Source organism: Streptomyces sp. E-08, from assembly GCF_049913095.1.
In the GTDB taxonomy this organism is placed as follows: domain Bacteria; phylum Actinomycetota; class Actinomycetes; order Streptomycetales; family Streptomycetaceae; genus Streptomyces.
This window is the reverse complement of the sequence record NZ_CP183971.1, coordinates 6,286,220-6,401,562: the sequence shown is the minus strand read 5'-3', so window position 1 is coordinate 6,401,562 and position 115,343 is coordinate 6,286,220. Positions and strand designations below refer to the sequence as shown.

94 protein-coding genes, 2 pseudogenes and 1 riboswitch (2 of these 97 running past the window's edge) are annotated in these 115,343 nt (G+C 71.8%); of the genes and pseudogenes, 33 read left to right on the top strand and 63 right to left on the bottom strand.

The genetic code is table 11. From position 1 onward, the window contains the following. On the top strand, positions 1–384 hold the 3' portion of the coding sequence (locus ACN9MM_RS29490) for a response regulator (RefSeq protein ID WP_426366753.1). Its footprint begins 282 nt before the window's first position; only the last 384 of its 666 coding nucleotides appear in the window; the start codon falls outside the window, past its left edge; its stop codon occupies positions 382–384. Positions 385–425: 41 nt separating this feature from the next. On the opposite strand, the gene ACN9MM_RS29485 is transcribed toward ACN9MM_RS29490, so the two are convergent. The 7 genes from ACN9MM_RS29485 to ACN9MM_RS29455 all read right to left on the bottom strand — a co-directional run bounded on the left by ACN9MM_RS29485 (position 426) and on the right by ACN9MM_RS29455 (position 8,910). Then, a complete protein-coding gene (locus tag ACN9MM_RS29485; protein ID WP_426366752.1) occupies positions 426–1,148 on the bottom strand; it encodes a hypothetical protein in 723 nt (240 codons plus the stop codon). 3 nt (positions 1,149–1,151) lie between these two features. Then, the gene (locus ACN9MM_RS29480) at positions 1,152–1,778 is read right to left on the bottom strand and encodes an RNA polymerase sigma factor (protein ID WP_426366751.1); all 627 of its coding nucleotides are present in this window, start codon (positions 1,776–1,778) and stop codon (positions 1,152–1,154) included. 78 nt (positions 1,779–1,856) lie between these two features. Further along, positions 1,857–2,327 carry a hypothetical protein gene (locus tag ACN9MM_RS29475; RefSeq protein WP_426366750.1) on the bottom strand — a complete coding sequence of 157 codons (471 nt, stop codon included), beginning with the start codon at positions 2,325–2,327 and terminating at the stop codon, positions 1,857–1,859. A gap of 120 nt (positions 2,328–2,447) precedes the next feature. Next, the gene (locus ACN9MM_RS29470) at positions 2,448–5,786 is read right to left on the bottom strand and encodes a NaeI family type II restriction endonuclease (RefSeq protein WP_426366749.1); all 3,339 of its coding nucleotides are present in this window, start codon (positions 5,784–5,786) and stop codon (positions 2,448–2,450) included. Continuing rightward, positions 5,776–6,807, bottom strand: coding sequence for an AAA family ATPase (locus ACN9MM_RS29465; protein WP_426366748.1), 1,032 nt, complete (start codon positions 6,805–6,807; stop codon positions 5,776–5,778). The genes ACN9MM_RS29470 and ACN9MM_RS29465 overlap by 11 nt, the downstream gene beginning before the upstream one ends. Before the next feature lie 28 nt (positions 6,808–6,835). Further along, positions 6,836–8,572 carry a trypsin-like peptidase domain-containing protein gene (locus ACN9MM_RS29460; RefSeq protein ID WP_426366747.1) on the bottom strand — a complete coding sequence of 579 codons (1,737 nt, stop codon included), beginning with the start codon at positions 8,570–8,572 and terminating at the stop codon, positions 6,836–6,838. Next, the gene (locus tag ACN9MM_RS29455; RefSeq protein ID WP_426366746.1) at positions 8,572–8,910 is read right to left on the bottom strand and encodes a CU044_2847 family protein; all 339 of its coding nucleotides are present in this window, start codon (positions 8,908–8,910) and stop codon (positions 8,572–8,574) included. The genes ACN9MM_RS29460 and ACN9MM_RS29455 overlap by 1 nt, the downstream gene beginning before the upstream one ends. Positions 8,911–8,995: 85 nt before the next feature. Here ACN9MM_RS29455 and ACN9MM_RS29450 point away from each other — a divergent pair, with 85 nt between their 5' ends. Beyond that, positions 8,996–9,625 (top strand): hypothetical protein, encoded by a 630-nt coding sequence (locus tag ACN9MM_RS29450; RefSeq protein ID WP_426366745.1) that lies wholly within the window; start codon positions 8,996–8,998, stop codon positions 9,623–9,625. 43 nt (positions 9,626–9,668) lie between these two features. On the opposite strand, the gene ACN9MM_RS29445 is transcribed toward ACN9MM_RS29450, so the two are convergent. Both ACN9MM_RS29445 and ACN9MM_RS29440 read right to left on the bottom strand, forming a co-directional pair. Beyond that, the gene (locus tag ACN9MM_RS29445) at positions 9,669–11,585 is read right to left on the bottom strand and encodes an ABC transporter ATP-binding protein (protein WP_426366744.1); all 1,917 of its coding nucleotides are present in this window, start codon (positions 11,583–11,585) and stop codon (positions 9,669–9,671) included. After that, positions 11,582–13,375 carry an ABC transporter ATP-binding protein gene (locus ACN9MM_RS29440; RefSeq protein ID WP_426366743.1) on the bottom strand — a complete coding sequence of 598 codons (1,794 nt, stop codon included), beginning with the start codon at positions 13,373–13,375 and terminating at the stop codon, positions 11,582–11,584. The genes ACN9MM_RS29445 and ACN9MM_RS29440 overlap by 4 nt, the downstream gene beginning before the upstream one ends. A gap of 303 nt (positions 13,376–13,678) precedes the next feature. On the opposite strand from ACN9MM_RS29440, the gene ACN9MM_RS29435 reads away from it, so the two are divergent. Then, positions 13,679–14,518 (top strand): NAD(P)H-binding protein, encoded by an 840-nt coding sequence (locus tag ACN9MM_RS29435; protein WP_426366742.1) that lies wholly within the window; start codon positions 13,679–13,681, stop codon positions 14,516–14,518. Between the two features lie 75 nt (positions 14,519–14,593). Here ACN9MM_RS29435 and fabV read toward each other — a convergent pair whose 3' ends face one another. Together fabV and ACN9MM_RS29425 are read right to left on the bottom strand one after the other, a co-directional pair. After that, the gene (gene fabV, locus ACN9MM_RS29430) at positions 14,594–15,793 is read right to left on the bottom strand and encodes an enoyl-[acyl-carrier-protein] reductase FabV (protein WP_426366741.1); all 1,200 of its coding nucleotides are present in this window, start codon (positions 15,791–15,793) and stop codon (positions 14,594–14,596) included. After that, positions 15,780–29,126, bottom strand: a complete 13,347-nt coding sequence (locus ACN9MM_RS29425; protein WP_426366740.1) for an SDR family NAD(P)-dependent oxidoreductase — start codon at positions 29,124–29,126, stop codon at positions 15,780–15,782. The genes fabV and ACN9MM_RS29425 overlap by 14 nt, the downstream gene beginning before the upstream one ends. Before the next feature lie 221 nt (positions 29,127–29,347). Here ACN9MM_RS29425 and ACN9MM_RS29420 point away from each other — a divergent pair, with 221 nt between their 5' ends. Continuing rightward, positions 29,348–30,160, top strand: coding sequence for an AfsR/SARP family transcriptional regulator (locus tag ACN9MM_RS29420; RefSeq protein WP_426366739.1), 813 nt, complete (start codon positions 29,348–29,350; stop codon positions 30,158–30,160). 76 nt (positions 30,161–30,236) lie between these two features. On the opposite strand, the gene ACN9MM_RS29415 is transcribed toward ACN9MM_RS29420, so the two are convergent. The 4 genes from ACN9MM_RS29415 to ACN9MM_RS29400 form a co-directional block, all read right to left on the bottom strand. After that, positions 30,237–30,986, bottom strand: coding sequence for an SDR family oxidoreductase (locus ACN9MM_RS29415; RefSeq protein WP_426366738.1), 750 nt, complete (start codon positions 30,984–30,986; stop codon positions 30,237–30,239). Between the two features lie 76 nt (positions 30,987–31,062). Then, entirely contained in the window at positions 31,063–31,719 is a 657-nt protein-coding gene (locus tag ACN9MM_RS29410; protein WP_426366737.1) for a response regulator, read from the bottom strand. Between the two features lie 576 nt (positions 31,720–32,295). Further along, on the bottom strand, positions 32,296–33,105 hold the full coding sequence (locus ACN9MM_RS29405) for a class I SAM-dependent methyltransferase (protein ID WP_426366736.1): 810 nt from the start codon (positions 33,103–33,105) through the stop codon (positions 32,296–32,298). Positions 33,106–33,206: 101 nt separating this feature from the next. Continuing rightward, the gene (locus tag ACN9MM_RS29400) at positions 33,207–33,467 is read right to left on the bottom strand and encodes an acyl carrier protein (protein ID WP_426366735.1); all 261 of its coding nucleotides are present in this window, start codon (positions 33,465–33,467) and stop codon (positions 33,207–33,209) included. A 223-nt stretch (positions 33,468–33,690) separates the two neighbouring features. Here ACN9MM_RS29400 and ACN9MM_RS29395 point away from each other — a divergent pair, with 223 nt between their 5' ends. Beyond that, positions 33,691–34,695 (top strand): ketoacyl-ACP synthase III family protein, encoded by a 1,005-nt coding sequence (locus ACN9MM_RS29395; protein ID WP_426366734.1) that lies wholly within the window; start codon positions 33,691–33,693, stop codon positions 34,693–34,695. Between the two features lie 99 nt (positions 34,696–34,794). On the opposite strand, the gene ACN9MM_RS29390 is transcribed toward ACN9MM_RS29395, so the two are convergent. From ACN9MM_RS29390 to ACN9MM_RS29365, 6 genes are all read right to left on the bottom strand, one after another. After that, complete coding sequence (locus ACN9MM_RS29390; protein WP_426366733.1) at positions 34,795–36,045, bottom strand: ketosynthase chain-length factor; 1,251 nt, start codon at positions 36,043–36,045, stop codon at positions 34,795–34,797. Continuing rightward, positions 36,038–37,303 (bottom strand): beta-ketoacyl-[acyl-carrier-protein] synthase family protein, encoded by a 1,266-nt coding sequence (locus tag ACN9MM_RS29385; protein WP_426366732.1) that lies wholly within the window; start codon positions 37,301–37,303, stop codon positions 36,038–36,040. Before ACN9MM_RS29385 ends, ACN9MM_RS29390 begins: the two co-directional genes overlap by 8 nt. A 99-nt stretch (positions 37,304–37,402) precedes the next feature. Further along, positions 37,403–38,602 carry a cytochrome P450 family protein gene (locus ACN9MM_RS29380; RefSeq protein ID WP_426366731.1) on the bottom strand — a complete coding sequence of 400 codons (1,200 nt, stop codon included), beginning with the start codon at positions 38,600–38,602 and terminating at the stop codon, positions 37,403–37,405. Positions 38,603–38,926: 324 nt separating this feature from the next. Further along, positions 38,927–40,381 carry an FAD-dependent oxidoreductase gene (locus tag ACN9MM_RS29375; protein WP_426366730.1) on the bottom strand — a complete coding sequence of 485 codons (1,455 nt, stop codon included), beginning with the start codon at positions 40,379–40,381 and terminating at the stop codon, positions 38,927–38,929. Positions 40,382–40,502: 121 nt separating this feature from the next. After that, the gene (locus ACN9MM_RS29370; protein ID WP_426366729.1) at positions 40,503–41,288 is read right to left on the bottom strand and encodes an ABC transporter permease; all 786 of its coding nucleotides are present in this window, start codon (positions 41,286–41,288) and stop codon (positions 40,503–40,505) included. Continuing rightward, a complete protein-coding gene (locus ACN9MM_RS29365; RefSeq protein ID WP_426366728.1) occupies positions 41,285–42,256 on the bottom strand; it encodes an ATP-binding cassette domain-containing protein in 972 nt (323 codons plus the stop codon). The genes ACN9MM_RS29370 and ACN9MM_RS29365 overlap by 4 nt, the downstream gene beginning before the upstream one ends. Positions 42,257–42,442: 186 nt before the next feature. Here ACN9MM_RS29365 and ACN9MM_RS29360 point away from each other — a divergent pair, with 186 nt between their 5' ends. Next, positions 42,443–43,165: a TetR/AcrR family transcriptional regulator gene (locus tag ACN9MM_RS29360; protein WP_426366727.1), complete on the top strand. Its 723-nt coding sequence runs from the start codon at positions 42,443–42,445 to the stop codon at positions 43,163–43,165. On the opposite strand, the gene ACN9MM_RS29355 is transcribed toward ACN9MM_RS29360, so the two are convergent. Both ACN9MM_RS29355 and ACN9MM_RS29350 read right to left on the bottom strand, forming a co-directional pair. Next, on the bottom strand, positions 43,132–44,136 hold the full coding sequence (locus ACN9MM_RS29355) for a methyltransferase (RefSeq protein ID WP_426366726.1): 1,005 nt from the start codon (positions 44,134–44,136) through the stop codon (positions 43,132–43,134). The two genes, ACN9MM_RS29360 and ACN9MM_RS29355, sit on opposite strands and share 34 nt — an antisense overlap. A gap of 142 nt (positions 44,137–44,278) precedes the next feature. Then, positions 44,279–45,220, bottom strand: coding sequence for an aromatase/cyclase (locus ACN9MM_RS29350; protein ID WP_426366725.1), 942 nt, complete (start codon positions 45,218–45,220; stop codon positions 44,279–44,281). Between the two features lie 208 nt (positions 45,221–45,428). On the opposite strand from ACN9MM_RS29350, the gene ACN9MM_RS29345 reads away from it, so the two are divergent. The 4 genes from ACN9MM_RS29345 (at position 45,429) to ACN9MM_RS29330 (ending at position 49,070) form a co-directional block, all read left to right on the top strand. Beyond that, positions 45,429–46,106 (top strand): TcmI family type II polyketide cyclase, encoded by a 678-nt coding sequence (locus ACN9MM_RS29345; protein ID WP_426366724.1) that lies wholly within the window; start codon positions 45,429–45,431, stop codon positions 46,104–46,106. Further along, positions 46,103–47,308: a cytochrome P450 gene (locus ACN9MM_RS29340; RefSeq protein ID WP_426366723.1), complete on the top strand. Its 1,206-nt coding sequence runs from the start codon at positions 46,103–46,105 to the stop codon at positions 47,306–47,308. Before ACN9MM_RS29345 ends, ACN9MM_RS29340 begins: the two co-directional genes overlap by 4 nt. A 135-nt stretch (positions 47,309–47,443) precedes the next feature. Further along, a complete protein-coding gene (locus ACN9MM_RS29335; protein ID WP_426366722.1) occupies positions 47,444–48,148 on the top strand; it encodes a Clp protease N-terminal domain-containing protein in 705 nt (234 codons plus the stop codon). 181 nt (positions 48,149–48,329) lie between these two features. After that, positions 48,330–49,070, top strand: a complete 741-nt coding sequence (locus ACN9MM_RS29330) for an SDR family oxidoreductase (protein ID WP_426366721.1) — start codon at positions 48,330–48,332, stop codon at positions 49,068–49,070. 194 nt (positions 49,071–49,264) lie between these two features. Here the strand turns inward: ACN9MM_RS29330 and ACN9MM_RS29325 are convergent, their stop codons facing one another. Both ACN9MM_RS29325 and ACN9MM_RS29320 read right to left on the bottom strand, forming a co-directional pair. Then, positions 49,265–49,483 carry a DUF6228 family protein gene (locus ACN9MM_RS29325; RefSeq protein ID WP_426366720.1) on the bottom strand — a complete coding sequence of 73 codons (219 nt, stop codon included), beginning with the start codon at positions 49,481–49,483 and terminating at the stop codon, positions 49,265–49,267. Between the two features lie 33 nt (positions 49,484–49,516). Continuing rightward, positions 49,517–49,981 (bottom strand): DUF2199 domain-containing protein, encoded by a 465-nt coding sequence (locus ACN9MM_RS29320; protein WP_426366719.1) that lies wholly within the window; start codon positions 49,979–49,981, stop codon positions 49,517–49,519. Positions 49,982–50,012: 31 nt separating this feature from the next. Between ACN9MM_RS29320 and ACN9MM_RS29315 the strand changes: the two genes are divergently transcribed. Beyond that, positions 50,013–50,423, top strand: coding sequence for a DUF6461 domain-containing protein (locus tag ACN9MM_RS29315; protein ID WP_426366718.1), 411 nt, complete (start codon positions 50,013–50,015; stop codon positions 50,421–50,423). 101 nt (positions 50,424–50,524) lie between these two features. Here the strand turns inward: ACN9MM_RS29315 and ACN9MM_RS29310 are convergent, their stop codons facing one another. Beyond that, positions 50,525–51,433 (bottom strand): hypothetical protein, encoded by a 909-nt coding sequence (locus ACN9MM_RS29310; protein WP_426366717.1) that lies wholly within the window; start codon positions 51,431–51,433, stop codon positions 50,525–50,527. Positions 51,434–52,272: 839 nt separating this feature from the next. Here ACN9MM_RS29310 and ACN9MM_RS29305 point away from each other — a divergent pair. The 7 genes and pseudogenes from ACN9MM_RS29305 to ACN9MM_RS29275 form a co-directional block, all read left to right on the top strand. Continuing rightward, complete coding sequence (locus ACN9MM_RS29305; RefSeq protein ID WP_426366716.1) at positions 52,273–52,404, top strand: hypothetical protein; 132 nt, start codon at positions 52,273–52,275, stop codon at positions 52,402–52,404. 140 nt (positions 52,405–52,544) lie between these two features. Beyond that, positions 52,545–53,141, top strand: a complete 597-nt coding sequence (locus tag ACN9MM_RS29300; protein ID WP_426366715.1) for a restriction endonuclease — start codon at positions 52,545–52,547, stop codon at positions 53,139–53,141. Continuing rightward, entirely contained in the window at positions 53,131–53,835 is a 705-nt protein-coding gene (locus ACN9MM_RS29295) for a restriction endonuclease (RefSeq protein ID WP_426366714.1), read from the top strand. Before ACN9MM_RS29300 ends, ACN9MM_RS29295 begins: the two co-directional genes overlap by 11 nt. Positions 53,836–54,002: 167 nt before the next feature. Further along, positions 54,003–54,866 carry an NUDIX hydrolase gene (locus ACN9MM_RS29290; RefSeq protein ID WP_426366713.1) on the top strand — a complete coding sequence of 288 codons (864 nt, stop codon included), beginning with the start codon at positions 54,003–54,005 and terminating at the stop codon, positions 54,864–54,866. Positions 54,867–55,017: 151 nt separating this feature from the next. Then, entirely contained in the window at positions 55,018–55,362 is a 345-nt protein-coding gene (locus ACN9MM_RS29285; RefSeq protein WP_426366712.1) for a MazG nucleotide pyrophosphohydrolase domain-containing protein, read from the top strand. 137 nt (positions 55,363–55,499) lie between these two features. Continuing rightward, positions 55,500–55,643 (top strand): annotated as a pseudogene (locus tag ACN9MM_RS29280) (NUDIX hydrolase); the annotation flags it as partial. Then, positions 55,618–55,894 (top strand): annotated as a pseudogene (locus ACN9MM_RS29275) (SCO6880 family protein); the annotation flags it as partial. The pseudogenes ACN9MM_RS29280 and ACN9MM_RS29275, both read left to right, overlap by 26 nt. Before the next feature lie 84 nt (positions 55,895–55,978). Here ACN9MM_RS29275 and ACN9MM_RS29270 read toward each other — a convergent pair. Continuing rightward, complete coding sequence (locus ACN9MM_RS29270) at positions 55,979–57,307, bottom strand: class I SAM-dependent RNA methyltransferase (protein ID WP_426366711.1); 1,329 nt, start codon at positions 57,305–57,307, stop codon at positions 55,979–55,981. An 87-nt stretch (positions 57,308–57,394) separates the two neighbouring features. Then, on the bottom strand, positions 57,395–59,446 hold the full coding sequence (locus ACN9MM_RS29265; RefSeq protein ID WP_426366710.1) for an APC family permease: 2,052 nt from the start codon (positions 59,444–59,446) through the stop codon (positions 57,395–57,397). A gap of 234 nt (positions 59,447–59,680) precedes the next feature. Between ACN9MM_RS29265 and ACN9MM_RS29260 the strand changes: the two genes are divergently transcribed. Both ACN9MM_RS29260 and ACN9MM_RS29255 read left to right on the top strand, forming a co-directional pair. Beyond that, on the top strand, positions 59,681–60,349 hold the full coding sequence (locus ACN9MM_RS29260; protein ID WP_041131658.1) for a potassium channel family protein: 669 nt from the start codon (positions 59,681–59,683) through the stop codon (positions 60,347–60,349). Further along, on the top strand, positions 60,349–61,029 hold the full coding sequence (locus ACN9MM_RS29255) for a potassium channel family protein (protein WP_426366709.1): 681 nt from the start codon (positions 60,349–60,351) through the stop codon (positions 61,027–61,029). The genes ACN9MM_RS29260 and ACN9MM_RS29255 overlap by 1 nt, the downstream gene beginning before the upstream one ends. Before the next feature lie 68 nt (positions 61,030–61,097). On the opposite strand, the gene ACN9MM_RS29250 is transcribed toward ACN9MM_RS29255, so the two are convergent. From ACN9MM_RS29250 to ACN9MM_RS29215, 8 genes are all read right to left on the bottom strand, one after another. Next, positions 61,098–61,862: a DUF3159 domain-containing protein gene (locus ACN9MM_RS29250; protein ID WP_426366707.1), complete on the bottom strand. Its 765-nt coding sequence runs from the start codon at positions 61,860–61,862 to the stop codon at positions 61,098–61,100. Positions 61,863–61,865: 3 nt separating this feature from the next. Then, the gene (locus ACN9MM_RS29245) at positions 61,866–62,264 is read right to left on the bottom strand and encodes an OB-fold nucleic acid binding domain-containing protein (RefSeq protein ID WP_073906407.1); all 399 of its coding nucleotides are present in this window, start codon (positions 62,262–62,264) and stop codon (positions 61,866–61,868) included. Positions 62,265–62,333: 69 nt separating this feature from the next. After that, positions 62,334–63,020, bottom strand: coding sequence for a response regulator (locus ACN9MM_RS29240; RefSeq protein ID WP_189804617.1), 687 nt, complete (start codon positions 63,018–63,020; stop codon positions 62,334–62,336). A gap of 123 nt (positions 63,021–63,143) precedes the next feature. Continuing rightward, positions 63,144–65,690: an ATP-binding protein gene (locus tag ACN9MM_RS29235; RefSeq protein ID WP_426366704.1), complete on the bottom strand. Its 2,547-nt coding sequence runs from the start codon at positions 65,688–65,690 to the stop codon at positions 63,144–63,146. A 237-nt stretch (positions 65,691–65,927) separates the two neighbouring features. Next, positions 65,928–66,596, bottom strand: coding sequence for an ABC transporter ATP-binding protein (locus ACN9MM_RS29230; protein ID WP_426368856.1), 669 nt, complete (start codon positions 66,594–66,596; stop codon positions 65,928–65,930). Positions 66,597–66,866: 270 nt separating this feature from the next. Continuing rightward, positions 66,867–67,628 carry a DUF3710 domain-containing protein gene (locus ACN9MM_RS29225; protein ID WP_382868189.1) on the bottom strand — a complete coding sequence of 254 codons (762 nt, stop codon included), beginning with the start codon at positions 67,626–67,628 and terminating at the stop codon, positions 66,867–66,869. A 1-nt stretch (position 67,629) separates the two neighbouring features. Continuing rightward, entirely contained in the window at positions 67,630–68,142 is a 513-nt protein-coding gene (dut, locus tag ACN9MM_RS29220; RefSeq protein WP_190159057.1) for a dUTP diphosphatase, read from the bottom strand. Further along, entirely contained in the window at positions 68,142–68,726 is a 585-nt protein-coding gene (locus tag ACN9MM_RS29215; RefSeq protein WP_426366701.1) for a PaaI family thioesterase, read from the bottom strand. Before ACN9MM_RS29215 ends, dut begins: the two co-directional genes overlap by 1 nt. Positions 68,727–68,784: 58 nt before the next feature. On the opposite strand from ACN9MM_RS29215, the gene ACN9MM_RS29210 reads away from it, so the two are divergent. Next, complete coding sequence (locus tag ACN9MM_RS29210) at positions 68,785–69,276, top strand: DUF3093 domain-containing protein (RefSeq protein WP_426366699.1); 492 nt, start codon at positions 68,785–68,787, stop codon at positions 69,274–69,276. A 70-nt stretch (positions 69,277–69,346) separates the two neighbouring features. On the opposite strand, the gene ACN9MM_RS29205 is transcribed toward ACN9MM_RS29210, so the two are convergent. The 4 genes from ACN9MM_RS29205 to ACN9MM_RS29190 form a co-directional block, all read right to left on the bottom strand. Next, a complete protein-coding gene (locus ACN9MM_RS29205) occupies positions 69,347–70,453 on the bottom strand; it encodes a hypothetical protein (protein ID WP_426366698.1) in 1,107 nt (368 codons plus the stop codon). 12 nt (positions 70,454–70,465) lie between these two features. Further along, complete coding sequence (locus ACN9MM_RS29200; RefSeq protein ID WP_003955561.1) at positions 70,466–70,762, bottom strand: DUF4193 domain-containing protein; 297 nt, start codon at positions 70,760–70,762, stop codon at positions 70,466–70,468. Positions 70,763–71,157: 395 nt separating this feature from the next. Beyond that, a complete protein-coding gene (locus ACN9MM_RS29195) occupies positions 71,158–72,396 on the bottom strand; it encodes a sensor histidine kinase (protein WP_426366695.1) in 1,239 nt (412 codons plus the stop codon). A 4-nt stretch (positions 72,397–72,400) separates the two neighbouring features. Beyond that, complete coding sequence (locus ACN9MM_RS29190; protein WP_017237674.1) at positions 72,401–73,054, bottom strand: response regulator transcription factor; 654 nt, start codon at positions 73,052–73,054, stop codon at positions 72,401–72,403. Positions 73,055–73,428: 374 nt separating this feature from the next. Between ACN9MM_RS29190 and ACN9MM_RS29185 the strand changes: the two genes are divergently transcribed. Further along, the gene (locus ACN9MM_RS29185; protein ID WP_167352214.1) at positions 73,429–73,602 is read left to right on the top strand and encodes a hypothetical protein; all 174 of its coding nucleotides are present in this window, start codon (positions 73,429–73,431) and stop codon (positions 73,600–73,602) included. 181 nt (positions 73,603–73,783) lie between these two features. Here ACN9MM_RS29185 and ACN9MM_RS29180 read toward each other — a convergent pair whose 3' ends face one another. Together ACN9MM_RS29180 and ACN9MM_RS29175 are read right to left on the bottom strand one after the other, a co-directional pair. Next, the gene (locus ACN9MM_RS29180) at positions 73,784–74,584 is read right to left on the bottom strand and encodes an inositol monophosphatase family protein (protein WP_426366692.1); all 801 of its coding nucleotides are present in this window, start codon (positions 74,582–74,584) and stop codon (positions 73,784–73,786) included. A 9-nt stretch (positions 74,585–74,593) separates the two neighbouring features. Next, positions 74,594–75,721, bottom strand: coding sequence for a ferrochelatase (locus ACN9MM_RS29175; protein ID WP_426366690.1), 1,128 nt, complete (start codon positions 75,719–75,721; stop codon positions 74,594–74,596). Between the two features lie 168 nt (positions 75,722–75,889). On the opposite strand from ACN9MM_RS29175, the gene ACN9MM_RS29170 reads away from it, so the two are divergent. After that, a complete protein-coding gene (locus ACN9MM_RS29170) occupies positions 75,890–77,161 on the top strand; it encodes an MFS transporter (protein ID WP_426366688.1) in 1,272 nt (423 codons plus the stop codon). Further along, a complete protein-coding gene (locus ACN9MM_RS29165; RefSeq protein ID WP_426366686.1) occupies positions 77,091–78,440 on the top strand; it encodes a D-arabinono-1,4-lactone oxidase in 1,350 nt (449 codons plus the stop codon). The genes ACN9MM_RS29170 and ACN9MM_RS29165 overlap by 71 nt, the downstream gene beginning before the upstream one ends. Positions 78,441–78,470: 30 nt before the next feature. Here the strand turns inward: ACN9MM_RS29165 and ACN9MM_RS29160 are convergent, their stop codons facing one another. Then, entirely contained in the window at positions 78,471–79,388 is a 918-nt protein-coding gene (locus ACN9MM_RS29160; protein WP_426366684.1) for a hypothetical protein, read from the bottom strand. Positions 79,389–79,853: 465 nt separating this feature from the next. Here ACN9MM_RS29160 and sepH point away from each other — a divergent pair, with 465 nt between their 5' ends. Further along, positions 79,854–80,894 (top strand): septation protein SepH, encoded by a 1,041-nt coding sequence (sepH, locus tag ACN9MM_RS29155; RefSeq protein WP_426366682.1) that lies wholly within the window; start codon positions 79,854–79,856, stop codon positions 80,892–80,894. 81 nt (positions 80,895–80,975) lie between these two features. Here the strand turns inward: sepH and ACN9MM_RS29150 are convergent, their stop codons facing one another. After that, positions 80,976–81,803 (bottom strand): sulfurtransferase, encoded by an 828-nt coding sequence (locus ACN9MM_RS29150; protein WP_382868200.1) that lies wholly within the window; start codon positions 81,801–81,803, stop codon positions 80,976–80,978. 160 nt (positions 81,804–81,963) lie between these two features. Here ACN9MM_RS29150 and ACN9MM_RS29145 point away from each other — a divergent pair, with 160 nt between their 5' ends. Beyond that, positions 81,964–82,737, top strand: a complete 774-nt coding sequence (locus tag ACN9MM_RS29145; protein ID WP_426366680.1) for a VOC family protein — start codon at positions 81,964–81,966, stop codon at positions 82,735–82,737. A gap of 22 nt (positions 82,738–82,759) precedes the next feature. On the opposite strand, the gene ACN9MM_RS29140 is transcribed toward ACN9MM_RS29145, so the two are convergent. The 4 genes from ACN9MM_RS29140 to ACN9MM_RS29125 form a co-directional block, all read right to left on the bottom strand. Then, positions 82,760–84,202, bottom strand: a complete 1,443-nt coding sequence (locus tag ACN9MM_RS29140; RefSeq protein WP_426366678.1) for a polysialyltransferase family glycosyltransferase — start codon at positions 84,200–84,202, stop codon at positions 82,760–82,762. A 3-nt stretch (positions 84,203–84,205) separates the two neighbouring features. Continuing rightward, positions 84,206–85,171, bottom strand: a complete 966-nt coding sequence (locus ACN9MM_RS29135; protein WP_426366676.1) for a glycosyltransferase family 2 protein — start codon at positions 85,169–85,171, stop codon at positions 84,206–84,208. A 164-nt stretch (positions 85,172–85,335) separates the two neighbouring features. Further along, positions 85,336–87,861 (bottom strand): YfhO family protein, encoded by a 2,526-nt coding sequence (locus tag ACN9MM_RS29130; protein ID WP_426366675.1) that lies wholly within the window; start codon positions 87,859–87,861, stop codon positions 85,336–85,338. A 192-nt stretch (positions 87,862–88,053) separates the two neighbouring features. Next, entirely contained in the window at positions 88,054–88,671 is a 618-nt protein-coding gene (locus ACN9MM_RS29125; RefSeq protein WP_426366674.1) for an isochorismatase family protein, read from the bottom strand. Between the two features lie 135 nt (positions 88,672–88,806). Here ACN9MM_RS29125 and ACN9MM_RS29120 point away from each other — a divergent pair, with 135 nt between their 5' ends. Next, entirely contained in the window at positions 88,807–89,451 is a 645-nt protein-coding gene (locus tag ACN9MM_RS29120; RefSeq protein WP_426366673.1) for a TetR/AcrR family transcriptional regulator, read from the top strand. A gap of 6 nt (positions 89,452–89,457) precedes the next feature. Here the strand turns inward: ACN9MM_RS29120 and ACN9MM_RS29115 are convergent, their stop codons facing one another. From ACN9MM_RS29115 to ACN9MM_RS29100, 4 genes are read right to left on the bottom strand one after another with little or no spacing between them, the layout of a single operon-like run. Next, on the bottom strand, positions 89,458–90,108 hold the full coding sequence (locus tag ACN9MM_RS29115) for a thymidine kinase (protein ID WP_382868208.1): 651 nt from the start codon (positions 90,106–90,108) through the stop codon (positions 89,458–89,460). A 49-nt stretch (positions 90,109–90,157) separates the two neighbouring features. Then, positions 90,158–91,363 carry an alkaline phosphatase family protein gene (locus ACN9MM_RS29110; protein ID WP_426366670.1) on the bottom strand — a complete coding sequence of 402 codons (1,206 nt, stop codon included), beginning with the start codon at positions 91,361–91,363 and terminating at the stop codon, positions 90,158–90,160. Continuing rightward, positions 91,363–91,959, bottom strand: coding sequence for a DUF5998 family protein (locus tag ACN9MM_RS29105; protein ID WP_426366669.1), 597 nt, complete (start codon positions 91,957–91,959; stop codon positions 91,363–91,365). The genes ACN9MM_RS29110 and ACN9MM_RS29105 overlap by 1 nt, the downstream gene beginning before the upstream one ends. A gap of 40 nt (positions 91,960–91,999) precedes the next feature. Further along, a complete protein-coding gene (locus ACN9MM_RS29100) occupies positions 92,000–94,990 on the bottom strand; it encodes a GNAT family N-acetyltransferase (RefSeq protein ID WP_426366668.1) in 2,991 nt (996 codons plus the stop codon). A 185-nt stretch (positions 94,991–95,175) separates the two neighbouring features. Between ACN9MM_RS29100 and ACN9MM_RS29095 the strand changes: the two genes are divergently transcribed. Then, positions 95,176–95,457 (top strand): HPr family phosphocarrier protein, encoded by a 282-nt coding sequence (locus ACN9MM_RS29095; protein WP_015036698.1) that lies wholly within the window; start codon positions 95,176–95,178, stop codon positions 95,455–95,457. A gap of 147 nt (positions 95,458–95,604) precedes the next feature. Here the strand turns inward: ACN9MM_RS29095 and ACN9MM_RS29090 are convergent, their stop codons facing one another. From ACN9MM_RS29090 to ACN9MM_RS29075, 4 genes are all read right to left on the bottom strand, one after another. Then, positions 95,605–96,288 (bottom strand): GntR family transcriptional regulator, encoded by a 684-nt coding sequence (locus tag ACN9MM_RS29090; protein ID WP_426366667.1) that lies wholly within the window; start codon positions 96,286–96,288, stop codon positions 95,605–95,607. 230 nt (positions 96,289–96,518) lie between these two features. Continuing rightward, positions 96,519–97,289 carry a M23 family metallopeptidase gene (locus ACN9MM_RS29085; protein WP_426366666.1) on the bottom strand — a complete coding sequence of 257 codons (771 nt, stop codon included), beginning with the start codon at positions 97,287–97,289 and terminating at the stop codon, positions 96,519–96,521. Between the two features lie 12 nt (positions 97,290–97,301). Then, a riboswitch (cyclic di-AMP (ydaO/yuaA leader) is annotated at positions 97,302–97,466 on the bottom strand. A 199-nt stretch (positions 97,467–97,665) separates the two neighbouring features. Beyond that, positions 97,666–99,033 (bottom strand): M16 family metallopeptidase, encoded by a 1,368-nt coding sequence (locus ACN9MM_RS29080; RefSeq protein ID WP_426368855.1) that lies wholly within the window; start codon positions 99,031–99,033, stop codon positions 97,666–97,668. Positions 99,034–99,059: 26 nt separating this feature from the next. Further along, complete coding sequence (locus ACN9MM_RS29075; protein ID WP_426366665.1) at positions 99,060–100,418, bottom strand: M16 family metallopeptidase; 1,359 nt, start codon at positions 100,416–100,418, stop codon at positions 99,060–99,062. A 181-nt stretch (positions 100,419–100,599) separates the two neighbouring features. Between ACN9MM_RS29075 and ACN9MM_RS29070 the strand changes: the two genes are divergently transcribed. Together ACN9MM_RS29070 and ACN9MM_RS29065 are read left to right on the top strand one after the other, a co-directional pair. Continuing rightward, on the top strand, positions 100,600–103,059 hold the full coding sequence (locus tag ACN9MM_RS29070; RefSeq protein ID WP_426366664.1) for a DNA gyrase/topoisomerase IV subunit A: 2,460 nt from the start codon (positions 100,600–100,602) through the stop codon (positions 103,057–103,059). 247 nt (positions 103,060–103,306) lie between these two features. Further along, positions 103,307–104,290 (top strand): IS481 family transposase, encoded by a 984-nt coding sequence (locus ACN9MM_RS29065; protein WP_426368854.1) that lies wholly within the window; start codon positions 103,307–103,309, stop codon positions 104,288–104,290. Here the strand turns inward: ACN9MM_RS29065 and ACN9MM_RS29060 are convergent. After that, positions 104,287–105,339 (bottom strand): CobW family GTP-binding protein, encoded by a 1,053-nt coding sequence (locus ACN9MM_RS29060; protein WP_426366663.1) that lies wholly within the window; start codon positions 105,337–105,339, stop codon positions 104,287–104,289. The genes ACN9MM_RS29065 and ACN9MM_RS29060 overlap by 4 nt on opposite strands. A gap of 110 nt (positions 105,340–105,449) precedes the next feature. Between ACN9MM_RS29060 and ACN9MM_RS29055 the strand changes: the two genes are divergently transcribed. Together ACN9MM_RS29055 and ACN9MM_RS29050 are read left to right on the top strand one after the other, a co-directional pair. Beyond that, the gene (locus ACN9MM_RS29055; protein ID WP_426366662.1) at positions 105,450–107,135 is read left to right on the top strand and encodes a sensor histidine kinase; all 1,686 of its coding nucleotides are present in this window, start codon (positions 105,450–105,452) and stop codon (positions 107,133–107,135) included. After that, positions 107,132–107,821, top strand: coding sequence for a DUF7342 family protein (locus ACN9MM_RS29050; RefSeq protein ID WP_382868219.1), 690 nt, complete (start codon positions 107,132–107,134; stop codon positions 107,819–107,821). The genes ACN9MM_RS29055 and ACN9MM_RS29050 overlap by 4 nt, the downstream gene beginning before the upstream one ends. A gap of 45 nt (positions 107,822–107,866) precedes the next feature. Here the strand turns inward: ACN9MM_RS29050 and ACN9MM_RS29045 are convergent, their stop codons facing one another. The 5 genes from ACN9MM_RS29045 to ACN9MM_RS29025 all read right to left on the bottom strand — a co-directional run bounded on the left by ACN9MM_RS29045 (position 107,867) and on the right by ACN9MM_RS29025 (position 114,407). After that, a complete protein-coding gene (locus tag ACN9MM_RS29045; protein WP_426366661.1) occupies positions 107,867–109,459 on the bottom strand; it encodes a solute symporter family protein in 1,593 nt (530 codons plus the stop codon). Next, positions 109,456–109,986, bottom strand: a complete 531-nt coding sequence (locus ACN9MM_RS29040; protein ID WP_426366660.1) for a DUF485 domain-containing protein — start codon at positions 109,984–109,986, stop codon at positions 109,456–109,458. The genes ACN9MM_RS29045 and ACN9MM_RS29040 overlap by 4 nt, the downstream gene beginning before the upstream one ends. 98 nt (positions 109,987–110,084) lie before the next feature. Further along, positions 110,085–110,903, bottom strand: a complete 819-nt coding sequence (locus tag ACN9MM_RS29035; protein WP_426366658.1) for a response regulator — start codon at positions 110,901–110,903, stop codon at positions 110,085–110,087. Beyond that, a complete protein-coding gene (locus ACN9MM_RS29030; protein WP_426366657.1) occupies positions 110,900–112,192 on the bottom strand; it encodes a sensor histidine kinase in 1,293 nt (430 codons plus the stop codon). Before ACN9MM_RS29030 ends, ACN9MM_RS29035 begins: the two co-directional genes overlap by 4 nt. 97 nt (positions 112,193–112,289) lie before the next feature. Further along, complete coding sequence (locus ACN9MM_RS29025; RefSeq protein WP_426366656.1) at positions 112,290–114,407, bottom strand: DNA gyrase/topoisomerase IV subunit B; 2,118 nt, start codon at positions 114,405–114,407, stop codon at positions 112,290–112,292. Positions 114,408–114,838: 431 nt separating this feature from the next. On the opposite strand from ACN9MM_RS29025, the gene ACN9MM_RS29020 reads away from it, so the two are divergent. Next, positions 114,839–115,072, top strand: a complete 234-nt coding sequence (locus tag ACN9MM_RS29020; RefSeq protein WP_030687247.1) for a DUF7455 domain-containing protein — start codon at positions 114,839–114,841, stop codon at positions 115,070–115,072. 168 nt (positions 115,073–115,240) lie between these two features. On the opposite strand, the gene ACN9MM_RS29015 is transcribed toward ACN9MM_RS29020, so the two are convergent. Further along, positions 115,241–115,343, bottom strand: the 3' end of a protein-coding gene (locus tag ACN9MM_RS29015; RefSeq protein WP_426366654.1) for a S1 family serine peptidase. 716 nt of this gene lie beyond the right edge of the window; 103 of the gene's 819 nt are visible here — the last part of the coding sequence; its start codon lies off the right edge, out of view — the gene reads right to left on this strand; it ends in the stop codon at positions 115,241–115,243.

Here is a 115,343-nt window from a genome sequence, read left to right as displayed (position 1 = left end):
CAGTACTTCTTCGAGGCGCTGAAGGCGGGGGCGAGCGGCTACGTCCTGAAGTCCGTGGCCGACCGGGACCTGGTGGAGGCGTGCCGGGCGGCCGTACGGGACGAGCCGTTCATCTGCCCGGGGGCCGAGAAGGCCCTGATCCGCACGTACCTCGACCGGGCGGAACAGGGCAGGCCGCTGCCGGACAGGGCCGTGACGGAACGCGAGGAGGAGATCCTCAAGCTCGTCGCCGAGGGGCACAGCTCCAAGGAGATCGGCGACCTCCTGGTCATCAGCCCGAAGACGGTCGAACGCCACCGGGCGAACCTCCTCCAGAAGCTCGGCATGCGCGACCGTCTGGAGCTCACGCGCTACGCGATCCGCGTGGGACTGATCGAACCGTAGGACGGTGTCGAACCGTAGGACGTTATCGAACCGCGGGACGGTCAGGGCCTGCCGCCGCGCGACCGCTCGGATCCACGGCCGGGCTGGGCGGAGGGATCTCCCGATCCCCCGCCCTGGTCGGTACGGGGCTGCGCCGAGGGGTCGGGGAGGGGGTCGGTCCTGCAGTACTCGGGTACGAGCTCCTCACCACCGGCGGCGGCCACGAGGCGCTGCCAGGCGGCGGACTTCGACGCCTGGCCCTCGTTCTTCTTCTCGAAGGCACGGCACAGCGCCTCGCGGCTCTTGCCGGGGAGGTCCACGGGGTCCTTCTCCGGGCGCAGGGGCGCGGTCGTACCGGGAGCGGCGGACCGCGAGGCACTCGCGCTCGTCGCCCCGCCGGACGTGGCACCGGCCTTCGGGGGCGTGGGGGCCGGGTCGGGCGCGGAGCGGGTGGGGCGGGGTCCGGGGGGCGGGGCGGGAGTGCCGGGGAAGGGGTCGGGGAGGCCGCCGGTGGCGACGGCGACACCGCCGAGCGTCACGCTCGCGACCAGCGCGGCCAGGGCGGCCTTCAGGGAACGCCGGGAGCGCCGGGGCGCGGCGACCGGGGTCCAGTCGTCGAGGTCGCGGGTGGGCAGGGAGGCGTGGAGCCCTTCGTCCCGGGCGGCGCGGAAGGCGACGAGGGCGGCCGTCTCCCCCGGGGTGGCGGCGCCGCTCCCGGCCCGCTCCGCGCCCAGAGCCGCTCGCAAGAGCTCCCCCGCCTCGCTGTCCCTCAGTTCGTCAGGCATCCGTCACCTCCCTCTCCCCGTGAGTTGTTTCGCAAGTCGGTTCAATCCCCTATGTGCGGCGGACCGTACCGCACCGGGACGCTTGCCCAGCACTCGGGCGGCCGAGGGCCCGTCGAGACCGACGACGACCCGGAGCAGTACGGCCTCGGCCTGGTCCCGCGGGAGGCCCGCGATGAGGGCGAGCGCCCGCTCCGTCGACAGCGCGTCCAGGGCCTCGCCGGCGGCGTCCCCGGCGGCCGGGAGCTCCGACAGGTCCTGCTCGAAGCGGCTGGGGCGGGGCCGGGATCGTACGCGGCGCAGATGGTCGAGGGCCCGGTGGCGGGCGATGGTGGCGGTCCAGGCGCGGAAGCCCGCGCCGTCACCGCGGAACCGGCCGAGATCCCGGGCCGTCTCCAGCCAGGCGTCGGAGGCGACGTCCTCGGCGTCCTCGCCGACGATGCCCCGCAGGTAGCCGAGCAGGCCGGGATGAACGATCCGGTAGACCTCGGAGAAGGCCTCCTCGTCCCCCCGCCGGGCCCGCTCGACGGCCGCTCCGAGCCGGGCGTCCCGGGCGTCCCGGGCGGTCCCGGACTCCTCGGGCGACTCGGGGTCGTGCGGGGTGGCGGACGCGTACCCCGTTTCCTCGCCCACCCGACCTCTTCACACCCCGTACACCCACGAACTCCGGCCCTCACGGAACAACCGGAGGACGCCCATCCTGTCAGACCGTCAACAGGCCTTTCCCGACACACTGTCCGGGAAGAGGGGCAGGCCACGGCGCGAGCGGGCGGACCGCCGCCCGTGCAGGGTGAGGAAGTAGAGGTGCAGCGATTCCTTCGGCCCGATCTCGAAACGGTTCACGGTCCGGCCGAGCGGGTTCCACACACGCCCGTCCGGCATCCGTACCGCGACGGGGTGCTCGAAGACGGAGCGCAGCAGATGCCCCTCCGGCAGATCCACCCACACGGCCCCGGCCTCCCGCACCAGCACCTCCCCCACATAGGCCCCGAGCCCGAGCAGCGCCCCCGCCACGCTCTCCCGCCCGGCACCGCCCTGCCGCAACCCGTCGACGATCCGGTCGACGACCCGCAGGCTCCCCACGGAGTAGTCCAGGGGCAACCGCACCCCCACCCGCCCCACGAACTCCGCGGCACACTCCTCCATACCGGCCGCACACAACGCCAGGCTCTCGCAGTCCACTGAAGCCCACCCTTCCCCATAGAGGCGACGGAACCCGCCGGGTGACCCAGCGCATCGCCTCCGGGAAACATCACGGGGCACGCACGTGACGCTGGTCACAGGGGCTTCTCCGTGCGCCCGTCAGGACCTGACGGGGAGGTGTGGCGCCGTGACCACAGGGTCCTCGGGGTGTGCCACCGACCACGACGCGCCGTCGAGCTCCGCGACGGGCCGCCCACTGCCGGGAACCGCCCTCGCCAGCCGGGCGCTGACGAACTCCCCGTCCCGAGGGACGGGGAGTCCGAGTCGACGGGCGATGTCCTGGTCGGACCGGTGGGCGCCGAGGATGACGATCCCTTCGCTCCTGAGCGTGGAGCGGGACCCACCGTTCCCGCGGACCCGCTTCATGTAGTCCTTCTGCTGTGCGACGGTGCGGACCGTGCTCCGCCCGATCCGGCGTCGTTGCACCCGCCGGAACAGCTCGTCGAGGCGACGCTGCCCGGACGCGTGCGCGAGGATGGCGTCGCGGTCCTCGGCGGGAAGGTGCAGCAGGGTGTTCTCCGGGAGGGCCGCGTCCCGCCAGAGCCAGACGATCTCGTCGCGGTGGTCGGCCCTGACCGTGGCCTTCCCGTCCCGGTTGGAGCCGACGGTGAGCCGTTCCCTCGCCGCGCGCACCAGTCCGACGCTCCAGCGGCTCTGGGCGTCGTCCGCCCACACGAGGAGGCACAGGTGGCCCTCGGCCTCGGGCGGGATCATCCAGCCGCCGAACCGCTGGGAGTACTTGCAGTCCACCTCCACCCCCGCGATCCAGTAGTCCATCGCGGCTCCGTCCGAGAACCCGAACTCGCGCTGGACGGCGATCTCCACCAGGGTCCCGAGGTGCGCCCGCTCCGTCCTCAGGAGCTGCGCCCAGTCGAAGCGGCCGGTCCGCTCCCCGTCGAGGGCGGTGTCGATGGTGTCCCGCAGGACCCGCGCCATGCGGCTGCCGTCCGGATCCAGGGCCAGCACGGCGCTGAAGACCGCGGCCAGTTCCGGGTCGTCGTCCGTGGGGACGCTGGCGCTCATGAGCCTCGCCATCACCGCCCGCGCATCCGTGGGCCGGTCCTCGGGCCGGGTGGCGAGCAGATCGGTGACGAGTACGTCGAACTCGGACGGGAAGACGGAACGGAGCTCCGGCACAGGGTGCGGCCCTCCGTGCGTCCACGCGTCGCGCACGGCACGGGGGTCCGGGGCGGGAGCGGACCCGGTGGCCATCGCGTAGAACAGGCAGCCGAGCGCGTACAGGTCGCCGCGGTGATCGACCTGCCCGCCGAAGAACTGCTCGGGCGATCGGTACGCGGGCGGCGAACCGGCCGGATCGACCGTCCACCGCCCGTACTCGTCACCGCCGCCGGGTGGCAGGCCATGGAAGCCCAGACCGGGATCGGTGACGACCACTCGGCCGTCGCGGCGCCTCACCAGGGTCGCCGCGTCGAGATCCAGATGCGGCAGTCCGTTCCGGTGCAGGGTGTCGAGCGTCCCGATGATCTGTCCGCCGATCGCCCGGACCGACTCCCAGGGCAGGGGCCCGTCGGCGGGGTCGAACAGGTCCTCGAAGGGCTCTCCGTCGACGGGGTCCGTCACCGCGTACGGACGATCCTCCTGGAACCCGAAACCGGTGACGCGTGCCAGTCCTTGGACGTCGATCGCCGCCAGCCGCTCCGCGTCGGCGAGAAAGGCGCGCCGTCCGGTGCCGTCCGCGACCGGCACGTGGAAGAGCTTGAGCGTCACCTCCCGGTCCCGCACTTCGTCCGTGGCCCGCCAGAGATCGGAGGTCGGTCCGGCGTGGCGTCGCTCGACGAGCCGGTAGCGGCCGTCGACGAGGGAACCGGGACCGCCGGCGACCGTGTCCGCCCCGTCCTCGTCCCGGTCCGGGTTCCCGCCCAGCCTCCGTACCGTCTCCGCGGTCACCACCGCCACGGGCTCCCCTTCCGGGCGCCCCTTCGCTCCCTCGCCGCCTTCGCCCGGTGTCACGACCGGGAACTCCCCAGGTGCCGCCGCGGCGTACTGCTGGATGACGGCGCCGATCCGCGCCGCGGTCGAGCGGGGCAGGGCACGCGACAACACCTCACGCACGCCCGGGCGGAAGGCGTAGTGGCCCGAGGAGGCCGCCTTTCCGGGAGCCGTCGTGAGCAGGCCGCTGAGGACGACCTCGGCCAGATGCTGCGGCTCCGGCCGCGCCTCCGTGACGGCCTGGACCAACCGCATCACGGGAAGGCTCGGTTCGCCCGCTGCCAGGTGGGCCGCGAGACGAAGGGCCTGCGGGGAGGCGTGGGCGCGGAAGCCGAGGACGAGCTCCTCGGGGGAGAGCGACGCGGCCGCGACCCCGCCGTGTTCGAGCGGGGTCGACGAAGGGGCGGCGGGCAGCATCGCGGCCACCCCCGGCACCTCCGTCCCCGTGCTCCCCGCCACGAGCTCCGCCCAGTGCGTGAACCAGCGGGCGGAGGGTTCGAGGAGCGGCAGCGGCAGCCCCGCGTGTTCCTCCGGGGGCGGCTCGTACGGGGTGAACCGGAGAGCCGAGTTGGCGGCGGCCGGTCCCGTCGCCCTCAGCAGCCCCGCCGCACCGGGGAGCGCGGTGCGGCGCCAGAGCCGCTCCGGGAGCGGCTGGACGACGGCCACCGGCATCGTGCGCGCCCAGCGGCCCAGCACTCCGTACCAGCGTCTGGTCGCCTCATGGCCCGCGTACCAGTGGGGGCCGCTGCAGTCGCTGAGGACGAGCGCCGCGGCGCGGCCGTCGCGCGGCGGCAGGCTGGCCGGCCGGCCGCCGGGGGACTGCCGGAGTCGGCCGTCCTCGGTGAGGGCGAGCAGCCTGATCCCGCGGAACGCGCCCGTCTGCCCGAAGACGCGGTGGAGTTCCCGCCACAACGGGCGCCAGACGGGCATCGTCGGCCCCGCGTCGTACACGAGGTAGAGGGTCAGCCAGCGCTCGGGCTTCGCCCGGAGTACGGGCAGCCAGGTGCCCGGCAGGGCGCCCTGGCGGGCGATGCGGTAGGCCGTGCTCCGCTCGTCCAGCTCCTTGTTCAGGCGCGAAGGCACCTGCCGCCGGAGCGGCCGCAGGGCACGCTGGAGCGGGAGCGGATGCGCCAGCATGGGCGGCAAGGGCGCCAGGAGCGACCTGTGCCGTCCCTCGTCCTCGCCCTCCTCCGGCGGGTCGTCGTCGGCCCGTCGCGACAGCTGGGCCCCGCGGCCCGCCGACGCCGGCAACGGCTCCGGGGGCACGGCGGGTTCTGCCGGCCCGTCCGACGCGGAGGCCGGTGCGTCCGGCGCCGGCTCCTCCGGGCCTGGCTGAGCGGCCTGCGCGGGCGCGCCGCTGTGGCTCGCCAGCCAGATCAGCTCGGCGAGCTCCGTCGCGGTGGCACCGTGCCCCCCGGCCCGGTGCAGGACGTCGAGGAGACGTCTCAGTTCGGACGGGGACGACGGCCGGCCCGGATCAGAAATCATGGAACTCCGCGGCCGGGCCGAGATGGGTCATGAGGGAGGCGGCCAGCGCCTCGCGGGACTCGGCGGTCAGGCCGGGCACCCTCGACAGGTAGATGGCGTTGAGGAGCTGGTCGGTGGCCAGTTCCCCCGTGCTGCGGCGCTCCAGGAACGTTGCGATCAGCTGCGTCGTCTCCCCGTCGAGGTCGCCCAGGTGTGCCCGCACGATCGCCTCCAGGTGGTGCGGATCGGGCCGGCTGAGGTGCAGGGGAACACACCGGCGCAGGAAGGCGGGGGGAAACTCCCGCTCGCCGTTGCTGGTGAGCACGATGAACGGGAACGCGCGGCAGCGCACGAGACCCCGGTCGACCGTCACACGGCCCCCGCCCCCCGCGGCCATCAGCCGTGCCGTGGGCGTGTGTTCCGCGGCGCGGACCAGCTCGGGGATCTCGTACTGTCCCTCCTCCAGCACGTTGAGCAGGTCGTTCGGCAGGTCGAGGTCACTCTTGTCGATCTCGTCGATGAGCAGGACGCGGGGCCGCTCGTACGGGAGCAGCGCCGTCCCCAGCGGGCCGAGCCTCAGATGGTCCTCGATGGCGTCGCCCGTGGGGTTCGCGTCGCCGGGCTCCTCCGGCGCCGTTCGCCCCGTCCCCCTGCTCGCGGCGTAGAGGCGGGCCATCGGGTCGTACTGGTAGAGGCCGTCCTGGAGGGTGCTGCGGCTGGTGATGTTCCAGCGCAGTACGGGCCCCAGCTTCAGCTCCCGCGCCACGGCGTAGGGCAACGACGACTTGCCGCTGCCGGGCGGGCCGGTGACGAGCAGTGGCCTGCGCAGGACCAGGGCCGCGTTCACCAGGTCGACGCTTTCCCGGGTCGCCCGGTAGGTGCCCGCCCGGTGCTTCCGGTCGCGCGACACGGAATCGTCCTCCTGCGACGGGGAGGCCAGGGCCGGCCCGCCGTCGAAGGCCCGCCAGGGAGGAGGGTCGGGCAGGCGGGACACACCGTCGTGTGGCTCGTCCGTGCCGGTGTACACAGGCCACAGGGACATGAGAGTTCTCCAGATCGTACGACTTCACTCAGAAGATCGGGGACTGTGCATAGACGGTCGCCTCCGGGAAGCACCGGGGATCCTCCCAGACGAGGATCAGACCGGCGGCCCAGTGCTTCTCGGCCAGGAACGCCTCCCGCCGCAAGGTGTGCACACGGCGCGGGAGCTCGGCCAGGGGCACGGACGCGAGCTGCTCCTCCAGGGCGTCGAGGAAGCGGGCTCCGGTGCAGGAGTGCCCGTCCTTCGCCGGCTCGTCGTGCCGGCCGGAGCAGCCGGCCCGCGACCAGACGACGACGGGTGCCGCCGCGTTCAGACCCGCCTGCAACAGGCCGCGCGACCGCTCGGTGGAGAGGGGCGACCCGTACCCCACGGCCGTGGCCTCGAGCCACTGGAGCCGGACGGTGAGCTTGGCGGGATCCTGGGCGCTGTCGCACTCGACCCGCTGCCAGGCCCCTTCCCGGCGGCGGTCGAGGGCCTGCCAGGCCTTCCGGAGCCTGAACTGGAGCCTGGGCTCGCGCCGTCGGCTCAGATCCATCACCACCACCGGCGACGAGCACCCCAGCGGAGCCGCGTCGTCCGCGCTGGTGCGCCACTCGTCGACGGGTTCGCCGAGCCAGTCCCCGGGCAGCGCGAACGCGATGAGCTCGTCACCGCCTTCACGATCGATGTGCTCGAAGGCGTGGCCGAGGTGCTCCGTCACGTACTCCTGCACACGTCGCCCGGCGAGGGTGCTGCCGGCCACGAGCCGCGCCCTCCCGTCACGGACGGCATGGACCGAGACGAGGTACATGTCGCGGTCGGAGCCGCTGCGTTCGATCTCGACGAGGATGGGGGACCACGTCACCGGGCCCGGCCTCAGCGGCTCCCGGGGGGCGGTCCGCACCCCGTGGTCCGCGGCCCAGGCGAGCAGGGCCCGCCGGACGGCCGGGTCCTGGGAACGGTCGCCGAGGTACACGGCGAAGTCCGCCCACGGCGCGCTTCCCGGTGCGGGCTCGACCTCCGTCAGCAGGAACCAGGCCACGTCCCACAAGGAGAGGAAGCCACCGGCGGGCGGAGGCGGCGGCAGCGGGGCCAGCGGCTCCATGACGCTCAGGTACGCGGCTTCCGGGGCACACTCGACCGCGCACCGCAGGACGAGATCGCGCAGCGCGGCCACGGAGCCCGGTCGGTGGTCGGGCACGGGCACCAGATCGGCCGCGTCGGGCCAGCGCCGGACGAGCGCCCGGGCGGGGAGCATGCGTCCGCCGCCGCCCTCCGGGTACCGGGCGGTCACCATGCCCACGACCTCGCCCGTGTCCTCCCGGACGACGGCCGCTCCGCTGAACCCCTCTTCCAGTGGCGCTCCGTGGCCCGTCCACGCCTCCAGCTGAAGCCACTCCCCCGCGATCAGCTGGTCGCTGGTGCTGCGGAACTCGCCGAGGATCCCCTCGTCGTATCCGCGGGGAAAGCCGTACGCGGTCAGCCTGGCCGACTGATGCACGAACGGCGTGTGCACGGCGGCGAACCGGGCCGGCTTCACCCCCACCGGTCGTTCGAGCGCGAGCACCGCGACGTCGCCCCGGCCGTCGCCGTCGTGGCACCACTCGCCCACGGTGACCACGGTCGCGCGGAGCGGGCCGAGGTCCGGGTGCTGGGCGAACGTCACCTCGACGTCATCCGCGCCGTCCACGACGTGCGCGCAGGTCATCACATGACGCTCGGTCACCAGGAACCCGGAACCGACACCGGCGGCGGAGACCCGCACCTGCCAGGACTGGGAGCTCATCAGCCCGCCGGGGTCGCCCCAGCGGCCGGCGTCCAGCTCAGCTTCACCACGAGGTGCCCCTCCATGGACGTCTTGGCGATCACCGCTCCCGCCTCGGCGGTGAGCTTCACGCCGAACTCGATCTCGACGGTGTCGGGCTTGAGCTGGCCGTCGCGGAAGACGCGCAGTGCCGACTCGGCCGCGGTGTGAATGCTCTCCAACGCGCCGTTGAAGGTCTGTCCCGCCTGCCGCAGGACGCCGTCCCCTCGGGAGACCGGCCGGGCGCCACGGCTCTCCTCCGCGACGGCGACCACGACGGAAGCTCCGCCGTCCGTCTTGAACTCGACAAGTTCGTCCATGGGTCCCCCCGGGCCGTGCTGTGATATTGCAGCATCATCCTAAGACCCCTGCCCGCCGGCACCGGCCGGAGGACCGGAGGACCACATGCACTCCCCTCTCGACCCGCTGACCGTCTCGCGCCGCAGCGGGGGCGAACCGATCGAGGCCGACGGCGAACGCGTGGCCGGGCTGGCCGACTTCTGGAGCTGGGCGTGTTCGGACCTGGCGAGCAACACCATGCGCGGCATCCTTGCCGAGTACCTCGTGGCCACGGCGCTGGGCGCGGCCACCGGCACCCGCACCGAGTGGGACGCCGTCGACGTCCGCACGCCCGAGGGCTGGCACATCGAGGTGAAGTCGACGGCCTACCTGCAGTCGTGGGCCCAGTCCCGGCCGTCGAGGGCCACGTTCGGCATCGCACCGGCCGCCGCGTGGGACGCCCGCACGGGCACCTCGTCACCGGAGGCACTGCGCTCCTCCGACGTCTACGTCTTCTGCCTCCTGCACCACCGGGACAAGCGGACGCTCAACCCCCTGGACCTGGACCAGTGGACCTTCTACGTCCTGGCCACCGCGGTCCTCGACGAACGCTGCCCGGCGCAGAAGTCCCTCTCCCTCGCCGGGCTCCTGCGCCTGGCCCCCACGCAGACCGACTTCGCCGGACTGCGGACCGCGGTCGCGGCCTGCGCCGGGGGTGGAACCCCGACGCTCGACGGGACGCCAGGCCCGGCGTGACGCGCGAGCCCGCTCCACAGAGGGAGCGGGCTCGCGGGGTTCCTCAGTGGGCCTCGGCGGCCTGGCTGGTCCAGGTGGCGTACATCCGGGTGTACGTGCCGTCGGCGGCGAGGAGCTGGTCGTGCGCACCGACCTCGACGATCCGGCCCTCGTCGACGACGACGATGCGGTCGGCCTTCATCGCGGTGGAGAGCCGGTGCGCGATCAGGATCGCGGTGCGGCCCTCCAGCAGCACGTCCAGCGCCTGCTCGATCTTGCTCTCGGACTGGAGGTCCAGGTTGGACGTGGCCTCGTCCAGGACCAGCACCCGGGGCTGGGCCAGGAAGGCCCGGGCCAGGGCGACGAGTTGCCGTTCGCCGGAGGAGAGGGACTGGCCCCGCTCCTGGACGACGGTGTCGAGGCCGTCGGGCAGCCGCTCGACCACGTCGACCAGGCCGACCACCCGCAGCGCCTCCCGGACCCGGTCCTCCGAGGTGTCCGGGGCGGCGAAGCAGATGTTGTCCCGGAGCGGCCCGGCGAACAGGAAGGGTTCCTGCGGCACGACGCCGATCTGCCGGCGGAGGGATTCCAGCCGCACGTCCCGGAGGTCGCGCCCGTCGATGAGGATCCGGCCGGACGTCGGGTCGTAGAACCGGTTGACCAGTTTGGCGAGGGTGGACTTGCCGGCACCGGTGGGCCCGACGAACGCCACGGTCTCACCGGCCCGGATGTCCAGCGACACCTCGGAGATCACCGGCCGGTCGGGAACGTAGCCGAAGGTGACGTCCTCGAAGACGATCTCGCCCTCGACCTTCGGCAGGTCGACCGCTCCGGGGGCCTCCTCGACCTCCGTCCGCGTGCCGAGGAGCTCCCTGAGCTTCACGATCGACGACTGGCCCTGCTGGTACGTGTTGTAGAGCTGCACCAGTTGCTGGATGGGCTGGAAGAAGGCGCCCAGGGAGAGCAGGAACGCCACCAGCTCGCCGATGGTCAGCTCCCCGTCGGCGACCATGCCGGCGCCGATGGCCAGCAGCGCGAGCTGTCCCGCGACGCCGATGACCTGGGTGCTCGGTGTGTAGATCGAGTTGATCCGTCCGGTGCGGACATTGGCGTCGTAGTACCTGCCGACGACCTGTCGGTGGCGCTCGGTGTTGTGCCGCTGCCGGTTGTGCGCCGTGACGATGCGCACGCCCTGCAGGCTCTCGGAGAGATCGGCGATGACGTCGGCGATGGTGTCCCGCACCCGCACGTAGCCCTTGCCGGACGCCCGGTGGAACCACACGGACAGCGCGGTCAGGACGGGCACGACCAGCACGACGGTGATCAGCGCCAGCCGGACGTCGAAGGTGAACAGCACGACCGTGACGACGACCATGGTCAGGCCCTGGACGGCGAACTGTGCCAGTCCGTCCTGCAGCAACGCCTGGAGGTTCTCGATGTCGCTGGTCATCCGGGTCATGATCACGCCGGACTTCTCGCCCGTGTAGAAGTTCAGCGACAGCCGCTGCAACTGGGTGAAGACCCGTACCCGCAGGTCGTTCATCACCCACGCGGCGATCCGTCCGGTCACCTTGACCCGCGCGGCCTGCGCGACACCGGTGAGCACCAGACTGAGCAGGTACGCGACCGCGACCAGCACCAGCGTGCCGAAGTCCTTCGCCGTGATGCCGTCGTCGATGCCGATCTGGGTGAGCTTCGGACCGGCCTGCAGCGTCAGCGCCTCCAGGGCCACGAACACGCCGGCCACCAGCACGATCGGCCAGTACGGGCGGATCAGCCGCCGCAGGCTGAGCTCGGCGCCGTCGGGATCGGGCCGGCCGTGGTCGAACACGACCTCGGGCTCGGGGTGTTCCGGCTCGGCCTTCAGCAAGGTGTCGACGCTCGCCTGCATCTCCGGCGGCACACCGGCGAAGGGCAGACCCGGCGCGGTGGCCCTGCCGCCTCCGTTGAACGCGGCGCCACCTCCCGTGGGAGTCGTCATCGGCCCACCCTCCCCAGTTCCTCGATGCTCTCGTCCGCCTGCGCCAGCACTTCCGCGTACAGCGGCGTGCTCGCGAGCAGCCCCTTGTGCGTGCCGTCCGCGACGATCCGCCCGCCGTCCAGCAGCACCACGCGGTCGGCCAGGCTGATCGTGGACAGCCGGTGCGCGACGATCAGCGTCGTCCGGCCGGCGAACAGGGTCCGCAGCCCGGCGTGGATCTCCTGCTCCACCTGGACGTCGATGGCGCTGGTGGCGTCGTCGAGCACCAGTACCGGCGGATTCACCAGCAGCGTCCGGGCGATCGCGATGCGCTGCCGCTGCCCGCCGGACAGCGTGTAGCCGCGTTCGCCGATGACGGTGTCGTAGCCCTCGGACAGTTCGGTGATGAACGCGTGGGCCCCGGCCAGCCGGGCCACCCGCTCGATGTCGGTGATGTCCGCGTCCGGCCGCCCGTAGGCGATGTTGTCACGGACCGACGCCGAGAACAGGAAGGGCTCGTCGAGCACGACGCCGACGGCGTCCCGCAGGCTGCGCAGGGTCAGGCCCCTCACATCGTGCCCGTCCACGCTGACGGAGCCGGAGCGCACGTCGTAGAAGCGCGGCAGCAGCCGGGCCGCGGTGGACTTCCCACTGCCGGTGCGGCCGACCAGCGCCACGGTCTCGCCGGCACGGAGGCTCAGCGAGAACCCCTTGAGCACGTCGGGGCCGTCGCCGTAGCCGAAGGTGACGTCGTCGAACCGGACGTCGCCGCGCGGCTCGGTGATCCCCCGCGCGTCGGGGGCGTCCGCGATCTCCGGCTCCTCGTCCAGCACCTCGTACAGCCGCTTGGCCGCGGCCGAGGACCGCTGCCCCAGCATGATCAGGTTGCCGATCACCTGGAACGGCACCTGGAGCATCAGGAGATAGGCGTTGAAGGCCAGGATCGCGCCGACGCCCAGCTCGCCGTGGATGACCAGGTAGCCGCCGTACAGCAGCACGATCGCCATGCCGACGCGGGGCAGGTTCTGCACCAGGGGGGTCCACCGCGCGCGCAGATCGGCGTCCTTCACGTTCGCCCAGACGACGCTCTTCGCGGCCTTCTGGAGCGAGGAGAGCTGGCTGCGCTCGGCCGCGAACGACTTGACCACGCGCACGCCGTTGACGTTCTCGTCCACCACGGTCGCGACTTCGGCCAGCCGGGCCTGGATCAGCCAGGACACCGGGAACAGGGACCGCTGCATGCGCCGGCTGGCCACGAACATCAGCGGCATCGGCAGCATGGCCAGGACGGCCAGCGGCACGTCGATCGCCAGCATGTACGCGAACGACACCAGGGAGATGCCGGACTGCACCAGCAGGTACGGCGCGAACCCCAGGTACATCTGCACCGCGCGGATGTCGGAGTTGGCGCGGGAGATGAGCTGCCCGCTCTGCATCCGGTCGTAGAACGGGAACGACAGCGCTGTCAGGTGCTCGTACACGATCGTGCGCAGGTCGTACTCGATCCTGGCGGCGGCGCGGAACAGCAGCTGTTTGGACAGGTAGCCGACGACCAGCATGACCACCGTCATCCCGACCAGCCACCACATGTAGTGCAACAGCGGCACCTTGTCCGACACGATCGAGTTGTCCACCGCGTCCTGGATCAGCCTCGGCACCTGTACGGCCACCAGCATGCTGGCCCCGGACATCACCAGGGCCGTGCCGAACATCCACCGGTGTGCCCGGACCAGCGGCCACGCACGCCGTAACCAGGACCTGCTCGGGTCGGGGTCGATCGCCGCACTGGGCGGCGGATACGTCTTGCTCACCTGATTTCCCCTCTGTGCACGCCCTCGCGGGCGACCCACTCGGCCTGCTCGGGGCAGCGTCAACTGCACGTGGAACAGGGCGTGTTCGACGGTCCACGTGTGGGTCCCACACATGCAGGATAGCAAAAGAAGGTACGGCGTACGCAGTTTGTTTTTTCCGGTGAACCGTGCGAGCCTCGGTCGCCGGGCGGAGGCCGACGAGCGGGCCCCGAGGTGCCGGAACGCGCCCTTCTGGCCGCCCGCAGACCTGAACCGGTCGGTGATTGCTCCACCCGCACCATCAACCACGCGGAGGTCGGATCATTGGTTACCGTTGTCTTCGGCGCACGTGGGAACGTCGGCCGCAATGTCGCCGCCGGCCTGCTGGCAGCCGGCGAGAAGGTCAGAGGCACCAGCAGGAGCCCGGAAGCGGGCGGCTTCCCGCCCACCCTGGAGGTCGTCAAGGCCGACCTGGAGCTCCCCGAGACCCTGCCGACGGTGCTGGCCGGTGCCGACAAGGTGTTCCTGTACGCCAAACCGGAGCAGATCGAGGCCTTCGTGACGGCGGCGCGTTCCGCCGGCGTCCGGCAGGTGGTCCTGCTGTCGTCGGTGTCGGTCGTGATGGCCACCTCCGAACAGAACCCGATAGCCCGGATGCACCGGACGGTCGAGCAGGCCATCGAACGGTCGGGGCTGGACTGGACGTTCATCAGGCCGGGCATGTTCGCCACCAACGCCCGCTGGTGGTGGGGGGACTCGATCCGCACGGAGGGCGTCGTGCGCCTTCCGTACCCGGAAGCGCAGAACGCCCCCGTCCATGAGAAGGACATGGCCGCGCTCGCCGTGACCGCACTGACCGAACCGGGCCACTCCCACCAGGCGTACACCGTCCACGGGGCCCAGTCGCTGACGCTGCGGCGCCAGGTGGAGCACATCGGTGAGGCCCTGGGGCGCCCGATCCGGGTGGAGACGGTCTCCGTCGAGCAGGCGCGGGAGGAATTCGCCGAGAAGGCGCCGTCGAACGTGGCCGAAGCGCTTCTGCGCATGTGGGCCGCCTCCGACGGCGTTCCGGCCCCCGTCTCGGTGATCGTCGACAGGATCACCGGCAGGCCCGCGCACACGTTCGCGCAGTGGGCCGTCGACCACGCCGACGACTTCCGCTGAGCCGTCCTCCCCGGCCGACCGCCGTACGGCCGTCGGCCGGGGAGGAGCGGAACGCCCCTGGCCGGACTCCGGTGTCTACGACTCCGGCCAGGGCAGGTCGGTCGCGACCGGGACGGTGTAGTCGACGCCGGGTACGTCGAATCCGTACAGGGCACGGTACTGGGCCCGGAACCACGCGGTGTCGGCCGACGCGGTGACGGTCCCGGCGGTGGCCGACCGCCAGCGGTCGGCCACCGCCGCCTGCACCGGCTCGGACAGCTCCCAGCGATCGAGGCGGATGCGGCCGGAGTCGTCCACGTCGGGCCGGCGCGCGGTGAGCCGCTGCCACAGGTCGAGCGACTGCTCCACGGGAGACGGGAAACGGTCGCCCAGAACGCCACGGAGCAGGCTCACATAGAGCGGGATGCCCGGGATGGCGGTCAGCGCCTGGGTGACCAGGGCGCCGTTCACCGACGTGAAGGCACGGCCGTCCACCGCGGCCAGCCGCTCGGTCAGGGCGCGCGCCGTGGACTCCAGGTCGGCCTTGGCCGCGCCGATCGTGCCCCCGCGGTAGATCGCCGAGGTCAGCGGCGAGCCGATGTAGGTGAGGGCGACCGTGCGGAAGCCGTTCCGCAGCAGCCCGCGCTCGGCCAGCGCGGTGATCCAGCGGGACCAGTCCTCGCCGCCCATGACCCCCACCGTCGCGGCGGTCTCGGCCTCGGTCGCCGGGGCGACGGTGACCTCCCGCACCAGCGCGGATCCGTCGTCGGCGAACTCCAGGTTCCGGGTGGTGTGCGGTGCGCCGAGCGGCTTGAGCACCGACTGGTAGGTGGTGCCGCTCCGCGGATCGGTGCGCCGGGGCGCGGCGACGCTGTAGATCAGGTAGTCCAGGCCGCCGAACCGCTCGGCCAGCAGATCCAGCGTCTCCGTCTTCGTGGTGTCGGCGAAGGCGTCGGCGTTGCGGAACGAGAAGTCCGCCCCGAGCTCGCGGGCGATCGCGTGGGTGGCGATGGTGCGGTACCACCCGGCGCTCGCGCTGCGGTGCCCGGCCGGCCGTTCGAGGCCGATCCCCACGCCGTCGATGCCGTACCGCACCAGCCCCGCGATCGTGCTCGCCAGGCCGTAGCCCGAGCTCGACCCGATGACCAGCGCCGTCGGCCGCCGCGCCGGCGGCTTCTCCGGGGCCGGCACCTCGGCCCGCATCAGCTCCACACTGCGGAAGCATCCGACCGGATGCGCGTCGAGCAGCAGATAGCCACGTCCCGTCGGCTCCACGACGCGTTCAGACGGTGTCATCGGTGGGTGCATCATCGGCTCCTCCGCCGGATCGGTTGTCGAGCAGTGCCCGCTTGAGGTGCTGGACCAGGTCGTCCGGTGTCGACCGGTGGAACATCGTCGCGGTGTCAAGACGCACACCGGTCGCCGAGTCGAGGCGGTTCCGCAGGGTCAGGAGGGACAGCGAGTCGAAGCCGAAGTCGAGCAGGATCTGGTTCGGCCGCACCACGTCGGCCGGCTCAAGACCGAGCACCGCCGAGATCTGCGTGGAGATCAGGCCGGACAGCGTCCGGTCCTGTTCGGCCTCCGCCATCGACGCGAGCCGCTGCCGCAGCGACGTGACCGAGACCGCGCCTCCGCTCGCCGTGCGTTTGCCGGTGGTCCTGACCAGCGACCGGAACAGCGGCGGCAGCGCCTCCCCGGCCTCGGCCTGCCTGGTCAGCTCGGCCAGATCCAGCCTGGCCGGGATGTACACGGGTTCGTCCGCGCGGCAGGCGGTGTCGAACAGCGCGACGGCCTCACGCGCCCCCAGCGCACCCACTCCCGCCACTCCGCCACGGGAGGGAGCGTCGCCCTCCGTCCAAGGCCCCCAGGCCAGTGACACCGCGGGGGCGCCGCGCGCCCGGCGCCGTCGGGCCAGCGCGTCCAGCGCGGCCGCCGACGCGGACGTGGCCACGGATCCGGCACCACCGACGGGTCCGGCACCACCGACGGTTCCCGCCAGCGACGAGCACAGGACGAGGGTGGCGTCCCCGATCTCCTGGTCGAGGACCTCCGCGGCACCGACCGTCGCGTCCACCACCTCGGCGAGCCCGTCCGGGGCCGGTGCCGCGGACAGGGGCCCGTCGTGCGGCGGAGCCTGCGGAATGTGCACGGCCATGGTCAGCGGACGCCCCTCGGGCAGACGGCCGATCAGCTCCCGCAGCGCCGTACGGTCGGCAGGATCACACGCGGCGGTGGTGACGGCGGCACCCAGCGCGGTGAGTTCCGGGGCCGGCTCGGGGGCTTCGGCGCCGGTCAGCAGCAGATGCCGTACCCCGTGCACGGCGACCAGGTGCCGTGCCAGTCGCTCGCCCAGGGGCGTGGTCCCGCCGGTGATCAGCACGGTGCCCTCGTGGCCGGCGACCCGCTCCGTCGTGCTCGCCGGTGCGCCCGGGGCGAGCCGCGGCACCCTGACCCGACCCCCGCGCAGGGCCATCTGCGGTTCACCGGACATCACGGCCCGCGGCAGCGCACGCCAGGACGCCTCGTCGGCATCCACGTCGGCGAGGACGAACCGGCCGGGGTTCTCCGCCTGCGCGGCCCGGATCAGCCCCCACACCGCGGCACCCGCGAGGTCGGCGTCGGCGGGGTCGAAGGCCGGGACGGCGGCGGTGGTCAGGAACACCACGGTCGCCGGGGCGAGCCCTCCCTCCGCCGGCACCGCGTTCAGCCGGCTCAGGGTCTCCCGCACGGTGGCGGCCACCTCCGCGCCCGCCGGCACGGTGAACACCAGATGGTCCGGCACGTCCCCGTCGGCCTCGGCCAGGGCGTCGAGTCCGGGGTAGGCCCGGGCGGGCACGCCCGCGGCCGTCAGCCCGTCCGCGGCTCGGAGCGGATCCGCTCCCACGACGGCCCAGTTCGCCTTCCGGGGCGACGACTTCGCGCGATGGTCCACCCACGCCTCCCGGTGGAGCACGCCGAGTTGTACGACCCCGGCAGCCCGCAGCTCCCCGGGTTCGACGGGCGTGGTGCCGACGGTGAACTCGGCGACCGGATCGCCCACGGTGTCGGCCAGCTTCACCGACACCGAGCCGGCGCGGTCAGGGCCGATCCGCACCCGCAGGGCGGACGCGCCGACCGCGTGCACGGCGACTCCGTGCCACGACGTCGCCAGCCGGGGGCCCTCGGCGCACACCGCGTGGAGGGTGGCGTCGAGGAGGGCGGGGTGGAGGGTGAAGGCGTCGGGGTCGGTGGGGAGGGCGATCTCGGCGTACACGTGGTCGTCGCGGCGCCACATCCGCTGCAGCCCCTGGAACACCGGACCGTACTGGTATTCCTGGGCGGCAAGCGTCTCGTACGAGAAGTCCACGGGCCCTGCCCCGGCGGGGGGCCAGGCCGTGAGATCCCAGTCCGGGGACGGCGTCTCGGCGTCCAGGACGCCCACCGCGTGACACGTCCAGGACGTGGCCGTTCCCGTGTCCGGCCGCGCGTCGATCCGCACCGGTCGCGCACCGTCGCCGGTGGACGGCTCGCCCACCTCCACCCGCAGTCGTACGGCGCCGTGCTCGGGCAGGACGAGCGGAGTCCGCACGGTCAGCTCACGGACGCTGCCGCCGCCGACCCGGTCGGCCGCGTACACCGCCAGCTCCACGAACGCGGCACCGGGGAACACGAGGGTGCCGGCCACCTCGTGATCAGCCAGCCAGGGATGCGTGGCCAGGGACACCCGGCCGGTGAAGACCGTGCCGGCCGCGCCCTCGACGACAGCGCCGAGCAGCGGATGACCGGCCGCGGTCAGCCCGACCGCACCGACGTCACGACGGCCGGTGTCCGGGGTCAGCCAGTACCGCGTCCGCTCGAACGGATAGGACGGCAGGGTGACATGACCGCCACGGCTCCGGTCCGCCGGGTTCCAGCGGTCGACGGCCCCCGCTGTGAAGGCCTCTCCGGCCGACCGCAGGAAGCTGTCGAGGCCACCGTCGTGGCGGCGCAGCGTCCCGAGACCGCGGGCGGGCACGTCCGTAATGTCGATGGTCTCCTGCACCCCGGCGACCAGAACCGGGTGCGGGCTGCACTCGATGAAGGTGTCGAAGCCGTCCGCCAGCAACAACCGGGTGACGGCCTCGAACTCGACGGTTTCCCGGAGATTGCGGAACCAGTAGTCCGCGTCGAGTGCGGTGGTGTCGATCGGCTGCCCGGTGACGGTCGAGTAGAAGCGGAGGTCACCGGCTTGCGGGGCGATCGGCGCGAGCAGGTCCATGACGTTCTCGCGCAGTCGGTCGACGTGCCAGGAGTGGGAGGCGTAGTCGACGGGGATGCGCCAGGTGCGCACGCCCTCCGCCTCGAACACGGCCTGCAACTCGTCCAGAGCCCCCGCACTGCCGGACACCACAGTGGACACCGGGCCGTTGACCGCCGCGATCCCGACGTCACCACCCCACCGCTCCAGACGCGGCCGCACCTCCCCCACCGCCAGAGCGACCGACACCATGCCACCCCGCCCCGCCAAGACCCGGATCGCCTGACTGCGCAACGCCACCACACGCGCCGCATCCTCCAGCGACAGAGCCCCCGCCACACACGCAGCAGCGATCTCCCCCTGCGAATGCCCCACCACCGCATCCGGACGCACCCCATGCGCACCCCACAACGCGGCCAAAGACACCATCACCGCGAACAACGCCGGCTGCACCACATCCACCCGCGACAACAACACACCACCGTCATCGCTCAACAACACCTCCAGAAGATCCCACTCCACGAAAGCCGACAACGCCTTCGCACACTCCTCCAGACGAGCCCTGAACACCGGCGCCGTCGCATACAACTCCCGCGCCATCGCACCCCACTGCGACCCCTGCCCCGGAAACACCAAGACCGTCCTGCCGGACCCGGCACTCCCCGACACCGCACCCTTGGTGGCGGCGCCCTCGGCCAGCGACCTCAGACCCTCCAGCAACTCCTCACGTGTGGAGCCGACCACCACGCCACGCCGCTCGAACGTGGTGCGAGCGGCCAGCGTCGCCGCCACGTCCTCCACCGGCACCCCGGTGTCCGCGGCGGCCTCGGCGAGCTGCGCCGCGTGCGCCCGCAGAGCCTCCTCGCTCCGCGCCGACACCACCCACGCCACCGGCCCTACCGGCTCAGTCGACGGCACGGCTTCCGCCGGCGGCGCCTGCTCCAAAATCACATGAGCGTTCGTGCCACTGATCCCGAACGACGACACCCCCGCACGACGCGGCCGGTCCCCCGCATGCCACTCACGCGACTCCGTCAGGAGCCGAACTCCCCCGGCACTCCAATCCACATGAGACGTCGGCGCATCCACATGCAACGTCGCCGGCAGCACCCCACGACGCAACGCCTCCACCATCTTGATCACACCACCCACACCCGCCGCCGCCATGGTGTGACCGATGTTCGACTTCAACGAACCCAGCCACAACGGCCGACCCTCCGAACGCCCCCGCCCATACGTCGCCAACAACGCCTGCGCCTCGATCGGATCACCCAACCGCGTCCCCGTGCCATGCGCCTCCACCACATCCACATCACCCGCACCCAACCCCGCGTCCGCCAACGCCAGACGGATCACACGCTGCTGCGACGGACCGTTCGGAGCCGTCAACCCGTTCGACGCACCGTCCTGATTCACCGCCGAACCCCGCAACACCGCCAACACCCGATGCCCCCGCGCACGCGCCACCGACAGACGCTCCAACACCACCAGCCCCGCACCCTCACCCCAACCCGTCCCGTCCGCCGACTCCGCGAACGCCTTGCACCGCCCATCCGCCGACAACCCACGCTGCCGCGAGAACTCCACCAACACCCCGGGCGAGGACATCACGCTCACCCCACCGGCCACCGCCAGCGAGCACTCACCGCTCCGCAGCGCGTGAGCGGCCTGGTGCAACGCGACCAGCGACGACGAACACGCCGTGTCCACCGTCACCGCAGGCCCCTCCAGACCGAGGAAGTACGCCAGCCGACCCGACGTGACGCTCCCACTGGTACCGGTCAACAGCAGCCCGTCAGCCTCCGCCGAGCCCTCGTGCATCGGCGGCCCGTAGTCCTGGGACATGGCACCGATGAACACGCCCGTGTCGCTGCCGCGCAGCGAACCGGGCTCGATCCCGGCGTCCTCAAGCGTCTGCCACGCGGTCTCCAGGAGCAGCCGCTGCTGCGGGTGCATCGCCAGCGCCTCGCGCGGCGACACCCCGAAGAACCCGGCGTCGAACTCCCCCGCGTCGTCGAGGAAGTAGCCCTTGTCCACATAGCTCTTGCCGGTCCGTCCGGGGTCCGGGTCGAACAGGTTCTCCAGATCCCAGCCACGGTCGCGCGGCAGCCCGCCGACCGCGTCCCGCCCCGACCGCACGAGCTCCCACAGACCGTCGGGCGAGGCCACGCCACCGGGATACCGGCAGCCCATGCCGACGATGGCGATCGGATCGTCGTCCTCCGCCATGGCGGCCGCAGCCGCCGGAGCGACCGCCCGGGTGCTCCCGCCGAGCAGTTCCTCGCGCAGGAACGCGGCCAGCGCGGACGGGGTCGGCCGGTCGAACACCACGGTGGCGGACAGCCGCAGTCCGGTGACCTCGTTGAGCCGCTTGCGGAGTTCCACCGCGGACAGCGAGTCGAGGCCGAGTTCCCTGAACGCGACGGCCGGCTGTACCGAGTCGGCGCCGGAATGGCCGAGCACCGTGGCGGTGTGGGAGCGCACCAGATCGAGCAGCTCGCGGTCGACGTCCTCGGCCGGGCGGCCGGCCAGCCGGTCGGCGAGCGTCGACGCGGTCGCCGTGACGGCGGTCGCCGCGCGCCGCGCCCGGACCAGCCCGCGCAGCACCTCCGGCAGGGCCGACCGCGTGGCCTGCGCGCGCAGCCGGTCCAGGTCGAGTGCGACCGGGGCCGCGGTGGCCTCACCACGGGCGAACGCCGCGTCGAACAGGGCGACGCCCTCGTCCGACGGAAGCGGCTTCAGCCCGATGCGCGCCATGCGGGCGATGTCCGCGTCGTTCAGGTCGCGCGTCAGTTCGCTGCGCTCGCTCCAGAACCCCCACGCGAGCGAGGTCGCCGGAAGTCCGGCGGCGTGGCGGTACTGGGCGAGCGCGTCGAGGAACACGTTCGCGGCCGCGTAGTTCGCCTGGCCCGCGTTGCCGAGCGTGCCCATGATCGAGGAGAACAGCACGAACGCGGACAGCCCGAGGTCCCTGGTCAGGTCGTGCAGGTTCCACGCCGCGTCCAGCTTCGGCGTGAGCACGGCGTCGATCTTCTCCGGTGTCATCCCGGCGATCAGCCCGTCGTCCAGGGTCCCGGCGGCGTGCACCACGCCGGTGAGCGGGTGGTTCGCCGGGATTCCCGCGAGCAGGGCCGAGAGCGCGCCCCGGTCGGCCACGTCGCACGCGGCGACCATCACGTCGGCGCCCAGCCCGGACAGCTCGGCGACCAGGTCCGCGGCTCCCGGGGTGTCCGGTCCGCGCCGGGAGACCAGCAGCAGGTGCCGCACCCCGTGCTTCGTGACCAGGTGCCGGGCGAAGAGACTGCCGAGTGTTCCGGTACCGCCGGTGAGCAGCACGGTGCCGTCGGTGTCCCACCTCGACGGCGTCTCCGGCCTGCTCCGGCCCGCGGACTCGGGCCGTCCCGGCATGCCCCCGGGTTCCCGTGGGCCGTCCTGGGTACGCGCCCTGGCCAGTCTCGGCACCACGACCCGTCCGTCACGCAGCGCGAACTGCGTGGCGCCGCCGGCCAGCGCGGACGGCAGCGCGGCGAGCGAGTGGGCGGCGTCGTCCACGTCGACCAGGACCAACCGGCCGGGGTGCTCGCTCTGCGCGGAGCGGAGCAGCCCCCAGAGGGACGCGGTGGACAGGTCGGGTACGGGGTCGGTGGATCCGGTCATCACCGCGTGCCGGGTCACCACGACCAGCCGCGCCTCCCCGAAGCGGTCGTCGGACACCCAGGCCCGGACCAGGTCGAGCGCACGGTACAGCGCCGTGCGGGCGGCTGCCGGGACGTCCGCCGTCGGGTCCCCTTCGACGCACACGATCACGTCGGACGTGTCGTCGGGTATCGCGGACAGTTCGGTGAACTGCCGCGGGTCGACGCCGCCCGCCGTCGCCGAGCGCAGGCCGAACGGGTCGCGGCCGAGCAGTGCGAGCCGGGTGGGCGGTGCCGCGTCCGCCGACGGCGCGGAGGTCCAATCCAGGCACAGCAGGGAGTCCCGGTCGACGGCCGCGGAGCCGAGGTCCGCGAGGTCGGCGGGAAGCATGGCCAGCGACGCCACCTCGGCCACGGGCCTGCCGGCGCCGTCCGCCGCGCGCAGCCGTATCGCGTTGTCCCCCACGGTCGTCACCGACACGCGCAGCGCAGAGGCACCGGAGGCGTACAGCGCGGCACCTTCCCAGGCGTACGGCAGTCGTATCCGGCCGTCGTCGGGCAGGACCTGGCTCATCAGTGCCGCGTGGAGGGTGGCGTCGAGGAGGGCGGGGTGGACGGTGAAGGCGTCGGGGTCGGTGGGGAGGGCGATCTCGGCGTAGACGTCGTCGTCGCGGCGCCACATCCGCTGCAGCCCCTGGAACACCGGACCGTACTGGTATCCCTGGGCGGCGAGCGTCTCGTACGAGAAGTCCGCGGGCCGCGCCCCGGCGGGGGGCCAGGCCGTGAGGTCCCAGTCCGGGGACGGCGCCCCGGCGTCCAGGACGCCCATCGCGTGACACGTCCACGGGACGTCCGTGCCCGCGTCCGGCCGCGCGTCGATGCGAATCGGTCGTGCGCCGTCGCCGGTGGACGACTCGCCGATCTCCACCCGGATCCTGACCGCGCCCTGCTCGGGCAGGACGAGCGGGGTCTGCACGGTCAGCTCGCGTACGGTGCCGCAGTCGACCCGGTCGGCGGCGTGCACCGCCAGCTCGGCGAAGGCGGCGCCGGGCACCACGACGGTGCCGGCCACCTGGTGGTCGGCGAGCCAGGGGTGCGTGGCCAGGGAGATCCGGCCGGTGAGGACCAGGCTGCTCGCGCCCTCGGTGACCGCGCCGAGCAGGGGATGGCCGGCCGCGGTCAGTCCGACGGCGGCGATGTCACGTCGGCCGGTGTCGGGTTCGAGCCAGTAATGCGTCCGCTGGAAGGGGTACTTGGGAAGGTCGACATGACGACCGCCGTGCGGATGTGCGGGCATCTGGCGGCTGGTGGCACCGGCGGTGAACGCCGCGCCGGTGGAGCGCAGGAAGGCGGCCAGGTCGCCGTGGTGCCGACGCAGGGTCCCGATGGCGCGGGCCGGAGTGGGCGTGGTGTCGATGGTCTCCTGCACGCCCGGAGCCAGAACCGGGTGGGGACTGGACTCGATGAACACGTCGTAGCCGTCTTCGACGAGCAGCCGGGTGGCGGCTTCGAATTCGACGGTGCTGCGCAGGTTTCGGAACCAGTAGTCCGCGTCGAGTGCGGTGGTGTCGATCGGCTGCCCGGTGACGGTCGAGTAGAAGCGGACCTCGGCGGGCCGGGGACGGATCGGGGCCAGCAGGTCCAGCACCTGCTCACGGATCTCGTCCACGTGCCAGGAGTGGGAGGCGTAGTCGACGGGGATGCGCCAGGTGCGCACGCCCTCCGCCTCGAACACGGCCTGCAACTCGTCCAGCGCCCCCGCACTGCCGGACACCACAGTGGACACCGGGCCGTTGACCGCCGCGATCCCGACGTCACCACCCCACCGCTCCAGACGCGGCCGCACCTCCCCCACCGCCAGAGCGACCGACACCATGCCACCCCGCCCCGCCAAGACCCGGATCGCCTGACTGCGCAACGCCACCACACGCGCCGCATCCTCCAGCGACAGAGCCCCCGCCACACACGCAGCAGCGATCTCCCCCTGCGAATGCCCCACCACCGCATCCGGACGCACCCCATGCGCACCCCACAACGCGGCCAAAGACACCATCACCGCGAACAACGCCGGCTGCACCACATCCACCCGCGACAACAACACACCACCGTCATCGCTCAGCAACACCTCCAGAAGATCCCACTCCACGAAAGCCGACAACGCCTTCGCACACTCCTCCAGACGAGCCCTGAACACCGGCGCCGTCGCATACAACTCCCGCGCCATCGCACCCCACTGCGACCCCTGCCCGGGAAACACCAAGACCGTCTTTCCGGGCCCGGCGACCCCCGACACCACGCCGTCGCCAGGAGCACCCTCCGCGAGGGAACGCAGTCCCTCCAGCAACTCCCCGGGCGTGGCACCCAGCACCACAGCACGATGCTCGAACGGGGTACGCGCGGCCAGCGTCGCGGCGACATCCGCCGGCGCCAGGCCGGAACCGGCGGCCTCGGCGAGCTGTGCCGCGTGCGCCCGCAGAGCCTCCTCGCTCCGCGCCGACACCACCCACGCCACCGGCCCTACCGGCTCAGTCGACGGCACGGCTTCCGCCGGCGGCGCCTGCTCCAAAATCACATGAGCGTTCGTGCCACTGATCCCGAACGACGACACCCCCGCACGACGCGGCCGGTCCCCCGCATGCCACTCACGCGACTCCGTCAGGAGCCGAACTCCCCCGGCACTCCAATCCACATGAGACGTCGGCGCATCCACATGCAACGTCGCCGGCAGCACCCCACGACGCAACGCCTCCACCATCTTGATCACACCACCCACACCCGCCGCCGCCATGGTGTGACCGATGTTCGACTTCAACGAACCCAGCCACAACGGCCGATCCCCCGAACGCCCCCGCCCATACGTCGCCAACAACGCCTGCGCCTCGATCGGATCACCCAACCGCGTCCCCGTGCCATGCGCCTCCACCACATCCACATCACCCGCGCCCAGCCCCGCGTCCGCCAACGCCAGACGGATCACACGCTGCTGCGACGGACCGTTCGGAGCCGTCAACCCGTTCGACGCACCGTCCTGATTCACCGCCGAACCCCGCAACACCGCCAGCACCCGATGCCCCCGCGCACGCGCCACGGACAGACGCTCCAACACCACCAGCCCCGCGCCCTCACCCCAACCCGTCCCGTCCGCCGACTCCGCGAACGCCTTGCACCGCCCGTCCGCCGACAACCCACGCTGCCGCGAGAATTCGACGAGCATGCCCGGCGAGGACATCACGGTCACGCCACCGGCCACCGCCAAGGAGCACTCTCCGCTCCGTATCGCCCGGGCGGCCTGGTGCAACGCGACCAGGGACGACGAACACGCCGTGTCCACCGTCACCGCAGGCCCTTCCAGGCCGAGGAAGTACGCCAGCCGACCCGACGTGACGCTCCCGGTGTTTCCGGTGAGCACGTATCCGTCGACCCCGCCGTGTGGGGTGTCGAGCCGCGGGCCGTAGTCGCCCGCCATGGCACCGATGAACACGCCCGTGTCGCTGCCGCGCAGCGAACCGGGCTCGATCCCGGCGTCCTCAAGCGTCTCCCAGGCGGTCTCCAGGAGCAGCCGCTGCTGCGGGTCCATCGCCAGCGCCTCGCGCGGCGACACCCCGAAGAACCCGGCGTCGAAACCGGCGATGTCGTCGAGGAACCCGCCCTGCCGGACGTACGTCCGCCCGGAGGTCTCCGGGTCCGGGTCGAACAGGTTCTCCAGATCCCAGCCGCGGTCGCGCGGCAGATCGGAGACGGCGTCCCGCCCTGACCGCACCAGCTCCCACAGACCGTCCGGCGACGCCACGCCACCGGGATACCGGCAGCCCATGCCCACGATGGCGATCGGGTCGTCGGCGTCGCCGGCACGCGATGCCTGGACGCTCGGCGCTCCCTCCGCGTCGCCGTGCCCGGTGAGCTCCGCGTGCAGGAACGCCGCGAACCGGTCGGGGGTGGGGTGGTCGAACACCAGTGATCCCGGCAGGGCCAGACCCAGCTCCGAGGAGAGTCCGGCGCACAGCTCGACCGCGGTGAGCGACGTCAGGCCGAGATCCTTGAACGAGGTCAGCGGTGTCATGTCGGCCGCGTCGTAGCCCAGGACGGCGGCGAGGTGGGTGCGCACCAGATCGAGCAGGCCCGCCCGGTCGCGGACGGGTGCCGGCTCGGCGGCGGGTGCGGCCTCGCGCGCCTCACCGATCCAGTACCGGCGGCGCTGGAAGGCGTACGTGGGCAGCGCGACCCTGCGGCCGCCGTCAAGCAGCGGTGTCCAGTCCACCGGCGCCCCCGTGGCGTGCAGGGTGCCGAGCGCCCGGAGCAGGGTGCGGACCTCCGCGTGCCCGGCGCGCAGTGTGGACACCGCCGCCGGCGCCTGCTCGGCGAGGGTCTCCCGGGCCATTCCGGCGAGTACGGGGTCGGGGCCGAGTTCGAGGAATCGTGTGACGCCCGCGTCGTGCAGGGCGCGGATGCCGTCGGCGAACCGGACGGTGCCACGGATCTGGCGTGCCCAGGAGCCGGGGTCGGTCAGCTCGTCCGTGGTGGCGGGGCGTCCCGTGAGGTTCGAGATGACGGGGATCCGGGGAGCGTGAAAGGTCAGCCCGCGGAGGGCGTCGGCGAACTCGTCGAGCACTCCGTCGAGATGGTGGGAGTGGAACGCGTGGCTGACGTTCAGCCGCCTGGTCTTCACTCCCGCGGCGCGGAAGGTCTCCGCGGTCGCGAGCACCAGGTCGGCGTCGCCGGAGATCACCACCGAGCGGGGCCCGTTGACGGCGGCGACGCTCACCCCGGACGCGGGCAGGAGCGCCCGCACGTCGGCCTCGTCGGCGTTGACGGCCACCATCGCCCCGCCGGACGGGGCCGCCTGCATCAGCCGTCCGCGTGCCTCGACGAGCGTGCAGGCGTCGGACAGCGACAGCACCCCGGCGACGTGCGCGGCGGTGACCTCGCCGATCGAATGGCCGATCAGGTGCGTCGGATGCACGCCGAACGACTCCATCAGCCTGAACAGCGCCGTCTCCAGCGCGAACAGCGCCGCCTGCGTGTACCGGGTCCTGCCGAGCAGGTCCGCGTCGGACCAGACGGTCTCCCGCAGCTCTCGGCCCAGGGCCGGATCCAGTTCCGCGCACACCGCGTCGAAGGACCTGGCGAACACGGGGAACCGCGCGTACAGCTCCCGGCCCATGCCGGTCCTCTGCGCGCCCTGCCCGGTGAACATGAAGGCCGTCCCGCCCTCGGAGACCGTGTGGGACACGACGTCGGGCGCCGGGCGGTTCGCCGCCAGCGCGGCCAGTCCCTCGCGCAGCTCGGCGGGGTCCTCGCCGATGACGACGGCGCGGTGCGGGAGCGCGGCACGGGTGGTCGCCAGCGAGAACCCGACGTCGAGCGGGTCCGGTCCGTCCTGCGCGGCAAGGTGCCCGGCCAGCCGTTCGGCCTGGGCCCGCAAGGCCCGCGCGGTGCCGCCGGACAGGAGCCAGGGAACGGTACCCGCCCTCGCGCCGGTGCTCTCCACGGCCGGGGCCGGGTCGGGGTCCGGGGCCTGCGCGAGCACCAGATGGCAGTTCGTGCCGCCCATCCCGAACGACGACACACCGGCCACCCGCGGCTCGTCGCCGGGCCATGCGCGCAGCTCGGTGGCGACTTCCAGGCCTCGCTCGGCGAGGGGGACGTCGTCCGCCGGAGCGGCGAAGTTCAGGCTCGCCGGGACCTGGCCGTGCTGGACGGCCAGGGCCGCCTTGATGAGGCCGACGACGCCCGCCGCTCCCTCCGCGTGCCCCACGTTGGTCTTCGCCGACCCCACCACCAGGGGGCGGTCCCGGTCGGCGAAGACCGCGGCGAGCGCCGCCGACTCCACGCGGTCCCCCACCGGGGTGCCGGTGCCGTGCAGCTCCACGTATCCGACCTGGGCGGACCGCGTGCCGGCGTCGGCGAGCGCCGCCCGCAGCACGTCCTCCTGGCCCGCGCGGCTGGGCGTGGTGAGCTGCTCGCCGCCGCCGTCGTTGTTCACCGCGCCGCCGCGGATCACGCACACGACGTCGTGGCCGTACGCGTGGGCGTCCGCCAGGGGCATGAGCACCACCAGGCCGGCGCCCTCACCGCGGACGTAGCCGTTGGCGCGCGCGTCGAACGTGTAGCAGCGGCCGTCCGGGGACAGCGCGCCGAACTCGCTCGCGGTCGCGGTCGACTCCGGCGAGAGGATCAGGTTGACCCCGCCCGCGAGCGCCCACGCCGACTCTCCGCGCCGCACGCTCTCGTACGCCTGGTGCACGGCGACCAGAGCGGAGGACTGTGCCGAGTCCACGACGACGCTGGGGCCGGACAGTCCCAGGAAGAAGGAGATCCGGTTCGCGAGGACACCGCGCTGGAGCGAGGACAGGGTGAAGCTGTCGATCGCTCCCGCGCCCTGGTCTCGCACCAGTCCGGCGTAGTCGTCCCCCATCGCCCCGAGGAAGACTCCGGCCCGGCTGCCCCGCGCCGCCGACGGGTCGACTCCCGCGTGTTCGAGCGCTTCCCAGGCGAGTTCCAGCATCAGCCGCTGCCGTGGGTCCATCGCGGCGGCTTCGCGCGGCGACACCCCGAAGAAGCCCGCGTCGAAGTCCGCGACGCCGTCGATCAGTCCGGCCCTGGTCACCCGTGTGCCGACGTGGACGGCGCGGTCCGGGGGAACCTCACCGACGGCCTCCCGGCCGGCCGCGAGCAGGTCCCAGTACGCCTCGGGGGAGCTCGCGCCGGGAAGGCGGCACGACAGACCGACCACCGCGACGACGTCCTGACCACTCGTTTTCACGAAGTTCTCTGTCATGACAGCGGAATCTCACTCTGCTCTCGGGAAGGGTGGGCCCGGTCGGTGCCGCCGCTCGCAAACCTCTCGTCACAGCAATGAGACGAAGGTTGTAGAGGACACGATCCGACTCGGTCACCGGGGTGGGACCTTCGCCTCGCAGCATTGCCTGCCCGGCAAAGGGATCGGCAGAGTCTGGGTCGAGGCCCGACCCGACGATCACTGTGTGGAGGCATTCGCCCGTGTTGCGATTCCAGGTACTCGGCCGTCTAACCGTCACGAACGACCTGGGCGACTGCACGCCGACCGCGCCGATGGCGCGGCGGGTGCTGGCGCAGCTGCTGCTGTGCTCGAACAACATCGTCATGCTCGACGCGATCATCGACGAACTATGGGGTGACAAACCGCCGAAGAGCGCCGTCCCCACCGCGCAGACGTACATCTACCAGCTGCGGCGCCAGTTCGAGCCGTGGGTGCCGGAGGGTACGGTCGAGCAGGTGCTCGCCACCTGCGGCACCGGCTACCTGCTCCGGGTGGACCCGGAGCAGCTCGATCTGGGGGCGTTCTCCCGTCTGGCTCAGCAGGGGCGCACCGCACTCGCCGCCGGCGATCCGGCCGCGGCGGCGCGGTTGCTGCGACAGGCCCTCGATCTCTGGTCGGGGCCGGCGCTCGCCGATGTGACCGCCGGCCCGTCGATCCAGGCGCACGTCGTCCATCTCACGGAGCAGCGGGCGCACACCGTCGAACTGCGCATCCAGGCGGACGCGATGCTGGGACGGCACCGGGAACTGGTCGGGGAGCTGAAGGCGATGCTGCTGGCCGACCCGCTCAACGAGTGGTACCACGCGCAGCTGATCAAGGCCTTGGCCTCCAGCGGGAGGCGGAACGAATCCCTGATCGCCTACCAGCATCTGCGCAGGACGTTGTCGGCCGAACTCGGCCTCGAACCCTCGGGGATGCTGCGGGAACTGCATCAGGAGGTGCTGGCGGGACGCGACTCCTGGTCGGACTGGGGGGTCTCGGGGAGGCCCCTCGCGGAGCAGCTCACCCGGTAGTCATCGCTCCGCGGACGGGCCACGGCGACGGATCGAGGATCGCCGCGAGGCGATCCTCGATCGTGCCGGTGCCGTGCTACCTGTTGTGGAGGAGCCTGCCGCCGTCGACGACCAGGGTCTGTCCGGTGATCCAGGACGCCTCGTCCGACAGCAGGAAGGCCACGGCGGCACCCACGTCGGCGGGTTCGCCGAGTCGCCTCAGCGGGATGGAGCCGATCACCTTGTCCTCCCGGCCCTCGACGTTCGCCCTGGTGAAGTCGGTGAGGACCGTGCCGGACGCGACGCCGTTCACCCGGACCGCGGGCGCGAGCTCGTTCGCCATCTGCCGGGTGAAGTGGTTCAGCGCCGCCTTCGCCGTCCCGTAGGCCGTGCCGTCGGGAACGGCGAGCTCGCCGGCGATCGAGGAGATGTTGACGACGGCGCCGCCGTGCTCGCCGAGCCAGCCGTGCCAGGCCGCCTGGACCCAGGTCAGCGCGGTCATCAGGTTGATCTCGACCGTGCGCCGGTACGACGCGACATCGATGTCGACCAACCGGCGGACGGTCCGCTCCGTACCGCCGACGTTGTTGACCAGCAGGTCGAGCGATCCGAACCGGTCGACGGCGGTCGCCACCGCGATCCGCTGGTGCTCGGGGTCCTGGGCGTCACCGGCGACGGCGACGGCCCGCCCCTCGCCGAGTTCGGCGGCCGCCTTGCGCAGCTCGTCCTCATTGCGTGAAGTGATCACGACGTTCGCGCCCCGCTCCACCAGCGCGGTGGCGATGCCGAAGCCGAGACCGGTCCGACCGCCCGTCACCAGCGCGGTCTTGCCCTTTAAGCTTGCCACAGTCTGCTTACCTTCCCTCGATCTGCGCCTGCGGTTTCCTGCGTCTTGTCAGCCGGGGCCGTTTCTCCCGGCGGTCTCACCCGGCGCGGGCGATGAGCCCGATGGAAACCGCCTTGTTCACGGCTTCGAGCCGGGAGCGAGCGCCCAACTTCGTGAAAATGGTGCCCAGGTGGCGCTTCACGGTGCCCTCGGCGATGGTCAGTCGCCGCGAGATCTGCCGGTTGCTCATGGCCTTGCTCACCAGGGTCAGTATTTCCATCTCGCGCCGGGTGAGTCTGTCCTGGCAGTTCGCCGCCGAGGCGATGTGCGTCAGTGCCTCGACGGATACGTGGAGCACGATGCGGATGTTGTCCGCGCACACCGCACGGATACTGGACACCAGGTCGTTCCGGCTCGCCGACTTGTTCAGATAGCCCCGGACGCCGCAGTCGAGTAATTGGCGCACCAGCGCCGGATCGTCGGGCATGCTGACGATCAGGATTCTCGCGTTCGGCGATGCGGAGCGGATGGCGTGCACCGTCTCGGTCACCGACTCGTCGGGAATGTTCCCGTCGAGCAGGACGACATCGGGCTGCTCGATCTCGCAGTGCGCGATGCCGGCGGCACCGCTGGCGGCGACGCCGACGACGACCATGTCCGGTTCCACGTTGAGCGCATCGCACACCACCTCGCGCAGCAGCGCGTGGTCGTCGATCAGTACGATCCGCAACCGGCCGGCGCGGTCAGGCTGCATGCCGCGCCCCCGGATCGGGCGGCGGCTCCCACGACGGTGCCGGAATCCCCACCGAGCGGTGCACGGAAAACCTTGCGGACTCCCTCACGGAGCCGAGGCCGATAGGCTCTACCGTTTTCCATTCAAGCTCCCGCTCGGCGTATTGGACCACGAAATCAGCATGTCGTTTCACCGTTAAGGCTTTTGCCGCAACAGCTGCCATAACTCCCCCATATTCGCTGGCGCACGACATACCGTAGCCCGGGGCTCCACTTCCCAACAAGATCGAATCGAGCCGTTTTAACCTTTCTTGGTAAAGGAGTTCAGGGTGGCAAGCCCGGGAGTACATCCGAACGTTGCCCCACCGCTTCGATGCGCGGCTGTTCAACAGGCAGGAACCACCGTGCGGCACCCGGAGGGGGAGTCGAGGAAGTGCGACGCCGGGGATGCACGGTGGCCTGTCCCGGTTTGACCTCCTGTGACCGTTGAAGCCGGTACATGGGCGGTCGGAGCCAGGACGCGCTCCACCGCGGCCGCCCCCCGCCGGAACTCCCGGGGGTTTTTCTTTCGACCCGCCTATTTCCTAGCGGATCGCCTCTACTTCGGCGCCCGGACCACGGTCGTGTACGTATGGTTGGTCACCATCTCGAATTCCGGGTCCAGGAGTTTCTCCCGAATTACGGAGATGTCGGCACCGGTCAGCGACGTCTGGCTCAGCAGAAAAGGCTCCAGCATGCTGGTGTGCAGCCGGGCGAGCCGTGCGGTCGGCGCCCCGCCCTCTCCCGGCGCCCGGAAGTCGCGCACCGTGATGTCCCGATAGCCGGCGGCGGACAGAACGTCCGGCGTACGCGCCGCCCATTCGAAATCCATTCCGGTCTCTCCGGCGAGTTTGTGCACGCCGTCGTGGTATTCCTGGAAGATGCGCGCCGTGTACGCGTCGACAGGGGACTTGATGATCCCCTCGGCGGCGCAGCCGCAATACCAGTCGGTGAGCACCAGCGCGCCGCCCGGCTTGAGATGTGCGGCCAGCTTCGCCGCGACGGTCTCCTTGTCGGCCACGTGCATCAGCACCAGCCGGGCGTGAATGAGGTCGAACTCCGGCTCCGGCCACGGGTCCTCGGTGAGGTCGTGACGGATGGCCTCGATCCGCGGGTGCCTGGGGACGTGCTGCGGCTTGAGGTCGCTGGCCACCACGTGTCCGGATGTCCCCACCCGGGCGGCCAGCCAGCGGGCGACGGAGCCGTCCCCGGCGCCCACCTCCCAGCAACGCCACCCGTGCCCGACCCGTACCTCCTCACCCAGGGTGCGGAAGGTCTCCCGGTTGAGGATCTCGGAGAGCAGGCCGAGCTGCTCGGGTGCTTCCGGGGCGCCGTTGTCGAAGCGTTGCTCGTGCTCTGTGCTGTACATGGTCTTCTCCTTGGTGAGCCGTCCACGCCACCGGCCCCGCGTCCAGGGCCCGTCCTTTCGGATCAGGCCGAACTCGCGGGGCCTGATCCGAAGGACAGGCCCTAGATCGACGCGGGCAGCAGCTCGTTGACCAGTTCGACGAACTGCTTCGGGGTCGAGTTCTTGCTCGCCCTCTCGTCCTCGGGCAGGCCGATGCCGAGCTCACGCTCGACCAGGAGCGTCACCTCCACCATCGCGACGGAGTCATAGCCCATGTCGGCGAACGTGATGTCGGCGATATCGCCGTCCAGGTCGAATCCGTCGTCCTCGCCGGCCGCCTGGCGTATGTGCTCCACCAGGTCCGCCTGAGTGAAAGTCGCCATTGTCGATCCCTTCGTCTCGTGACGTCGGAACCAACATCCCCGGGACGCTTCGACACCCACTCGAGTTCCGGTCGACGGAGGCTCCCGGCATTCGGCCCCGGGACCCTTCGGCGTGCGCACCACGACAAAGCCTCGCCTGGGCCTCGAACGAACCTCCGCCGGGCCTGACGAGCATGACCGGATACGGGAAACCCGAGGCATTCCGATCCGTGGGAGGAACAAGATGAGCGACGGACTCTACATCGCCGCCGCGAGTTCGTGGCTGCCCGAGCGGCTGACGCTCGACGAGGCGGAACAGGCCGGCCTCGCCGACCGGGCACGGGTCTGGAACACCGGCATCGAGTCGGTGTGCGTCTCGCCGGACAAGTCGGCGCCGGAGATGGCGGTGCTGGCGGCACGGGACGCTCTCGGCCGCGCCGGGGTCGGTCCGGAGGACCTGCACCTGGTGCTGCACGCCTGCGCGTACCACCAGGGTCATGACATGTGGCCGGCGGCGTCGTACGTCCAGCGCTTCTGCGGCGGTGGCTCCTGCCCGGCCGTCGAGGTCCGCCAGATGTCCAACGGCGGCATGATCGCCCTGGAACTCGCGGCCGGTCACCTGCGCGCGTACGGCGGTTCGACCGCCCTGGTCACCACGGCCGACCGGTTCAGCCTGCCCGGCTTCGACCGGTGGCGCAGCGACCCGAGCACCATCTGCGGCGACGGCGGCACCGCCGTGGTGGTGTCCACCCGCACCGGATTCGCCCGGCTCCGCGCACTGGTCACGGTCTCCGATTCCGGGCTGGAGCACGGCGGCAGGGGCGAGAGCTTCAGCGACGCGCCGTTGGCCGCGCGGGCGCCGATCGATCTGAACAGCGAGTCCCTGGTGCGCGAACTGGGAGTGGAGGCCCTGCTCCACCGCATCGAAGCGGGGCAGCGGGAGGCGTTCGACCGGGCCTGCGCCCAGGCGGACGTCACACTCGGCGACATCGACCGGTACGTCCTGCCGAATCTGGGCCGGACCCGGATGCGGGCACAGTACTTCGACCCGTTCGGCATCGATCCGGAGCGCTCGACCTGGTCCTGGGGCCGGCGGGTCGGGCACCTCGGCGCGGGCGACCAGTTCGCCGGTCTCGCCCATCTCGTCTCCGAGGGCGCCCTGGAGCCGGGGCAGACGTGTCTGCTGGCGGGCGTCGGCGCCGGCTTCACGTGGACGGCCGGCATCCTGGAGATCATCGCCAGTCCGTGAGCCGGGTGACACCGGGTCGAGGCGCCCGCGCCACCACCGGGCGCCTCGTCCGGACCGACGCCGGTGGCAGCCGTCATGGACGGCTGCCACCGGCGTTCGTCACGCCGCCGTCAGCACCATCGCGGAGTTGATGCCGTCGCTGCGGGCCAGTACCAGAGCGGTGGACACGGCCGTCTCCCTCGCCCGGCCGAGCACCAGGTCGAGCTGGTCGGACCGGACCGGGTCGGTCACGTTGATCATGGGCGGGACGACGCCGTGCCGCATGCTCATCGACGCCGTGGCCACGTCGAGCGCCGGACCGCCGGAGTACAGCCGGCCGGTCATCGTCTTCGGCGCGGTCACCGGAACACCCCGTGGACCGAAGACGGCGGTGATGGCGGCGGCCTCCGCGCGGTCGAGTTCACCGACCCCGGCCGCGTCCGCGAACACGACGTCGACCTCTTCGGGCGCCACGCCGGCGTCCGCCAGCGCGGACTCGATCGCCCGCCGCAGCCCCGGCTCCCGTGCCGAACCCGGCCGCGGGTCGAAGGTGGTGGCGTACCCGGCGATCTCGCTGTACGGCCGGACGCCCCGGCCGCTCGCGTGCCCGGCCTCCTCGACGACGACCATGGCGCCGCCTTCTCCCGGTACGTAGCCGGACGCGGCGGTGTCGAACGGCAGGTAGGCCCGGGTCCGGTCGGCGACCGTGCTCATCCGGCCGGTGGTCAGCTCGATCGTCCATCCGAGCGGGCACATCGCGCTCTCCACCGCGCCGCACATCACCACCGGCAGGCCGTCGGCCACGTACCGGCGGGCCTGCGCCATGGCGTCCAGGCCGCTGGTGTTCCCGGTCAGGACACCGCCGGGACCGTGCCATCCGTGCCGGATGGAGATCTGACCCGTGTTCACCGCGTAGAACCAGGAGAACGAGAGATAGGCGCTCACATGGTCGCTGCCCCGGCTCCAGAGCTTCTCCAGCTCGCGCTGGCTGTACTCGAGACCGCCCGCGGACAGACCGGTGACGATGCCGACCTGGTCCTCCGGGAGGGCGGCGGGATCGAGCGCGGAGTCCCGGACCGCCGCGTCCGCCGCGATCAGGACCAGCCGGGTGGTCTGATCGGTCTGCGGCACCAGCCGGCCGGGGATGTGCGCGCGCACGTCGTAGTCGGGCACCTGACCCGCCAGGGTGGCCGGGTACTGCTCCGGATCGAACCGGGTGATCCGGTCGATGGCGCCCCGCCCGTGGAGTACGGCGTCCCAGTACTCCTCGGCGTCGAACCCGTTCGGCGCGACCACCCCGAGACCGGTGATCACCGCGCGAGGACGCTCCGGCGCCGTGCCGTTGTCGTTCCCCGGAACGTCCCTACTCATCGGATCCCCCCTTGGTCAGCACCATGGCGCTCTGGAAACCACCGAACCCGCTGCCGACCTTGAGCACCGTCCGCAGATCCGCCTGTCGTGCCGTCAGCGGCACGTAGTCGAGACCCAGCTCCGGGTCGGGCTCGTGCAGGTTGGCTGTCGGCGGAACGACACCGGCGTCCATGGCCAGCGCGCACGCCGCGATCTCGATCGAGCCGATCGCGCCCAGCGAGTGCCCGATCATGGACTTGATCGAACTGACCGGCGTCCGGTAGGCGTGGTCGCCCAGAGTGCGCTTGAACGCGTCGGTCTCGTGCGCGTCGTTCTGCTTCGTACCGGAGCCGTGCGCGTTCACGTAGTCGACCTGCTCGGGCACGCGCCCGGCCATCCGCAGCGCCACCTCGATCGCCTTGGCGAGTTCCGGGCCCTCGGTCCGGAGCCCGGTCATGTGGTACGCGTTGGCACGCACATCCCATCCGCCGATCTCCGCGTAGACGCGCGCGCCGCGCTCCCTGGCGTGGTTCAGCTCCTCCAGGACCAGCATCGCGCTGCCTTCGGCGAGCACGAAGCCGTTCCGGGTGCGGTCGAACGGGCGGGACGCGGTGGCCGGTTCGTCGTTGCGCGGCGTCGTCGCCTTGATCGCGTCGAAGCAGGCCACGCAGATCGGTGAGAGGGACGCGTCCGAGCCGCCGGCCAGCATCACGTCGGCGGACCCTTCCCGGATCATCCGCGCCGCGTGGGACACCGACTCGATGCCCGCGGTGCAGCCCGTGGACACCAGGGACACGGGACCCTCCGCCCCGGCCGTCCAGGCCACGTCCGCGGCGATCGACGTCGGGACGAGGTAGTTGTACATGTGCGGCACCGCGTACTCGTGGTCGAGGAGCCACTTGCGGCCGCCGTCGGAGAGCACGTTGTACTCCCGGTCCAGGCTCATCGTGCCGCCGATGGCGCTGCCGACGCTGACGCCGCAGCGATGCGGGTCCGTCTCGGTCAGGTCGAGGCCGGCGTCCGCGACCGCCTCCCTGGTGGCGGCGACGGCGAGCTGCGCGCTCCGGTCCATGCGCCGGATCTCCTGCGCGGAGAAGCCCTCCGCGACCGGGTCGAAATCACACTCGCCCGCGATCCGGGAGCGGAACCCGGACGCGTCGAACAGCGAGATGGTGCGGATGGCCGAGGTGCCGGAGGAGATCAGATCCCAGAACTCCTTGGCGTTTCCACCGCCCGGGGCGCGCACTCCGATACCCGTGATGGCGATCCGGCGGGTCATCGTGCCCTCACCGCTCGCGCGCTGACTGCTGTGTTCGGCATGTGGGTCTCTTTCCTGAGGACGGTCCACGGCGAGTGAACGGAATCGTCGATGCCGGGGTCAGGCATCGAAGGTGACCGGCAGGGCCTCCAGTCCGCGGACCGTGAGGCTCCGCTGCCATCGCAGCTGCTCCTGCGGTACGGACAGCGCGAGGCCGGGCAGCCGGCGCAGCAGTCCGTCGAACGCGATCCGGCCCTCGAGCCGGGCCAGGGGAGCACCGAGGCAGAAGTGCGCACCACGCCCGAAGGCCACGTGCGCGGCGTCCGCGCGGGTGACGTCGAAGTCGTCCGGCGCCGGGAACTTCGCCCCGTCCCGGTTGGCCGATGCCAGGGACAGGAGCACCGGGTGGCCCTTCTCGATGCGCGTGCCCGCCACCTCGATGGGTTCGAGCGGGAACCGCCACGTCGACGTCTCGAACGACCCGTCGTACCGCAGCATCTCCTCCAGCGCCGAGTCCACCAGTTCCGGTCGCTCGCGCAGCAGGGCGAGTTGGTCGGGGTGGCGCAGCAGGGCCAGGGTGCCGTTGCCGATCAGGTTGACCGTCGTCTCGAAGCCCCCGACCAGCAGCAGGGACATCATGGACAGCAACTCGGCCTCGTCCAGCCGGTCGTCGTCGTCCCGTGCCGCGATCAGCGCGTCGACGAGTCCGTCGGCCGGGTCCCGCCGGCGCTTCTCGACGAGCCGGGTCAGGTACTCGAGCAGGTCGCGCAGTCCGACCGGCCGCGCGTCACCGCGGTCCCCCTGGGCGGAGTCGGTGTTCGTCCACCGCCGGAAGTCCTTCGTCCACTGGCGGAACACGTCCTGGTCCGCCTTGGGCACGCCCAGCAGCTCACAGATCACCGTGATCGCCAGCGGGAAAGCGAAGTCGCCGATCAACTCGGCCTGCCCGCGCGGCACGATCGTGTCGAGGAGCCCGTCCGTGATGTGCTGCACCTGTTCACGCAGGCCCTCGACGCGGCGGGCGGTGAAGGCGGTCGAGACCAGCCGGCGCAGCCGGGTGTGTTCGGGCGCGTCCGTGGTCAGCAGGTGCGTCCCGAGCCCGGTCCGGTCCTCCAGCGGTCTCCCCTTGCCCGCCTCCTGCCAGTCGAGCGGGGCGTTGCGCGGGTCCTTGCTCATCCGGGGATCGGACAGCAGCCTCCGCACGTCCTCGTACCGGGTCACCAGCAGTCCGTAGAGGCCCCGGCCCTCCAGGACCTGCCGGACCGGTTCCTCCGCACGTAGCCACGCGTACTCGGGATAGGGATCAGCGCCGAAATCCATCCTCCGCCTCCTCTGCCTCGGTGTTCGGTTCCTGACCGGCCTCGCGTCCCACCCGGACCTGATCCCTGCCGGCCCGGCTCTCACCGTCACGCGGGGAACATCCGCGAACAGGGCGCGCCGAGCGCGCGTTCGCTGGAGGTCGGTGGTCGAGGGATCACATGGCGCCGATGCTCGCGGCAGCGGTTCGAGGCGAGTTCGTGTGTGGTTCGACCCCGGGAGGCGGGGCGTACGGAGACGGTCCGGGCCGCTTCCCCACGCCGAAACGGCATGCGGCCGACACCGGACGCGCCGGTGTCGACCGCATGCCAGGGGTACGGATCCTCGTCAGGCCTTCTGCCGGCACAGGATCCGGTCGAGGACGTCCCGCAGGTGCGCGGTGCTGTGCTCGAGGTCATGGCGCGTGGTGGCCGTGCGCCAGCCGACGAACCCGTCGGGGCGGACGAGCACGGCGCCGTCCTCCTTGATGCCGGCCCCCTCGGCCCACCCTTCGACCGCGTGCGCGGTGATGCCCAGGTTCCGCGCCGCGTCCAGCCAGTGGTCGGCCGCGGTCCCGGTGATCAGGGTGAATCCGTCGACCAGGTCGACCGTGGACCGTCCGTCCGGAAGCCACCGGTGCGGCAGGCGGCTGCCCGGTGCGCCGTCCAGGGCGAGGTTCTCCATGTCGGAGAGCGGTTCCGGGTCGACCACCGCGGCGGAGTCGTACCGGTAGCCGATCACGGGAATCATGATGCCCGCCATGCCCACGGCCGCCCGGTCGGCCGCCCGGCTCGCGTCGTTGTCCCAGTGCAGGTCACGGTGCTCGGCGCGGAGTACGGTCTGTCGCATGGTGAACAGCGCGACCGGCCGGCGCTCGGCCTCGTAGGTGTCGAGCAGGGCGTCACCGCCGGCGGCCAGTTTCCACGCCAGGTTGTGGCCGTCGGCGATACCCACGTTGAGTCCGAGGCCACCGACCGGCGGCACCACGTGTGCCGCGTCCCCCACGAGGAAGACGTCGCCCTGCCTGAACCGGTCGGCGACGCGCGCCGTCGACGACCAGGGCAGCAGGCTGATGATCTCCGGCTCGACGTCGGTGACGCCGGTGGCGTCCCTGATCTGCTGCTGGATCCGCTCGACGGGGGTCTCCGGGTCGCCGTTCGGGATGTGGAAGACCCAGCGGCCGGTCTCGTCGACCTTCAGCAGGATCCCGGACGCCCGCTCGTTGCGCAGGAACGTCATGGACGTCGGCGGGGTGGGCAGTTCCGCGCGGAACAGCACGTTGAGCATGTGCGAACTGCTCAGCGGGCCGGGGCCGGTCACGCCGATGCCGAGCAGGTCCCGCATCGGGCTGCGGACTCCGTCCGCGGCGATCACGTAGTCCGCCGTGACGGTCCTGCCGTCCGCGGTGGTGACGCCGCCGTCCGTCAGCGCGACCACCTCGCTGTCGAAGTCCACCTGGCCGCCGAGCTCCCGCAGGCGTGCCAGCGCGGCCCGGTCGACCCGGTCCTGCGGGCAGCTTCCCAGCTTCGCCGGGCCGATCTCCGGCGGCTCGAACTTGGCCGTGACGGTGGTCAGATCGGCCAGGCTCGTCCCCGTCATGAGGCCCCTGACGAGATGGTCCGTCTCGATGTCGATGCCGGCCTCCCGCAGGATCTCCGCCGACCGGTCGGTGATGCCGAAGGCCCGCGGATGGTCGTTGACCTGTGCCCGGCGCTCCAGCACATGGACCGAGACGCCCTGTCGGGCGAGGAAGACGGCGGTGCACAACCCGACCGTGCCGCCTCCGACGATCACTACGCGCATGCTTGTGTCCCTCCGAGAATGAGAACGGTGATGTCCGCACGGGTACGTCGCACCCGTGGCGGTTCTGGAGATGCCTCCGCCCACCCGCCGCGTCCTCGGGCGGGAGACCGCGCGTACGGATCTAGAGTCCGGCGCGGGCGAAGGAGCGCGCCGAGAGCGGCACGAAAATCAGCAACAGCAGGCCGGCCCACAGCAGGCTCGCGGTCACCGGGTGGGTCAGCGGCCACGCGGCGTCCGGCCCCGGAGCTCCGGGGTTGCCGAAGAGCTCGCGCACGGCCGCCGCGGCCGAGCTGAGCGGGTTCCACTCGCATACCGCCCGGAGAATGGCCGGCATCCGGTCGGTGGGCACGAGGGCGTTGGACACCAGGGCCGGCGCCAGCGCGAAGGGTGCCAGGCGGGCCGCGGTCCGTGCCGAGCGCACCATCAGGCCCAGGTAGGTGCCGACCCATGCCAGCGTGTAGCGGAACAGCAGCAGGAGGCCGATGCCGGCCAGGGCCGGCAGAACGCCGTTGCGCGGCCGCCAGCCGACGACGAGGCCGCACACCATCAGGACCGCGAGGCCGTAGGCCCCGAGGATCCCCTCCGCGCCGCTCTGGCCGAGCGGCACGGACACCCGGTGGGTCGGGAGGGAGCGCAGGCGCTCCATCACCCCGCGCGCCTGGTCCGTCGCCACCTCCACCATGGCCGTGGACAGGGCGGTCCCGGTCGTCACCACGAACAGGCCGGGCATCATGAACTCGCGGTAGTTCGAGGTGCCCGGTACCCCGATCGCGCCGCCGAACACGAAGCCGAACAGCACCACGAACACGGTCGGCATCATCAGCATCGTGAGCAGGGTGCCGGGCTCGTGGCGCAGCCGGAACAGCCTTCGCCGGGTCAGCGTCCAGCCGTCGGCCAGGAGGTTCACGAGACCGCCTCCGGCGTCCCGACCGGGGGCACCGGTTCGACGGTCCGCCCGGTCATCATCAGGAAGACGTCGTCCAGACCCGGCTCGCGGATCCCTATGTTCCGGATCGCCGCGCCGGACGCGCCCAGTTCGCGCACGATCACCGGCAGGGCGGGCGCCTGGTCCACCGCGGCCACGACGATGCGCGACCCGTCGGCCTCCGGGCACCGCCCGGTGAGCCGCTCCAGCCTCGCCATGGCACTCGGCACATGGTCCGGAGACTCGACCACGACGTCGATGTGCCGGCCGAGTTGGGCCTTGAGCTGGGCCGGGCTGCCTTCGGCGATCAGCTGGCCCCGGTCGATCACACCGACCGCCGAGGCGAGTCGGTCCACCTCCTCCAGGCACGTGGTGGTCAGCAGGACCGTGGTGCCGTCGGCCACCAGTCGGCGCACGCTCTCCCAGATCTCGACGCGGCTGGGGGCGTCGAGCCCCGTGGTCGGCTCGTCGAGGAAGAGCAGCGCGGGAGCCCGTAACAGACTGGCGATCAGGTGGATCCGGCGGCGCGTGCCACCGGAGTACGTGCCGACCAACCGATCACCGGCGTGGGCGAGGCCGAAGCGTTCCAGCAGTTCGTCGGCGCGCCGGCGGGCGCCGCGCGAGCCGAGCCGGGAGAGGCGGCCGAGGATCCGCAGGTTCTCCCGGCCGGTCAGTCCCTCGTCGAACGAGGCGTCCTGACCGGCCAGGCCGATCACCTTCCGCACCTCCGCCGGATTCCGGGCCACGTCGAGGCCCGCGACGACGGCACGCCCGCCGCTGGGCCTGGTCAGCGTGGCCAGGATCCGCACGGCTGTGCTCTTGCCGGCGCCCTTCGGGCCGAGCAGGCCGTAGACGGTGTGCGCCGGCACCACCAGATCCAGGCCGTCCAGGGCGACGACGTCCCCGAACCGCTTCCTCAATTCCTCGGTGTACATGATCGCGTCTTCCATGCATCAACCCCTCACCGAGTACGGCGTACGCGATTTTAGGGTAGCCAACTGGGTACGCCGTACGCAAGTGCGGGGCGGACGCGTAGGATGGCTGTCGTGTCGGACTCGAAACCCATCATCTGGATGCGACCGGAGAAGCCTGCGCGAGGCCCCGCGCCGACGCACAGTCGTGGGCAGATCGCCGCCGTGGCGATCGACATCGCGGACTCCGAAGGCATCGAAGCAGCGTCGGTGCGCGCCATCGCCAAGCAACTCGGCACCGGCGCGATGACCCTCTACCGCTACCTGCCGACCAAGGAAGACCTGTACACGGTGATGATCGACGAGGCGACCGGCTTCGAGCCGCAGGAGCCGACCGGCGATCTCCGTGCCGATCTGACGACCTTGGCACGCCGCCGCCGGCAGATCTTCCTGCGGCACCCCTGGCTCGCCCCGCTCCTCGCCACCCGCCCGATCATGGGCCCCAACTTCATGCGCGGCATGGAACGCGACCTCGCCCTTCTCGCCGGCTGCGGCCTGGGCATGGACGACACGATCCATGTGCTCAACCTGATCCACTCCTGGGTCGGCGGCGCCGTACAGGCCGAGCTGACGGAGCGGGCGACCGCGAACCGTTCCGGCCTCGACCGCCATGCCTGGCGGCTGCGGATGGAGCCGTACCTCAAGTCCCTGCTGGAGACCGGTGAGTTCCCGCACCTGAGCCGGATGGTCCAGGCCTCCGAGATCGGGGAGGCCGACGAGCGGTTCGCGAACGGACTGGCGATCATCCTGGACGGCATCGAAGCGCGGTTCCCGACGGCCACCGGGAAGGACGGATCGCGCCGGCCGGCCGGCGGCGCCGACGGGGATGCCCCGCCGGCGCGGCGCGCGAACGGTCAGCGAACCGCGCGCAGTTCGACGACGGAGTAGCGGCCGGCCGGCGTGACAGAGGTGGTCCGCAGGCCGACGGTTCCCGCCAGTTCTGCCAGTTGCTCCAGGGTGTGCTGCCGGCCGCCGAAGTAGCCGAGCATCCGCAGGTCTCCCTCCGTCTGCACGGTCCGGTCGCCGAAGTAGTCCACGACGAGCACACGTCCCGACGTCTGCGCCGCGTCGGCGCAGCGGCGCAGGATGCGGGCGGCCGCCGCGTCGTCCCAGTTGTGCAGGATGCTCGACAGCAGATAGCCGTCCGCTCCGGCGGGCAGAGCGTCGAAGAAACTGCCGGCCGCGACGTCGGCCCGGTGGTCGAGACCGGCCGCGGCGATGGCCTTCTCGGCGCGTCGCACCGGTCCGGGCAGGTCGACGACCGTCCCCCTCAGATCAGGGTGGGACTGCAGGATGGCGATCAGCATGGTGCCGTCGCCACCGCCGACGTCGACCACATGACGGAGCGCTCCCCACGGATACGCCCCGGCCACGGCGGGCGAGTGCGCCGTCAGCCTGGCGCCCATCAACGTGTCGAAGGACTCGGCGCGCCCGTCGTCGGACGACAGGTCGTCCCAGAACGTCACGCCGTACTGCCGCGGGAACGCGGCCTCACCCGTGCGCACCGTGTGCAGCAGGTGGACGAGGCTCAACTCGGCGTGCCCCAGGGCGCCTTCGATGTCGAGTATGGCCCGCATGTCCTCGGGCTCGCCCTCGCACAGGTGACGGCCCATGGCCGTCAGGTCGTAGGCGCCGGGCCCGGTGCCCGACAGCACACCCGCGGTCACCAGATGGTCCAGCAGCCGCCCCAGCGCGTCCCGGTCGGCGTCGACGGCCTCGGCCAGCGCCTCCGCCGTCCGGGCTCCCGCGGCGATGTGGTCGGCCAGCCGCAACGTCGCCGCCACCCGGACGGCCATCGGGGTCAGCAGATCGGCGGCCGCCCACACTCCCCCGCCCCTGGCGCTCGTCTCCTTGGCCATGACTCCTCCTGACTCGGCGGTTCTCTGTTCGTCGGACCCGGCCGGGGCGGTGTCGGTGCCGGTGCGGCAGACACGGTCCGGCCGGTCGGTGCATCGCCCCTCGCGTCCTGGCGAGGGGCTCCCGGAGGCTGGTGCGGCCGGCTCAGAAGCCGGCGCGCTCCTCCGCGTACGCCTTGGCGAGACGGAGGTTGCTCATGCTGTTGCCGCTCAGCAGCCGCCGCAGGTACCGGCGCGCCTCGGCGACCGTCGTCGCACCGCCCAGCTGGGACAGCGCCGAACGCTTGATCGTGCTGGTGTGCCGGGCCTCGGCGATGACGCCTTCCGGCGTCTCGGTGAACCGCCAGTGGCCGGTGTGCGCGTCCAGCATCGAGGGCAGCGAGATCTGCTTGTACACGATCAGCTGGTTCGGGAGGCAGATCCGCACCGAGCGGACGCTGTGCGTGCTGCCGTCCGGGCCCTTGGTGTCCATGTCGAAGAACTGGACGTTCGGCACGTCCTCGGTCATGACGAGCCCCACCACGTGCGGGATGCGCTCGGCCCACAGGTCCGCCCGGTAGAGGTAGTCGTAGGCGTCCTCGACGGAACCGGCGATGAACAGCGGGTCGGTGAAGGACACGACGAGTTCGTCCAGGTCGTCCCGGCGCTCGGCCGTCTCGCGGAGCGTGGCGAGGCAGTCCTCGCTCTCCCGCTCGATCCTCTCCGTCAACGGGCCGAGATCGGCGTCGGCCGGAGCGCCGACCTGGTGGGTCAGCTCGACCCGGGTCCGGTTCGGCGTCACTTCGGTGAAGACCCACTCGCCGCGGAGCTCGGTGGCGGGCTGCTCGGGTTCCTTGTACGCGAAGGTGATGCGGCGCCCCGGCCGGTCCGTGCGGCGCACGGTCTGCCAGGTGCGGACGGCGGCGTCACCGTCCAGCTCCCAGTGCCTGACGAGTTCTCCCTTCTCGTTGGCGTGGACCGTCTCCGCGTGCACCGCGGACCGGTGGAACTGCGGCCACCGCTCGACGTCCGCGATCAGGTCGAACACCGTCTCCACGCCGGCCTCGATGGTGATGGCGTGGTCAACTCGCCGCTGTGTACTCGACACAACAAGACACCTCACAAGCGTCGTCACATCCGGATCCGTCGCGACCGACGATGTCCGTCCTCGATCGACCTCGCTTCGAGGACCCTTCGAGTTCGCCGTCCGCGGTGGGCCCCGGCCGTTGACCGGGCGTCGATCCGGCGTCGAAGGCGCGGGCGCAGGCTGGGCTCACCCCCGAAACGCACCCCGCCCATTCGTGAGGAGACGCTAAATGCCGAGCATCGTCACTGTCGGCACATTCGACGGTGGTGACGTCGCCGACGTCACCAAGATCCTTCAGGAGTTCGACGGCGAGGTCGCGTCCGAACTCCCCCAGCTGCGCCGCCGTCAGGTGTTCGCCTACAGCGACCTCTATGTGCACATGCAGGACTGGGACGTCGCCGACGCCGACGAGGCGTACCGGATCATCAGCACCGACCCCCGGTGCACGCGGCTGAACGAACGCCTTTCGACCTACTTCGGCGATCACGCCGCGACGGAGGACTGGGACGGCCCGGTCGACCGGCCGACGGCCGAGCGTTTCTACCTGTGGCCGGCCGAACGACTGGACGACCTGGAGCAGGCGTACAGCGCGGTGATCGTCAACACCCAGCGGCAGGAGCACATCCCCGAGGTGTCGCGGCTGTTCGCGGAGTCGGACGCGACCGACATCCCGCAGAAGATGGGCACGCTGCGCCGCCAGATCTACCTGTGGCGCGGCATCTACCTGCACATCCAGGACTTCGCCGTGGCCAACAGCATGGAGGCGATCAGCGAGGTGTGGACGGAGGGCGATCCGCGCTTCCTCCAGCTCGTCGACGACCTCACGGAGGTCATTCCGCCGTACGACCCGCAGGGCAATTCACTGGCCACCCGTTTCTACCACTGGGCTGCAGAGGTGTCAGCATGACGAAGCTCCCGACCCACCCCATTCGCCGCCAGCTCCCCGGCGTCCTGCCGGCCGAGTACGAGACACTGCGGGAACGGGGCATCGGCCAGGTCGAACTGCCCACGGGCAAACTCGTCTGGATGGTGGTGCGGCCGGAATACGCCCGCATCGTGCTCTCCGACCCGCGGTTCAGCTCGGACAAGACGGACGACCGTTTTCCGAAGCTGACGCCCAACTCGCTGATGAAGCTGAGGTACTGCGCACCGTTCATGATCAACCTGGACGGTCCGGAGCACCTGAAGAAGAAGAAGTCCATCATGGACGAGTTCTCCCCGGAAGGACTCGCCCGGCTGCTGCCGCGCCTGCGGGTCGCCGTCGAGGAGAAGATCGACGACATGCTGGCGCAGTCGGCGAAGCCGGTCGACCTGGTGAAGGAGCTGGCGTTCCCCATCGCGTGGCGACTTCAGGAGATGTTCCTCGGCATCCCCGCGGCGGAGCTGCAGACGATGCGGGACAACGTCTGGAAGCTGCTGCTCGGCACCACCACCGAGGCCGAGGAGAGGGAAGCGGCCGACCGCCTGAACGGGCACGCGGAAGAGGTCCTGAAGGAGAAGGCCAAGCACCTCGGCGACGACATGATGAGCCGCCTGATCGTGCAGGAGCAGGAGAAGCACGGCGAGGTCGACTGGTACGAACTCGCGCCTCTGATGCTGTCGAACGCCCAGGGCATCCACAACTCGGTGTCCACGATGATCTCGCTGGGCGTGCTCACCCTGCTGAACCACCCCGAGCAGCGGCCGACGCTGCTCGCCCAGCCGGACCGGATGACGATCGCCGTGGACGAGATGCTGCGGTACTTCTCGGTCAACGACGGCACCCCCATGCGGCTCGCCACCGAGGACATGCTCATCGGCGACACGCTGGTCAAGGCCGGTGACGGCCTGGCGGTGCCGACGCTGCCCGTCAACCGCGACCCGTCGGTGTGCCCGTATCCCCACCAGCTCGACATCATGCGGGAGGAGCCCGCCCGGCACCTGGCGTTCGGTCACGGACCGCACAAGTGCCCGGCGGACCGCCTGGTGCCGAGCCTGCTCGAGATCGTCTACACGACGCTCTTCGAGCGGGTCCCGACGCTCGCGCTCGCCGTGCCCGAGGCGGAGCTGACGTACAAGTACCACTCGATCCAGGCGTTCGGCCCGGCCGAGATGCCGATCACCTGGTAGCGGCGGGGGCCGCCGCGCTCATCGGCACGGGCGTGGCCGCCGCGGAGCGCGGCGGCCACGCCGGCCAGGGACCCACCGAGGAGAAGTGACAACCTTGGGTTGACACTCGTCGACTGACAACCTAAGGTTGACACCATGACGCAGATCACTCCGCCGGTCAAGCTCGACGAGCTCATCACGGCGATCACCGAGAACCACACCACCGCCCTCGACCAGCTCAGCGGCGCCATCCTGCTGGCCGACCACATCGGCGAGGTCGCCGACCACCTCATCGGCCACTTCGTCGACCAGGCCCGTCGTTCCGGAGCCTCCTGGACCGACATCGGCCGCAGCATGGGCGTCACCCGGCAGGCCGCCCAGAAGCGCTTCGTCGGCAAGCCCGACGCCAAGCCCTCGAACGCCTTCGAGAAGTTCTCCCAGACCGCCCGCAGCGCCGTCATCGCGAGCATGAACGAGGCCAAGACGGCGGCCAACGCCGAGATCGTCCCCGCGCACGTGCTCCTCGGCCTGCTCGGCACCGAGGGCACCGCGGTCGGCGCCCTGCGGGCGCAGGGCATCGACATCGACCAGGCGCGGGGAACGGCCGTGGCCGCCCTGCCGGCGCGCAGCGACGCCGACCCCGTCCTCATTCCGTACGACGCCCGCGCGAAGAAGGCGCTGGAACTGTCGTCCCGGATCGCCCTGCGGCTCGAACAGGACAGCGTCAGCACCGGCCACATCCTCCTGGGCCTGCTGGAGGAGGAGGACGGCGCCGGGGTCCTGGCCTCCCTGGGCGTCGACGCGGCGGCCGCCGAGCGCTTCGTGGCGGAAGCCGCCGACGAGGCGTCCGCCGCCGCGTAGCGGACTCCGGGCGGGGTGGACCCCACCCCCGTAGGCACACCCCACCCGGACCCGGCGGGGTCCGGCCCCCAGCACGCGGGACCGGACCCCGCCGGAACACCTTCTTCCCGCCCCCGTCCTCCCGGAGTGTGCGATGGCTCTCGACCGAACCCGAACCGCACCGGCGGGAGGCACACCTCCGATGGCGGCGCCCGACGCCGACGGCCGCGTCGCCCTCGTCACCGGCGCCTCGGGAGCGCTCGGCGCCGCCGTGGCACGGGTCCTCGACCACCGCGGCTACCGGCTGGCGCTGCACTACACCAGCGGCGAGGACCGGGCCCGCAGGGTGGCGGCCGAACTCAGCCGGCCGAGCCTCCTCGTGCGGACGGACGTCGCCGACTGGACGGCCACCCGCGACATGGTCGACCGGGTACGCGCCGAACTGGGCGGCGTCGGCGTCCTCGTCAACGCGGGCGCGATCCGCCGGGACGGCCTCATGGCCACCCAGTCCGTCGACGACTGGACCCGGACCATCTCCGTGAACCTGCTCGGCACCTTCCACACCTGCCGGGCGGCACTCCCGGACATGATGCGGGCCCGCTGGGGCCGCATCATCAACGTCGTCTCGCCCGCCGGCCTCCTCGGCATCCGCGGCCAGACGGCCTACTCGGCGGCCAAGGCCGGCGTACTGGGCATGACCCGGAGCCTGGCCCTGGAGTGCGGCCGGTTCGGTGTGACGGTCAACGCGCTGTCTCCCGGCCTGATGGCCACCGCACTCACCGAGGAACTCCCCCCCGAGACCAACACCACCCTCCTGGCCCGCACGGCCTTCGGCCGCATGGGCACCCCCGAAGAGGTGGCCCACGGCATCGAACTCCTCCTGGACGCCGACTACATGACGGGCCAGGTCCTGTCGATCGACGGCGGCATGTCGATCTCCTGACGCCACCCGAGCACCCCACGGCCACCCACCCCGCCGAAACGACGCACCAGGCGCCCTACTTCACCGGCTCCAGAATCGCCACGCACTCCACGTGGTGGGTCATCGGGAGATGTCGCGGAGAGCGGGGACCGGAGAAAGCCCAGGTCAGAGGGCCTACTCCTGCCTCACCGGTGACCGGTGAGGTCGCCCGAGCGTCAGATGAGCGTCCGGGCCCGCGCTTCTGCTAGTGCCGCATCAGACAACGCCTCGTTGACCTGAGCGGTCAGGCCGGGGGCCCGCAGCTCGACGGCAAAGTGCACGGAGTCCTGGTCGAAGCTGGACCGGTCGCAGAACGAAACGCCCACGGATGAGTTGGCCTGGCAGCGGATGGTCACGCTGGGCTTGTCATCGAGGTGGACGTCTGGGGATGTCATGGACGGAACGCCAGGCCAGTGTTGCCCTGACCGTCATCCAGATTCACCACCGGCTCCGTGCAACAGGTCTTCGGCGATTTCGCGCACGCGGTCCATGGTGATGCCGGCGCGCTGTTCGACAGCGAGCGGGTGGTCGGTGGGTTCGAGCTCGACCAGGGGCCGCTCGCCGATCGGGCGGGTGTGGACGTTGACCTTCAGGTTGACGGTGCTCGGGGCGTAGACCGGCAGCTCGGTGGTGAGCCACCCGAAATACGGCTTCTCCGACTCGCGCCCGGGCGTGTCCCACAGGTCGGCCGCCCGGGAGAAGTTCTCACGGCTGAGGGAGGCCCAGACACCCCAGGAGAAGACCTCGTCGCTGCCGATGACCGGTATCTCGATCAGACCCTTGACGAAGTAGTGCTCTCCCTTGATGACGCACTGATCCGAGGAGAGCAGGCAGTCGGGGGCGCCGGCGAAACTCGAATCCCAGACGTAGGGGGCGGCGGCGGAGTAGTTCATCGGCAGCTCGCCACGGTGGCTGCCGCAGCTCGTGCAGGTGAATCCGAGATCGCTGGCATGGCGGGAGCCTAGTACCGCTTCAGGCCACGTTCGCCCCGGTCTGCCAGGCGGGGCTGCGACAAGCAGATGTCGGTTGTCCGGTCTGTGTCTGGAACACACTGCTCGGCGCTCGCCGATATCGACGACCTGTCCACGGCTGGCCCTGACCTCGTACTTCACACCCCCGCCGGCCTCGACGCCTGGTGCCGATCCCAGCTCACCGTCGCCACCACCGGTGCAGCACCGTCGCCTTGGCATACCTGTTGAACGCGCCGCGGACGCGGAGACGGATCTGTCCTCCGTGGCGGCGTTCGCCCTGGCCGAGCACCTGACCGACGTCGCCGTCAGTCCCATGCTGCTCCAGGACACGACGTTCACCTGCGCCACCGTGAAGATTCGCTGACCGCTCCCCGATCCGTAGCGGCAGGCCCCGGACGCGATTCCTCTCGCGCACCGGGCCTGCACCGGTGCCGTAAAGGCAAGGCCGGATCGGTCTGCACGAAGTCAGGCCTGCTCCCACGGTGTGGGATCCGGGCGGCGACGCCACCACCAGCCGACCGAGGTCTGTTCAGACCCACCGGTCAGCTCCCTGCGAAGGCTTCCCGACGGGTCTTCAGCTGTCGCCGCGGCAAACCGGCTGTCCAATTCCTCCAGAGCTCTGTCAAGCAGCTCGGTGACCTCGCGAGGCAGTCGGGCACCGGTGCCGGCGAGCGCGTCGCGGGCTTCCAGCCGTTCTCGATAGAGGTCGGCCGGATACCACCCCGATGGCGCCCACCCGGATTCCAGCTGCCTGATGACCCGCTCCCATACGACCAGGTTGCCCTTGGCCGACCAGATGGGGCTGCCCGTATCGTCGTCCCAGGCAAGCCGCGCCAGGCCCGAGGCTGCTTCCCGCACCTGCTCCACCGATGCTGCAAAGGCCTCGGCCACAGGAGTGTCCGGCTTCTGTTCCCGCACGATCTCGGCAAACCTCGTCACGATCGCCCGGGGCAGCTGCGGCACCGGCGCCTCGACGGCGGTGACCTCGTAGAGAGGAGGCTCGTCGTCGGAGAGTTCGAGCCGGGCACGCGTGAGAAGGCCGTCCGGCGTCACGGCCCAATAGGCGCTCGGAGGTGCTTCGGCTGCGGGGTACAGGACTATCGTCGTGGCCGCCTTCGCAAACGCCGCTGCGAGCTCGGACTCGAGCGGCTGATCAGCCGCTTCATCCTGGACGTAGATGTCCAGCGACCACGTGATGTCACCGTGGACTGCGCGGTATTCGCACGAGACGGGCGCATCCCAGTTCCGGAGGTCGGGGTCGCCGTCGGGATCGGCCACCTCCACATCACCGACCGCGATACCAAGGCTTCCGGCAAGTGCGACACCCATGGTCTCGGGGCTGACGGCGCCGACGGTAAGGAGGTTGTATGTCACGGATACGTCCCGTTGTAGATGGCCAGGGCTTTCTCGACGATGCCTGGGTTGTTGGTGAAACGCGGGTTCCTGGTCAGCTGCGGTGCGGCGCTGATGTCCCCCTTCGCCTTGGCTACCTGCTGCAGGGCTGCGTACTCCGGCTCCCGGCGGCGAGCCGGCGTGGTACGCGACCTACCCCACCCTTCAGCGGGGGTTCTGTGACCGGTGCGACACGCATCTCATCTCCGTGGCAGACGCAGAGAACCTGATCGCCGTGACCGGTTTCAGCCTCACCGATCGCCGCGGCATCGAGCCCGTCAATCATTCGTTCCGCAATGAGGCAGAACCCGGGCAGACTTCACCCTCGCCCCGGAGTCGGGACACACGTAGCACTCACCCCCACCGTGCTGCCCCGACCTGAACGTGACGACCTGCCCGGTGCTGCGTCCGGCTGGCGGCGCGTGGGGGCGCACACGCGCGTACGCGGGGAGCGTGCCCCCTGTCTTTCTCGCCAACTTCGCTCCACGGGCAGAGTGCTGAGACCAGGGGCTTCTCCGGTTGCCGGGTGGTGCCCGGGCGGTGCGGACTCGGCCGGAACGGCGATCGGTTCTCCATGGCCACCTGGCCGTTCACCTCGTGTTCGACCGCTAACGGGAGGTCGTTGACGAAGGTGGCCGGTTTGGAGTGATCGCGGTGCGGTTCTCCCGAGTCAGTGTCGGTGGCCGCTGCTACATCCATGTCAGGAGGGTTCGCGTCGGTGCGGCCCCCATTTCGGGAGGGGACAGTGCATGACGCCTGAGGGCTATCACCGGGTGCGGGGCCACATCCGCCGGAATCCGACCCGTCGGCCTGTGAAGAAGATGAGCCCGTGGCTGATCGGCGGCATCGCCGCCGTGGTGGTGCTGTGGGCGCAGTTCTTCGGATTCGAGGGGGCGGCGCCGGCACAGCCCCCCGCGCCCGGGGTGACGGCGACGCCGTCGGCGGGCCGCTGATGCGGCGGCGGTTAGCGATCCGTCGGCCGCGCGGCGCGGTCGAGTACGGAGCGGCGGCCCTGGTCGCCGCAGCGGTGGCCTCCTTGGTGGTGCGGTTGCTCGTATGGGTGGGCGAGGCGCTGGTGCGGTGGTGGCCCATCGTGACTGTGCTCACCCTTCTGGGACTCACGCTCGGCGTCTGGCGGGCTCTAGCGGCTGCCCACGAGCACGCGGTGCAAGCACGGCGTGCGTCGGTTCTGCGGTTCAGCCTGGCGGAGCTCGACGCGATGGACGACCGCCAGTTCGAGTTCGCGCTGCGGGACCTGCTGATCCGGGACGGCTGGTCGGCCCGGCAAGTCGGGCAGCAGGGCGATCAGGCCGCCGACGTCATCGCCGACCACCCGGCGTACGGGCGCCTCGTCGTCCAGGCCAAGCACACCAAGGTCGGCGCGAAGGTCGGCTCTCAGGTGATGTACCAGGTGAAGGGGACAGCAGGCCCCGCCCACCGCGCGAATGCGGCGACGGTCGTGACGAACGGCGGTTTCACCCGCGACGCCAGGGAGTGGGGAGAGCGGCACGCCGTGGGCTGGACCGACCGTGAACGGCTGCGCTCATGGGCCGAGCTGGGTGTCCCGCTCCACCAGATCCTGCAGCTTCCCGCCCTCACCCGCCGACGGCTCCCCGGCGCTCGCCGGCCCCGGTTCGCCATGCCGTACGAACGGACCGCTCCCGAGGGGAGGACGGACGGTGTTCGATGAAGACGGCTCCCTCGACCCGTTTCTGAAGTTCCTGCTGTACGCCGTACTGGCCCTGGGCGCCGGGAAGATGCTCTGGGAGTGGATGACCGGAACCGTCATCAGATGGATCACCGTGGACCTGTGGGGCGCGGTCGCCGCACACCCTTGGTGGACCGTGCTCATCGTGATCGGCTTCCTCGCTGTCCTGTTCCTCCTCGCTCGGCTCGCCGACACTGCCCTCGACCTTCTCGCCACACCTGTCGTCGCCGGTGTGGACGCGACATCGGTCGAGCCGGAGCCGGCCCTTCTCACCTATCGGATGAAGCAGCTCGAGGCCATGAGCCCGACCGGGTTCGAGCACGCCTGCGCCGAACTCCTCTCCCGGGACGGCTTCCTCCATGCCCGGCGAGTCGGCGGATCAGGCGACCTCGGCGCCGATGTCATTGCCACCGACGCCGATGGCCTCACCATCGTGGTCCAGTGCAAGCAGCTCAACAGGCCGGTGAACTCACCGGCCATGCAACAGTTCAACGGTACCGCCCGCCCGGAGCACGGTGCCGATCACGCCGTCATCATCGGCCTCAACGGCTTCACACAGCCCGCCCTCGACTTCGCCTCCCGCCACCGTCTGATCACCATCGGCCACGAGGACCTGAAGAGATGGGCACACGGCACCCACCTCTACGACGTCATCCGTGCCCGCACCACCCCGTAGGCCGACGCCAGGACGCAAACGGTCGACCCACCGCCCCGTCGTCAACCCGATTCGTACGGGAGGAGAACCACCTTGGACGTCCGCCGTGCCGACCGCCATGACGCGGCCGAGCCCACCCGGCTGCGCCGCATCATGCTCGACACCACGCGGCCCACACCGGACGGCGCATGGGTGAGGGCGTGCGAGGCGGGTTTCGCCGATCCCTCGAAGGCCCCTGTTTCGTCATCGATGCGCCCGACGGGGCCGCACTCGCCATGTTCGATCGATCCGAGCGCCCCGACGGATGGGAAGGACCTCCGATGCAGCCCAGGCATCTCCCTGTCGAGTTCCTCGACGCGGAACAGATCGACTTCGTCGAGCACCCTCCACCCGCCCTGTCACCACAAGAGCGAGACGAAGTCGACCGTCTCTGGGTGGAGACGAAGGCCCACAACCCCACCGCCTTCGACGGCCCGCTCGTCATGAGTCTGGGCATCGAGCCGCCCGGGCCCGGTCCATCGGTGGTGCGATGGGCAAGGATGACGTACCGGCATCGAGCCCTGCGGAAACTGCGGCCGGCCGAGGAAGTCCCCGGGTCCGTCTTCGTCACCGTCCTGTTGCCGACGGAGGCCGGACTCGCGGTCGGACGTGGCTCCTCCACTACCGCGGCGCCCGGCCACTGGAGTCTCCCCGGCGGCTCGGCGGAACCCCCTGCGGCCGGCCACCCCATGGACATGGCGTCACTCCGTCGCGATGCCGCCCGCGAACTCGTCGAGGAGCTCGGCATAAGCGTCGCCGCCGAGGAGCTGCGGCAGTGGGGCCTCACCCGAGGAAGTCGATTCGGCAGCCTCGGCTTCCATTTCCTCGGGCCGCCCGTGCCCAGCGAACTTGTGCGCCGTCGGCACGCGGATCTCACCGCGTGGGAGACGAAACGTGGAGACGTACCCGAGCTCGACAAGATCTCGTTCGTGCCCTCGGCCGAACAGGCCGCCTGCCTCGGCTCGGGCGCGGACTACCTGCAACAGGTCCTGGGCCAATACTTCTCGACCTGAACCCGCAACCTGGTCCGGCGCTCCTTTCCCCGTCGTCACATGCCTCCCGCTGGTATCGGCACGACGAGCCGGCCTCCAGGACTCCTCGTCACGCAAGGACCGGCAAACGGGCAACGCTCCTCAGCGCACTCACCCCGAAGGGACGGACTCCGTGGAATTCGACGAATTGAAGCGGCGGGCGATCCGCATCCATGACCGCTACGACGAGCTGAACCGTCGTGAGCGCGGCCGAGTCTGGACACGTACCGAATTCGTGCTCGGCTTCATGGGCGACGTCGGTGACCTGGCCAAACTCGTCATGGCGGAGGAGGGTGCGAGAGAGCACCCGGGCGGTCGGCCTGCGCTGGAACACGAACTCGCCGACTGCCTGTGGTCGGTACTCATCCTGGCGCACCGCTACGACGTGGACCTCGAATGCGTCTTCCACCGCACCATGACGGAACTCGACAAGAGGATCAGTACACGGCTGTCTCAGGGTGATACCCCCGGTACGTGAGCCTCAGGCACCTGGCGACATCGACCACAGCGATGAATAGACCCCCCGTGCCCGAGAAGGCCGCCCGATCCGGTGCGACATAGGCCGCCCACTACGCCGACGTCCACGCACTCGTCCGCCGCGACGGACAGTTACGCATGGGCCGACGCCGCCACCCGACCGTTCCCCGGTTGTTCCAGATCCCCGCAGGCCTCCTTGAGGAACACGAATCCGATCGGCACGGAGCTGCCCGCGAGGTCCGTGAGGAGACGGGCAGTCACCGGCCTCGCCTTCGCGCTGCTCGACCCCGCCACCCAGAACAGCAACGTCGCCAGGTGGGGACGGACCCTGGCGAGCATCGCCCGCACCGGCCGCATCGCCGCCGTCCAGGTCCTGGAGCGAACCGTTCCCCACTCCGGCGACAGCCTGACCCGGCACTGGACCACCCACAGCCCAGACACCGGTCACGGGCCAGGTCTACGCCGACCTCGTCGCCTCCGCGGGACCGGCCGCCCCGCCGCACGAAACGGACATCGCCATCACCTTGGACATGGATGACACCCCATCAGGACGATGATCCTCTCAGCGTCAAGACATCGCCCACACCGCACCTACCGCGCACGCACAAAACGCCAGCTCAGGCGTCCTTCTTCACCGGCTCCAGAATCGCCACGCACTCCACGTGGTGCGTCATCGGGAACAGGTCGAACGCGCGCAGGGTCCGTACCTTGTACCCCCGCTCCGCGAAGTAGGCCAGGTCTCGGGCCAGGGCGGCCGGGTCGCAGGCCACGTAGGCGATGCGGCGGGCGCCCAGGCCGGCCAGGTGGTGGACCGTCTGCTTGCCGGCGCCCGCGCGGGGCGGGTCGAGGACGATGAGGTCGACCTCGGTGATGCCGGTGCGCGGGAGGATCGATTCGACCTTCCCCTGTTCGATGCGGACGCGCGGGAAGCCGGCCAGGTTGTGGCGGGCGTCCTCCACCGCGCGCTTGCCCGACTCGATGCCGAGGACCGCGCCCTGGTCGCCGACCCGGTCGGCGAGGGCGCCCGCGAAGAGGCCGACGCCGCAGTAGAGGTCGAGGGCCGTCTCGCCCTTGCGGGGGGTCAGGCCCTGCATGACGGCGAGCATGAGGGTCTGCGCGGCCTTCGGGTGGACCTGCCAGAAGCCGCCGCTGCCGACCCGGTAGGTGCGCTCGTCGGCGCGCTCGCGGACGAAGGCGCGGCCGTGGACGCGGTGGACCCCGCCGTCCTTCTCGTCGACGCGCATGACCGAGACGGGCTTGTCCAGCTCGACCAGGGGGAGGCGGGCGCCCGGGCGGGGGGTGAGGATGACCTGGCGGTCGTTCGAGCCCGAGGCCGCGATGGCCTCGATCGCCGCCATGCCCTGCCAGTCCCGCTTCTCGATGCCGAGCTCCGAGACGCCCTCCGCCGCGATCATGCAGTGGTCGATGACCTCGACGTCGTGCGAGCGGTGCTTGCGCAGGCCCGCGTGACCCTCGGCGTCGACGGCGTACTGGACGCGGGTGCGCCACTTCGGGACCTCACCCGCGGGCAGCTTGTCGCCCTCGGCCGGCATGACGGTGCCGTCCCAGCCGGCCTCCTCCGGGGTGAGCCCGGCCAGGCGCTGGAGCTGTTCGGCGAGGACCTCGCCCTTGAGGCGGCGCTGGGCGCCCGGCTTGGCGTGCTGCCAGTCGCAGCCGCCGCACTTTCCGGGGCCCGCGAAGGGGCAGGGGGCCTCCACGCGGTCCTTGGAGGCGTCCAGGATCTCGATCGCGTCGGCCCGCAGGAAGCGGGAGGTCTCCTCGCCCTCGGTGACCCGGACACGGACGCGCTCGCCGGGCAGCGCGTGGCGGACGAAGAGGACGCGGCCCGCGTCCGTACGGGCGATGCAGTGCCCGCCGTGGGCGACCGGGCCGACCTCTACCTCGTACTCCGCCCCGACCAGCGACGTAACAGGGGTGTTCTGCATGACCGGGGACTCCAGGAGGAAGAAGAAAGGTGGGCCGCCCCGCGGACCTCGGTCCGTACGGCAGCCCACCAGTCTAGTTGTTCTTTTTCAGTTGTTCTTCGCGGTGGGTTCCTTCTGGCGCTTCTCCACCGGGCCGCGGCGGACCGAGCCCGGCGCGTTCCACTCCTGGCGCTTCCTGGCCCGCTTCTTCGCGGCCTCGGAGGACTGGAGCTGGTACGGGACCGAGGTGACCATGACGCCGGGGGTGAAGAGGAGCCTGCCCTTGAGGCGGAGGGCGCTCTGGTTGTGCAGCAGGTGCTCGTACCAGTGGCCGACGACGTACTCGGGGATGTAGACGGAGACGGCGTCGCGCGGGCTCTCGCGGCGGAGGCTCTTCACGTGCTCGATCACCGGCCGGGTGATCTCGCGGTACGGCGAGTCGAGGATCTTGAGCGGCACGTTGATGCCGCGCCGCTCCCACTCCTCCTTGAGCGCCTTCGTCTCGGCCGGGTCGACGTTGACGGTCAGCGCCTCCAGCTCCCCGGCGTGCATGAGCTTGGCGTAGGCCAGGGCGCGCAGGGTGGGCTTGTGGAGCTTGGAGACGAGGACGATCGAGCGCACCCGGGAGGGGCGCACGTACTCGTCGGGGCGTTCCTCGGCGGCGGCGATCTCCGCGGCGACGGAGTCGTAGTGCCGGCGGATCGCCGTCATCGTGCCGTAGAAGATCACCATGCCGAGCAGTGCGACCCAGGCGCCGTGGGTGAACTTGGTGGCGAGGACGACGACGAGGACGAGGCCGGTGAAGAAGGCGCCGAAGGTGTTGATCGCGCGGGAGCGGATCATGTGGCGGCGCTTGGCGGGGTCCCGCTCCGTCCTCAGGTGCCGGTTCCAGTGCCGGACCATGCCGATCTGGCTGAGGGTGAAGGAGACGAAGACGCCGACGATGTAGAGCTGGATCAGCCGGGTGGAGTCGGCTCCGTAGACCCAGACGAGGAGGGCGGCGGCGCCGGCGAGCAGCACGATGCCGTTGGAGAAGGCGAGGCGGTCGCCGCGGGTGTGCAGCTGGCGCGGCAGGTACCGGTCCTGGGCGAGGATCGAGCCGAGGAGCGGGAAGCCGTTGTACGCGGTGTTCGCGGCCAGGAACAGGACGAGCGCGGTGGCGGCGGCGAGCACGATGAAGAAGAACGTTCCGTCGCCGAAGACGGCGGCCGCGACCTGGGAGATGACCGGGTCCTGGACGTAGCCCTCGCCGACCGGGACGCCGTTGTGCAGCAGGTCCGTGGCGGGCTTCTCGGCCATGCGCACGTCGGTGGCCATGGCCAGGAAGATGATGCCGCAGAACATGGTGACGGCGAGGCCGCCCATGAGCGCGAGCGTCGTGGCGGCGTTCTTCGACTTCGGCTTGCGGAAGGCGGGGACACCGTTGGAGATGGCCTCGACACCGGTGAGGGCGGCACAGCCGGAGGAGAACGCGCGCAGCAGCAGGAAGACCAGCGCGAAGCCGGCCAGACCCTGGTGCTCGGCCTTGATCTCGAAGTCCGCGGTGGGCGCCCTCATGGTGTCGTCGAGGACGAGGCCCCGGTAGGCGCCCCAGAGGATCATGATGAAGACGCCGGCGACGAAGACGTACGTCGGAATCGCGAAGAGGGAGCCCGACTCCTTCACGCCACGCAGGTTCATCACGGTGAGCAGCACGATCACGCCGACCGCGCAGGCCACCTTGTGCTCGACGACGAAGGGGATCGCGGAGCCCAGGTTCTCGATGCCCGAGGAGATCGACACGGCGACGGTCAGGACGTAGTCGACGAGCAGGGCGCTCGCGACGGTGAGTCCGGCCTTCGGCCCGAGGTTGGTGGTGGCGACCTCGTAGTCGCCGCCGCCGCTCGGGTACGCGTGCACGTTCTGCCGGTACGAGGCGACCACCGTGAACATCAGGACCACGACCGCGAGCGCGATCCACGGGCTGAAGTGGTAGGCCGACAGGCCGGCGACGGAGAGGACGAGCAGCACCTCGCCGGGCGCGTACGCCACCGAGGACAGCGGGTCGGAGGCGAAGACGGGGAGGGCGATCCGCTTCGGGAGAAGGGTCTCTCCCAGCTTGTCGCTGCGCAGGGCCCGCCCGATCAGGATCCGTTTGGGCACGTCGGTCAGTTTGGACACGGAGAGGATCGTAAGCGTTCGAAAAGAGCCACGCGCACCGGCACCCCCGATCGGCACCGAATCTCCCTGAGTACCACCTCGGATGCGGTCGCCGCCAGCGTTGCCGCTTAAGCTCGGACCGGGCGACCCGTCAGGGCGTCGTCCGCCACGGCCCGGGCCGATCGGGCGAGGAAAGTTGTGAGCAGGGTGTTTTCGCAGGTCAGTAGGGCGATCAGGAGTGCGGGGTAAGGGGACGTGCACATCGTCATCATGGGCTGCGGGCGAGTGGGAGCCGCTCTCGCGCAGACCCTCGAACAGCAGGGGCACACCGTCGCGGTCGTGGACCAGGATCCGACGGCTTTCCGCCGCCTGGGATCGGGCTTCGGCGGGCGGCGGGTCACGGGCGTGGGCTTCGACCAGGACACGCTGCGTGAGGCCGGGATCGAGGAGGCCGGTGCCTTCGCCGCGGTGAGCAGCGGCGACAACTCCAACATCATCGCGGCGCGGGTCGCGCGCGAGATGTTCGGCATCGAGAACGTGGCGGCGCGGATCTACGACCCGCGGCGCGCCGAGGTCTACCAGCGCCTCGGGATCCCGACGGTCGCGACGGTCCGCTGGACCGCCGACCAGATGCTCCGCCGGCTGCTGCCCTCGGGCGCGGAGCCGCTGTGGCGCGACCCGAGCGGGGGCGTACAGCTCGCCGAGGTGCACACCTCCCCGGCGTGGATCGGCCACAAGGTGAGCCGGCTCCAGGAGGAGACCGGCGTCCGCGTCGCTTTCCTCACCCGGCTGGGCGAAGCGATTCTGCCGACCTCGCAGACGGTGCTCCAGGAAGGTGACCTGGTGCACGTGATGATGCGTACGGACGAGATCGCGAAGGTCGAGGCGGCCTTCGCCGAAGGTCCCGAGGAGGGCGGTCACTGATGCGTGTCGCTATTGCGGGCGCGGGTGCGGTGGGCCGGTCCATCGCGGGCGAGCTCCTGGAGAACGGGCACGAGGTCCTGCTGGTCGACAAGGCGCCGACCGCCATCTCGGTGGAGCGGGTGCCGCAGGCGGAGTGGCTGCTCGCCGACGCCTGCGAGATCACCTCGCTGGACGAGGCGGCGCTGCAGCGCTGCAACGTGGTGATCGCGGCGACCGGTGACGACAAGGTGAACCTGGTCGTCTCGCTGCTCGCCAAGACCGAGTACGGCGTGCCGCGCGTGGTCGCCCGGGTGAACAACCCGAAGAACGAGTGGCTGTTCAACGAGGCCTGGGGCGTGGACGTGGCCGTCTCGACGCCGCGTCTGATGTCGGCCCTGGTCGAGGAGGCGGTGAGCGTCGGCGACCTGGTCCGGCTGCTGCGCTTCAGCCACGGCGACGCGAACCTGGTCGAGCTGACGCTCCCGCCGGAGTCGGCGGTGGCCGGTACGCAGGTGGGCGAGGTCGACTGGCCGCAGGACACCTCGCTGGTGACGATCATCCGCGGTTCGCGGGTGCTGACGCCGAGCCCCGAGGAGACCCTGGAGGCCGGCGACGAGCTGCTGTTCGTGGCCGCGCAGGCCCGCGAGGAGCAGCTGGAGGACCTCCTCCAGGTCCGCCGGGAGACCGGCTCGGAGGCCTGACGCTCCGGAGTGCGTACGCGGAAGGGCCCGGCCCCCCCGAGGGGTTCCGGGCCCTTCCGTATGCCGTCTCAGGCCTCCGGGTGGTGCTGGGCGGCGCCGGCCGCCTTGCGCTCCTTCTCGGCGCGCTCCTCGGCCTCCATCTCGGCGAAGACGTCGATCGGCGGCGGGGCCTTCGCGAGGAACACCCAGGTGAGGTAGACGGAGAGCAGGAACGGCGGGATCTTCAGGGCGACGAGCACCCAGCCGAACTTGGTGGTGTCGGCCCACCAGTACATCGGGAAGAGGATCGCGCACTTGCCGAGCAGGATCAGGCCCCAGGCCCAGCTGGCCTTCGTGTAGGCCTTCTTGCGGCCCGGGTTGCGGGTGCGCCAGGAGAGGTTCTCCTTGAAGACCGGGCCGAGGATCAGGCCGATCAGGGGCACCCCGGCGAGCGCGGTGATGATGTACGCCAGGGCGAGGCCCAGGGTGTACAGCATGCCCGGCAGGTAGAAGTCCTTGGCGTTGCCCGTCATCATCGCGAAGACCACGCCGAAGGCGACGCCGAAGACGCCGCTGAAGGCGTGCTTGACGGTGTCCCGACGGATCAGCCGGACGGCCACCAGGACGAGCGAGACCGCGAGCGCGGCGATCGCCGACACCTGGAGGTTCTTGTTGATCGTGAAGATCGTGACGAACAGCAGGCCGGGCACGACCGTCTCGATCATGCCCCGCACGCCGCCGAAGGCCTCGAAGAGCGCGGCCTCGGTCACGGCCTTGTCCGCCTGGGCGTCCTGGTCGGGGGTCGACCCTGCCGTGGTCGACCGGTCCGCGGTCGGCTTGTCGAGGGACGTCACCGGCTACTCCTGTCCGAGCGGTCGGAGCTCGTATTTGGGGTTGAAGAGGACCCGCCGGCCGTGGCTCATGGAGATGCGGCCGGAGGCGATCAGCTTGCGGCCCGGCTCGATGCCCACGATGGAGCGCCGGCCGAGCCACACGACGTCGAGCGGTGCCGTGCCGTCGAACAGCTCGGCCTCCAGCGCGGGCACACCGGCGCGGGGACGCAGAGTGACCGTGCGCAAGGTACCAGTCACCTTGACTATCTGGCGGTCGGAGCAGTCGCAGATACGCGTGCACCCCGAGGCCTCGGCGTCTTCCTGGAGCTCCTCCGACTCCAGGTCCTCCGGGGAGGAGGAGAGCCGGTCGAGCATCCGGCGGAACCTTCCGGCCGGCTTCTCTGTACGTGGTGCAGCACTCATACAGAAAGCGTACCGGCCACCGGTGTCACCGGGAGCGGCGCCGGACTCCCCTCCCGTACGGCTCCCGTCTCAGTGTTCGAAGCGGTAGCCCATGCCCGGTTCGGTGACGAAGTGGCGCGGGTGGGAGGGGTCGGTCTCCAGCTTGCGGCGGAGCTGCGCCATGTAGACCCGCAGGTAGTTGGTCTCCGTGCCGTACGAGGGCCCCCAGACCTCCTGGAGGAGCTGCTTCTGGCTGACGAGCCGGCCGCTGTTGCGGACGAGGACCTCCAGGAGGTGCCACTCGGTGGGGGTGAGCCGGACGTCCCGCCCGTCGCGGTGCACCTTCTTCGCGGCCAGGTCGACGGTGAAGTCCTCGGTCTCGACCACGACGACGCCGTCCTCGGCCCCGCCGACCGGCTCGGCACGGCGCACGGCCGCGCGCAGCCGGGCGAGCAGCTCGTCCATGCCGAAGGGCTTGGTGACGTAGTCGTCGGCGCCCGCGTCGAGCGCCTCGACCTTCTCGTCGGAGGTCTGCCGGGCGGAGAGGACCAGGATCGGCACCCTCGTCCAGCCGCGCAGGCCCTTGATGACCTCGACGCCGTCCATGTCGGGCAGTCCGAGGTCGAGGACGACGACGTCGGGGTGGCGTTCGGCGGCGAGCCGGAGGGCGGTGGCGCCGTCGGGTGCGGCGTCGACCTCGTACTTCCGCGCCTTCAGGTTGATCACCAGGGCGCGGACGATCTGCGGCTCGTCGTCGACCACGAGGACCCGGGTCATGGAGGGGGCCTACCTTCTTCGTCGTGTCAGGGGGTACGGATACGAGTACGGGTGCGGGTGCGGCCGCACACATCGTGCGTACGGGCATGGCCGCACGTGCACAAGGGGGCGCGGGCCCGTCGGTCAGGTCACCGCGTGGGCCGGCAGGTCGGGGGCCGGGGCCTGGGGCCCGCCCGGAGCGGCCCGCAGGGTGAGCACCATGGTGAGCCCGCCCCCGGGGGTGTCCTCGGCGCCCAGGGTGCCGCCCATGGCCTCGACGAAGCCGCGGGCGACCGCGAGGCCGAGGCCGACGCCGGAGCCGCGCGGGGCGTCGCCGAAGCGCTGGAAGGGCTCGAAGATGCCGTCCTTGGCCTCGTCGGGGACGCCGGGGCCGCGGTCCACGACCCGCAGCTCGACCCGGTCCCCCAGGGCGCTGGCCGCGACGGCGACGGGCTCGCCCTCGGGGCTGTACTTCACGGCGTTCTCCACGATGTTGGCGACGGCCCGCTCCAGGAGGCCCTTGTCGACCTCGACCATCGGCAGCGACTCGGGGATGTCGAGCTCGGCGCTGCCGTCCGGCACTCCCCCGAGGGCCATGGGGACGACCTCGTCGAGGTCGACGGTGCGGATCAGCGGGGTGACCGTGCCGGTCTGGAGGCGGGACATGTCGAGGAGGTTGCCCACGAGGTGGTCGAGGCGGTCGGCGCCGGCCTCGATGCCCTCCAGGAGCTCGGCCCGGTCCTCCTCGGACCATTCGACGTCGTCGGAGCGGAGGGAGGAGACGGAGGCCTTGATGCTGGCGAGCGGGGTCCGCAGGTCGTGGCTGACGGCGGCGAGCAGGGACGTGCGGATCTTGTTGCCCTCGGCGAGCTTCCGGGCCTCCTCCGCCTCGCCGACGAGCCGCTGCCGGTCGAGGACGACCGCGGCCTGGGCGGCGAAGGCGCCGAGCACCCGCCGGTCCTCGGCGGGCAGCACCCGGCCCGTCAGGGCGAGGGCCAGGTGGTCGCCGACGGGCATGTCCACGTCCGCGTCCTCGGGGCGGGCCACCGGATGGGGGCCGACGCTCGCCGCCCGTGTCCACGGTTCGACCCCGTCCGCGCGCTCCAGGAGGGCCACCGACTCCATGGAGAAGGTCTCGCGGACCCGTTCCAGGAGGGCGTCCAGGCTCGTCTCGCCGCGCAGCACGCTGCCGGCGAGGTAGGAGAGCACCTCGGACTCGGCGCGCAGCCGGGCGGCCTGGTGGGTCCGCCGGGCGGCCAGGTCCACCACGGAGGCGACCGACATCGCGACGCCGAAGAAGACGGCGATGGCGACGATGTTCAGGGGGTCGGCGACGGTCAGCCGGTGCAGCGGCGGGGTGAAGAACCAGTTGAGGAGGAGGGAGCCGACGGCGGCGGAGGCGAGTGCGGGCAGGAAGCCGCCGAGGAGCGCCGCGCCGACCGTCAGGGCGAGGAAGAGCAGCATGTCGTTGGCGAGACCGAGGTCGGCGTCGACGTGCGTGAGGAGCAGGGCGAGGGCCAGCGGACCCACCACGCCGACGAGCCAGCCGCCGAGGATCCGGGAGCGGCCGAGGCGGGCCCCGCGGGCGACGGGCAGTCCCCGGCCCTTGGCGACCTCGCCGTGGGTGACGATGTGGACGTCCAGGTCGGGACCGGAGTCGCGGGCCACGGTCTGGCCGACGCCGGGGCCGAACACGTACTGCCAGGTGCGCCGGCGGCTGGAGCCGAGGACGATCTGGGTGGCGTTGACCCCGCGGGCGAATTCCAGGAGCGCGGAGGGGATGTCGTCGCCGATGACGTGGTGGAACGTTCCGCCGAGGTCCTCGACGAGGGTGCGCTGGACGGCGAGCTCCTTCGGGGAGGCCGCGGTGAGTCCGTCGCTGCGGGCGATGTAGACGGCGAGGACCTCGCCGCCGGCTCCCTTCTCGGCGAGCCGGGTGGCGCGCCGTATGAGGGTGCGGCCCTCGGGGCCGCCGGTCAGGCCGACGACGATGCGCTCGCGGGCCTGCCAGGTGGAGCGGATGTTGTGCTCGCCCCGGTACTGCCGGAGGTACTCGTCGACCCGGTCGGCGGTCCAGAGCAGGGCCAGCTCGCGCAGGGCGGTGAGGTTGCCGGGGCGGAAGTAGTTGGAGAGGGCCGCGTCGACCTTGTCCGAGGTGTAGACGTTGCCGTGGGCCATCCGGCGCCGCAGGGCCTCCGGGGACATGTCGACCAGCTCGATCTGGTCGGCCCTGCGCACCACCTCGTCGGGGACGGTCTCCCGCTGGCGTACGCCGGTGATCGCCTCGACGACGTCGCCGAGGGACTCCAGGTGCTGGATGTTGACGGTCGACACGACGTCGACGCCGGCCGCGAGGAGCTCGGCGACGTCCTGCCACCGCTTGGGGTTCCGGGAGCCCGGCACGTTCGTGTGGGCGAGCTCGTCGACGAGGGCGACCGCGGGGCGACGGGCGAGGACCGCGTCGATGTCCATCTCGGTGAAGGTCGTCCCCCGGTACTCCAGGGTGCGGCGCGGGACCTGCTCCAGGCCGTGCAGCATGACCTCCGTACGCGGCCGGCCGTGGTGCTCCACGAAGGCCACCACGCAGTCCGTGCCGCGCTCCACCCGGCGGTGGCCCTCGGAGAGCATCGCGTAGGTCTTGCCGACGCCCGGCGCAGCGCCGAGGTAGATCCGAAGCTTGCCGCGTCCCATGGCTCGACCATACGTCCAGCCAATCGGACAATCCGTACGCGGGGAGAGGGCCCGGTGCGGTATTGACGTGATCCTGATGGCCGACCCCGTGTCGGGGACAGAGCGCCGATGGTCCGGGCGGAGGACTGAGCGGGCGTACGGAGGGCTGGGCGCCTCACCGCTGGGAGCGCCTCACCGCTGGGAGCGCCTCACCGCTGGGAGCGCCTCACCGGTGCGCCGCCCCGGCCCTCCGGGGCCTCAGTGCTCGATGATCTCGCCGTCGCTCAGCTCCAGGACCCGGTCCGCCAGGCCCAGGAGCTGGGGGTCGTGGGTGGCGACCAGGGCGGTGCAGCCCTCGCTGCGCACCACGGCGCGCAGCAGCTGCATGACGGCGAGCCCGGTCTCCGCGTCCAGCTGCCCGGTCGGCTCGTCGGCTATCAGCAGCGCCGGCTTGTTCGCGAGGGCGCGGGCGATGGCGACGCGCTGCTGCTGGCCGCCGGAGAGCTCGCCCGGCCGCTGGTTCGCGTGGTCGGCGAGGCCCACGAGCCCGAGCATCAGGGCGACCCGCTCCTCGCGCTCCTCGGGGTCCGCCTTGCGCAGCCGCAGGGGCACGCCGACGTTCTCGGCGGCGGAGAGGATCGGGAGCAGCCCGAAGGACTGGAAGATGAAGCCGATGCGGTCGCGGCGCAGCTCCAGGAGGCCGTTCTCACCGAGCGTGGAGAGGTCGGTGCCGTCGATGACGATCCGTCCGCCGTCGGCGGCGTCGAGGCCGCCCACGAGGTTGAGCAGGGTCGTCTTGCCGGAGCCGGAGCGGCCCTTGAGCGCGACGAGCTCGCCGCGCGGGATGTCGAAGGAGACTCCGCGCAGGGCGTGGACGGCGGCCTCGCCCGTGCCGTACGAGCGGCGCAGGCTCTCGACGCGGACCATCGGCGGTCCGGCCGGGTCCTCGACGACGGCAGTAGCGGACCTGGTGCTGCTCTCACTCACCCTGTGCTCCCCCTCCTCGAACATGTGCGCCGCCAGTATGGTCCGCCGCCGGGCCCGAGGACCAGAGCCGGGGCCGGGACCTGTGGAAAACGGCCGGTGGGCCGCTTCCCGTACGCGAGGTACGGGAAGCGTCCCACCGGCCGTGTCTCGATCACGCCGGGCCGGCCGAGCGGCCCGACGGGGTCGGTCGGGCCCCGGGGCCCGACGGGTTCAGCGGATCTCGGAGATCTCCGGACCGCGCTGGAGCTGGCCCATGCCACCGGAGAAGCGGGAGTTCTCCTGCTCCTCCTGCTGCACGCCGTCCGGCACCATCTGCGCGTCGTTCGGCAGCTTGAGGACGATCGGGTCGCGGGGGGCCATCGGGCCGTCGCCGCGGACGACCACGGTGTCCCGGACGATCTGCTCCAGGAGGCCGGCGGCCTCGGGCTGGACCGCGCCCTGCCCGGAGATCACTCCGCGCAGGAACCAGCGGGGTCCGTCGACACCCACGAAGCGGACCAGCTGGACGCCGCGGTTGCCGTCCGGCAGCTGCACCGGTACCTGCGCCCGCAGCTCCCAGCCGAGCGGGCCCTCGACCTCGTCGATGACACCGCCCTGCTGGACGATGCCGGTGGCGATCTCGTCGCGGACCTCGCCCCAGATGCCCTCGTTCTTGGGCGCGGCGAAGGCCTGCAGCTGCACGGCGCTGTCGCGCAGGACGACGGTGGCCGCGACGATCGCGTCGCCCGCCACCTCCACCCGCAGTTCCATGCCCTCGACTCCGGGCACGAAGATCCCGCCGAGGTCGACGCGGCCCTCGTCGGGCTTGGCGACCTCGGAGATGTCCCAGGGCCCGTCGGGCCGGGGCGCGGGCGGAAGGTTCACTCGGCGCGGCGCCTCGGCGCCGTCCTCGTCCTCCACCGCGTCGACGACCTGCTCGGCCTCGCTCGCCGCGTCCTCGGCGGCACCGCTCTTCTTGCGACGTCCGAACACGTCACTGTCCTTCCCGGTCGGATACGACCGAAGCGTATCGATTCCCACCCGTTGTGCCGTCCACGGCGGCATGACCGCCGGTGGACCCGAAGCCCCCCTCGGCCCGCGCCGAACCGGGAAGTTCCGCCACCTCGTGGAAGCGCACCTTCTCGACCTGCTGGACGACAAGTTGGGCAATCCGATCGAATCGTTCGAACCGCACGTCCTCGCGCGGGTCGAGATTGACCACGATCACCTTGATCTCTCCACGGTACCCGGCATCCACCGTCCCCGGGGCATTCACGAGCGCCACTCCGCAGCGGGCCGCGAGACCGGAGCGGGGGTGCACGAAGGCCGCGTACCCGTCCGGCAGGGCGATGGAGACCCCGGTGGGCAGGACGGCGCGCTCACCGGGCGCCAGGACGACGGCCTCGGTGGTCACGAGGTCGGCACCGGCGTCGCCGGGGTGCCCGTAGGCCGGGATCGGCACGTCCGGGTCCACTCGCCGGATCAGTACGTCGACAGGGTTGCGCATCAGGGGTTCACCTCGAAGGCGCGGGCGCGCCGGACCTGGTCGGGGTCGGACATGGCGGCCTGGATCTCCTCCGGGCGGCCGTTGTCGATGAAGTGGTCGACCTTGACCTCGATGAAGAGGGCGTCGGCGCGGACCGCGACGGGGCCCTCGGGCCCCCCGATCCGGCCGACGGCGGTCGAGTAGATCTTGCGGCCGTGCACGGCGGTGACGGCGGCCTCCAGGTGGAGCACGGTGCCGACCGGGACGGGCCGGACGAAGTCGGTCTCCAGGCGCCCGGTCACGGCGATGACCCGCAGCAGCCAGTTCAGGGAGCCGAGGGTCTCGTCGAGCGCGGTGGCGAGCACGCCGCCGTGCGCGAGGCCGGGGGCGCCCTGGTGGTCGGAGGTCACCGTGAACTCGGCGGTGACGGTCACGCCCTCGCCCGCGCGTGCTTCCAGATGGAGGCCGTGGGGCTGTCCGCCGCCGCACCCGAAGCAGTGCTCGTAGTGCGCACCGAGCAGCTCGCCGGGGGCCGGCGCGTCGGGGTGGCGTACCGGCGGTATGGCGTCGGCCGGCGGGGTGAGGGCGGCAGATGTTGCAGTCACAGCCGCAGACCTTACCCGCGCGGATGGGCGCAGGTCGCGCCGTGCCAAGCTTGGACGCATGCAGCCTTCCGCACCGTCCCCGGCCCCCTCCCCCGCACCCTCCGGCGCCCCGCGCTTCGACGAGCGGCTGACGGCGCCCCGCTCGTGGTGGGCGATCGCGGGCCTGCTCGGCCTCTCCGGCGGCCTGATCATGTTCCCGCTGGGCACGATCCCGATGCTGGGCGGCCTGCTCGTGGCGGCGGTGCTCGCCGGTGTGGCGGTCTCCTCGTACGGCTCCGCGCGGATCCGGGTGGTGGCCGGTTCGCTGGTGGCGGGCGAGGCGCGGATCCCGGTCACGGCGCTCGGGGCGGCCGAGGTGCTCGACGCGGAGGAGGCGCGCGCCTGGCGCACGCACAAGGCGGACCCGCGCGCCTTCATGCTGATGCGCAGCTACGTGCCGGGGGCGGTGCGGGTCGTGGTGACCGACCCGGCGGACCCGACGCCGTACGTGTACCTGTCCAGCCGCGAGCCGGAGGCGCTGGCCGCGGCCCTGGAGGCGGAGCGCGCCTGACCGGCGCGACGGCCCGGCCCCGGCGGACCCCGCCGGGGCTCCCGGACCGGCCGCCCGGGGGCGAGCGGATCTAGAAGCCCAGTTCCTTCGGGTTCTCGGGCTGCTCCAGCGGGGGCAGCTCCGTGAGGGCGTCCCAGGGGACCTGCCGGGCGCGGAGGTCCTTGCGGATGTGCCCGGCGAGTTTCTTGGTGTCGCGGCGGTTCATGACGGCGCCGACGGCGGCGCCCACCATGAAGGGCATGAGGTTCGGCAGGTTGCGCACCATGCGTTTCATGATCTGCTGGCGCAGTTCGCGCTTCAGCTGCCCGCCGAGGGCCGCGTTGACGGTGGTGGGCCTGGTGGGGTCGATGCCCCGCTCCTCGGCCCAGGAGGTCAGATAGGCCGCCGAGCGCTGCGCGAGCCGGCCGGGGGGCCGCAGTCCGTAGACCTCGTGCAGTTCGGCGATGAGTTTGAGCTCCACGGCGGCGACGCCGGTGATCTCGGCCGCCAGCTCGGCCGGCAGGGCCGGGGGTACGGGGAGCATGGCGGCCGCGCCGACGCCCGCGCCCACGGTCGAGCTCGCGTTCGCCGCGCCGGCGACGAGTTTGTCGGCGAGCTGCTCGGGGCCGAGGCCGGGGAACTGTCTGCGCAGGGTCGCCAGGTCACGGACGGGAATCCGCGGGGCGAGGTCGATCAGCCGGTCGGCCAGATGGCCGAGGCCGGCCTTGGCGCTGTCTCCGCCACGCTTCACGCCCTGCCGGACGCCCCGCGTGACGCCGCGCCGGACGGCTTCGATCCGGTCGGAGTCGATCTTGATCCGGTCGAGCCTGGTCCGCGCGGGATCGGCGAGCCGCCTGACGGCGCCGAGGCGTCCGCCCTGTGGCGCTCCGGACGGCGCATCGCCCTGTTCCCGCAGAACCGGTACGTCGCCCTCTCCGTCCCGAGCCGGTGCGCCGCCCTGCCCGTGCGGGGCCGGCAGGTGCGCCGGATCCGCCTCGGCGATCTCGATGACCGCTTCGAGCGAGGCCGGGAGGCCTCGCCCGTCGTCGTCACGTGCGCCGAGGGAGGGCGGGGAGGCGGTGTGCTCGGCTTCAGGTGCCTCCTGGGCGCCCTCTGCCGGGCCTGTGCCGCCCTTGTACGTCTCCGAGCTCCTGGGGAGCCGCAGACGCCGCTTCCGGGACGGTGTGTCGCCTGCCACGGCCGAGCGACCTCAGTCGCAGTCGCGGCAGATCGGCTGGCCGTTCTTCTCCCTGGCCAGCTGGCTGCGGTGGTGCACGAGGAAGCAGCTCATGCAGGTGAACTCGTCGGCCTGCTTGGGCAGGACCCGGACGGCCAGCTCCTCGTTCGAGAGGTCGGCGCCGGGAAGCTCCAGGCCTTCGGCGGCCTCGAACTCGTCGACGTCGACGGTCGAGGTCGACTTGTCGTTCCGGCGGGCCTTCAGTTCTTCAAGGCTGTCCGAGTCGACGTCGTCGTCGGTCTTGCGTGGGGTGTCGTAATCCGTTGCCATGTCGCTCTCCCCCTCTGGGTGGTTGCGGTGTCTCCAGCGCACGTAACGCGTGAGAGGTCGGACTTGTGCCCGACCTGAGGCGGAGATTTTGCCTCACATCAAGGTCTGTTACTCAATCGACACCCGTCGCGCACTCTCGCGAGTGATCGGCTTCGGGTGGCGAACCGGACCGTACACGGTCCTCCGGGCGGCCCTCACGGGCGCCACCCCGTGTACTTCCCGTCATTCCAGGCCCCGGAAACCCGGACTTTTCCTGGTTTTCCGAGGGATTTCTCGGTCACGGAGAGTGGAGGGCCGGACACCCTCTCCTGTGATCGATCACACATGAGCGTCTCAGGATCGGGGCTCCGGAATTCCGCGCAAAGCGAACGGAACCGGTCGGCTCGTGCAGTGTGTCAGATCGGCAGAGTGACGCGCATCACGAGACCGCCGCCCTCGCGCGGCTCCGCGATGATACGGCCGCCGTGGGCACGCGCCACGGACCGCGCGATCGACAGGCCGAGACCGACCCCCTTGTCGCTGCCGGTCCGCTCCTGCCGGAGCCTTCTGAACGGCTCGAAGAGGTTGTCGATCTCGTACGCGGGGACCACGGGACCCGTGTTCGAGACGACCAGCACCGCCTGACCGTCCTTGGCCTCGGTGGTGACCTCCACCCAGCCGCCCTCCGGGACGTTGTACCGCACGGCGTTCTGGAGCAGGTTCAGCGCGATCCGTTCGAGGAGCACGCCGTTGCCCTGGACCACCGCCGGGCCGCGCTCGCCCCGGATCTCCACGCCCTTGGCCTCGGCCTCGGCGTGTACCTGGTCGACGCCCCGCTCGGCGACCTCGGCCAGGTCGACGGGTTTGCGCTCGATGATCTGGTTGTCGCTCCGGGCGAGCAGCAGCAGGCCCTCGACGAGCTGCTCGCTGCGCTCGTTGGTGGCGAGCAGGGTCTTGCCCAGTTGTTGGAGCTCGACCGGCGCCCCGGGATCGGAGAGGTGGACCTCCAGGAGGGTGCGGTTGATCGCGAGTGGGGTCCGTAGCTCGTGCGAGGCGTTCGCGACGAACCGCTGCTGGGCCGTGAAGGCCCGCTCCAGGCGCTCCAGCATCTCGTCGAAGGTGTCGGCGAGCTCCTTGAGCTCGTCGTCCGGCCCGTCCAGCTCGATCCGCCGGGACAGGTCCGAGCCGGCCACCTGGCGGGCGGTCCGGGTGATCCGGCCGAGCGGGGACAGCACCCGTCCCGCCATGGCGTAGCCGAAGGCGAAGGCGATGATGCTCAGCCCCAGCAGGGCGAAGAGGGACCTGCGCAGGAGGTCGTGCAGGGCGATGTCGCTCTGGTGCCGCAGGCAGAGCGTGACGGCGTCGTTGAGCTGGTCGCCGGTGGGCGACTCGGGCAGCCGGCACCCGGAGGTGGTGGGCTGGACCGTGCCGTTGACGACCTTGAAGGGCAGCTGGGAGGTGCTGTCGCTGAGTGCCTGGGCGGTGAACAGGTAGATGATCGACAGCAGCAGGATGCCGGCGATCAGGAACATCCCGCCGTACAGCAGCGTGAGCCGTATCCGGATGGTCGGACGCAGCAGCGGCCGGACGGGGTCCCGGGGGTCCCAGGTGGGTTTCGGAGGCGCCTGGGGGTGGGGCGCGGGAGTCGTGGCCATCAGGTCAGATCCGGTACCCGGAGCCGGGGACCGTGACGATGACCGGCGGCTCGCCGAGCTTGCGGCGCAGGGTCATGACGGTGACGCGCACGACGTTGGTGAACGGGTCGGTGTTCTCGTCCCAGGCCTTCTCCAGGAGCTGCTCGGCCGAGACGACGGCGCCCTCGCTGCGCATGAGGACCTCGAGGACGGCGAACTCCTTCGGCGCGAGCTGGACCTCCTTGCCCTCGCGGAAGACCTCGCGGCGGTTCGGGTCGAGCTTGATGCCGGCGCGCTCCAGGACGGGCGGGAGCGGGACGGTGGTGCGGCGGCCGAGGGCCCGCACGCGCGCGGTGAGCTCGGTGAAGGCGAACGGTTTCGGAAGGTAGTCGTCCGCCCCGAGCTCCAGGCCCTCCACGCGGTCGCTGACGTCACCGGAGGCGGTGAGCATCAGGACGCGGGTGGGCATGCCGAGCTCGACGATCTTGCGGCAGACGTCGTCCCCGTGGACGAGCGGGAGGTCGCGGTCCAGGACGACGACGTCGTAGTCGTTGACCCCGACGCGCTCCAGGGCCGCGGCGCCGTCGTACACGACGTCGACGGCCATGGCCTCCCGGCGCAGTCCGGTGGCCACCGCATCGGCGAGCAGCTGCTCGTCCTCGACGACGAGTACGCGCACGTCGTAGATCCTTCCGTTGAGCCGCTGTCCGGGGTGGGGACCGGCTGAAATCTGAGCACTGACTGTGCGTGTCCATCCTGCCCCGTACGCGCGTAAACCGGCTGTAAGACGGCCGTGCGGGGCCGGGGGCGGGAGGGTGGAGAGCGGGGGGCGCGCGACGGGGCGTGCGGGCCGGGACGAAGAATTCACCGGATTCTCGGGCCAGTTGAGGTTTCTCTGAGGAACGGGCTGGGGAGGACGACTGCACACCCCGTGATCACGCCCTGTATGTGGCGCGCCACCTACCGCTCTCTGTCCCCCAGAGTTCGCAGTGTGTGATCCACCCACCCTCGGCACACCCCCGTGCCACCGGACCCACGAGGAGGGGGCGCTCGATGGACGCTTTCACCGCAGGACTGCTGCACCGCATCAGGACCACGCAGACGGACCTCACGCGGGCCCGTGAGACGGGCGACGACTACCTGGCGGAGATGGAGCAGGCGGAGCTGGACGACCTGCACCGTCTCGCCGCCGAGCACGGCGTGGAGGTGGCCGCGCCGGGCGTCTGACCCGTCCCACCTGTCCGATCCGGACACCGCCCGAACCGGACACCGTCCGCTTCTGACGCCGTCCGACCCGTACACGGTCCGACCTGCACCGTCCGGTCCGCAGGCCGTCCGATCCGTACGTACGCGGGGGCCCCGGCGCCGTCCTGGCGCCGGGGCCCCTGTGCGTCCGTCTCCCGGCCCGCTAGTCGTGCCAGGCCCCCAGCTCCTCCAGGAGCTCCTGGAGGGGCCCGAAGAGGCCCGGAGAGGCCGCGAGCGTCAGCTCTCCGGACTCCCGCTCGCCGGGGCGGCCGCCCGTGAGACCGCCGGCTTCGCGGGCGATGAGCGCGCCCGCCGCGAGGTCCCAGGGGTTGAGCCCGCGCTCGTAGTACGCGTCGAGGCGGCCCGCGGCGACGTCGCAGAGGTCGATGGCGGCCGAGCCCCCGCGGCGGATGTCGCGGACGCGCGGGATGACCCGCTGGGCCACGTCCGCCTGATGGGCGCGGCGGGCCTGGACGTACCCGAAGCCGGTGCCGAGGAGGGCCTGGTCGAGCGGGGGCGAGGGGCGGACGGCGAGCCGCCGCTCCCCCGCGTACGCGCCGCCGCCGAGGACGGCCCGGTAGGTCTCGCCGCGCATCGGGGCCTCGACCACGCCGACGACCGTCTCGCCGTCGCGTTCGGCGGCGATGGAGACCGCCCAGGTCGGCAGGCCGTACAGGTAGTTCACGGTGCCGTCGAGCGGGTCGATCACCCAGCGGATCCCGCTGGTGCCGGGGCTCGACGCGCCCTCCTCGCCGAGGAGGCCGTCCTGCGGGCGGTGCTCGGAGAGGAGGCCGGTGATCAGCTTCTCGGCGGCGATGTCCATCTCGGTGACCACGTCGATGGGGCTCGACTTGGTCTTCGCCACGGCGAGGTCGTCCGGCCGGCCGTCGCGCAGCAGCGCTCCGGCACGCCGGGCGGCCTCCAGGGCGAGGTCGAGCAGTTCGGTGAGCAGGGGGTCGGTCACGCGGGCTCCTTACGCGTACGGGCTGTCGGCGCCGGCCGCGGCGGGCCGCTCGGCCCTGGCCGGGCAGCAGCCGATCGGGCAGAGGTCGTGCGAGGCACCGAGGGCGCCGAGGGCGCACCGCTCACTCCTGGTCCCCCGTTCGTTCGCGGCGCGCTCCAGGACGAGCTCGCGGACGGCGGCGGCGAAGCGCGGGTCGGCCCCGACGGTCGCCGAGCGCCGGACGGGCAGGCCCAGCTCGGCGGCCTTGGCGGTGGCCTCCGTGTCGAGGTCGTACAGGACCTCCATGTGGTCGGAGACGAAGCCGATCGGGACCATGACGGCGGCGGGCACGCCGGCGCCGTGGAGCTCCTCCAGGTGGTCGCAGATGTCGGGCTCCAGCCACGGGATGTGGGGGGCGCCGCTGCGGGACTGGTAGACGAGCTTCCAGGGGCGGTCGATCCCGGTCTCCGCGCGGACCGCGTCGGCGATGACCCGTGCCACGTCGAGGTGCTGGCGCACGTAGGCCCCGCCGTCGCCGTGCTCGGTGACCGGTCCCGAGCTGTCGGCGGCGGATTCGGGGATGGAGTGGGTGGTGAAGGCGAGGTGGGCGCCTTCCCGTACGGCGGGGTCGAGCTCCGCGAGGGAGGCGAGGACGCCCTCGATCATCGGCTCGACGAAGCCGGGGTGGTTGAAGTAGTGCCGGAGCTTGTCGACCCGGGGCAGCGGGAGCCCCTCCGCCTCCAGGGTGGCGAGCGCGTCGGCGAGGTTCTCGCGGTACTGGCGGCAGCCGGAGTAGGAGGCGTACGCACTGGTGGTGAGGACGGCGATGTGGCGCCGCCCGTCGGTGACCATCTCGCGGAGGGTGTCGGTGAGGTACGGCGCCCAGTTCCGGTTTCCCCAGTAGACCGGCAGGCCGAGGCCGGCCCGCTCGAAGTCCGTCCGCAGCGCGTCGAGGAGCGCGCGGTTCTGGTCGTTGATCGGGGAGACGCCGCCGAAGAGGAAGTAGTGCTGCCCCACTTCCTTGAGCCGTTCCTTCGGGATGCCGCGGCCGCGCGTCACGTTCTCCAGGAACGGGACCACGTCGTCCGGGCCCTCGGGGCCGCCGAACGAGAGCAGCAGCAGGGCGTCGTACGGGGCGGGATCGTGCTGATCGGACATGGCACCGATCCTCCCACCCGCCTCCCGCGGCGGAGGGCGCGGCCCTTCCGTGACCGGCTGTCCGTACAAGCGTGCGTCAAACCGTTCGTCCGAAAAATGGGGATGACCGATCGACTTCAACACCGTAGGCTTTAGCTATTAATTACACGTGTTGACCAAGGACCTCTCTTGCCCAGTCCCTACCGCGCGATCTTCGCGGCGCCCGGAACCGCCTCGTTCTCCGTCGCGGGATTCCTCGGTCGTATGCCGCTGTCCATGATGGGCATCGGCATCGTGACCATGATTTCGCAGGTCACCGGCCGGTACGGCCTGGCCGGCGCGCTCTCCGCGACGCTCGCGATGTCCGCCGCGGTCCTCGGCCCCCTGGTCTCGCGCCTGGTCGACCGGCACGGACAGCGCAGGGTGCTCCGCCCGGTGACGCTGGTCTCGCTCGTCGCGGCCGCCGGACTCCTCCTGTGCGTGCAGCAGAAGGCCCCGGACTGGACCCTCTTCGTCTTCACGGCCGTGATCGGCTGCGTGCCGAGCGTCGGCGCGATGACCCGCGCCCGCTGGGCGGAGATCTACCGGGGCGAGGAGCGGCGCCTGCACACGGCGTACTCCTGGGAGTCGATCGTCGACGAGGTGTGCTTCATCTTCGGCCCGATCCTCTCCATCGGTCTGTCCACGGCCTGGTTCCCCGAGGCCGGTCCCCTGTTCGCCGGCGCGTTCCTGGCCGTCGGCGTCTTCTGGCTGACCTCGCAGCGCGCCACGGAGCCGGTTCCCCACCCCGAGCAGGGCGCCCGGGGCTCCTCCGCGCTCCGCTCCCCCGGCCTCCAGGTGCTCGCCCTCGCCTTCGTCGCGACCGGCGCCATCTTCGGCTCGGTCGACGTGGTGACCGTGGCCTTCGCCGAGGAGCAGGGCCACAAGGCCGCCGCAAGTCTGGTCCTGGCCGTCTACGCGCTGGGCTCCGGCCTGGCCGGTGCCGTCTTCGGACTCCTGCACCTCAAGGGCGAGCCGTCCCGCAGATGGCTCCTGGGCGTCTGCGCGATGGCCGTGAGTATGATCCCCCTCCTACTGGCCGGGAACCTGCCGTTGCTGGCCGTGGCGCTCTTTGTCGCGGGCCTGTCCATCGCACCGACGATGGTGACCACCATGGCCCTCGTCGAAGCGCACGTACCGCGCACCAAGCTGACCGAGGGCATGACCTGGACGGGTACCGGGCTCGCGATCGGCGTGGCGCTCGGCTCCTCGGCCGCCGGCTGGGTCGTCGACGCGTCGGGGGCGGAGGCGGGGTACGTGGTGCCCGTCGTCTCGGGCGCGCTCGCGGTCGCGGTGGGTCTCCTCGGACACCGCCGGCTGCGCAGGCCGGCGCCGAACCGGGAGGGGCAGCGTGGGCACGACGACAGCAGCGGGGACAGCGGGGTCGGGGAGCGCCAGGACGGCGAGCAGCCCGTGGCGTAACTGGGCGGGGAACGTCACCTCCCGCCCCGTGCGGGAGGTGAGCCCCGCCTCGGCCGAGGAGCTCGCCGAGGCGGTGCGCCGGGCGGCCGCGGACGGCCTGCGGGTCAAGACCGTCGGCACCGGCCACTCGTTCACCTCGATCGCGGCCACCGACGGCGTGCTCATCCGGCCGGGCCTGCTGACCGGGATACGGCGGATCGACCGCGAGGCGATGACCGTCACGGTCGAGTCGGGCACCCCGCTGAAGCGGCTCAACGTGGCGCTGGCCCGGGAGGGCCTGTCGCTCACGAACATGGGCGACATCATGGAGCAGACCGTCGCCGGCGCCACCTCCACCGGCACGCACGGCACGGGCCGCGATTCGGCGTCCATCGCCGCGCAGATCCGTGAGCTGGAGCTGGTGACGGCCTCGGGTGAGCTGCTGACCTGCTCGGAGAAGGAGAATCCGGAGGTCTTCGCGGCCGCCCGGATCGGCCTGGGCGCGCTCGGTGTGGTCACGGCGATCACCTTCGCGGTGGAGCCGGTCTTCCTGCTCACCGCGCGCGAGGAGCCGATGACCTTCGACCGGGTCACCTCGGAGTTCGACGCGCTGCACGCGGAGAACGAGCACTTCGAGTTCTACTGGTTCCCCCACACGGACAACTGCAACACCAAGCGCAACAACCGCAGCGCGGGCCCCGCAGCGCCGCCCGGACGGATCAGCGGCTGGATCGAGGACGAGTTCCTCTCCAACGGGGTCTTCCAGCTCGCCTGCTCGCTGGGCCGCGCGGTGCCCCCGGTCATCCCGTCGATCGCCAAGGTCTCCAGCCGGGCCCTGTCGGCCCGTACGTACACCGACATCCCCTACAAGGTCTTCACCTCGCCGCGCCGGGTCCGCTTCCTGGAGATGGAGTACGCGCTTCCGCGTGAGGCGGCGGTCGCCGCGCTGCGCGAGCTCAAGGCGATGGTCGAGCGCTCGCCGCTCAAGGTGAGCTTCCCGGTGGAGGTGCGCACGGCGCCGGCGGACGACATCGCGCTGTCCACGGCCTCGGGGCGGGAGACCGCGTACGTCGCCGTCCACCTGTACAAGGGAACGCCCCACCACGGGTACTTCACCGCGGTGGAGCGCATCATGACGGCGCACGGGGGCCGCCCCCACTGGGGCAAGGTCCACACCCGCGACGCCGCCTACCTGTCCGAGGCCTACCCGCGCTTCGCCGAGTTCACGGCGCTGCGTGACCGGCTCGACCCGGACCGGCTGTTCACGAACGACTACCTGCGGCGGGTCCTGGGCGACTGACGGTCACCCGGACGGGGCCGCGACTGACGGTCACTCGGCTTCCGTTCCGGTCCCGGCTCCGGCGTCGGCTCCGGCCGGTGTCGGGGCCGAGGGGGTCTCGGGCTGCCCCGTGCCGGTGGCCGTCGGCTCCTGGGTCGGCTCGGCCGGTTCCGTCGTCGGGTCGGTCGGCGTCGGGGCGGGCGTCGTGCCGCCGTCGCCGGATCCGGAGGGGGTGGGCTCCGTCGACGGCGTCCCGGTGGCCGGCTCCTGAGTCGGCGTGGAGCCCGTCGCGGGGGTGCCCGCGCCACTCTCCTGCCGCCCGGTGCCGTCCGCCGAGCCCGACGGCGCGGGCGTGGGCTCCCGGTCCTGCTCGGGCGCGTCCTGGCCCGTGCTCCCGCCGCCGCGGACGACGGAGCCGAAGGTGGTGGTGCCCTGCTTGCCGCTGAAGTCCTGCCCGGAGACGAGTTCGTAGGCGGTGATGCCGCCCATGGTGACGCCGAAGACGAGTGCGGCGGCGATCGCCGGGCGCTTCCATCCCCGCACGCGCGTGCCGTGGGTGGTCGCCTCGCCGAACTCCTCGTCGACCGGCTCGACGGGCGGCAGCGGGGTCCGCACGGCGCCGAGCATGAGGGTGCGGTCGTCCTGCGGACCGGCCGGGGCCGGGACCTGACGCGCCTTCGGCTTGGCCGCCGCGGTCGCGTCGCGGACCTGCTCGCCGGTGCGCCTGAAGAGGTGCTGGAAGAGCGGTCCGCCGCAGGTCGCGATGACGCTGATCACACCGGCGCCGAGGATCGTGCCGTACACACCGAGGGTCGAGGCGAGCTTGGCGGCGATGACCGCGGCCAGGGCGCTGCCGGAGACCTGAGCCACGCTCAGGTCGATCCTTCTCCCGCCGCTCTTCTTCCCCTCCTCCGGCTCGTCCCTGTCGGTTTCCGGCCCGTGACGCATCTCCGACCCCTGATGGTTCATCCGTTCGTCTTGCACCCAGAAGGGACAAACGGGCGAAGCGATTAGTTCCGTTTCTGCTGTTTCTGTGAAGAGTGACACGTACGGGGGAAGATCACGGAGACTCAACTCCCGTACCGCCCGAGAAGTTGAGCGGCGCGCCGGTCCACCCAGGTGGCCCGAATGGAGTACATTGACGAACCCTGGGTCCGGACGCCCTCACGGGTGCCCCGGATCGCGGGGAGGGGGCCGGACACGGCGCCCGAACCGGCGGCGCCTCGGCATCGCACGGAAACCGGCTGCGGAGAGTGACGGCCAGTCACTCCAGGTAGTGAACAGGTAACCGTGCCATAACGGCGTTCCAGGGTCCATGCCCGACACGCCGGGCAACTCGGCAAGGTAGTGGCAGGCTGCACCCGGGCAGGCCACACTCGACTAGCGGAAGCAGCGACGCACGTGACGTCGGCAGGCACCACCCGGGAGGTCCCCATGCCCGAACTGCGTGTCGTGGCCGTCTCCAACGACGGCACACGACTGGTGCTGAAGGCTGCTGACAGCACGGAGTACACGCTTCCGATCGACGAGCGGCTCCGTGCCGCCGTGCGCAACGACCGCGCGCGCCTCGGCCAGATCGAGATCGAGGTGGAGAGCCACCTCCGCCCCCGCGACATCCAGGCCCGCATAAGGGCCGGTGCCTCCGCGGAGGAGGTCGCCCAGCTCGCCGGCATCCCCGTCGACCGCGTACGCCGCTTCGAGGGCCCCGTGCTCGCGGAGCGCGCCTTCATGGCCGAGCGGGCCCGCAAGACGCCGGTCCGCAGGCCCGGGGAGAACAGCGGGCCGCAGCTCGGCGAGGCGGTGCAGGAGCGGCTGCTGCTGCGCGGCGCCGAGAAGGACACCGTGCAGTGGGACTCCTGGCGGCGGGACGACGGCACCTGGGAGGTGCTGCTCGTCTACCGGGTCGCGGGCGAGGTCCACACGGCCAGCTGGACGTACGACCCGCCGCGGCGGCTCGTCCAGGCCGTGGACGACGAGGCGCGTGCCCTGATCGGCGAGACGGACGACACGATCGCCGCCGCGCCGGAACCCAGCTTCCCGTTCGTGCCGCGCATCGCCCGGCTGCCCCGGGACAGGCCGCTCGACCGCGCCCTGGACCGCCAGATCGACCGGTCCGACCGCCAGCTGGAGCGGGCGCCCGCGCCCGTCGAGCCGGAGGAGGAGCGGGACTCGCTCACGAGCCTCCTGGAGGCCGTGCCGAGCTTCCGCGGCGACATGGTGGTGCCGGAGCCCCCGGACACCGAGCCCTCGGAGGAGTCGGAGGCGGAGGAGCCGCCGGCCCCGGCCGCCTCGGCGGGCGCGGGTTCGGCGTACGCCGACGTCCTGATGCCGCGCGCGGTCTCGGGCCACCGGGACCGGCTGCACGGCGCCACCGACCGCCAGGCGGAGGCGGACGGCGTCCGTCCGGGCCGCCGCGCGGCGGTGCCGAGCTGGGACGAGATCGTCTTCGGCACCCGGAGGAAGAAGCAGGACTGACCGCCGCCGTGCGGGAAGGGCCCGCGCCGTTCGACTGGCGCGGGCCCTTCCCGTACGGCGCCCGGGCGGGGCGTCCCCTTGCTAGCGCGGGTTCGGGCCCGTGGCGACCGGGCGGGTCGGGTCGGAGGACCACTCCGACCAGGAACCGGCGTAGAGGCCCGCCGGGATGCCCGCGATCTCCAGGGCGAGCACCTCGTGGGCGCCCGAGACGCCCGAGCCGCAGTAGACGGCGACCGGGGTCCCCTCGGCCGCACCGAGCCCGGTGAAGCGGTCCCGCAGGACGTCGGCGGCCAGGAAGAGGCCCTCCGCGTCGACGTTCTCCGTCGTCGGGGCCGAGACCGCGCCCGGGATGTGCCCGCCGACCCGGTCGATCGGCTCCACGTCCCCCCGGTAACGCTCGGCCGCCCGCGCGTCCAGGAGCAGCCCCGTACCGGCGAACGCCGCCGCCGCGTCGGCGTCGAGCAGCCCGAGGGCGCCCGGCTCCGGCCGGAAGTCGCCGGGCTCCGGGGCGGGGACCTTCTCCGTGAGCTCGCCCGTCCAGGCCGCGAGGCCCCCGTCCAGGACCCGCACGTCAGGGTGGCCCGCCCAGCGGAGCAGCCACCAGGCGCGGGCCGCGCCCCAGCCGAGACCCCCGTCGTAGACGACGACCGGCCGGTCCGCCGAGACTCCCGCCCGGCGCATCGCGGCCCCGAAGGCCTCCGGGTCGGGCAGCGGGTGGCGGCCGCCGCTCCCGGGCGGCCCCGCGAGTTCCGCGTCGAGGTCGACGTAGACCGCGCCGGGAAGGTGGCCGGCCTCGTACGCGGGCCGTCCGGGCGGGCCGCCGAGCGTCCAGCGGACGTCCAGGAGGACCGGCGGCCGCGGCCCGGCCGACTCGCTCAGCAGTTCGCTTGCGGAGATGATGGGGTTCATGGGGGCCATCCTCGCGCAGCCGCACGGCCCGCGGGGACGGACCCGGCGACCTCCGTCCGGATTCCGCCACGACCGGTGCGGCCGGTGCGCGTGGCGGCGCCGTCGGTGGCACCATCGGACGGGGGCACGGCCACGACGATGGTCCGAGGAGAGAGTGACGATGACCGAGGCGACTCCGCGATCGCCCGGCACACCCTGCTGGGTGAGCCTGATGGTGCACGGACTTGACGCCACGCAGGAGTTCTACAACGCGCTCTTCGACTGGGAGTTCGTCCCCGGTCCCCAGCAGCTCGGCCCGTACGTGCGCGCGCTGCTCGGGGGCAAGGAGGTGGCGGGCATCGGCCAGCTGCCGCCCGACCGGCACCTGCGCATCGCCTGGACCCCCTACCTGGCCACCGAGGACGCCGACGAGACCGCGGAGCGCATCCGCTGCTGCGGCGGCACGGTCGCCGTCGGCCCGCTGGACGCGGGCGAGGCGGGCCGACTGGCGATCTGCTCCGACCCGGCCGGCGCGGTCTTCGGCGTCTGGCAGGCGGAGGCGCACCACGGCACGGTGATCGCGGGGCCGCCGGGGACCCCGGTGTGGAACGAGCTCCTCACGTACGAGACGTCCTCGACCGGGAAGTTCTACCGGTCGGTCTTCGGCTACGAAGTGGAGCCGGTCGTCTCCGCCGACCACGACTACGCGACGCTCCAGGTGGCGGGGGCCCCGGTGGCCTCCCTGCACGGCGTCGGCGACGCGCTCCCCCGGGACCGGGGCCCGCACTGGATGACGTACTTCGAAGTCGCCGACACGGACGCTGCGACGCGGCTCGTCCTGGAGCTCGGCGGTCAGGTGCTGCGCCCGCCGCGCGAGGGCACGGCGGGACGGCTCGCCCTGGTGGCGGACCCGGAGGGCGCGGTCTTCACCCTGGTCACCTCCGCCGCGCGCTGATCACGCCGCTACGGGCGCCTGCTCAGCCCCGTCGGCTCCGTGCCAGGCCGCGGCGCAGCCGGGACGTGCCCGTCCGGGCGGGGGCGGGTCCTCCTCCCGGCAGGCCCAGCTCGGTCAGGCGCTCGACGGTGAAGTGGTGCGCGGTGCCGGGCTCGGCGTGGTGCTCCGCGAGGAAGGCGGTTGCCTCCGCGCGGAGCCCCGGGTGGACCTTGTGCCGCATGCAGTAGCCGACGGCGCGGACCAGCGGCGTGAGCGAGGCCGGTGCCACGCCGGGGAGGGCGGGTTCCTCGCCGCCCTCCAGGTCCGCGACGAGGTGGTCGACGACGGTGAGCGGGATCCGGTTGCTGTTCTCGAAGGGGGTGAGCCGGCCGAGGACCTCGTCCGTGCCCACGCGCGCGATGGGGACGCCGTAGTAGACGGCGGCGGTGATCATCGCCGTGGAGAAGCAGCCGACGACCAGCTCCGGCCGGCAGCGCTCGTAGAAGGTCTCGGCGAGCAGGGGCCCGTCGAGGACCGTGAGGCGTACGCCGCTCCGCTCGGCCTCCTCGTCCAGGGCCTGGGAGTAGCGGGCGGGCGCGGTCGGGTGCGGCTTGAAGACGATCGAGCGGTGTCCGGCGGCGGCGGCCCCGCGCAGCATCCGTACGTGCAGTTCCTCTTCCTCCTCGGTGGTGAGGAGGGACAGGGCGGCGAGGTACTGGCCGAGCAGCAGGGCCGTCGGCTCGGCCGCGGCCGCGCGCGTGATCTCCGGGTCGTCGGCCGCCTCCTCGGCGATCTCGGCGAGGACGGCGCGGAAGGCCGCGTCGGGGACGAGCTCGGACTCGACCCCGTACTCGGTCAGGAGGAGGGGGCGGAGGCCCGGCACGAGGTCGAGGTGGAGGACCCGGCGGATGCGGCAGGCGATCGACTGCGCGAGGTCGGAGCGGGTCGGGCCGTAGCTCATGAGGCCGTCGGCGTAGACGTGCACGGTGCTCTCGGGGAAGGTGCCGGCGAGTGCCTTGGCCGGGTTGACCTGGATGGATTCGACGATCAGCTCGACCGGTCCGGTGCCGAGGTCCCAGGCGGTGCGCAGGACGCGCTGCCAGAGCGGTGCCTCTTCGGGGCGGGGGGCCCAGGCGGCGGGGTGGTACGGGTGGATCGTCTCGTTCCAGTCGAGGGTGCCGTCGAAGCGGGCGGCGATCCGCTCGTACCCGGTCATGGTCTCCAGGCGCAGCGCGGTCTCCGGGATCTCGGCGTTGTGCGAGATCAGCAGGAGCCTGCGGGCGGAGTCGCGGGGGCCGAACTGTCCGGCGTCGAGCGCGGCGGCGAGGGTGGCCGCGCCGTACAGGGTGGACACCTGGAAGATCTGGACCGGCAGACCGGCGGCCGGCTCGGAGGCGGGTGCCGTCTCGGGGGCTGGTGCCGGCTCGGAGGCGGGTGCCGTCTCGGCGGTCTCGGGGGCGGGTGCCGTCTCGGGGGCGGGTGCCATGGGTCAGGCGGTCCTTCCGGTGTCGCGCAGGCTCCGGAGGAGGGTGCTGCGGGGGGTGTCCATGGTGGCGAGGGTCTCGGCGAGGACCTCCTGCGGCATGCGGTGCAGGGCGTCGCGGACGTCGGCGCGCAGCCGCGCGGCGACGGCCGGCTCGTACTTGTCCACCTTCCCCATGTGGAAGGCGATCATCGCGCAGTAGGTGCGGACGGCCTTCGGGAGGAAGCGGTCCGCCTCCGGGTCCCGCGAGACGTCGTCGAGCAGCAGGTCGTACGAGGGGATGAAGTCCAGCTGCCGGTTGTCGGTGATCTGGGTGAGCGAGGTGGTGACGCCCCGCCGGTAGAAGACCCCGTGCAGGGAGAGCGCGGCGAACGTGCGCGCCCTGAGGTGGAGCCGCCAGATCCAGAGACGGTCCTCGGCGGTCCGGAGAGAGGTCTCGAAGCGGGATTCCCCGTTCTCGAAAAGGCGCCCGCTGTAAATTCCGAAGGGGACGAAGGGATAGTCGACCATCGTCACCATGCTGGCGGGAGAAATGCCGTCCCTGGGGTCCATCACGGCGTCGCGCCGCTTGGCCGGGGCATATCGGATCTGCCGCTTCCGGCCTTCCGACAGGACGTGGTCGGTCCGGGCGAAATCGCAGTCCAGGCGGGAGATTCCGGCCACGGCGGCGCTCAGGTGGCCGGGCGCGTACCAGTCGTCGCCGTCGAGGAACGTGAGGTAGTCGCCGCGCGCCGCGTCGATTCCGGTGTTGCGGGCCTGGGCGACGCCCTGGTTCGTCTCGTGCCGGATGACGGTGGCGTTCGGCAGCCGGTCGCGCCAGCGGTCGAGGATCTCCGGGGTGTCGTCCGTCGAGCAGTCGTCGATCAGCAGGAACTCGAATTCCGGATCCGCGTTGTTCGCGAGACTGCGCAAGGTGTCGGGCGCGTATGCCCCGACATTGTGGAACGGTACGACGACGGACAGTTTCGGCACTCGGGATCCCCACACTGAATCGAACAATTAAACGCCGTTACGGCGGGCACAGTAACGACCGACTTTTCCCGGCGAACGATCCGCGCGTGCACTCCGGGTGAACTCTTGTCGTATCCGGCGCAAACCCCGTCACCCGCGGGCCCGTCGCCGGTGCGGAAACCCCGTCACCCGCGGGCCCGTCTCCGGTGCAGGAACCCCGTCGCCGCGAGCGCGAGGAGCGCCGCCGCGCCGACGGCGCCGCCGAGCTTGATTCCCGGCGGCCGGAAGGAGCAGCTGACCGTGGCCGCCCGCCCGTCGAGGGGGACGGCGACGAGACCCTCGTACGCGCGCGCGGGGCGGGCGTCCGCGTCACCGGCGGCGCAGCGCCAGCCGGAGATGCGCGGCGCGGCGAGGACCGCGACGCCGCTGCTGCCCGGGGGCAGTTCGGCGGTGACGGTGTGCCCGTCGGCACGCACGCGCGTGGCGCCGGTGGCGGTGAGCTGCCGTACGGCGGAGTCCAGCCGGGCCCGGACCAGACAGCCGACCGGCTCCCGGGGCAGCCGCACCTTGCCCTCGGGCCCGAGGTCGATCCGTACCGCACCGGAGCCCGGGACGGTGCCGAGGGCCTGCATGGGGGCGCGCACGGAGGGCGGCCTGCCGTCGAACTCCACGGGCCGCTCCCCCGTCAGCGCCGCGGTGCCCCGGTACTCGGGCGCCCAGAACCAGACCTGGGAGCCCGCGGGGCAGGTGGCGGTGAGGGTGCGTCCGGCACGGCGCGGGGCGGGCAGCTCGTACACGTCGGCGCCGAGGAGGCGTTCCTGTCGGGCGAAGGCCGAGTCCCCGGGATGCGTGGCCGGGCGCTCCGGCGGGCGGACGGTGATCAGCGGCGGTACGGGGGTCGTCGTGACCGTCACCGTGGCGCGGGGCACGGTGTCCTGCCGTACCGGCTCAGTGGGCTTCGAGCGCAGCCGGGTGCCGACGGAGAAGAGGGCGTCCGCGACGGGGTTGTCGAGGGTGACCGGGTGCCGGCCCTTCGCGTAGAAGCCGAAGCCCAGCGAGGCCAGGGTCCGGGACGTCACGTCCGAGGTGAGGCTGCTGTAGTAGTCGGCGCCCTGCCCTCCGACGAGCAGTACGTCGTTGCCTCCGGGCACCTCGCCGGGGTCCGTGCGGTGGCGCGGCCAGTCGTCCGCGCGGGCCACCTCGACGGCGGCGGTCGCGTGCCAGGGGCCGACCCGGGGCGACCAGGAGACCTCGCTCCGCTGCTGCTCCTCGATCCGCTTCCCGGTGACGGCCACCTCGCCGGCCTGGGCCGCGACGAGGAGGATCACGGCGAGAACGGGGAGTACGCGCGCGGTGGACCGGCGGCCGGCGCCCCGGGCCAGGAGGACGGCGGCGAGCGCGAGGAGCGCGGCCGCGCCGAGGGCGGGGAAGGTCCACCGGTCGATGTCGACGCTCCCCCGGGCCGCCCAGGCCATGGCTCCGAGCAGCGCCACCCCCGCGAGGAGCGCGGGCGGCCGGGGCACCCCCCGGGCGGCGGAGAACCAGGCGCCGATCAGCAGGAGACCGCACAGGACGAAGGTCTGACGGTACGGAATGCCGTTGGGCGACGCGCCCGCGTGCCACAGGAGGTGCGTGGGCTCCCACTGGAGGGAGAGCGTCACCAGGACGATCGCGGCCGTCCAGCCCGTCCGGACCTGCGGGGCGACGGCCCGGTTGAAGGGCAGCGTCAGGGCCAGCGCGAGGGCGGGCGTGCCGATGAAGAGGGCGGGGCTTGCGACGCTCGCGGTCGCGGGCAGGAATCGGGCGAGGACGTCCGTCCAGGGCGCGGGCGCGAAGGTGGTCTCGGGGGTGGGGTCGGCGACCTTCGTGGCGAGGAAGACGACCACGACGAGCGGTGCGGCCAGCCCGATGCCGATGAGGACGCTCCGGGCGGCGCGCAGGGCCCCGGCGAGGCGCTGCCGGGCGCCGGCGGTCTCCTCGGCGGTGAGGAGACGGACGGCGAGGACGACGGCCGCGCCGAGGGTCGCCATGTACGCGGTGTAGAAGTTGGCGATCCAGGCCAGGGCGACGACGAGGGGGCCGAGGACGGGACGGCGGCCGGTGCGGGCCCACTCGCCGACCAGGCAGAGCAGGGGGAAGGCGACGAGCCCGTCGAGCCACATCGGGACGGTGGCACCGAAGTCGAGGGTCCAGCCGGAGAGGGCGTACGCGGTGCCGAGCACGGCGGCGACCGGCCACGGGCCGGGGCGCAGCCGCAGGAGCAGGAGCGCCATGGCGGCCGCGGCGGCGCTGATCTTCACGGCGGTCACGACGTACAGCGCGAGTTCGACGCGGTCCGCCGGGAAGAACACGACGAGCAGGTCGAAGGGGCTGCTCAGGTAGGTGCCGATGTCGCCGAGGAAGTTGGAGCCGAAGCCGGAGTTCCAGTTGAGGAAGGCGTCGCCGTGCGTCTCGCCGAGCAGGAACGCGCGCCAGTAGGCGTGGTACGGCAGGTACTGCTGGCCGAGGTCGACGACGTTCCGGGTCACCGGCCCGAAGGGGTACGTACGCGAGAGCCGCGTGGCGAGGCAGAACAGCACGGCGGTGAGCAGGGCGGCGGCGGCCGGGGCGCGCAGGGCCGCGAACCGTCGCCGCCCGTCACCGCCGTGCTCCTCGCGCACGGTCCCGTGCCCGGGGTCCTCGACGTACACGGCCTCGGCGGCGGGTGGCACACATCCTCCAGGGGGCGCACGGCACGGAGAGGCCCGGAGGGGTCGTCACGGGCCGACCGCCATTACCGCCGAGGCGGGCGACCCGCAACCGATCAGGAGGCGCTCTTCAGGCACACCCCGGGTGAACTCCGGGTGCCGAAGGGGGCGCAGGGAGCACAGGGGGCGCCAGTGGGGCGAGGGCGCCGTCGGGCGTCAGGCGGCGGGCGCGGCGGCGACGAGCTCGTCGACCGTACGGGCCACCGTGCCGAACAGGTCCCGGACCGTGTTGAGGCTCGCGGTCTGGAGGGCCTCCGAGGGCTGCACGCTGCCGTCCGGGGCCTCCAGGGGGCGGGTCGCGGTGGCCTCGGCGACGACGGTCGGGCGGTAGCCGAGGTTGAAGGCGCCCTGGGCGGTGAAGAGGACGCACATGTGCGTCATGAAGCCGGCGATGACGAGGTCGCCGCTCACGCCCAGGCCCTTCAGGGTCTCCTCCAGGTCGGTGGCGTGGAAGGCGTTGGGGAACTGCTTGACGACGACCTTCTCGCCCTCGACCGGGGCGACTTCGTCGCTGATCGCGCCGATCTCGGCCCGGATGTCGTACGGGGTGCCCTCACCGCCGTCGTTGACGACGTGGACCACCGGGGCGCCCGCGGCGCGGGCGGCGGCGAGGAGCCGGGCGCCGGCGGCCACGGCCTCCTCGGCGCCGTCGAGCCGCATGACGCCCCTGCGGTAGGTGTTCTGGAAGTCGATCATGATCAGCGCGGACTCGTCGAGCCGCGGCAGCTCCTGGGGCAGGCCGATGACGTCGCGGAGGGTGGCGGAGGCGGTCATGGGGGTTCCTTTCGGCAGGCGCTCGGGGGCTCCCGTGGCGAACGATGTTCCATACGCTAACACGATTCGTAAGCAACGATAACGCCGGAGGCGGTCCCCCAGGTCAGCACTGTTAACGCTGTTATCGTGGGGGCCATGTCGACGGCACGAGAGCGCATCCTGGAAGCCACCGGCGAGCTGCTCGCCACCAAGGACGCGCTGGCGATCTCGACCCGGGCCATCTGCGACCGGGCGAAGGTCGGCGCGCCGGAGATCTACCGCCAGTTCGGCGACAAGCAGGGGCTGCTCACGGCGGTGGCCGACATCGGCTTCGAGCGGTTCCTCGCGGAGAAGCGACGGAACCCGCTCACCGACGACCCGGTGGCGGACCTGTGCACGGCCTGGGACAGCCACGTCGCGTTCGCGCTGCGCAACCCGCACCTCTACCGGCTGATGTTCACGCCCACGGGCGACGCCAAGCCGCAGGCCATCAAGGAGGCGCAGGCGATCCTCCTGAAGGCCGTGGAGCGCTGCCGCGACGCCGGCCGCCTGCGCATGTCCCCGGAACTGGCCGGGCAGTCGATCCTCTCGGCCAACGTGGGCGTGTGCATGATGGCGCTGTCCTTCCCCGAGCTGTTCGGGGACCCCGCGATCTCACACGCGGTACGGGACGCGGTCATCGGAAAGGTCACCGGCGACGAGCGCGAGGACACCCGCATCGGCGCGGCGACCGTCCTCGCCCGGACCCTGCTCGACACCCTGACGGGAACGGGCCCGGCGACGACCGCCCCGACGAGCTGACGTTCGTCAGGCGTTGCCGACGGGCAGGACGTCCGGGGAGAGGGCGCCCGCGCGGGCGGAGGCCGCGGTCATGCGGCGGCGGTGGTGGCGGCGGCAGAGGACCTCGTAGCCGATCTCCTCGGCCGGGCGGTTCACGTCCCCGACGACGACCTGCTCGCCCTCGACGACCATCGCGCCGCCGACCGTACGGGCGTTGTGGGTGGCGCGGGCGCCGCACCAGCACAGGGCCTCGACCTGGAGCTGCTCGATGCGGTCCGCCAGTTCGATCAGCCGCTGCGAGCCCGGGAACAGCTTCGTACGGAAGTCCGTCGTGATGCCGAAGGCGAAGACGTCCAGGCTGAGGTCGTCGACGATGCGGGCGAGCTGGTCGATCTGCTCGGGAGCGAGGAACTGGGCCTCGTCCACGATCACGTAGTCGGCCTTGCCGCCCTGGGAGAGCTGGGTGACCAGGTACGCGTACAGGTCCATGTCGCGCGGTGCCTCGACCGCCTCCGTCACGAGGCCGAGGCGGGAGGACAGCTTGCCCTCGCCCGCGCGGTCGTCACGGGTGAAGATCACGCCCTGAAGCCCCCGCGCGTCGCGGTTGTGGGCGATCTGGAGCGCCAGGGTGCTCTTCCCGCAATCCATGGTTCCGGAGAAGAAGACCAGCTCGGGCATGACGGGACAGGGACCTTTCAGGTCGTGGAAGAGATCGGTGATCGGGGGGTCAGGAACGGACTTCGAGGAGCGGGACCAGCTGCTCCGCCGGGGTCATGGACCCGTGCATCCCGACCATCGCGGACTCGTGGGGCTCGTTGACGGAGGCGGTGATCGCCACGTCGTCGTGGGCCGCGGCGACGACGTCGCCGATCCGGCCGTACACCCGCTCGTCGACCTCGGCCCCGAACCAGCCGAGGTCGATGGCCTCGTCGCGGCTCGCCACCCAGAACTGCTCGCCGACGACCTCGCGCCAGCAGGTGAGGACGTCCGCCTCCGCTCCCGGCACGGCGTAGACGTGACGGGCCCGGCCCTCGCCGCCGAGGAGGGCGACGCCCGCGCGCAGCTCCCAGTCCTCGTCGAAGTCGATCCGGTGCTGCTCGTCGAAGGGGATGTCGACCATGCCGTGGTCGGCCGTGACGTACAGGGCCGTGCGCGGCGGCAGCTGCTCGGCGAGCCGCTGCACGAGCCGGTCGACGAACATCAGCTGGCCGCGCCAGGCGTCGGAGTCGATGCCGAAGCGGTGGCCGGCGCCGTCGAGCTCGCTGTAGTACGTGTAGACCAGCGAGCGGTCGCCGCCGGCGAGCTGCTCGGCGGCGAAGTCCATGCGCTCCTCGCCGGAGAGCCGCCCGTGGAAGGTTCCGCCGCTGAGCGCGACCTTCGTGAGCGGGGTCTGCGCGAAGATCGGGGACGACACCTGGGCGGTGTGGATCCCGGCCTCGTGCGCGAGCTGGAAGACGGTGGGGTACGGCTGCCAGACGTGCGGCGCCGTCCACGGCTTCCAGCGCAGCTGGTTCATCAGGGCGCCGGTGTCGGGGTCGCGCACGGTGTAGCCGGGCAGTCCGTGCGTCCCGGGGTGGCGGCCGGTGCCGACGGAGGCGAGCGAGGTCGCGGTGGTGGCGGGGAAGCCGGCGGTGACCGGGCGGCCCGTGCCGCCGCGCGAGGAGCCGAGCAGCGAGGTCAGGTACGGGGCCTCGTCCGGGTGGGCCTTGACCTGCTCCCAGCCGAGCCCGTCGATCAGGAAGACGCAGTTGCGGTCGGCCGGGGCCAGCTCCGCGATCCGCGCGTCGAAGCCGGGCACGCCCTGGCCCGCCACGAGCGTCGGCAGCAGGTCGCCGAGCGAGCCCGTGGCGTACTCGGGCACCGGCGCGGTCTCCGGGGCGAGCGGGACCGGGTCGTCGGGCCAGCCGTGGGTCACGGCGGTCGGCTGCACCATCAGCGGGTGGGCGCGGCGATGGCCGCGGTGGCTTCGGAGAGGGCCTGGGCGAACGCGAGGGTCTGCCGGACGGTGTCCGGGCCGTCTCCGGCGTCGCTCACGCGCAGGCTGAGGTCGTCGGCGGTGGCGTTGCCGGTGTAGCCGTGGTCGGCGTCGCAGTTCGGGTCGCCGCAGGCGGCGGGCTCCAGGTCGATGCGCGAGACGGCACCCCAGCCGATGGTGAGGACCACCTCGCGGGGCAGCGTGCCCGGCGTGTACGACTCGGGGTTGGCGACGACACGGCTGACGACGACCGACGCGATCCGGTCGAGCTTCACGGACTCGGTGGACGTCGTGGCGTACGGGGTCGGCGAGCTGGTGTCGGCGGCCTGCTCGTCGGTGTGGCTGACGATGAAGCGGTGCGCGGTCAGGACGAGCACGGTCACGTGCCGCCGGACCTCGTTCGCGTCGAAGGTGGTCTCCTGGTGGACCACGTACGACGTGACGGCCTCGCCGCCGACGGCGGCCTCCACCGCCTCGGCCACGAGGGCCGGGTAGTAGCCGCTGCGCTCGATCGCCGCGCGCAGCCCCTGGGTCGTCGTACCGCTCTTTGCCATGGACTCCATCCTACGGGGCCGAGGGGCCCCCTCAGGCCCGTCAGTAACGTGGCAGGCTCCGTGGCCCGAGGTCGGTGCGGGGCGGGGGCGGGGCCAGCCGGACGGTCGCGCCGAGGACGGAGAGTCCGCGCGGTGCCACGACCACCGGCTCCAGGGAGACGGCGACCACCTCGGGGTGGTCGTCGACGAGACGGGAGACCCTCAGCAGCAGCTCCTCCAGGGCGGGGGTGTCCACGGGGGCGGAGCCGCGCCAGCCGAAGAGCAGCGGCGCGGTGCGGAGGGAGCGGATGAGTTCGGCGGCGTCCCGGTCGGTGGCCGGGACCAGCCGGTGGGCCGTGTCGCCGAGCAGTTCGGAGGCCGCGCCCGAGAGGCCGAAGGAGAGGACGGCGCCGACGGCCGGGTCGATCGCGGAGCGGACGACGGTGTCGACGCCCCGGGGCACCATCGCCTGGACGACCGGCTGGAGCTCCTCCGGCTTGCCGAGGACCTCGGTGAGCTCGGCGTACGCCGTGCGGAGCTGGTCCTCGGCGGCGAGGTCGAGCCGGACGCCCCCGAGGTCGGGGCGGTGGCGGAGGTGGGGAGCGGTGGTCTTGAGCGCGACGGGGTAGCCGAGCCGGCGGGCGGCCGCGACGGCGGCGTCGGGCGTGGGGGCGGGGAGGGTCGGCAGCACGGTGATGCCGTACCGCGCGAGCAGCGCCCCGGCCCGCTCGGTGTCCAGGGTCACACCACGGGCGTCCACGTCGTCACCGCCGAGCACGCCCTCGATGAGCGCGGCGGCCCCGGTCTCGTCGATGTCCTCGTACTCGGGCACCCGCCCGGGCTCTGCGGCCTGCCGCCGCCACTGCCCGTACCGCACGGCCTCGGCCAGCGCCCGCACGGCCCGCTCGGCAGCGGGGTACGCGGGGATGGTGGCCTGCTGTACGGGAGGGGTGGCCGGCGGCGTGGGGGTGCCTGCCTGCTCTGTCGTGGCCTTCTGCGCGGGAGCGGTGCCCGGCTGCACGGGGGTGCCTGCCTGCTCTGTCGTGGCCTTCTGCGCGGGAGCGGTGCCCGGCTGCACGGGGGCGCCGGCCTGCTGGACGCGAGAAACCGCCGGCACCACGGGGGTGACGGCACCGCGCCCCGCCGCCGGCCGGGTGCTCGTCGCCACCGCGAGGGCCTCCGCGAGGCCGCCCATCTCCACGTGGACGACGACGACCGGCTTCGTCGGCGCGGGGGCCGAGGCGACGGCCTCGCGGAGGGCGGCGGCCAGCACCTCGCCGTCGCCGAACTCGGTGGCCCCGTCCTCGCCGACCCAGGGGATCGCGGTGACGACCACCGCGTCGGACGTCTCGTCGGCGAGCGCCGCCGCGAGCGCGTCCCGGAAGTCCGCCGGGACCGCCGCCGTCGTCAGGTCGAGCGGCCGCAGCGGCCGCAGCCCCTCGGTCAGGCAGGCGTCGTACGTGAGGAGGCCGAGCGACTCGGAGTTGCCGAGGATCGCGACCCGGGGCCCGGCGGGCAGCGGCTGGGCGGCGAGGAGCAGTCCGGCGTCGACCAGTTCGGTGACGGTGTCGACGCGGATCACGCCGGCCTGGCGGAGCAGCGCGGAGACGGTGGCGTGCGGGATGCGGGTGACCGGCACCCGGTGGCCGGGCGGTGCGCTGCCGCTGTGCCGGGCGCCCTTGACGACCACGACGGGCTTGACGGCGGCGGTGCGGCGGGCGAGCCGGGTGAACTTCCGGGGGTTGCCGATGGACTCCAGGTAGAGGAGGACGACGTCGGTGCCGGGGTCGTCGTACCAGTGCTGGAGGAAGTCGTTGCCGGAGACGTCGGCGCGGTTGCCGGCCGAGATGAAGGAGGAGAGTCCGGCGCCCCGCCGGTGCAGGCCGGCGAGGAGGGCGATCCCGATGGCGCCGGACTGGGTGAAGAGCCCGATGCGCCCGGCGGCGGGCATCTGCGGGGCGAGGGAGGCGTTGAGCCGGACGTCGTCGGCGGTGTTGATGATCCCGAAGGCGTTGGGGCCGATGATGCGCATGCCGTACGAGCGGGCCTGGCGTACGAGCGCGCGCTGGCGCTCTCGGCCGGCGGCCCCGCTCTCGGCGTATCCGGCGGAGAGCACGACGAGGCCGCGCACCCCGTGCTCGCCGCAGTCGGCGACGGCCTCGGGCACCCGTTCGGCGGGGACGGCGACGACGGCCAGGTCCACGGGTTCGCCGATGGCGCCGACGGAGGGGTGGGCGGGCACGCCGTCGAGCTGTGTCTCTCCGGTGAGCGCGGCGTTCACCGCGTACACCCGTCCCGTGAAGCCGGCCCCGAGGAGGTTGCGGAGGACGGTCCGGCCGACACCGCCCGGTGCGCGTCCGGCGCCGACGACGGCGACGGAGCCGGGGGTGAGGAGCCGCTGCACGGAGCGCGCCTCGGCGCGCTGTTCGCGGGCGCGCTGGACGGCGAGGGAGCGGTCGGTCGGTTCGAGGTCGAGGTGGAGCCGGACGGAGCCGTCCTCGAAGCTGCGCTTCTGGGTGTAGCCCGCGTCGGTGAAGACCTTGATCATCTTGTTGTTGGCGGGGAGCACCTCGGCGGCGAAGCGCCGGATGTCCCGCTCGCGGGCGACCGCCGCGATGTGTTCGAGGAGGGCGGAGGCGACGCCCCTCCCCTGGTGCGCGTCCTGGACGAGGAAGGCGACCTCGGCCTCGTCGGCGGGGGCGGAGGCGGGCAGCCCTCGGTCGTTGATGCGGTCGTAGCGCACGGTGGCGATGAACTCGCCGCCGACGGTGGCCGCGAGCCCGACCCGGTCCACGAAGTCGTGGTGGGTGAAGCGGTGGACGTCCTTGGCGGACAGGCGCGGGTAGGGCGCGAAGAAGCGGTAGTACTTCGACTCGTCCGAGACCTGCTCGTAGAAGCTGACGAGGCGGTCGGCGTCGTCGGCGGTGATGGGCCGGATGCGGGCGGTGCCGCCGTCGCGGAGGACGACGTCCGCCTCCCAGTGGTCGGGGTAGTCGTGCTCCGGTGAGGCCGGTGGTTCCGCCGCTTCCGACTGCTCCGACGCGCTCTGCATGGGGTCAGCCTACGGCCGCGACACGACTGCAGCACCGGTCGCGCGGCGGGGGTGCTCGATGCAAGGTGTTGCCAGGCAGGACGGGCCGAAGGGCGGTCCGATCCGGGCCGAAGGGCGGCGCGAGCACCGCGCGACCCGTGAGAGACTGGTCTAGACAACCCGCTTGAGACTTGAAGGGCAACACCATGGCTGAGCGCCGCGTCAACGTCGGCTGGGCCGAGGGCCTGCACGCCCGCCCCGCGTCCATCTTCGTCCGTGCCGCCACGGCCTCCGGCGTGCCGGTGACGATCGCCAAGTCCGACGGCACCCCCGTGAACGCCGCCTCCATGCTCGCGGTGCTCGGCCTGGGCGCGCAGGGCGGCGAGGAGATCGTGCTCGCGTCGGAGGCCGACGGCGCCGAGGCCGCGCTCGACCGCCTGGCGAAGCTGGTCGCCGAGGGTCTGGACGAGCTCCCCGAGACCGTCTGATCCGGTCCCCCGTACGACGAATGGCCGTGGTCGCCGGAATTCCGGCGGCCACGGCCATTCTCATTGCTCCGCCTCGATTCCGGGCAGCACGAAATACCCGGGACGAATACCGGGTCGAATTCCTGTTCTTTGTATACGGCGCGCGCGTTAATTCCGGGCACTCGATGTGTTGACGGCATGTTGCGAAACCCTCACACGGCCGCGCTCCGGCCTTTTGAGCCGGTGCAGCGACAACGAGCGCTCCGCGTGCAGCGCGGTCAGCGCCCTCGCCCGCTCGGCGTCGCCGCGCGCCACGGCGTCCACGATCGCGCCGTGCTCGGCCCAGGCCTCGACCGGCAGGGCCGGCTGATCCACCACGTACGTCCAGGCGATCTTGTGCCGCAGCTGGGTGAGCAGCGCCGTCAGGGCCGGGCTCCCGGACGCCTGCGCGAGCGTCTCGTGGAACCAGCCGCCGAGCGAGCGCAGATCCTCGCCCTGGCCGCGCCTGGCCCGCTCCTGCCCCAGCCTGACCAGGCCGCGCAGCACCTTGAGGTGGGCTTCGGTGCGCCGCTGCGCGGCCCGCGCGGCGCCCAGCGGTTCGAGCAGCGCCCGCATGTCGAGCAGATCGGCCGCCTCCTGCTCGGTCGGCTCGGCGACATGGGCGCCCGCGTGGCGCCGGGTGACGACGAAGCCCTCGGACTCCAGGGTGCGCAGCGCCTCGCGGACCGGGACGCGGGAGACGCCGTACCGGCGGGCGAGCTGCTCCTCGGTCAGCCGAGCACCCCGCTCGAACGCGCCGGAGACGATGTCGTCCCGGATCGCCGTGCATACCGAGTGCGCGGGAATGCGCATGTCCGACCTCCGCCTTGGTCCGCGTGAGTCCATTCGATCAGCGCCTGTTCTGCGCCCGGTCTGCGACTCTATTGCAGCCTGCCGGAATTTCCGATGCCCCAGCGGAATTCATGGCCGTCTTTGACCGCCCTTGGCTGTCTTTTGATCAGCGAAAAGCCCCGGCTCAGTACGAGCCGGGGCTTTTGCGACGCGGTGCGCGGCGGGGATCCGGGCCGACGGCCCGGTCCGGGTCAGACGTTGACGCCGCGGGCGCGGAGGTACGCGACCGGGTTGATGTCCGAGCCGTAGTCGGGGCTCGTGCGCGCCTCGAAGTGGAGGTGCGGGCCCGTGGAGTTGCCGGAGGAGCCCGAGACGCCTATCTGCTGGCCGGGCTCGACGCTCTGGCCGACGTAGACCCCGATGGAGGAGAGGTGCCCGTACTGGGTGTACGTGCCGTCGTTCATCCGGACGACGATGTTGTTGCCGTACGCGCCGCCCCAGCCGGCCTCGACGACGGTGCCGGAGCCGACGGAGACGACCTGGGTGCCGTAGGCGGCGTGGAAGTCGACGCCGGAGTGGCTGCCGGAGGACCAGAGCGAGCCGCCGGTCTTGTAGCCGGTGGAGACGTACGAGCCGGCGACGGGGAGCTGGAAGGAGGCCAGGCGGCGGCGCTCGGCCTCGCGGGCGGCGCGCTCACGCTCCAGCCGGATCTCCTTGGCGCGGGCCTCGGCCTTGCGCTTGGCCTCGGCCTTGGCCTTCGCCTTGGCGATGGCCTCGACGGCCTCCTGCTCCTGGGCGGCGGCCTGGGCGTTGATCCGGTCCACAAGGGAGTCCTCGGTGATCACCTGGGTGAGACCGGTGTCCTCGGGGGAGCGGTTGTCCGTGTCCGCGGCGAGCGCCGGGGAGGCGAGGGATCCAATGACGCCGGTGGTGGCGAGCGTCGCGGCGCCGGCGATGCCCACGCTGCGGCGCGCCATCCGGCTCGGACCACGATGCTTCCCGGTGGCACGGGTGAACGCCATGTAGGGGCTGATCCTTTCCTTCCTTCTCGCCTACCGGGTTAGCTGACGGGTTCGGAGCAGGAAGGTCTCCTACGAGCCCCTCCGTCGAGACGAAGGCGCCCGATTCACCCCAGGGACTACGTGTGGGTCCCCGGCTCCCCAGGCTCGCGCCTGACGGGGACTCGGCGATGACTGTCCGATGCCGCGGCTGCGGCACGTGCAACTGACGAACAGCCGCCCCGACGCTATGCGGATCGTCTTTCAATCACCAACCAGACACGTCTTTTGTAAGACATGCCACAGGGCAAATAATCACCTTGCCCTCAATACGGACAAAGCGGAGGACCCCGACGAACTGGCCCGTCGGGGTCCTCCCGTTGTCGCGCGGTGGCCGGAATCAGCCGGTCACGACGGTCACTTCACCGATGCCGAGCGCCCGCACCGGCTCCGCGATCTGTGCCGCGTCACCGACGAGCACGGTGACGAGCCGGTCCACCGGGAACGCGCTGACCACGGCGGCCGTCGCCTCGACCGTGCCGGTCTCGGCCAGGCGCGCGTACAACTGCGCCTGGAAGTCGTCCGGCAGGTGCTGCTCCACCTGGTCGGCGAGCGTCCCGGCGACGGAGGCGGCCGTCTCGTACTTGAGGGGCGCCACGCCCACCAGGTTCTGCACGGCCGTCTCGCGCTCGGCGTCGGTCAGACCCTCGGCGGCCAGCGTGCGCAGCACCGCGAAGAGGTCCTCAAGTGCCGGACCCGTGTTCGGGGTGTCGAAGGATCCGCTGATGGCGAGCATCGCGGCGCCGTTCCCCCCGGCGTCCGAGCGGAGCACCTGACCGAAGGCCCGCACGCCGTACGTGTAGCCCTTCTCCTCGCGCAGGACCCGGTCCAGACGCGAGGTCAGGGTGCCACCGAGGCAGTACGTGCCGAGGATCCGGGCCGGCCAGACACGGTCGTGCCGGTCGGCGCCGATCCGGCCGATGAGCAGCTGCGTCTGCACCGCGCCGGGACGGTCCACGATGACGACCCGACCGGTGTCGTCGGCGGTGATCGGCGGCATCGGGAGCGGCTCGGCCGGCTCACCGGTCCAGGCGCCCAGCGTCTCGGCGAGGACCTTGTCCAGGTCGACGCCCGTCAGGTCGCCGACGACCACGGCGGTGGCCGTGCCGGGCCGGACGTGCGCGTCGAAGAAGGCGCGGACGGCGGCGGCGTCGATCGCGGCGACGGTCTCCTCGGTGCCCTGGCGCGGCCGGGACATCCGGGACTCGGCCGGGAACAGCTCCTTGGAGAGCTGCTTGGCGGCGCGGCGGGCCGGGTTGGCCGTCTCGTGCGGGATCTCGTCGAGACGGTTGCGCACCAGGCGCTCGACCTCGGTCTCCAGGAACGCCGGGGCGATCAGGGCCTCGGAGAGCAGCCCGAGCGCCTTGGGCAGCCGGGAGGCCGGGACCTCCAGGGAGACCCGTACGCCCGGGTGGTCGGCGTGCGCGTCGAGCGTGGCGCCGCAGCGCTCCAGCTCGGCCGCGAACTCCTCGGCACTGTGCTGGTCGGTGCCCTCGGAGAGCGCGCGGGCCATGATGGTGGCCACACCGTCGAGACCGGCCGGCTCGGCGTCCAGCGGGGCGGGCAGGAAGATCTCCACGGCGACGACCTGCTGGCCGGGGCGGTGGCTGGTGAGCAGGGTCAGACCGTTGTCCAGCTTCCCGCGGTCCGGGGCCGGGAAGGCCCACGGCTTCGCGGTGCCCGGCTGGGGCTGCGGGTGGAAGTCCATGCTCGTCAAGGACACGGCGGCGTCGGTCACTGGTCCGCTCCCTCTTCGTCGTCTTCGCCGTCGGCGCTGTCGCTCTGCTCGGTCGCCAGGGGCTCGTAGACGAGCACCGCGCGGTTGTCGGGGCGCAGCTTGGCCGCGGCGACCTCGCGCACCTCCTCGGCGGTGATCTCCAGGACGCGGTCGACGGCGGTCAGGGCGAGCTGCGGGTCGCCGAACAGCACGGCGAACCGGCACAGTTCGTCCGCGCGGCCCGCGACGGTGCCGAGCCGGTCCAGCCACTCGCGCTCCAACTGGGCCTGCGCGCGCTCCATCTCCTCGGGCGTGGGGCCCTCGGCGGCGAACCGGGCGAGCTCCTCGTCGACGGCCGCCTCGATCTGCGGGACCTCGACGCCCCCGGAGGTCTTGACGTCCAGCCAGCCCAGCGAGGGCGCCCCGGCGAGCCGCAGCAGGCCGAAGCCGGCGGCGACGGCCGTGCGGTCACGGCGGACCAGGCGGTTGTGCAGGCGGGAGGACTCCCCGCCGCCCAGGACCGTCAGGGCCAGGTCGGCGGCGTCGCACGCGCGCGTGCCGTCGTGCGGCAGACGGTAGGCGGCCATCAGCGCGCGCGCCGGGACCTCCTCCTCGACGACCTCACGGAGCTGCTCGCCGATGACCTCGGGCAGCTCGCCGGAGCGCGGCTCGGGCTTGCCGTCGTGGGCGGGGATCGAGCCGAAGTACTTCTCGACCCAGGCGAGCGTCTGCGCCGGGTCGATGTCTCCGACGACGGACAGCACGGCGTTGTTCGGGGCGTAGTACGTGCGGAAGAAGTTCCGCGCGTCCTCCAGGGTCGCCGCGTCCAGGTCGGCCATGGAGCCGATCGGCGTGTGGTGGTACGGGTGGCCCTCCGGGTAGGCGAGGGCGGTCAGCTTCTCGAAGGCCGTGCCGTACGGCACGTTGTCGTAGCGCTGGCGGCGCTCGTTCTTGACGACGTCCCGCTGGTTCTCCATGGACTCGTCGTCCAGGGCGGCGAGCAGCGATCCCATGCGGTCGGCCTCCAGCCAGAGCGCGAGCTCCAGCTGGTGCGTGGGCATGGTCTCGAAGTAGTTGGTGCGCTCGAAGCTCGTCGTGCCGTTGAGCGAGCCGCCGGCGCCCTGCACCAGCTCGAAGTGGCCGTTGCCGTGCACCTGCTTCGAGCCCTGGAACATCAGGTGCTCGAAGAGGTGGGCGAGGCCCGTGCGGCCCTTGACCTCGTGACGCGAGCCGACGTCGTACCAGAGGCAGACCGCGGCGACCGGGGTCAGGTGGTCCTCCGAGAGCACCACGCGCAGGCCGTTCGCCAACCGGTGCTCGGTCGCTGTCAGGCCGCCGGAGCCGGCCTCGGCCGTGGCCGTGTGACCCATGGGCATGTACGTCCCTTCGATCGCGATGTGAAAAAGTCCTGCCACTGTATGCAAGCGCGCCGACACCTGGCGAAGTTCCCGAGCCTTCGCGATGTCCCTCTTCCGGGTCGCGGTCGGCGTTGTCGGTGACACGGTCCACAATGGTCCGCGTCAGATCAACCTTGTTGGTGAAGGAGCCGCAGCCGCGATGGCCCGCCGCAGCACGAAGACACCGCCGCCGGACGACGCGTACGAGGAGAGGATCCTCGACATCGACGTGGTCGACGAGATGCAGGGCTCCTTCCTCGAGTACGCGTACTCGGTGATCTACTCGCGCGCCCTCCCCGACGCCCGCGACGGCATGAAGCCCGTCCAGCGCCGCATCGTCTACCAGATGGGCGAGATGGGGCTCCGCCCCGACCGCGGCTTCGTCAAGTGCGCCCGCGTCGTCGGCGAGGTGATGGGCAAGCTCCACCCGCACGGCGACGCGTCGATCTACGACGCGATGGTCCGCATGGCACAGCCCTTCTCCATGCGGCTCCCCCTCGTCGACGGCCACGGCAACTTCGGTTCCCTGGGCAACGACGACCCGCCGGCCGCCATGCGGTACACCGAGTCGCGGATGGCCCCGGCCGCACTCCTCATGACCGAGTCCATCGACGAGGACACGGTCGACTTCTCGCCGAACTACGACGGCCAGGAGCAGGAGCCGGTGGCACTCCCCGCCGCCTACCCGAACCTGCTGGTCAACGGCGCGTCCGGGATCGCGGTCGGCATGGCGACGAACATGCCCCCGCACAACCTCGGCGAGGTCGTCGCGGCCGCCCGTCACCTGATCCGGCACCCGAACGCCGACCTCGAGACGCTGATGCGCTTCGTACCGGGCCCCGACCTGCCCACCGGCGGCCGGATCGTCGGGCTCTCGGGCATCAAGGACGCGTACGAGTCGGGCCGCGGCTCCTTCAAGATCCGCGCCACCACGACCGTGGAGACCGTGACGGCCCGCCGCAAGGGCATCATCGTGACCGAGCTGCCGTTCACGGTCGGTCCCGAGAAGGTCATCTCCAAGATCAAGGACCTGGTCGGCTCGAAGAAGCTCCAGGGCATCGCGGACGTCAAGGACCTCACCGACCGCAGCCACGGCCTGCGCCTGGTCATCGAGATCAAGAACGGCTTCGTACCCGAGGCGGTCCTGGAGCAGCTCTACAAGCTGACGCCGATGGAGGAGTCCTTCGGCATCAACAACGTGGCGCTGGTCGACGGGCAGCCGCTCACCCTCGGTCTCAAGGAGCTCCTGGAGGTCTACCTCGACCACCGCTTCGAGGTGGTCAGGCGCCGCTCCGAGTTCCGCCGCACCAAGAAGCGGGACCGCCTCCACCTGGTCGAGGGCCTCCTCGTCGCACTGCTCGACATCGACGAGGTCATCCGGCTCATCCGGGAGAGCGAGAACTCCGCCCAGGCCAAGGAGCGCCTGATGGAGCGCTTCTCGCTGAGCGAGATCCAGACGCAGTACATCCTGGACACCCCGCTGCGCCGCCTCACCAAGTTCGACCGCCTTGAACTGGAGACCGAGCGCGACCGTCTGAACGGCGAGATCGACGAGCTGACCGGGATCCTCGACTCCGACGCCGAGCTGCGCAAGCTGGTCTCCGCGGAACTGGCTTCCGTCGCCAAGAAGTTCGCCACCGACCGGCGGACGGTCCTGCTGGAGTCTGCGGGCGCGCCCGTCGCGGCCGTATCCCTGGAGGTCGCGGACGACCCGTGCCGCGTGCTGCTCTCCTCGACCGGCCTCCTCGCCCGTACGGCGACGGCGGAGCTGCCCGCGGCCGACCCGGACGCGAAGCGCGCCAAGCACGACGTGATCGTGTCGGCGGTGCCGGCCACCCAGCGCGGCGACGTCGGCGCGGTGACCTCGTCCGGCCGGCTGCTGCGGATCGCCGTGATCGACCTGCCGCAGCTCCCGGACACCGCGACCGCCCCGAACCTGGCGGGCGGCGCGCCGCTGTCCGAGTTCCTCTCCCTGGAGGGGGACGAGACGGTCGTCTGCCTGACCACGCTCGACGAGTCCTCGCCCGGCCTCGCCCTCGGCACGCTGCAGGGCGTGGTCAAGCGCGTGGTGCCGGACTATCCGGCGAACAAGGACGAGCTGGAGGTCATCACCCTCAAGGACGGTGACCGGATCGTCGGCGGGACGGAGCTGCGGACCGGCGACGAGGACCTGGTCTTCATCACCTCCGACGCCCAGCTGCTGCGCTACCAGGCCTCGCAGGTGCGGCCCCAGGGCCGCCCGGCGGGCGGCATGGCGGGCATCAAGCTCACCGCGGGCGCCGAGGTGATCTCGTTCACGGCGGTGGACCCGGCCGCGGAGGCCGTCGTCTTCACCGTCGCGGGCTCCACGGGCACCCTGGACTCCTCGACGGGTACGTCGGCGAAGCTGACCCCGTTCGACCAGTACCCGCGCAAGGGACGCGCGACCGGCGGCGTCCGGTGCCAGCGCTTCCTGAAGGGCGAGGACGTCCTGCTCCTGGCCTGGGCGGGCGCCACCCCGGCCCGCGCGGCCCAGAAGACCGGTGCCCCGGTGTCCCTCCCGGACCCCGACCCGCGCCGTGACGGCTCGGGCACCCCGCTCCCCCAGGCGGTCGAGGTGGTGGCAGGACCGGCGAGCTAGGCCCGGTCGTCAAACTCCCGTCGTCGCCCGAAGGGCGGCCCCGCGGCGTCAGGTGCGTGCTCTCGGCGTGCCGGGCGCGAGCCCTCGTACTGGACGTACTCGGGCTTGTGCCCGGTGCGGCGAGAGCGCGTGCATGGCGTCGCGGGGCAGGCGGGAGTTTGACGACAGGGCCTAGGTGTATTGATCACGAGCGTTGTTGACACGGGTCTGGTCTTGAACATGGCGAAGACCTCCGGTGGGGTGGGAGCTGTCTAGGAACTCACCGCACGGAGGTCTTCGTGCCCCACGTAATGCCCGGCTGACCGTCTTCGGTAGAAGACTGCTGGTCGAACGTGTCTGCTCAGGCCGTCCGGTCGCTCATGTGGCCGCCGAGATGGGCATCTCCCGGGCCACGGCCCACAAATGGATCCGCAGGTGGCGGGCCGAGGGAGACGCGGACCTGCACGACCGCTCCAGCCGGCCTCGCACGACACCGCACCGGACTGCGGCCGCGGTGGAAGACCGTGTCTGCGACCTGCGGCAGAGCCGCAAGCTCGGGCCGGCCCGGATCGGCCCGATCCTGGGCCTGCCCGCCTCGACCGTGCACCGGATCCTGACCCGCCACCGGCTCAACCGACTGGCCTGGCTCGACCGGCCGACCGGCACGGTGATCCGCCGCTACGAGCGCGACCGGCCCGGCGAGCTGATCCACGTGGACGTGAAAAAACTCGGCCGGATCCCCGACGGCGGCGGCCACAAGACCAACGGCCGCCAGGCCGGCCGTCCGATCCGCGGCATGGGCTACGACTACATCCACTCCGCCGTCGACGACCACAGCCGGCTGGCCTACAGCGAGATCCACCCCGACGAGAAGGTGGCGACCTGCGCGGGTTTCCTGGCCCGCGCGGCCGCCTTCTTCCACTGCCAGGGCATCGACCGGATCGAGCGGGTCCTGACCGACAATGCCTGGGCCTACCGCAAGGGCCTGGCCTGGAAGAACGTCCTGGCCGAGCTCGGCGCGACCGGCAAGCTCACCCGGCCCTACCGGCCCCAGACCAACGGCAAGGTCGAGCGCTTCAACCGCACCCTGCTCGACGAGTGGGCCTACCTACGGCCCTACACCTCCAACACCGAGCGGACCGAAGCCCTGGCAGACTTCCTCCACACCTACAACCACCACCGCTGCCACACCGCACTCGACGGACACCCACCCATCAGCCGCGTCAACAACCCTGCGGGTCAATACACCTAGGCCCGGTCCGGTTCCTCCTCGGAACGCTGCACGTACCGCAGGACGCCCCACATGCTGTGCTCGTCGGGGGCGTCCTGCGGGCCGTTCAGCTCGCAGGAGGCCAGTTCCTTGCGCAGTCCGGCCGCGTCGACGCCGGAGCCGATCAGGACGAGCTGGGTGAGCCGCTCCTCACCGGCGGGCCAGGGCTCGGGGTAGAAGCGCAGGAATCGGCCGACGGCGTGCACCGCGTAGCGGTTGGCCGGGTCGGCGGCGCCGAGGTCGACGAAGCCCTTGATCCGGTAGAGGCCCTCGGGGCGCGAGTCGAGGAAGGCCATCAGCCGGCGCGGGTGCAGCGGCGTCGAGGCCGTCACGGAGAGGCTCTCGTAGGCCGCGTGCGGATGGTCGTGGTCCTCGGCCCCGGAGCCGTACAGGATGTCCTCGATCGACATCTGGCCCTCGATCTCGCCCTCCGGCACGACCCGGTCGAAGAGCAGCTCCGGATCGACGCGCCCGTGGGAGGCCTCGACCACGGCGGCGCGCCCGGCGAGTCCGGCCACCGTCTCCCGTACGCCCCGCAGCTCGTCCGCGGACACCCGGTCCGCCTTGTTGACGACGACGAGGTCGGCGAGGGCGAGGTGCCGGTCGGTCCCGGGATGCCGCTGCCGGGTGGCGGCGAACTCGGACGCGTCGACGACCTGGACGAGTCCTCCGTACACGACCCGCTCGTTCTCGCTGGCGAGGACCATGCGGACCAGCTCCTCCGGCTCCGCGAGCCCGCTCGCCTCGATCACGATCACGTCGAGCCGGGACTCGGGCCGGGTCAGGACCTCCAGGTACTCGTCGAGCTCGCCGGCGTCGACGGCGCAGCACAGGCAGCCGTTGCCGAGGGAGACGGTGGAGCCGACCTGGCCGGCCACCGTCATCGCGTCGATGCCGATGTCACCGAAGTCGTTGACCATGACCCCGATACGGGTGCCCCGGGCGCTGCGCAGCAGGTGATTGAGGAGCGTGGTCTTCCCCGCCCCGAGAAACCCGGCCAGGACGACGACGGGGATCTGCTGCGTGGTCACGGGACGTACCTCCGGTTCCTTGGGCCCCACGGCCGTGGGAAACCCCCAGAATAGGCGCCCGGTCCGTCACCATTTCCGGTCACGGCGCGCGGCCGTCTACCTTTTCGGACATGAGCCCCGCACAGAGCAGCCCGCCGCGCCCCCGCGCGCGCCGTCGGCGGTTCGGGTGGCCACAGCGGGTGTTCTCGCAGGTCCTGCTGATGCAGCTGGCCATCGCGACCGGTGTGACCGTCCTCGCCACCGGCCTCTTCCTCGCCCCGCTGAGCGCCCAGCTCGACGACCAGGCCATGCGGCGCGCCTTGGCCATCGCCGGGACCACCGCCTCGCCCCGGCTGGCCGCGGACCTCACCGGCAGCCGGCCGTCCGCGCGGGGCCCGGTGCAGGCGGAGTCCGAGCGGATCAGGACCTCGACGGGCGCCGAGTACGTCGTGGTCATGGACACCCGCGGAGTGCGCTGGTCGCACACCGACCCCGCGCAGATCGGCCGGGTCGTCTCGACGGACCCGAGCGCCGTCCTCGCCGGGAACGAGGTCATGGAGATCGACAGCGGCACGCTCGGCCGCTCCGCGCGCGGCAAGGCACCCCTGCGGGACGCCGGCGGGCGGATCGTCGGCGCGGTCTCCGTCGGCATCGAGTACGACAGCGTCCGCGACCGGCTCCTCGCCGCCATCCCCGGCCTCCTCGCCTACGCCGGCGGCGCGCTCGCCGCCGGAGCACTCGCCGCGTACCTGATCTCCCGGCGGCTCCAGCGGCAGACCCACGACCTGGCCTTCTCCGACATCTCCGCGCTGCTCGCCGAACGCGAGGCCATGCTCCACGGCATCCGCGAGGGCGTCGTGGCCCTCGACCGCCACGGCTCCGTCCGGCTCATGAACGACGAGGCGCAGCGACTCCTCGGCGTCGGCCCCGAGGCGGCGGGCCGGCCACTCGACGAGGTCCTCGGCGGGGGCCGCACGGCCGACGTCCTCGCGGGCCGGGTCACCGGCGAGGACCTGCTCACCGTCCGGGGTCACCGGGTGCTGATCGCCAACCGGATGCCCACGGACGACGGCGGCGCCGTGGCGACCCTCCGCGACCGCACCGAGCTGGAACGCCTCGGCCGCGAGCTCGACTCCACCCGCGGCCTGATCGACGCGCTCCGCGCCCAGGACCACGAGCACGCCAACCGGCTGCACACCCTCCTCGGCCTCCTGGAGCTGGAGATGCACGAGGAGGCGGTCGAGTTCGTCACCGAGGTCGTCGGCGTGCACCGGGCCACCGCCGAGCAGGTCACGGAGAAGGTCCACGACCCGCTTCTCGCCGCGCTCCTGGTCGGGAAGGCGACCGTCGCCGCCGAGCGCGGCGTCTCGCTGCGGCTCGCGCCCGACTCCCTGCTCCCGGACCGGCTGGTCGACCCGCGCGAGCTGGTCACCGTCGTCGGCAACCTGGTCGACAACGCCCTGGACGCCGTCGCGGGCACCCCCGGCGCCCGCATCGAGGTCTCCTTCCGCGCCGAGGGCCGTACGGTGGTGCTGCGGGTCTCGGACAGCGGCCCGGGCGTCCCCGAGGACCGCCGCGAGCTGATCTTCACCGAGGGCTGGACGACGAAGGCACTGCCGTCCCACGGGAAGCGCGGCCTCGGCCTCGCCCTGGTGCGCCGGCTCGCCGAGCGCCGGGGCGGCACCGCCGGGGTCGTCGACGGCAGCGAGGGCGGCGCCGTGTTCACGGTCGTCCTCCCGGACGCCCTGACGGACCCGGAGCCCGCGACGGACGTGCCCGCGCCGCTCGCGGACAACGCCGAGGAGGCGACGCGATGATCGACGTCCTCGTGGTCGACGACGACACGCGTGTGGCGCGGATCAACGCCGCCTACGTCGCCAAGGTGCCCGGCTTCCGGGTCGTCGCCACAGCCCACTCGACCGCCGAGGCGCTCGCCGCCCTGGACGGACAGCCGGTGGACCTGATCCTCCTGGACCACTACCTGCCCGACGAGAACGGGCTCGCGGCGGTACGGGAGCTCCGCGCCCGCGGCCACCAGTGCGACGTGATCATGGTGACTGCGGCCCGTGACGTGGCCACGGTGCAGTCGGCGATGCGGCACGGGGCGCTCCAGTACCTGGTCAAGCCGTTCAACTTCGCCGGACTGCGCGCCAAGCTGGAGGCGTACGCGACGCTCCGCCGCACCCTGGAGAGCGGCGGCGAGGCGGAACAGGCCGAGGTGGACCGGATCTTCGGGGTCCTGTCGGCGGGCGCCGTCGCCCCCGACCTGCCCAAGGGACACTCCCCCACCACGGCCGAACTGGTCCGGCAGGTACTGCTCGCGGCCGACGGCCCGCTCTCCGCACAGGAGATCGCCGAGCGGGCCGGTGTCAGCCGCCAGACCGCCCAGCGCTATCTGAAGCTCCTGGAGCGCACCGGCCGGGTGCGTCTCTCCCTCCGGTACGGCGAGACGGGCCGCCCCGAGCACCGGTACGCCTGGGCGAGCTCACCGTCCGCCGGCTGAGGCCCGGCCCGGGAGCACCGGACCGGGCTCCCGCACGCGGGGCGGTCAGACGGCTCCCGCACCCGTCAGGGCCCGCACCTCGGTCTCCGCGTGCCGGGCCTCGTCGGGCGGCTCGGACGAGGTGACCGTACCGATCCATCCGGCGAGGAATCCGAGCGGGATGGACACCACTCCCGGGTTCTGCAACGGGAAGAGATGGAAGTCGACGCCGGGGAACAGCGATTCCGGGCTGCCGGAGACGACCGGGGAGAGCAGCACGAGCAGCACGGCCGGGATCAGGCCGCCGTACACCGACCAGACCGCGCCCCGGGTGGTGAACTTCCGCCAGAACAGTGAGTAGAGCAGCACCGGCAGATTGGCGGAGGCGGCGACCGCGAAGGCCAGGCCCACGAGGAACGCCACGTTGAGGTCGCGGGCGAGCAGCCCGAGACCGATGGCCGCCGCGCCGATCCCCGCGGCGGCGACCCGTGCCACGGCCACCTCGCTGTACTGCTTCGCGTGCCGGCGGCGCAGTGAGCTGTACAGGTCGTGGGCGACGGAGGCCGAGGAGGCCAGCGTGATCCCCGCGACGACGGCGAGGATGGTCGCGAAGGCGACGGCCGCGACGATCGCGAAGAGCACCGTGCCGCCGGTGGAGCCCGCGCCGCCCCCGAGGTCGAGGGCGAGCAGCGGTACCGCGGTGTTCCCGGAGGCGTTGGACGCCCGGACCTCGTCGGGGCCGATCAGCGCGGCCGCGCCGAAGCCGAGCACGATGGTCATCAGGTAGAAGCTGCCGATGAGCCCGATGGACCAGACGACGGAGCGCCGGGCGGCGCGGGCGGTCGGCACGGTGTAGAAGCGCGACAGGATGTGCGGCAGTCCCGCGGTGCCCAGGACGAGGGCGAGGCCGAGGCTGATGAAGTCGAGGCGGGCCGTCCAGTCCCCGCCGTAGCGCAGCCCGGGCGCCAGGAAGCCCAGACCGTGCCCGCTGCGCTCCGCCGCGGTGGAGAGCAGGCTGTTCACGTCGCCGTGGAACCGGAGCAGGACGAGGACGGTGAGCGTGACCGTCCCCGCCATGAGCAGGACCGCCTTGACGATCTGGATCCAGGTGGTGGCCCGCATGCCGCCGAGCGACACGTAGATCACCATCAGCGCGCCCACGCCGATCACCGTCCACGAGCGCGCCGCCTCGCTCGACCCCCCGAGCAGCAGCGCGACCAGGCTTCCGGCCCCCACCATCTGGGCCACGAGGTACAGCACGGAGACGGCCACCGAGGACGTCCCGGCGGCGATCCGCACCGGCCGCTCCGCCATCCGCGCGGCGACGACGTCGGCCAGCGTGAACCGCCCGCAGTTCCGGACCAGTTCGGCGACCAGCAGGAGCACGACCAGCCAGGCGACGAGGAAGCCGACGGAGTACAGCATGCCGTCGTAGCCGTACAGCGCGATCAGCCCGGAGATACCGAGGAAGGAGGCCGCGGACATGTAGTCCCCGGCGATCGCGAATCCGTTCTCCAGGGGCGAGAACAGCCGCCCTCCGGCGTAGAACTCCTCCGCCGAACCGTGCCGGTGACGGCTCACCCAGGTCGTGATCGCCAGGGTCACGGCGACGAACACGCTGAACAGCACGAGGGCCAGGGTCTGGTGGTCTCCGGTCACGACTGGGCCACCCCTCGGGTCATCTCCTGCGTGTCCCAGCGCAGTTCGAGGGCGGCCCGGTCCCTCCGCAGCCGAGCGTGGCGCGCGTACGCCCAGGTCAGCAGGAAGGTGGTGAGGAACTGTCCGAGCCCCGCGACCATCGCCACGTTCACCGCTCCGGCCACCGGCCGGGCCATGAGCCCGGGTGCGGCGGTCGCCGCCACCACATAGGCGAGGTACCAGAGGAGGAACGCCAGGGTGGCGGGGAAGACGAACCGGCGGTAGCGGCCGCGCACTTCCTGGAACGCGGGGCTCCGCTGCACTTCCAGATAGATCTCCGCCGTGCCGTGGACCCGCTGCCGCGGCACCGCGTCGTGCCGACCGTCACCGGGCCGACCGTGGCCGGGGAGGCCGTGGCCGGGGAGGCTTCCGCCGGGCGCACGGGCCGCCGCCTCCTCACCCCAACCGGAGGCCGTCGCGTCGTACCAGGGGTCGCCGACCGCCATCGCCGCGGCGTCACGCCCCTTCTGCTTGTCCACCTGCTCCACCGACCAACTCTCCTTGTCAGCGAACCGTTTCGGCCGCATGCACAAGGATGGACAGAGCGGGAAGATCCAGGACTCTTCTCCTCCCTCACTTCACCCCATCAGGTGACTCCTCTCCCAGGTGCCCTGACCAGACCGTGCTGATATGCGTACCGCACGGCCTGGACCCGGTCTCGTACTCCCGTCTTGGCGAAGAGATTGTTGATGTGAGTCTTCACGGTGGCCGTGGAGATCCTCAGCCGTTTGGCGATCTCCGGATTCGACAGCCCGTCCGCGACCAGCACGAGCACCTCCGTCTCCCGCTCCGTCAGACCGACGCCGTCCGGCCCGTCCGACCCGTCCGGCCCGGACGCCCCGCCCGGACCCGCCCGACGGTCCTGGCGGTCCGGGTGCTCCCGCCGATCCTGGTGGTCCGGGTGGTCCGGGTGGTCCGGGTGGTCCTGCCGGTCCCCGTCTTCCCGGCCTTCCCGGCCTTCCCCTTCGATCAGCCGCTCAAGGAGCCGCCGCTGCACGGAGGGGGAGAGCCCGGCCCGCCCGTCGATCACGTCCCGGACGGCCCGCTGGATCTCCTCCCCGCCGGCGTCCTTGGTGAGGTACCCGCGGGCCCCGGCCCGCAGCGCCGGGAACAGCGAGTCGTCGTCGGCGTAGGTGGTGAGCACGACGACCTCCGTCCCGGGGTGCCGGTCACGGATCCTGCGCGTGGCCTCGACGCCGTCGCAGCGGGGCATCCGCAGGTCCATCAGGACGACGTCGGGACCGAGCTCGGCGGTGAGCGCGACCGCCTCCTCCCCGTCCCGTGCCGCCCCGACGACCTCGATCCCGGGAAGCAGGCCGAGCAGCATCACGATCCCCTCACGCACGACGGCCTGGTCATCGGCGACGACGACCCGTGCGACGCGGTCGCGGTCCGCGGCGCTCACGCCGGCACCCGCAGCCGCACCGTGAACCCGGGTCCCTCTGGACCGGCGTCCAGGCTGCCGCCGAGCAGTTCGGCCCGCTCTCTCATGCCCAGCAGCCCGTACCCGGAGCCGGACGACCCGAGCTCCTCCCCCACCCGCGCGTCATCGTCCGTCCGGGGCGGCCCGGAGTCACGTATCTCCAAGGAGACGTCCTCCGTCCCGTAGGCGAGCAGGATCCGGGTCCTGGCACCCGGGGCGTGCTTGCGGACATTGGTGAGGGCCTCCTGCGCGACCCGCCGCACCGCCTGCGAGGCCTCGGCGGGCAGGTCCCGGCGCCGGCCGGTGACGTCGACCTCGGCGCGGTCCTCCCGCGCGAGCTCACGCAGATAGTCCTCGACCGGAGCCATGTCCCCTCTCAGGGCCGAGAGTGCGTGGCGGGTCTCGGCGAGCCCCTCCCTGGCCATGGACCGGGCCGAGGTCACGAGCTTGAGGATGTCCGCGCCGTCCGCCCCGGCCTCGATCTGGAGCCGAGCGACCTCCAGGTGCACCATCTGGGCCGAGAGGCTGTGCGCGAGCACGTCATGTATCTCCCGGGCGATCCTGGCCCGTTCGGCGAGCGCCGCCGAGGCGGCCTCCGCCTCCCGGGCGAGCCGCTCCTGGGCAAGCAGCTGGAACCCGGCCCCGCGCGCCTCGGCGTCCAGCCGGAGCGAGTAGCCGGCGAGCAGCACGGCCGCCGTGGTGACACCGGCCCCGAGGATCCCGGTCTCGTCGGCCTCCGCGAACCCGGCCGCGAGAACCGCCACGGTGGCCAGCCCCATGGGAAGCGGCAGCCGCTCCATCGCCGTGACCGAGACGACGATCCAGATCACCGTCGCCGGCGTCGGGGCACCCGCCGCGTAGGCGCCGAGGCCGCACAGCGCGATCACCCCGAGCAGCCCCAGCGAGGCCCCCAGCCGATGGCCGAGGGTCGTGTGGTGATAGCGCAGCGCCGCCGCCACGCAGAGCCCGAACCCCAGCGGGGGCAACGGCGCGTACCAGCCGTCGAAGGCCCCCGAGGTGTAGCAGCCGGTCACCACCAGGATGCTCAGGCCCGCGATCATGGTGTAGTCGAGGACGATCCGTCCCCGTGGCACCCCGACCCGGGTGAGTGCCTCCCGCGAGGGCCAGGAGGGCCCGTGCGCCACCGCGCCCGTCGCCCCTACCTGCTCGGTCGTTCCCGCCCAGGTCTTCGTACCCGCACTCGCCGACCCCGGCCCCGTGGCCGACCCCGACCCCGACGCCGCGGATCCTCGGCCGCGCATCTCGCCCATGTCCGTCCCCCTCCGACATCTTCATGTTACGGAGAGTCGTCGGCCGTGGGATCGGCCCGTGGGTGGAGCGTGTGGCTCCACCCACGGGTGGAGGCCGTCAGGCGTCGATGCGTGACCGGTCGAGGGTCGCCGCCGAGCCGGTGATGAACTCCTTGCGGGGCGCCACGTCGTTGCCCATGAGGAGATCGAAGACCTGCTCCGCCGCGTCCAGGTCGCCGATGTTGATCCGGCGCAGGGTGCGGTGACGCGGGTCCATCGTGGTCTCCGCGAGCTGGTCGGCGTCCATCTCGCCCAGACCCTTGTAGCGCTGGATGGAGTCCTTGTAGCGGACTCCCTTGCGCTGGAACTCCAGGAGGGTCTGCCGCAGCTCGTTGTCCGAGTACGTGTAGACGTACTTGTCCTGGCCCTTCTTGGGCTGGACGAGCTCGATCCGGTGCAGCGGCGGCACCGCGGCGAAGACCCGGCCGGACTCGACCATGGGCCGCATGTACCGCTGGAAGAGCGTCAGCAGCAGGCACCGGATGTGGGCGCCGTCGACGTCGGCGTCGACCAGGAGGACGATCTTGCCGTAGCGGGCGGCGTCGATGTCGAAGGTGCGGCCCGAGCCCGCTCCTATGACCTGGATGATCGCGCCGCACTCGGCGTTCTTGAGCATGTCCGAGACGGACGACTTCTGGACGTTGAGGATCTTGCCGCGGATCGGCAGCAGTGCCTGGAACTCGCTGTTCCGGGCGAGCTTGGCCGTACCGAGGGCCGAGTCTCCCTCGACGATGAAGAGCTCGCTGCGCTCCACGTCGTCGCTGCGGCAGTCGGCCAGCTTGGCCGGCAGGGAGGAGGACTCGAGCGCGGTCTTCCGGCGCTGCGCGTCCTTGTGCTGCCGGGCCGCGATCCGGGTGCGGGCCGCGGCGACGGCCTTCTCCAGGACGGCGCGGGCCTGCGCCTTGTCATCCCGCTTGGTCGAGGTGAGGAAGGTCTTGAGCTCCTTGGCCACCACGTTCGCCACGATCCTGCGGGCGGCGGAGGTGCCGAGGATCTCCTTGGTCTGCCCCTCGAACTGCGGCTCGGCGAGGCGGACCGTCACGACGGCCGTAAGCCCTTCCAGGGCGTCGTCCTTGACGATGTCGTCCTCGGCGACGCGCAGCATCTTGGCCGAGCGCAGCACCTCGTTCACCGTCTTGGTGATGGCCTGCTCGAAGCCGGAGACGTGGGTGCCGCCCTTGGGGGTGGCGATGATGTTGACGAAGGACTTGACCGTGCTGTCGTAGCCCGTGCCCCAGCGCAGGGCGACGTCGACGGCGAGTTCACGGGTGACCTCGGTCGGGGTCATGTGGCCGCGCTCGTCGAGGACCGGGACGGTCTCCTTGAAGGTGCCCTGGCCGGTGAGGCGCTGGATGTCGCAGACAGCCTTGTCCTGCGCGAGGTACTCGCAGAACTCGCTGATGCCGCCGTCGAAGCGGAAGGTCTCCTCGCTCTTGCCTACGCCGGCCAGGTCCCGCTCGTCGCGGACGACGATGGTGAGGCCCGGGACGAGGAAGGCGGTCTGCCGGGCGCGCTGGTGGAGCGTCTCCAGGGAGAGCTTGGCGTCCTTGAGGAAGATCTGCCGGTCCGCCCAGTAGCGGACGCGCGTGCCGGTGCGGGTCTTGGGGACGCGCTTGCCCTTGATCAGGCCGTTGGCCGGATCGAAGGGGCTGTCGGGGCCCTGCTCGGTGAAGATGCCGGGAACACCGCGGCGGAAGGAGATCGCGTGCGTCGCGCTGTTCCGGTCGACCTCGACGTCGAGGCGGGCCGACAGGGCGTTCACCACGGAGGCGCCGACGCCGTGCAGACCGCCGGACGCCGCGTACGAGCCGCCGCCGAACTTTCCGCCGGCGTGCAGCTTGGTCATGACGACCTCGACGCCGGAGAGCCCGGTCTTCGGCTCGACGTCGACCGGGATGCCGCGGCCGTTGTCCTGGACCTCGACGGAGCCGTCGTCGTGGAGGATGACTTCGATGTGGTCGCAGTAGCCACCGAGAGCCTCGTCGACGGAGTTGTCGATGATCTCCCAGATGCAGTGCATCAGGCCGCGGCTGTCGGTGGACCCGATGTACATACCGGGGCGCTTGCGGACCGCTTCGAGCCCTTCCAGTACGAGCAGGTGCCGCGCGGTGTAGTTGGAACCGTCACGGTCTGCGGTCAGCAGCGCACTGGACGGCACGGACGTCTCGGCGGTCACGCGGTTCGCTCCTCGCTGAATTTGAAATCTGGCCCGGTGGGGTAAGGCCCGGCATCGGTCACCGCACAGAGGGTACCGATGCCTGGTAGAGCCGTTGTAACGCCACCCTCCCCGATTCCTCATGCTAGTCCAGCCTCGTATGGATGTTCGATCCCTCGATGGGGTGACGTGAACATCACGTTCCCTTCCAGGCATGAACCATTTAGGCTCCGGGCACGTCCTCATGAACAACCGGCAACCGCCGGGAGGGCCAACCGACACAAGCAACGCGAAATCCGTAGAGCGACGCAATACGGCTCATTCGCCGCCAACCGGCAGCAGACAGCCACCTTGGGAAGAAGTTTCAAGGAAAAGCCACGAGCGGGAACGTTTTCGGCCTGGTTGGATGTTGACCCTGGTACGACAGCTCGTCGAGCTAGAGAAGAGGCGACGTGACTACTGTTCTGACCCCCGCGAGCCCCCTGACGGCCGCTGACCGCTGCGACCGCTGCGGCGCCCAGGCATACCTGCGTGTCGTCCTGACCAGCGGAGGTGACTTGCTCTTCTGCGCCCACCACGGACGCAAGTTCGAGCCGGAACTCAAGAAGATCGCCGTTGAGATACAGGATGAGACGGACCGGCTGACGGACGTGCCGGCCCGCACGATGGGCGAGGACCACGCCTGACGCGCCATCCACGACGAGCCCAGGGCCGGTCATTGATCGGACGGCGGGCGGTCACCCCCTTCGCGGGGTGACCGCCCGTTCTCGTACCCGTCGATGCCGTGTCCGGCATCGTCGTACCCGAAGGCCCTGTATCCGGCAGCCCGGCATTCAGGCGACCTCGCATCCGGCTCAGAAGCGCGCCGGAAGCACCTCGGAGACGCGCGTGTAGACGCCAGGGTTCTCGGCCTGCCCGCAGCCGCTCCCCCACGACACCAGGCCGACAAGCAGCCCC

Coding starts and splice junctions, on each gene's coding strand:
- ACN9MM_RS29410 (WP_426366737.1), bottom strand. CDS start 31,719: ATGCAGCCTGACCGCGCCGGCCGGTTGCGGATCGTACTGATCGACGAC.
- ACN9MM_RS29075 (WP_426366665.1), bottom strand. CDS start 100,418: ATGCCCATGGGTCACACGGCCACGGCCGAGGCCGGCTCCGGCGGCCTG.
- ACN9MM_RS29455 (WP_426366746.1), bottom strand. CDS start 8,910: ATGGACGAACTTGTCGAGTTCAAGACGGACGGCGGAGCTTCCGTCGTG.
- ACN9MM_RS29380 (WP_426366731.1), bottom strand. CDS start 38,602: ATGGATTTCGGCGCTGATCCCTATCCCGAGTACGCGTGGCTACGTGCG.
- ACN9MM_RS29245 (WP_073906407.1), bottom strand. CDS start 62,264: ATGAGTGCTGCACCACGTACAGAGAAGCCGGCCGGAAGGTTCCGCCGG.
- ACN9MM_RS29140 (WP_426366678.1), bottom strand. CDS start 84,202: ATGGCACCCGCCCCCGAGACGGCACCCGCCCCCGAGACCGCCGAGACG.
- ACN9MM_RS29390 (WP_426366733.1), bottom strand. CDS start 36,045: ATGAGTAGGGACGTTCCGGGGAACGACAACGGCACGGCGCCGGAGCGT.
- ACN9MM_RS29080 (WP_426368855.1), bottom strand. CDS start 99,033: ATGGACTTCCACCCGCAGCCCCAGCCGGGCACCGCGAAGCCGTGGGCC.
- ACN9MM_RS29115 (WP_382868208.1), bottom strand. CDS start 90,108: ATGCCCGAGCTGGTCTTCTTCTCCGGAACCATGGATTGCGGGAAGAGC.
- sepH (WP_426366682.1), top strand. CDS start 79,854: ATGCCCGAACTGCGTGTCGTGGCCGTCTCCAACGACGGCACACGACTG.
- ACN9MM_RS29210 (WP_426366699.1), top strand. CDS start 68,785: ATGCAGCCTTCCGCACCGTCCCCGGCCCCCTCCCCCGCACCCTCCGGC.
- ACN9MM_RS29030 (WP_426366657.1), bottom strand. CDS start 112,192: ATGGGCGAGATGCGCGGCCGAGGATCCGCGGCGTCGGGGTCGGGGTCG.
- ACN9MM_RS29085 (WP_426366666.1), bottom strand. CDS start 97,289: ATGGCGTTCACCCGTGCCACCGGGAAGCATCGTGGTCCGAGCCGGATG.
- ACN9MM_RS29090 (WP_426366667.1), bottom strand. CDS start 96,288: ATGCGCATTCCCGCGCACTCGGTATGCACGGCGATCCGGGACGACATC.
- ACN9MM_RS29450 (WP_426366745.1), top strand. CDS start 8,996: ATGCACTCCCCTCTCGACCCGCTGACCGTCTCGCGCCGCAGCGGGGGC.
- ACN9MM_RS29460 (WP_426366747.1), bottom strand. CDS start 8,572: ATGAGCTCCCAGTCCTGGCAGGTGCGGGTCTCCGCCGCCGGTGTCGGT.
- ACN9MM_RS29405 (WP_426366736.1), bottom strand. CDS start 33,105: ATGTACAGCACAGAGCACGAGCAACGCTTCGACAACGGCGCCCCGGAA.
- ACN9MM_RS29095 (WP_015036698.1), top strand. CDS start 95,176: ATGGCTGAGCGCCGCGTCAACGTCGGCTGGGCCGAGGGCCTGCACGCC.
- ACN9MM_RS29365 (WP_426366728.1), bottom strand. CDS start 42,256: ATGGAAGACGCGATCATGTACACCGAGGAATTGAGGAAGCGGTTCGGG.
- ACN9MM_RS29195 (WP_426366695.1), bottom strand. CDS start 72,396: ATGGCCACGACTCCCGCGCCCCACCCCCAGGCGCCTCCGAAACCCACC.
- ACN9MM_RS29400 (WP_426366735.1), bottom strand. CDS start 33,467: ATGGCGACTTTCACTCAGGCGGACCTGGTGGAGCACATACGCCAGGCG.
- ACN9MM_RS29305 (WP_426366716.1), top strand. CDS start 52,273: ATGAGCCCGTGGCTGATCGGCGGCATCGCCGCCGTGGTGGTGCTGTGG.
- ACN9MM_RS29465 (WP_426366748.1), bottom strand. CDS start 6,807: ATGTCCCTGTGGCCTGTGTACACCGGCACGGACGAGCCACACGACGGT.
- ACN9MM_RS29185 (WP_167352214.1), top strand. CDS start 73,429: ATGGACGCTTTCACCGCAGGACTGCTGCACCGCATCAGGACCACGCAG.
- ACN9MM_RS29290 (WP_426366713.1), top strand. CDS start 54,003: ATGGGTGAGGGCGTGCGAGGCGGGTTTCGCCGATCCCTCGAAGGCCCC.
- ACN9MM_RS29070 (WP_426366664.1), top strand. CDS start 100,600: ATGGCCCGCCGCAGCACGAAGACACCGCCGCCGGACGACGCGTACGAG.
- ACN9MM_RS29145 (WP_426366680.1), top strand. CDS start 81,964: ATGACCGAGGCGACTCCGCGATCGCCCGGCACACCCTGCTGGGTGAGC.
- ACN9MM_RS29325 (WP_426366720.1), bottom strand. CDS start 49,483: ATGACATCCCCAGACGTCCACCTCGATGACAAGCCCAGCGTGACCATC.
- ACN9MM_RS29050 (WP_382868219.1), top strand. CDS start 107,132: ATGATCGACGTCCTCGTGGTCGACGACGACACGCGTGTGGCGCGGATC.
- ACN9MM_RS29330 (WP_426366721.1), top strand. CDS start 48,330: ATGGCGGCGCCCGACGCCGACGGCCGCGTCGCCCTCGTCACCGGCGCC.
- ACN9MM_RS29105 (WP_426366669.1), bottom strand. CDS start 91,959: ATGGCAAAGAGCGGTACGACGACCCAGGGGCTGCGCGCGGCGATCGAG.
- ACN9MM_RS29110 (WP_426366670.1), bottom strand. CDS start 91,363: ATGGTGCAGCCGACCGCCGTGACCCACGGCTGGCCCGACGACCCGGTC.
- ACN9MM_RS29100 (WP_426366668.1), bottom strand. CDS start 94,990: ATGCAGAGCGCGTCGGAGCAGTCGGAAGCGGCGGAACCACCGGCCTCA.
- fabV (WP_426366741.1), bottom strand. CDS start 15,793: ATGACACCGTCTGAACGCGTCGTGGAGCCGACGGGACGTGGCTATCTG.
- ACN9MM_RS29150 (WP_382868200.1), bottom strand. CDS start 81,803: ATGAACCCCATCATCTCCGCAAGCGAACTGCTGAGCGAGTCGGCCGGG.
- ACN9MM_RS29120 (WP_426366673.1), top strand. CDS start 88,807: ATGTCGACGGCACGAGAGCGCATCCTGGAAGCCACCGGCGAGCTGCTC.
- ACN9MM_RS29160 (WP_426366684.1), bottom strand. CDS start 79,388: ATGAACCATCAGGGGTCGGAGATGCGTCACGGGCCGGAAACCGACAGG.
- ACN9MM_RS29270 (WP_426366711.1), bottom strand. CDS start 57,307: ATGCAGAACACCCCTGTTACGTCGCTGGTCGGGGCGGAGTACGAGGTA.
- ACN9MM_RS29240 (WP_189804617.1), bottom strand. CDS start 63,020: ATGACCCGGGTCCTCGTGGTCGACGACGAGCCGCAGATCGTCCGCGCC.
- ACN9MM_RS29235 (WP_426366704.1), bottom strand. CDS start 65,690: ATGGGACGCGGCAAGCTTCGGATCTACCTCGGCGCTGCGCCGGGCGTC.
- ACN9MM_RS29355 (WP_426366726.1), bottom strand. CDS start 44,136: ATGGCCAAGGAGACGAGCGCCAGGGGCGGGGGAGTGTGGGCGGCCGCC.
- ACN9MM_RS29175 (WP_426366690.1), bottom strand. CDS start 75,721: ATGTCCGATCAGCACGATCCCGCCCCGTACGACGCCCTGCTGCTGCTC.
- ACN9MM_RS29375 (WP_426366730.1), bottom strand. CDS start 40,381: ATGCGCGTAGTGATCGTCGGAGGCGGCACGGTCGGGTTGTGCACCGCC.
- ACN9MM_RS29200 (WP_003955561.1), bottom strand. CDS start 70,762: ATGGCAACGGATTACGACACCCCACGCAAGACCGACGACGACGTCGAC.
- ACN9MM_RS29445 (WP_426366744.1), bottom strand. CDS start 11,585: ATGACGACTCCCACGGGAGGTGGCGCCGCGTTCAACGGAGGCGGCAGG.
- ACN9MM_RS29395 (WP_426366734.1), top strand. CDS start 33,691: ATGAGCGACGGACTCTACATCGCCGCCGCGAGTTCGTGGCTGCCCGAG.
- ACN9MM_RS29340 (WP_426366723.1), top strand. CDS start 46,103: ATGACGAAGCTCCCGACCCACCCCATTCGCCGCCAGCTCCCCGGCGTC.
- ACN9MM_RS29425 (WP_426366740.1), bottom strand. CDS start 29,126: ATGACAGAGAACTTCGTGAAAACGAGTGGTCAGGACGTCGTCGCGGTG.
- ACN9MM_RS29125 (WP_426366674.1), bottom strand. CDS start 88,671: ATGACCGCCTCCGCCACCCTCCGCGACGTCATCGGCCTGCCCCAGGAG.
- ACN9MM_RS29345 (WP_426366724.1), top strand. CDS start 45,429: ATGCCGAGCATCGTCACTGTCGGCACATTCGACGGTGGTGACGTCGCC.
- ACN9MM_RS29320 (WP_426366719.1), bottom strand. CDS start 49,981: ATGAACTACTCCGCCGCCGCCCCCTACGTCTGGGATTCGAGTTTCGCC.
- ACN9MM_RS29335 (WP_426366722.1), top strand. CDS start 47,444: ATGACGCAGATCACTCCGCCGGTCAAGCTCGACGAGCTCATCACGGCG.
- ACN9MM_RS29385 (WP_426366732.1), bottom strand. CDS start 37,303: ATGACCCGCCGGATCGCCATCACGGGTATCGGAGTGCGCGCCCCGGGC.
- ACN9MM_RS29255 (WP_426366709.1), top strand. CDS start 60,349: ATGCGTGTCGCTATTGCGGGCGCGGGTGCGGTGGGCCGGTCCATCGCG.
- ACN9MM_RS29470 (WP_426366749.1), bottom strand. CDS start 5,786: ATGATTTCTGATCCGGGCCGGCCGTCGTCCCCGTCCGAACTGAGACGT.
- ACN9MM_RS29230 (WP_426368856.1), bottom strand. CDS start 66,596: ATGGTCCGCGTCGAGAGCCTGCGCCGCTCGTACGGCACGGGCGAGGCC.
- ACN9MM_RS29485 (WP_426366752.1), bottom strand. CDS start 1,148: ATGCCTGACGAACTGAGGGACAGCGAGGCGGGGGAGCTCTTGCGAGCG.
- ACN9MM_RS29055 (WP_426366662.1), top strand. CDS start 105,450: ATGAGCCCCGCACAGAGCAGCCCGCCGCGCCCCCGCGCGCGCCGTCGG.
- dut (WP_190159057.1), bottom strand. CDS start 68,142: ATGCGCAACCCTGTCGACGTACTGATCCGGCGAGTGGACCCGGACGTG.